Source organism: Streptomyces tibetensis (genome assembly GCF_040647715.1).
Taxonomy (GTDB): domain Bacteria; phylum Actinomycetota; class Actinomycetes; order Streptomycetales; family Streptomycetaceae; genus Streptomyces; species Streptomyces tibetensis_A.
Genome location: NZ_JBEZCR010000021.1, coordinates 1 through 87521, shown reverse-complemented (window position 1 = coordinate 87521; position 87521 = coordinate 1). Strand labels below are relative to the sequence as shown.

The 87521-nt window shown below is 71.9% G+C and carries 75 protein-coding genes and 4 pseudogenes; 41 read left to right on the top strand and 38 right to left on the bottom strand.

Going from position 1 to position 87521, the window contains the following annotated elements; all coding sequences use genetic code 11:
• Positions 1–364 precede the first annotated feature (364 nt).
• Entirely contained in the window at positions 365–544 is a 180-nt protein-coding gene (locus AB0B29_RS36505) for a hypothetical protein (protein WP_436845969.1), read from the bottom strand.
• Between AB0B29_RS36505 and AB0B29_RS36500 the strand changes: the two are divergent.
• Positions 486–915, top strand: a pseudogene (locus AB0B29_RS36500) (IS701 family transposase); the annotation flags it as partial. The gene AB0B29_RS36505 and the pseudogene AB0B29_RS36500 overlap by 59 nt on opposite strands.
• A 37-nt stretch (positions 916–952) precedes the next feature.
• Here the strand turns inward: AB0B29_RS36500 and AB0B29_RS36495 are convergent.
• A pseudogene (locus tag AB0B29_RS36495) lies at positions 953–1306 on the bottom strand (DUF317 domain-containing protein).
• 452 nt (positions 1307–1758) lie between these two features.
• Here AB0B29_RS36495 and AB0B29_RS36490 point away from each other — a divergent pair.
• Positions 1759–3321: a beta-N-acetylhexosaminidase gene (locus tag AB0B29_RS36490; protein WP_362246837.1), complete on the top strand. Its 1563-nt coding sequence runs from the start codon at positions 1759–1761 to the stop codon at positions 3319–3321.
• A gap of 243 nt (positions 3322–3564) precedes the next feature.
• On the top strand, positions 3565–3747 hold the full coding sequence (locus tag AB0B29_RS36485) for a hypothetical protein (RefSeq protein WP_362246845.1): 183 nt from the start codon (positions 3565–3567) through the stop codon (positions 3745–3747).
• A 27-nt stretch (positions 3748–3774) separates the two neighbouring features.
• Here the strand turns inward: AB0B29_RS36485 and AB0B29_RS36480 are convergent.
• Positions 3775–3971, bottom strand: a pseudogene (locus AB0B29_RS36480) (DDE-type integrase/transposase/recombinase); the annotation flags it as partial.
• 4 nt (positions 3972–3975) lie between these two features.
• Here AB0B29_RS36480 and AB0B29_RS36475 point away from each other — a divergent pair.
• Positions 3976–4329, top strand: coding sequence for a hypothetical protein (locus AB0B29_RS36475; protein WP_362246844.1), 354 nt, complete (start codon positions 3976–3978; stop codon positions 4327–4329).
• A 344-nt stretch (positions 4330–4673) separates the two neighbouring features.
• On the opposite strand, the gene AB0B29_RS36470 is transcribed toward AB0B29_RS36475, so the two are convergent.
• A complete protein-coding gene (locus AB0B29_RS36470) occupies positions 4674–5132 on the bottom strand; it encodes a winged helix-turn-helix transcriptional regulator (RefSeq protein WP_362246843.1) in 459 nt (152 codons plus the stop codon).
• Positions 5133–5240: 108 nt separating this feature from the next.
• Here AB0B29_RS36470 and AB0B29_RS36465 point away from each other — a divergent pair, with 108 nt between their 5' ends.
• From AB0B29_RS36465 to AB0B29_RS36455, 3 genes and pseudogenes are all read left to right on the top strand, one after another.
• On the top strand, positions 5241–6398 hold the full coding sequence (locus AB0B29_RS36465) for an MFS transporter (protein WP_362246835.1): 1158 nt from the start codon (positions 5241–5243) through the stop codon (positions 6396–6398).
• Between the two features lie 53 nt (positions 6399–6451).
• Positions 6452–7144: pseudogene (locus AB0B29_RS36460) on the top strand (integrase core domain-containing protein); the annotation flags it as partial.
• Between the two features lie 989 nt (positions 7145–8133).
• Complete coding sequence (locus tag AB0B29_RS36455) at positions 8134–9525, top strand: MFS transporter (RefSeq protein ID WP_362246833.1); 1392 nt, start codon at positions 8134–8136, stop codon at positions 9523–9525.
• Positions 9526–9580: 55 nt separating this feature from the next.
• Here AB0B29_RS36455 and AB0B29_RS36450 read toward each other — a convergent pair whose 3' ends face one another.
• From AB0B29_RS36450 to lnt, 4 genes are all read right to left on the bottom strand, one after another.
• Positions 9581–11485: a helix-turn-helix domain-containing protein gene (locus AB0B29_RS36450; protein ID WP_362246831.1), complete on the bottom strand. Its 1905-nt coding sequence runs from the start codon at positions 11483–11485 to the stop codon at positions 9581–9583.
• 76 nt (positions 11486–11561) lie between these two features.
• Complete coding sequence (locus tag AB0B29_RS36445) at positions 11562–12362, bottom strand: 3-hydroxybutyrate dehydrogenase (protein ID WP_362246829.1); 801 nt, start codon at positions 12360–12362, stop codon at positions 11562–11564.
• 54 nt (positions 12363–12416) lie between these two features.
• Entirely contained in the window at positions 12417–12896 is a 480-nt protein-coding gene (locus AB0B29_RS36440) for an NUDIX hydrolase (protein ID WP_362246827.1), read from the bottom strand.
• Between the two features lie 69 nt (positions 12897–12965).
• On the bottom strand, positions 12966–14579 hold the full coding sequence (lnt, locus tag AB0B29_RS36435) for an apolipoprotein N-acyltransferase (RefSeq protein WP_362246825.1): 1614 nt from the start codon (positions 14577–14579) through the stop codon (positions 12966–12968).
• 216 nt (positions 14580–14795) lie between these two features.
• Between lnt and AB0B29_RS36430 the strand changes: the two genes are divergently transcribed.
• Positions 14796–15869 carry an O-antigen ligase family protein gene (locus AB0B29_RS36430; RefSeq protein ID WP_362246823.1) on the top strand — a complete coding sequence of 358 codons (1074 nt, stop codon included), beginning with the start codon at positions 14796–14798 and terminating at the stop codon, positions 15867–15869.
• Positions 15870–16081: 212 nt separating this feature from the next.
• On the opposite strand, the gene AB0B29_RS36425 is transcribed toward AB0B29_RS36430, so the two are convergent.
• Both AB0B29_RS36425 and AB0B29_RS36420 read right to left on the bottom strand, forming a co-directional pair.
• Positions 16082–16636, bottom strand: a complete 555-nt coding sequence (locus AB0B29_RS36425) for a hypothetical protein (protein WP_362246821.1) — start codon at positions 16634–16636, stop codon at positions 16082–16084.
• Between the two features lie 115 nt (positions 16637–16751).
• Positions 16752–17537 carry a glutamate racemase gene (locus AB0B29_RS36420; RefSeq protein WP_362246819.1) on the bottom strand — a complete coding sequence of 262 codons (786 nt, stop codon included), beginning with the start codon at positions 17535–17537 and terminating at the stop codon, positions 16752–16754.
• A gap of 39 nt (positions 17538–17576) precedes the next feature.
• Here AB0B29_RS36420 and AB0B29_RS36415 point away from each other — a divergent pair, with 39 nt between their 5' ends.
• The gene (locus tag AB0B29_RS36415) at positions 17577–18767 is read left to right on the top strand and encodes a glycosyltransferase (RefSeq protein WP_362246817.1); all 1191 of its coding nucleotides are present in this window, start codon (positions 17577–17579) and stop codon (positions 18765–18767) included.
• 15 nt (positions 18768–18782) lie between these two features.
• On the opposite strand, the gene AB0B29_RS36410 is transcribed toward AB0B29_RS36415, so the two are convergent.
• Positions 18783–20063: a TerD family protein gene (locus tag AB0B29_RS36410; protein WP_362246815.1), complete on the bottom strand. Its 1281-nt coding sequence runs from the start codon at positions 20061–20063 to the stop codon at positions 18783–18785.
• 298 nt (positions 20064–20361) lie between these two features.
• Between AB0B29_RS36410 and AB0B29_RS36405 the strand changes: the two genes are divergently transcribed.
• The 4 genes from AB0B29_RS36405 (at position 20362) to AB0B29_RS36390 (ending at position 25095) form a co-directional block, all read left to right on the top strand.
• Positions 20362–20790, top strand: coding sequence for a DUF6643 family protein (locus AB0B29_RS36405; RefSeq protein WP_362246813.1), 429 nt, complete (start codon positions 20362–20364; stop codon positions 20788–20790).
• Between the two features lie 44 nt (positions 20791–20834).
• Positions 20835–21662 carry an MOSC domain-containing protein gene (locus tag AB0B29_RS36400; RefSeq protein WP_362246811.1) on the top strand — a complete coding sequence of 276 codons (828 nt, stop codon included), beginning with the start codon at positions 20835–20837 and terminating at the stop codon, positions 21660–21662.
• A gap of 162 nt (positions 21663–21824) precedes the next feature.
• Positions 21825–22430 (top strand): Rv1733c family protein, encoded by a 606-nt coding sequence (locus AB0B29_RS36395; protein ID WP_362246809.1) that lies wholly within the window; start codon positions 21825–21827, stop codon positions 22428–22430.
• A 229-nt stretch (positions 22431–22659) separates the two neighbouring features.
• The gene (locus tag AB0B29_RS36390; RefSeq protein ID WP_362246807.1) at positions 22660–25095 is read left to right on the top strand and encodes a right-handed parallel beta-helix repeat-containing protein; all 2436 of its coding nucleotides are present in this window, start codon (positions 22660–22662) and stop codon (positions 25093–25095) included.
• Here AB0B29_RS36390 and AB0B29_RS36385 read toward each other — a convergent pair.
• A complete protein-coding gene (locus tag AB0B29_RS36385; RefSeq protein ID WP_362246842.1) occupies positions 25065–27428 on the bottom strand; it encodes a hypothetical protein in 2364 nt (787 codons plus the stop codon). The genes AB0B29_RS36390 and AB0B29_RS36385 overlap by 31 nt on opposite strands.
• 415 nt (positions 27429–27843) lie before the next feature.
• On the opposite strand from AB0B29_RS36385, the gene AB0B29_RS36380 reads away from it, so the two are divergent.
• Positions 27844–28674, top strand: coding sequence for a DeoR/GlpR family DNA-binding transcription regulator (locus AB0B29_RS36380; RefSeq protein WP_362246805.1), 831 nt, complete (start codon positions 27844–27846; stop codon positions 28672–28674).
• Between the two features lie 75 nt (positions 28675–28749).
• Here AB0B29_RS36380 and AB0B29_RS36375 read toward each other — a convergent pair whose 3' ends face one another.
• On the bottom strand, positions 28750–29874 hold the full coding sequence (locus AB0B29_RS36375; RefSeq protein ID WP_362246803.1) for a PLP-dependent cysteine synthase family protein: 1125 nt from the start codon (positions 29872–29874) through the stop codon (positions 28750–28752).
• Between the two features lie 343 nt (positions 29875–30217).
• On the opposite strand from AB0B29_RS36375, the gene AB0B29_RS36370 reads away from it, so the two are divergent.
• Positions 30218–30541 carry a hypothetical protein gene (locus tag AB0B29_RS36370; protein ID WP_352099575.1) on the top strand — a complete coding sequence of 108 codons (324 nt, stop codon included), beginning with the start codon at positions 30218–30220 and terminating at the stop codon, positions 30539–30541.
• Between the two features lie 183 nt (positions 30542–30724).
• Positions 30725–31267, top strand: coding sequence for an ATP-binding protein (locus AB0B29_RS36365; RefSeq protein WP_362246801.1), 543 nt, complete (start codon positions 30725–30727; stop codon positions 31265–31267).
• Between the two features lie 234 nt (positions 31268–31501).
• Here the strand turns inward: AB0B29_RS36365 and AB0B29_RS36360 are convergent, their stop codons facing one another.
• A complete protein-coding gene (locus AB0B29_RS36360; protein ID WP_362246799.1) occupies positions 31502–31786 on the bottom strand; it encodes an SHOCT domain-containing protein in 285 nt (94 codons plus the stop codon).
• A 164-nt stretch (positions 31787–31950) separates the two neighbouring features.
• Here AB0B29_RS36360 and AB0B29_RS36355 point away from each other — a divergent pair, with 164 nt between their 5' ends.
• The 3 genes from AB0B29_RS36355 to AB0B29_RS36345 are packed head-to-tail and all read left to right on the top strand — an operon-like array spanning position 31951 to position 34023.
• A complete protein-coding gene (locus AB0B29_RS36355; RefSeq protein ID WP_362246797.1) occupies positions 31951–32529 on the top strand; it encodes a TetR/AcrR family transcriptional regulator in 579 nt (192 codons plus the stop codon).
• A 10-nt stretch (positions 32530–32539) separates the two neighbouring features.
• On the top strand, positions 32540–33118 hold the full coding sequence (locus AB0B29_RS36350; RefSeq protein WP_362246795.1) for a DUF4865 family protein: 579 nt from the start codon (positions 32540–32542) through the stop codon (positions 33116–33118).
• Positions 33115–34023 carry a phosphotriesterase family protein gene (locus AB0B29_RS36345; RefSeq protein ID WP_362246793.1) on the top strand — a complete coding sequence of 303 codons (909 nt, stop codon included), beginning with the start codon at positions 33115–33117 and terminating at the stop codon, positions 34021–34023. Before AB0B29_RS36350 ends, AB0B29_RS36345 begins: the two co-directional genes overlap by 4 nt.
• 18 nt (positions 34024–34041) lie before the next feature.
• On the opposite strand, the gene AB0B29_RS36340 is transcribed toward AB0B29_RS36345, so the two are convergent.
• From AB0B29_RS36340 to AB0B29_RS36325, 4 genes are all read right to left on the bottom strand, one after another.
• The gene (locus AB0B29_RS36340) at positions 34042–34464 is read right to left on the bottom strand and encodes a PPOX class F420-dependent oxidoreductase (protein ID WP_362246791.1); all 423 of its coding nucleotides are present in this window, start codon (positions 34462–34464) and stop codon (positions 34042–34044) included.
• 12 nt (positions 34465–34476) lie between these two features.
• A complete protein-coding gene (locus AB0B29_RS36335) occupies positions 34477–35367 on the bottom strand; it encodes an NAD(P)-dependent oxidoreductase (RefSeq protein WP_362246789.1) in 891 nt (296 codons plus the stop codon).
• A 142-nt stretch (positions 35368–35509) separates the two neighbouring features.
• Complete coding sequence (locus tag AB0B29_RS36330) at positions 35510–36757, bottom strand: ROK family protein (RefSeq protein ID WP_362246787.1); 1248 nt, start codon at positions 36755–36757, stop codon at positions 35510–35512.
• The gene (locus AB0B29_RS36325; protein ID WP_362246785.1) at positions 36754–37488 is read right to left on the bottom strand and encodes an alpha-ketoglutarate-dependent dioxygenase AlkB family protein; all 735 of its coding nucleotides are present in this window, start codon (positions 37486–37488) and stop codon (positions 36754–36756) included. Before AB0B29_RS36325 ends, AB0B29_RS36330 begins: the two co-directional genes overlap by 4 nt.
• 68 nt (positions 37489–37556) lie before the next feature.
• On the opposite strand from AB0B29_RS36325, the gene AB0B29_RS36320 reads away from it, so the two are divergent.
• Positions 37557–38687, top strand: a complete 1131-nt coding sequence (locus AB0B29_RS36320; RefSeq protein WP_362246841.1) for a methyltransferase — start codon at positions 37557–37559, stop codon at positions 38685–38687.
• On the opposite strand, the gene AB0B29_RS36315 is transcribed toward AB0B29_RS36320, so the two are convergent.
• A complete protein-coding gene (locus tag AB0B29_RS36315) occupies positions 38677–39537 on the bottom strand; it encodes a class II fructose-bisphosphate aldolase (protein ID WP_362246783.1) in 861 nt (286 codons plus the stop codon). The two genes, AB0B29_RS36320 and AB0B29_RS36315, sit on opposite strands and share 11 nt — an antisense overlap.
• Positions 39538–39653: 116 nt before the next feature.
• Complete coding sequence (locus AB0B29_RS36310; RefSeq protein ID WP_362246781.1) at positions 39654–40535, bottom strand: SIS domain-containing protein; 882 nt, start codon at positions 40533–40535, stop codon at positions 39654–39656.
• Positions 40536–40670: 135 nt separating this feature from the next.
• Here AB0B29_RS36310 and AB0B29_RS36305 point away from each other — a divergent pair, with 135 nt between their 5' ends.
• Both AB0B29_RS36305 and AB0B29_RS36300 read left to right on the top strand, forming a co-directional pair.
• Positions 40671–41450 (top strand): DeoR/GlpR family DNA-binding transcription regulator, encoded by a 780-nt coding sequence (locus AB0B29_RS36305; RefSeq protein ID WP_362246779.1) that lies wholly within the window; start codon positions 40671–40673, stop codon positions 41448–41450.
• Between the two features lie 176 nt (positions 41451–41626).
• Complete coding sequence (locus tag AB0B29_RS36300; RefSeq protein ID WP_362246777.1) at positions 41627–43453, top strand: glycoside hydrolase family 15 protein; 1827 nt, start codon at positions 41627–41629, stop codon at positions 43451–43453.
• A gap of 3 nt (positions 43454–43456) precedes the next feature.
• Here the strand turns inward: AB0B29_RS36300 and AB0B29_RS36295 are convergent, their stop codons facing one another.
• Positions 43457–44416: a hypothetical protein gene (locus AB0B29_RS36295; protein ID WP_362246775.1), complete on the bottom strand. Its 960-nt coding sequence runs from the start codon at positions 44414–44416 to the stop codon at positions 43457–43459.
• A 196-nt stretch (positions 44417–44612) separates the two neighbouring features.
• On the opposite strand from AB0B29_RS36295, the gene AB0B29_RS36290 reads away from it, so the two are divergent.
• Positions 44613–44825, top strand: a complete 213-nt coding sequence (locus AB0B29_RS36290) for a heavy-metal-associated domain-containing protein (protein ID WP_362246773.1) — start codon at positions 44613–44615, stop codon at positions 44823–44825.
• Positions 44826–44827: 2 nt separating this feature from the next.
• Positions 44828–47077, top strand: a complete 2250-nt coding sequence (locus AB0B29_RS36285) for a heavy metal translocating P-type ATPase (protein WP_362246771.1) — start codon at positions 44828–44830, stop codon at positions 47075–47077.
• 12 nt (positions 47078–47089) lie between these two features.
• On the opposite strand, the gene AB0B29_RS36280 is transcribed toward AB0B29_RS36285, so the two are convergent.
• Complete coding sequence (locus AB0B29_RS36280) at positions 47090–47746, bottom strand: class I SAM-dependent methyltransferase (RefSeq protein WP_362246769.1); 657 nt, start codon at positions 47744–47746, stop codon at positions 47090–47092.
• 136 nt (positions 47747–47882) lie between these two features.
• Between AB0B29_RS36280 and AB0B29_RS36275 the strand changes: the two genes are divergently transcribed.
• A complete protein-coding gene (locus AB0B29_RS36275; protein ID WP_362246767.1) occupies positions 47883–48584 on the top strand; it encodes a phosphatase PAP2 family protein in 702 nt (233 codons plus the stop codon).
• 59 nt (positions 48585–48643) lie between these two features.
• On the opposite strand, the gene AB0B29_RS36270 is transcribed toward AB0B29_RS36275, so the two are convergent.
• From AB0B29_RS36270 to AB0B29_RS36240, 7 genes are all read right to left on the bottom strand, one after another.
• Positions 48644–49231, bottom strand: coding sequence for a hypothetical protein (locus tag AB0B29_RS36270; RefSeq protein ID WP_362246765.1), 588 nt, complete (start codon positions 49229–49231; stop codon positions 48644–48646).
• A 5-nt stretch (positions 49232–49236) separates the two neighbouring features.
• Positions 49237–50097, bottom strand: coding sequence for a carbohydrate ABC transporter permease (locus tag AB0B29_RS36265; RefSeq protein WP_362246763.1), 861 nt, complete (start codon positions 50095–50097; stop codon positions 49237–49239).
• Positions 50094–51032: a carbohydrate ABC transporter permease gene (locus AB0B29_RS36260; protein ID WP_362246761.1), complete on the bottom strand. Its 939-nt coding sequence runs from the start codon at positions 51030–51032 to the stop codon at positions 50094–50096. The genes AB0B29_RS36265 and AB0B29_RS36260 overlap by 4 nt, the downstream gene beginning before the upstream one ends.
• A complete protein-coding gene (locus AB0B29_RS36255; protein ID WP_362246759.1) occupies positions 51029–52312 on the bottom strand; it encodes an ABC transporter substrate-binding protein in 1284 nt (427 codons plus the stop codon). The genes AB0B29_RS36260 and AB0B29_RS36255 overlap by 4 nt, the downstream gene beginning before the upstream one ends.
• A 74-nt stretch (positions 52313–52386) precedes the next feature.
• On the bottom strand, positions 52387–53166 hold the full coding sequence (locus AB0B29_RS36250) for a cupin (protein WP_362246757.1): 780 nt from the start codon (positions 53164–53166) through the stop codon (positions 52387–52389).
• The gene (locus tag AB0B29_RS36245) at positions 53160–54083 is read right to left on the bottom strand and encodes a PmoA family protein (protein WP_362246755.1); all 924 of its coding nucleotides are present in this window, start codon (positions 54081–54083) and stop codon (positions 53160–53162) included. The genes AB0B29_RS36250 and AB0B29_RS36245 overlap by 7 nt, the downstream gene beginning before the upstream one ends.
• Complete coding sequence (locus tag AB0B29_RS36240) at positions 54080–55204, bottom strand: Gfo/Idh/MocA family protein (protein WP_362246753.1); 1125 nt, start codon at positions 55202–55204, stop codon at positions 54080–54082. Before AB0B29_RS36240 ends, AB0B29_RS36245 begins: the two co-directional genes overlap by 4 nt.
• A 339-nt stretch (positions 55205–55543) precedes the next feature.
• On the opposite strand from AB0B29_RS36240, the gene AB0B29_RS36235 reads away from it, so the two are divergent.
• Complete coding sequence (locus AB0B29_RS36235; RefSeq protein WP_362246751.1) at positions 55544–57097, top strand: alpha/beta hydrolase; 1554 nt, start codon at positions 55544–55546, stop codon at positions 57095–57097.
• 194 nt (positions 57098–57291) lie between these two features.
• Positions 57292–58179, top strand: coding sequence for a DUF4436 family protein (locus AB0B29_RS36230; protein WP_362246749.1), 888 nt, complete (start codon positions 57292–57294; stop codon positions 58177–58179).
• 90 nt (positions 58180–58269) lie between these two features.
• Here AB0B29_RS36230 and AB0B29_RS36225 read toward each other — a convergent pair whose 3' ends face one another.
• Both AB0B29_RS36225 and AB0B29_RS36220 read right to left on the bottom strand, forming a co-directional pair.
• On the bottom strand, positions 58270–58761 hold the full coding sequence (locus AB0B29_RS36225) for a hemerythrin domain-containing protein (protein WP_362246747.1): 492 nt from the start codon (positions 58759–58761) through the stop codon (positions 58270–58272).
• 89 nt (positions 58762–58850) lie between these two features.
• Entirely contained in the window at positions 58851–59021 is a 171-nt protein-coding gene (locus AB0B29_RS36220; protein ID WP_104785264.1) for a DUF5670 family protein, read from the bottom strand.
• A gap of 231 nt (positions 59022–59252) precedes the next feature.
• Between AB0B29_RS36220 and AB0B29_RS36215 the strand changes: the two genes are divergently transcribed.
• Entirely contained in the window at positions 59253–60566 is a 1314-nt protein-coding gene (locus tag AB0B29_RS36215) for an outer membrane protein assembly factor BamB family protein (protein WP_362246745.1), read from the top strand.
• A gap of 106 nt (positions 60567–60672) precedes the next feature.
• On the opposite strand, the gene AB0B29_RS36210 is transcribed toward AB0B29_RS36215, so the two are convergent.
• On the bottom strand, positions 60673–62571 hold the full coding sequence (locus AB0B29_RS36210) for a CASTOR/POLLUX-related putative ion channel (protein WP_362246743.1): 1899 nt from the start codon (positions 62569–62571) through the stop codon (positions 60673–60675).
• Between the two features lie 286 nt (positions 62572–62857).
• On the opposite strand from AB0B29_RS36210, the gene AB0B29_RS36205 reads away from it, so the two are divergent.
• The 4 genes from AB0B29_RS36205 (at position 62858) to AB0B29_RS36190 (ending at position 68099) form a co-directional block, all read left to right on the top strand.
• Complete coding sequence (locus AB0B29_RS36205; RefSeq protein WP_362246741.1) at positions 62858–64870, top strand: flavin monoamine oxidase family protein; 2013 nt, start codon at positions 62858–62860, stop codon at positions 64868–64870.
• 214 nt (positions 64871–65084) lie between these two features.
• Positions 65085–66068 carry a Bug family tripartite tricarboxylate transporter substrate binding protein gene (locus tag AB0B29_RS36200; RefSeq protein ID WP_362246839.1) on the top strand — a complete coding sequence of 328 codons (984 nt, stop codon included), beginning with the start codon at positions 65085–65087 and terminating at the stop codon, positions 66066–66068.
• Positions 66065–66604 (top strand): tripartite tricarboxylate transporter TctB family protein, encoded by a 540-nt coding sequence (locus AB0B29_RS36195; protein ID WP_362246739.1) that lies wholly within the window; start codon positions 66065–66067, stop codon positions 66602–66604. Before AB0B29_RS36200 ends, AB0B29_RS36195 begins: the two co-directional genes overlap by 4 nt.
• Before the next feature lies 1 nt (position 66605).
• Positions 66606–68099, top strand: coding sequence for a tripartite tricarboxylate transporter permease (locus tag AB0B29_RS36190; protein ID WP_362246737.1), 1494 nt, complete (start codon positions 66606–66608; stop codon positions 68097–68099).
• Between the two features lie 150 nt (positions 68100–68249).
• Here AB0B29_RS36190 and efeB read toward each other — a convergent pair whose 3' ends face one another.
• Positions 68250–69521, bottom strand: a complete 1272-nt coding sequence (gene efeB, locus AB0B29_RS36185) for an iron uptake transporter deferrochelatase/peroxidase subunit (protein WP_362246735.1) — start codon at positions 69519–69521, stop codon at positions 68250–68252.
• A gap of 50 nt (positions 69522–69571) precedes the next feature.
• Complete coding sequence (gene efeU / locus AB0B29_RS36180; RefSeq protein WP_362246733.1) at positions 69572–71686, bottom strand: iron uptake transporter permease EfeU; 2115 nt, start codon at positions 71684–71686, stop codon at positions 69572–69574.
• Positions 71687–71965: 279 nt separating this feature from the next.
• On the opposite strand from efeU, the gene AB0B29_RS36175 reads away from it, so the two are divergent.
• The 6 genes from AB0B29_RS36175 (at position 71966) to AB0B29_RS36150 (ending at position 81400) form a co-directional block, all read left to right on the top strand.
• Positions 71966–73066 (top strand): GDSL-type esterase/lipase family protein, encoded by a 1101-nt coding sequence (locus AB0B29_RS36175; RefSeq protein ID WP_362246731.1) that lies wholly within the window; start codon positions 71966–71968, stop codon positions 73064–73066.
• A 305-nt stretch (positions 73067–73371) separates the two neighbouring features.
• Positions 73372–75003: a cellulase family glycosylhydrolase gene (locus tag AB0B29_RS36170; protein WP_362246729.1), complete on the top strand. Its 1632-nt coding sequence runs from the start codon at positions 73372–73374 to the stop codon at positions 75001–75003.
• A gap of 205 nt (positions 75004–75208) precedes the next feature.
• Positions 75209–76324, top strand: a complete 1116-nt coding sequence (locus AB0B29_RS36165) for an acyltransferase family protein (RefSeq protein WP_362246727.1) — start codon at positions 75209–75211, stop codon at positions 76322–76324.
• Positions 76325–76449: 125 nt separating this feature from the next.
• Entirely contained in the window at positions 76450–77487 is a 1038-nt protein-coding gene (locus tag AB0B29_RS36160) for a LacI family DNA-binding transcriptional regulator (protein ID WP_362246725.1), read from the top strand.
• Between the two features lie 190 nt (positions 77488–77677).
• Entirely contained in the window at positions 77678–80143 is a 2466-nt protein-coding gene (locus AB0B29_RS36155; protein ID WP_362246723.1) for a CBM35 domain-containing protein, read from the top strand.
• Between the two features lie 198 nt (positions 80144–80341).
• The gene (locus AB0B29_RS36150) at positions 80342–81400 is read left to right on the top strand and encodes a sporulation protein (protein WP_362246721.1); all 1059 of its coding nucleotides are present in this window, start codon (positions 80342–80344) and stop codon (positions 81398–81400) included.
• A 149-nt stretch (positions 81401–81549) separates the two neighbouring features.
• Here AB0B29_RS36150 and AB0B29_RS36145 read toward each other — a convergent pair whose 3' ends face one another.
• Together AB0B29_RS36145 and AB0B29_RS36140 are read right to left on the bottom strand one after the other, a co-directional pair.
• On the bottom strand, positions 81550–82581 hold the full coding sequence (locus AB0B29_RS36145) for a M56 family metallopeptidase (RefSeq protein WP_362246719.1): 1032 nt from the start codon (positions 82579–82581) through the stop codon (positions 81550–81552).
• A gap of 6 nt (positions 82582–82587) precedes the next feature.
• Entirely contained in the window at positions 82588–82974 is a 387-nt protein-coding gene (locus tag AB0B29_RS36140) for a BlaI/MecI/CopY family transcriptional regulator (protein ID WP_362246717.1), read from the bottom strand.
• Positions 82975–83118: 144 nt separating this feature from the next.
• On the opposite strand from AB0B29_RS36140, the gene AB0B29_RS36135 reads away from it, so the two are divergent.
• From AB0B29_RS36135 to AB0B29_RS36125, 3 genes are all read left to right on the top strand, one after another.
• Positions 83119–83694 carry a TerD family protein gene (locus AB0B29_RS36135; protein ID WP_362246715.1) on the top strand — a complete coding sequence of 192 codons (576 nt, stop codon included), beginning with the start codon at positions 83119–83121 and terminating at the stop codon, positions 83692–83694.
• 79 nt (positions 83695–83773) lie between these two features.
• Positions 83774–84439, top strand: coding sequence for a hypothetical protein (locus AB0B29_RS36130; protein ID WP_362246713.1), 666 nt, complete (start codon positions 83774–83776; stop codon positions 84437–84439).
• Positions 84427–84678 (top strand): twin-arginine translocase TatA/TatE family subunit, encoded by a 252-nt coding sequence (locus tag AB0B29_RS36125; protein ID WP_362246711.1) that lies wholly within the window; start codon positions 84427–84429, stop codon positions 84676–84678. The genes AB0B29_RS36130 and AB0B29_RS36125 overlap by 13 nt, the downstream gene beginning before the upstream one ends.
• 11 nt (positions 84679–84689) lie before the next feature.
• Here AB0B29_RS36125 and htpG read toward each other — a convergent pair whose 3' ends face one another.
• Entirely contained in the window at positions 84690–86588 is a 1899-nt protein-coding gene (htpG, locus tag AB0B29_RS36120) for a molecular chaperone HtpG (protein ID WP_362246709.1), read from the bottom strand.
• Between the two features lie 85 nt (positions 86589–86673).
• Entirely contained in the window at positions 86674–87378 is a 705-nt protein-coding gene (locus tag AB0B29_RS36115) for a class F sortase (protein WP_362246707.1), read from the bottom strand.
• Positions 87379–87521 lie beyond the last annotated feature (143 nt).

Sequence of the window (87521 nt, the reverse complement as noted above, 5' to 3'; positions counted from 1 at the left end):
CCGATCTTCGACCTCGTCGACTACGGCGTCGTCGGCGACCTCTTCGACGTCGTCCCGGCCCTCACCGAGGAGATCAAGACCCGCAAGGGCTGATCCTGTACACACCGACGGGCGGGGCCGCCCCCCTTCAGGACTTCATGAATACCGCCAGCAACGCCAGTGACCTCATGTTCCCCGGGAACTGACCCAACCGAAGGCACCGGCGTCCCTCCACAGCCCGCAAACCGGCATCCACCTGCCCAATGCGGGGAGCTGACCTTCCTCTGCACGGCGCCCCTGGTACAGGCGACTGCGGCCCACGCCCTGTTGGTGCGGTGTGCCGTCGTCGCCACGAGCCCCTGCCACTAGGGGCTTTCGTTTTGGATCAGCGGGCGGACCACAGGAAGATGCCCGCGATGTGGAGTCCGGCCAGGTAGATCGTGGCTGTCTTCTCGTAGCGTGTGGCGATGTCGCGCCACTGTTTGAGGCGGTTGATGCACCGCTCGACACGGAAGAACGGCTGGACCCTGGTGGAGGAAGCCGGCCACGCAGGACCGGACCGCATGCACCGGATGCTGAACCGGATCGAGTGGGATGCCGATGAGGTACTCGACGACGTGCGTCAGTACGTGGTCGACAACCTCGGCGACCCCGACGCCGTCCTGGTCGTGGACGACACGGGCTTTTTGAGGAAGGGGACGAGGCCGGCCGGGGTGCAGCGGCAGTACCGGCACCGCCGGGCGGACGGAGAACTGCCAGGTCGGCGTCTTCCTCGCCTATGCCACCGACCGCGGACGGACACTGATCGACCGGCGTCTGTATCTGCCCACCTCCTGGGCCGACGACCGCGAAAGGTGCCGCCGGGCCGGCATCGACGACGAGGTCGCCTTCGAGACGAAGGTGGCCATGGCCAAGGCGATGGTCCGCCGCGCCATCACGGACACACGGACGAGATCCCTCGGTGTCCGCGCTGTCAGAGGCGGCGTGAGGCCTCCAGCACACTCGCTCCGGTGGCGGCGACGATGTCGGCCGGCGTCCGGTATCGAACGACAGTTGATAGCCGCGGACTTTGGCGGTTCCGGTGACAGCGATCTTCCATCCCTCGCTATCCGTGCCGGGGCGGCCGAGCGGAAACCAGCCAAGGTAGAACCGGCCGTCCTTGGAGCTGACGTGCACGTCCGCGCGATCATCGACGATCAGGGTGGAAGTCCTCGGCGGAGAACTGGTCCATGACCAGGGTCGGCTGACCAGGGTCGAGCTGCCACTCCCCCGGTCGCAGGGCTTCGACGGTGGTGGAGAAACCGGGGCCCGCAGGGGCTGCGGTCACGGGCAATCACCTCTCTGACCTGGGGTTTCTTGCAAGGTCGTCTACGTTGACATGCCCTCGCGCCCGTTGGCCAGTCCTTCCGCGATCTTTCCTGTCTGCCCCCGGGCAACCTTGTCCGTTCTCAGCCAACCCAGCCCCCGTCTCAACGTAGATAGTCCGGCCTGCCAAATGCCCGCTTTGAACCCTTGGCTCAGACTTCTACACCCGCCGCATCGATCCCAAACGGCGCAAACGCAGCCACGTCCATCAACTCGAAGCGCTCGGTTACAAGGTCAGCCTCGAACCCGCCGCAGCCTGATCCCACGCGATCGACACCCGACCTCGCTACCGCTCGGCCGGGCGCTGCCGCCTGCCCACTGACTCATCGATTCTCGGCTTAGCAGCCTCAAGATGCGTGAAGCTGCTCTGATTGGCCTTTTGTCGCGCAGATTCGAACAGTAGGCTCACATGGTGTGATTCTTCCTAAGCCTCAGCGCCTCGACCGTCACGAGCATGACGATGCCTTCCGCCTGACCGGCACCACATCGATCCGGTCCGACGCCGCTTCGGCCCCCGCAGCCGACGCTCTCCGCCGTGCGTTGCGACCCGCGACCGGGTTTGCCCTGCCGGATGCCGATGGCGGGCAGGCCGCGATCACTCTGTCCGTCGCCCCGAGGGCCCTCGACGCCGAGGCGTACGAACTGACCGTCACGTCCGACCACATCACCATCACCGGCGGCGACCCGGCAGGTGTGTTTTACGGCGTCCAGTCGCTGCGGCAGCTCCTTCCGGCCGAGGTCTTCTCGGCGACGGCCGTCGAACGCGACTGGACGGTGCCGGCCGTCAGCGTCACCGACGGGCCCCAGCTCGGCTGGCGCGGCATGATGCTCGATGCCGCGCGGCACTTCATGCCAAAGGAGTTCATTCTGAGGCTGATCGACCTCCTTGCCCTCCACAAGCTCAACGTCCTCCACCTTCACCTCACGGAGGATCAGGGCTGGCGGCTCGCGATCGAGAAGTACCCACGCCTCACCGAAGTCGGCGCTTGGCGACACGAGACGCTCATCGGCCATGCCGACCGGCCGGAGGATGAGTACACCTTCGACGGCACGCCGCACGGCGGTTTCTACACCCAGGACGACATCCACGAGATCGTGGCGTACGCAGCGGAACGTTTCATCACTGTCATCCCCGAGATCGACATGCCTGGCCACATGCTCGCCGCCATCTCGGCCTATCCCGAACTGGGCAACGGCCTGAGACCGCCCCAGGTCTGGACCATATGGGGGATCAGTGAACAGGTGCTGAACGTCGACGACCTTGCGCTCGACTTCTGCCGCGACGTTCTCACCGAGGTGATGAGCCTGTTCCCGAGTCGGCTCATCCACTGTGGCGGCGATGAATGCCCCAAGGAGGAGTGGAGGGCCAGCCCAGCCGCGCAGGCGCGGATGCGATCGCTCGGCCTCACCGACGAGGATGCCCTGCAGGCGTGGTTCACCGGCCAGATGGCGACGTTCCTCTCGGACAACGGCCGACGCTTCATCGGTTGGGACGAGGTACTCGAAGGCGGCGGGCCGGCCAACCTCCCCAAGGACATCGTGGTCATGTCATGGCGCGGCGAGGAGGCCGGCGTCGAGGCGGCACGCGGTGGACTCGACGTGGTGATGGCGCCGTGCGAGTACCTCTACTTCGACCGCTACCAGAGTGAGGACCACGACAGGGAGCCGCTCGCGATCGGTGGCTTCGTCCCGCTGTCCAAGGTGTACGACTACCGCCCCGTGCCCGCAGCGCTCGCCGACGAGCCCGAAACGGCGCGGCATGTCCTGGGCGCGCAGTGCCAGCTGTGGACTGAGTACGTTCCGACGCCCAAGCACGCTGAGTACATGCTGTTCCCGCGTCTGTGCGCGTTCGCCGAGGCGGTGTGGCGGAACGACGGCAACGGCGTCGACGACTTCGCGGACTTCGTCACCGACCGCCTGCGTCCGCACCTGGAGCGTCTCAATGCCCTCGGCGTCAGCCATCGCGCCCTCGACTGAGAGCGTGACACCTCCACCGATCCCCGGCCGCTTCAACCGCGTTCCGGCACGAGATCCGGCGGTAGATCGGACCCTGTCGGCAAATGCGACAAGGAGCCTACCCGCTGGGGAGTTGATGGGAGGCTGGCGCTTTCCGGACGGGTGTGGCTTTCCTCCAGGGAAGCCCTGAGTTGGGAGAACACTGGTTGACGGTGTAGGCAGACGGGCCTCCTTCTACTGTGGCGGGTGAAGTAGGGGGCGTCGATGGTGTCGTTGATCGAGGAGTTGGAGGCGCGGGAGGCTGCGGCCCGCGCCCGGGTGGAGGAACTCAAGGCGGAGATCGGTGGGCACGCGGTCCGGGCGGGTGCCCAGACCGTAGTGGGTCGGCCGGCGGCGCGGGTGATCTGGTCCCAGATGGTGAAGCGGATGGTCATCTCGGCTCGGTAGCCGGAGGCCGTCATCAGGTGGCGGCCGGGGTCGGAAGTGGGGTGAGATCCCGCTGAACGCGGACAGGAACCGCTGCGCTGCGCCAACGCCGCGGAAACCCTTCATCGCCCGTTCGCGCTGCCGCGTGGGCTGGTGGCTGTTCTCCGCCCTGTTGTTCAGGCCCTTGTGTGAGCGGTGCTCGACGGATGTATGACCTCGCGGTGGGCCGCCCTGTAGGAGCGGAGTGCAGTGCTTCTGCTCGGTCCATTCTCCGGAGGCGGGAGTACCTCTCGACTTGCGGCCGTCCTCACTTTCATCGGGGTCCTCGTCGGCACATCGGTCTCTCTGATCGGATACGTCCTGAACCACCGAACCGAACGCCGGCTGGGACAAGAGCAGGAAGAGCAGCGACGTCAGCTCAGGTTGGACGCAGCGATGCGTGCCGGGCGACTGGTCTCCCCTTCCGAATCGGGACACGCACACCCAGCAGCTCTTGCCTCGGGACTCCTCACGCTCACCAAGCTCGATTACGCCGATCTCGCCGTGGCACTGCTCGTGAACTTGTGGTCGGATGATGAGAACGAGGGCAAGATCTCGGGATGAGACAGCCATTTTGGTGATCGACGCCGCTGCGCTCAACGTCCTCCAGCGCCCAACTCCTCGCAGCGGAGCTGCTGTGTCGCAACGCCGAAACGCTCGACGCCTGCCAGTCCCTGCACTGGCCAAGCTCGGTAGACGGCTGCTGGATCCCCTCCTTCAGTCCTGGGTGTTGCGGGCCAGGAGGTTGTTGACGCTGGCCGTACGGAGCCGCAGCAGTCGGGCTTGCTCTGCGCCAACGGCGTCGTGATCCACCGAGAGGCGCGTTACCCACCATCTCGCGGGTGTCCCGGCGTTGATGGCCGAACACGTCGCCGGCCGCTGGGAGTGTCAGATGGCTTCCTTTGTGGTCAGCGATCGTGCAGCACAGAGGTCGTATCGACATCCACGGGCCTGCCGTGCGCGTCGGTGGGCCGCAGCTCGGGGAGCGGGAGGCCGCCTTCATCAACGAGAACTGAGTGAGCTTCAGCTGGCGCGAAGGCGTGTCGTTCGCCCCACTGACGCGCAGCCACGATGACGGTGAAGAGGTCTCGGCCCGCCTCTGTGAGGACGTAGTTCTGTCGCCGCCCCGTCGGGGCGGTCTGCCGATCGAGGATGCCTCGTTCGACCAAGCGACGCAGCCGGTCGGTGAGGATGTTGCGCGCGATTCCGGTGCGGTGTTGGAAGTCGGTGAATGCTCGCGCACCGTCCATCGCGTCGCGAATGATCAGCAGGCTCCATCGATCTCCGACCAGGTCGAGGGTGCGCGCGACGGGGCAGGCGGGGTCTGTCCAGGACATCCCCTCGGCACGGGGCGCTGTGCGAGCCATCACTCCTCCTGAAGAGTTGCGGATCGAAACCATTCTGCCGTACCTTCATTTTGGTTGCAATTTGCTACTCATTGGAGGGTGTTGGTGAGTCTTACGTCTGGCCGGAGGATGCTGTTCGCCGTGATCTGCGCGGTCGCGGTCGCGCAGATCTACGTTGCGCAGCCCGTACTGGCCCAGATCGGCGACGACCTGGGCCTGCCGGAAGCCGACTTGGGATGGATCGTCACCACGGGGCAGCTCGGCTACCTGATCGGCTTGGCCCTTCTTGTTCCTCTGGGGGACATGTTCGACCGGCGCAAGCTCATTGCCGGGCATCTTCTCCTCGCTGCGGTTGGCATGGCCCTGGCCGCAGTCGCTGCCCAGCTATGGCTCCTGCTCGCCGGGCTGGCCACCGCAGGCTTGTTCGCGGTCGTCGTTCAGACCACAGTGGCCTTCGCCGCCGACCTGTCCACGGCAGCGCAACGCGGCCACACACTCGGCGCCGTTACCTCCGGTGTCACCATCGGCATTCTCGGAGCGCGCGTGCTCGCGGGCAGTCTCGCCGCACTCTGGGGATGGCGAAGCATCTACGTGGTATTCGCCGTGCTCCTCATCGTGCTCACCTGCTTCGTGCTGAAGCTCCTGCCATCCGACCCGCACGACGTCCGGGCCCCTTATGGCGCGGTGCTGATCTCGCTGGGTCGCCTGTTCCGTGAGCGCCTGTTCGTCTCACGGGGACTGATTGCATTCTTCCTGTTTGCTTCCTTCGGCGTGTTGTGGAGCGGCCTGGCTCTGCCGCTCGCAGCCGAGCCATGGCACCTGAGCACGGCCCAGATCGGCCTCTTCGGAATCGCCGGGCTCGCCGGGGCGCTGGGCGCCTCACGAGCCGGGCGGGGGGCCGACGCCGGCCGCTCCAACGTCATCACAGGCGGTGCACTTGTGCTCCTGGCCGCTTCATGGTTGGCGACCGGACAAGCGTCCTGGTCGCTCTGGGCGGTCGTCGTCGGCGTGATCGTCCTCGACTTCGCGGTGCAGGCAGTACACGTCAGCAATCAACACCTGCTCACCGCCGCATATTCACACCAGACGAGCAGCGTCATCGGCGGCCACATGCTCTTCTACTCCTTCGGCTCAGCCGTCGGAGCAACCGGCACCACCGCGGTGTACTCCGCCACAGGGTGGGCGGGATCCAGCCTCCTCGGCGCCGCCTTCGCCCTCTGCGCACTCATGATCTGGGCCGTCAACCGACAGGCAGCCGCCGACACGCAACGAGACGTGCTCGTGTAACTGCCAAGTCCTGTCCCGCGAAGCCCCGACCTACATAGAAGGCGAATCAATACATGACCCCTGCGAACGCACCGCTGTCCGTAGAGGGTAGGCGCCGGTTGATCGAGCGGTGCCAGAAACGGCCGATCGCTCATGTCGCCGCAGCAATGGGCATCTCCCGTGCCTGCGCGTCAAAACGGGTCAATCGCTACCGCAAGCACGGTGAACTCGGTCTGCTGGACCCTTCCTCCACGCCTCGGCGCCAGCCGACGGCGACCAGCTCCCACGTCGTGACCACGATCGAGGCACTCCGTCGGGCAGAGAAGTGGTCGGCATCCCGGATCGCATTTGAGCTCCAGGCCGAGGGGCACTCGCTCAGCCGTCGCACCGTATCGCGGCTTCTGCTCGCCCTCCACCGGGCGAGAGCCTGGTTCGCAGCCCACGGCATCACCTGCCTAGAACGCGTCGTCACGGACAACGGTGCTTGCTACCGGGCCGGCACGTTCGCCCGGTCCTTGCTCGACGCGCGCCACCAGCGCATCACGCCGTACACGCCTCGCCACAACGGCAAGGTAGAGCGCTACAACCGGATCATCGCCGAAGAGTTCCTCTACGCCCGCAGCCGGCTCTCCGAGGACCAACGCCGTGACGCCCTCGGCGTCTGGAACACCCATTACGACTACCACCGGCCCCACGGGGCAGTCGGAGGCAATCCACCAGCCCAGCAACTACGCACAGACGTAACCAACGCCACCACACGACAGAGCCCCGCCAGGCTGCCTGGCGGGGCCGCGTCGTCTCAGGGATCCCTTACGGATGGGTGCGATATGGATGGGTGCGATCGCAAAACTAGAGCGTCCCCGAGAGCATCGCAGGAACACGGACCGCATGAGGCGCCGACTGCATCGTGCACGCCAGCGCAACCGACGCCACGACGAAGCCCCACCGGAACGTTCCGGTGGGGCTTCGTCGTCTCACGGCTCAGCCCAGCAGCCCCGTCGGGATGGTTCCCAACGGGACTTCGCCGTATCACCAGCTATCACGAACAGGGCGGACCCTCCCGGACCAGGAGGCCCTGACCTGTGATTTCGCGCCCGCGCTGGACTGGCGTAGACCCCTTGGACGATCCCTACAACCTGTGCCAGGTGGGACCGTCAACGCGGGGCAGGTGGATGCGGCCACTCCAACAGAGCCGCCGCCCCGAGATCGACCTCGGTCAAGATCCGGACCAGTCCCCGGTCGGCGGTCCCCGCAACGTCCCCACGGCTTCCATATCCGCAGATCAGCGAGCTGCTTGCGCTGTACAACCAGCAGACGAAGCATCTGCTGGGACGAACGCGCACCACACCGCAGCGCTTTGTCCGTGCCCGCAGAGCCGAGCGGCAGAGCCGGGTCGGCCTATCAGTCAGGTCGCCTACCGCGCAACGGCCGAGCCGATCAGCCCCAAGATGTCCGAGTTCAACGGAGCGTAGTCAGCACCAAGTCAGCACGGGACAGGTGAAGACGGGTGATGACGAGGGAATTTGTCAGCACGAACAGCACCGCACCGTCAAATCACCCTGAACTACGCGTCCCGGACAGCACTCGTTTCGACCACCATCGATTCCCTGGGCCGCCCTTCCACGAGCCAGCATGGTGGCCGCACGCATAGCGAACTCTCGAACTATGTTGCCCCGCCACATGTGCGCCTGACCTGCGGATTCCTACGGTGTGGCGACACGTAAACGTCCCCGTCACACCCCAGGAAGTGGTGCCGATGTCGTCGCCCGCAGCCGCCCCACCAGCCCCCGCCAGCCTCAAGCGCATCGTCGCCGCCAGCCTCATCGGCACCACCATCGAGTGGTACGACTTCTTCCTCTACGGCTCAGCCGCCGCGCTCGTGTTCAACAAGCTGTTCTTCCCGGACTCCGACCCGCTCGTCGGCACCCTGCTGTCGTTCCTGACGTACGCGGTCGGATTCGCCGCCCGGCCGCTGGGCGCGCTGGTGTTCGGGCACTACGGCGACCGGCTCGGGCGCAAGAAGCTGCTGGTGCTGAGTCTGCTGCTGATGGGCGGGGCGACCTTCGCGATCGGGCTGCTGCCGACGCACGCCTCCATCGGGACGGCCGCCCCCGTGCTGCTCACCGTGCTCCGGCTGGTCCAGGGGTTCGCGCTCGGCGGGGAGTGGGGCGGTGCCGTACTGCTGGTGTCGGAGCACGGGGACGCTCGGCGGCGCGGGTTCTGGGCGTCGTGGCCGCAGACCGGCGCGCCTGCGGGGCAACTCCTCGCCACCGGTGTGCTGTCGCTGCTCACCGCCCTGTTGTCGGACGCCGCGTTCGGCAGCTGGGGCTGGCGGGTGCCGTTCCTGCTCTCCGGGGTGCTGGTGATCGTCGGTTTGTGGATTCGCCTGTCTGTCGATGAATCGCCCGTCTTCAAGCAGGCGTTGAAGCAGGCCGAGGCCCGCGCGGCGGACGCGGCGGCGGATGCCGAGAAGCCGCCGCTCGTCTCCGTGCTGCGGCACCACTGGCGTGACGTCCTGGTCGCGATGGGGGCGCGCATGGCGGAGAACATCAGTTACTACGTCATCACCGCGTTCATCCTCGTCTACGCCACCACCTCGGCCGGCGTCTCCAAGCAGACCGCGCTGAACGCGGTGCTGATCGCCTCGGCCGTGCACTTCGCGGTCATCCCGGCGTGGGGCGCGCTCTCCGACCGGATCGGCCGCCGGCCCGTGTATCTCATGGGTGCGGTCGGTGTCGGGCTGTGGATGTTCCCGTTCTTCTCACTGATCGACACCGGCGGTTTCGGCAACCTGATCCTCGCCGTCACCGTCGGGCTGGTCCTGCACGGGGCGATGTACGCGCCCCAGGCCGCGTTCTTCTCCGAGATGTTCGCGACGCGGATGCGCTACTCCGGTGCGTCGATCGGCGCGCAGTTCGCCTCGGTCGCGGCGGGTGCGCCGGCACCTCTCATCGCCACCGCGCTGCTGTCCGACTACGGCAGCTCCACGCCGATCGCCCTGTACGTCATCGGCGCCGCGGTACTCACGGTCGTCGCGTTGGCGGCGGCCAAGGAGACCCGTCACCGGGACCTGGCCGAGGGGGTGCCTCCCACCGGGCCGGAAGCGGTACGGACGGGCAGCCCTGTGGAGAACGCCCGCAGCGTCTGACCGGGGAACCGTCCACCGTCCTCACCTGCCCCCGTACGCGCCGTGCGTGCGGGGGTCAGTGCTGTGCCGGATTCGACAACCGGTTGAGGCTCAGGGCGAGTTGGATCTCCAGGGCACGGGCCGGGTGCTGCCAGTCGTCGCCGAGGAGACGGCCGACGCGCTCCAGGCGCTGGGCGACCGTGTTCACATGGACGTGCAGTTCGTCCTTGGTGCGCGCGGGGCTCATGCCGCAGGCGAAGTACGCGTCGAGGGTGCGCAGCAGTTCCGTGCCGCGGCGCCGGTCGTAGGCGACGACCTCGCCGATGGTGCGGTCGACGAAGCCCGGGATGTCCCGGTCGCCGGCCAGGAGCAGTCCCAGGAAGCCGAAGTCCTCGGCGGCCGCCCCGTCCCCGAGGCGGCCGAGGACGCACAGGGCTTCGAGGCAGCGGCGGGCCTCCGCGTAGGCCGTGGCCACGGTCTCGGGGCGGGCCGCGAGGTCCTCCGCGGGTGCGGAGGCGCCGACGGTGACCGGTGCGCGGACCGCCGTGCCCAGGTGGCGGGCGGCGCGGCGGGCCAGATCGGTGCCCGTGTCACCAGGCCCGAGGGGCAGCAGCAGGACGGCGCCGCCGTCGCGTGCGGCGGCCAGGCCGTGCCGGGTGGCGGCCAGGTGGGACGCCGCCGCTGCCAGCCGTCTGCGGGCGTCGGCCTCCTGGTCGGCATCGGTCGCGTCACCCTCGAGTCGCGCGGCCAGGACCACGTGGGGGGCGTCGAGGTCGGCGTGGAGCCGGCCCGCGCGTTCCCGCAGCAGGCGCGGGTCACGACCGCGGGCGTCGAGCAGGTCGTCGAGCAGCTCACCGCGCACGCGCTGTTCGGCCTCGGCCGCGGATCTTCGGGCCAGGAGCAGCAGGGACGTGACCATGGCGGCACGCTCGAGGGTGCGCTGGTCGACGGGGTCGAGCCCCGGGTGCCCGCGCAGCACCAGGGCACCGAGCACTTCGCCGCCGGCGGCGACGGCGGCGATCCAGTCGTCCTCGTGCAGCACGGCGTGCCCCTGCGCGCCGGACTTCTCCAGGGCTGCGGCGGGCGCGGCGGCAGCCTCGGCGAACTCGACGGTGCCGTCGAGGATCTCGGAGACCGCGGCGGCCACGTCGTGCACGCCTCCGCCGCGCAGGACGAGTTCGGCGAGCCGGTCGTGCACGCCGGAGGCGCGCTCGATGACACCGCTGCGGTCCCGGATGATCTCGTTCGCCCGTTCCAGCCCGGCGAGGGCCGACCGGGTCTCGGCGAGCAGGTTGGCGGTGTCGATGGCGGCCGCGGCGAGGGCGGCGAAGGAGCCGAGCAGGGCGATCTGCTCCCGCTCGAAGACCCGGGCGCGGCGGTCCGCGGCGAACAGCACGCCGATGACGTGATGGCCGAGCGTCAACGGCACGCCGAGGATGGCCACCAGCCCCTCGTCCCGCACGCCCGCGTCGATGGTGTGGGTGTGCTGGAAACGGTCGTCCCTGAAGTAGTCGTCGGTGACATAGGGGCGCGCCGTCTGTGCGACCAGGCCACCGAGCCCCTCCCCCATGCCGAGCCGCAGTTGCTGGAACCGGGCCGCGACCGAGCCCTCCGTGACCCGCATGTAGGTGTCGCCGCGCTCCGTGTCGTTCAGGCTGAGGTAGGCGACGTCCGTGCCCAGCAGCGAGCGGGCGCGCTGCACGATCGCCCGGAGCACGGCGTCGAGGTCCCGCAGCCCGGCGAGGTCGTGGGCGGTCTCGAACAGGGCGGACAGCTCGGCCTCGCGCCGGCGTCGCCCCTCCAGCTCGGCGCGGACGCGCAGGGCGAGCGGCTTGGCCTGCCGGAGCGCGGCGATCCACTCCGCCGGGCGCCCTTCGGCACGCGCGAGCAGCTCCGGCTGCTCATAGGCGTCGGCCGACGCGCCCCGGGCCAGGAGCTCGAGGAACGGCATTTCGGCGGACTGCACGTGATCGCTGGACATGCTCACAGGATTCACCATGTCCGGCCCGCCCCGTCAGCCCTGTGGACAACTCCCCCGGGCCGACGGGACCGGCCGCTCAGTGGGCGGTCCAGCCGCCGTCGAGGACGAGCGAGGTACCGGTCACGAAGGACGCCTGCGGGCTGCACAGATACGCCACGGCCTCGGCGACCTCCTCCGGCTCGATGAGCCGTTTGACGGCGCTGTCCTGCAGCAGCACCTCGGACAGGACGCGTTCCTCGGGGATGCCGTGCGCCTGTGCCTGGTCGGTGAGCTGCTTCTCGACCAGTGGGGTGCGCACATAGGCGGGGTTCACACAGTTCGAGGTGACGCCGTGGGGCGCTCCTTCGAGGGCGGTGGTCTTGGACAGTCCTTCCAGCCCGTGTTTGGCCGCCACATAGGCCGACTTGTAGGCCGAGGCGCGCAGCCCGTGCACGGAGGACACGTTCACCACGCGGCCCCACCCTTGTCCGTACATGTGGGGCAGGGCCCCGCGGATGAGCCGGAAGGGTGCCTCCAGCATCACGGTGAGCACCGTGTGGAAGACCTCGGGCGGGAACTCCTCGATGGGGCGCACCAGCTGGATCCCGGCGTTGTTGACGAGGATGTCGGTGCCGGCTGCGGCCAGTTCGGCGGCGTCCAGGTCGGTGAGGTCGAGGAGGTGCGGCTCCACCGTGCCCGCGAGGCCGTGTCCACGGTCCGCCAGGGTCTGAAGGCCCGCCGCGTCCCGGTCGACGGCTCTCACCTTGGCTCCGGCGGCCGCGAGCCGCAGCACGCAGGCCCGGCCGATGCCGCCGGCGGCGCCGGTGACGAGCGCGGTGCGGCCGCCCAGGTCGAGCGGGGAGGCGTGGGGAGCCAGAGGGAGGCGGGGCGCGGTCATGGTTCGACCCTAGGCAGCGCCGACGCCCCGCCCCATGTGGTCACGCCCCATAGTTCAGCTGGAGGCAGTGGGGTCGAACCATGTGGGGGCGTCCGACAGGGCCTGCTTGATCCGGTGCATGCCGAACTGGTCGAGGTCGGGCAGTGCGTCGACGTCGAACCAGGCCACGTCCAGCGACTCGTCGTCGTTCACCCGCGCCTCGCCGCCGACGGCCCGGCAGCGGAAGGTGATGTCCATGAACTGGCAGGTGTCGCCGTTCTCGTAGGTGACGGGCTCCAGGGCCTGGACGAGGACGACCCGTTCGGCCACGCAGCGCACCGCCGTCTCCTCGTAGACCTCGCGGACCGCGCAGGCGGCGGGCTGTTCCCCGGGGTCGGGGATGCCGCTGAGGACGGACCACTTGCGGGTGTCGGCACGGCGGTTGAGCAGCACCCTGCCCTCGTCGTCGAAGACGAGGGCGGTGACACCGGGGAGCCACAGCAGCTGGTGGCCGGCCGAGGCACGGAGTGTTCGGATGAAGTCGGGAGTAGCCATGTCGTCGACCCTAACGGGCCGCTCACGGCGCCCCGGCGCGGTGCAAACGGCGTGCGACGGGCGTACGGGTTACACGTCACCGGCGCGTCGCCCGCGCAGCCCGGCGCCGACGGCCCAGCCCAGGCCGCCGACCGCGACCAGCACGAGGGCGATCTCCGGCAGGATGCCGAGACGCGTGGCGGGGGTCTGCGAGGAGCGAAGCGGCACCTTCTGCACCAGGGAGTCGGCCACGAACATGCCGGTCTTCTGCGTGATCCTGCCGTCCGGCATGATGATCGCGCTGACACCGCTGGTCACGGGCACCGTCACGGTGCGGCTGTGCTCGACCGCGCGGACCCGGGACATGGCGAGTTGCTGGTAGGTCATCTCGCTGCGGTCGAAGGTGGCGTTGTTGCTCGGCACGGAGATCAGCTGGGCTCCGTCGATGACCTCGGAGCGCACGGTCCAGTCGAAGGCGGCTTCGTAACAGGTGACGAGGCCGACCTTGGCTCCGTCCATGGTGAACACGCCCGGCTCGGTGCCCCGGCTGAAGTCCTGGCGGACCATCGCCGTCCAGTTCTTGTTGATCGCACCGATGAGCGGGCGCAACGGCAGGTACTCGCCGAAGGGCTGGATCTGGCGTTTGTCGTACGTGTCGACGGGGCCCTTCGCCGGGTCCCACAGGATCTGCTCGTTGTACAGCTTGCCGTCCCGCTCGACGACACCGCCCACCGAGATGGGCACGCCGATGGACCGCGCGGCGGCGTCGATGACGGCGCGGGCGTCCGGGTTGGCGAAGGGGTCGATGTCGGAGGAGTTCTCCGGCCAGAGCACGAAGTCGGGGCGCGCGACCTTCCCGGCCTCGACCTCGGCGGCCAGGCGTTCGGTCTCGCGCGCATGGTAGTCGAGTACGGCCCGGCGCTGGGAGTTGAAGTCGAGGCCGGCGCGGGGGACGTTGCCCTGGATCACCGCGACGGTGGCCGTGCCGTCCTCGGCCGTGTCGCTCACGAGCGGCCGGGCCGCGACCGCGCCGACAACCGGGACGGCCAGGCTCAGCAGGCCCATGGCCGCCGCAGCACGCCGTACCTCACCGGTGCGCCGCCATCGCACCGCCAGCCGGACGACCTCGCACAGTCCGAAGCCGCACAGGACGACCGCGAAGCCGAGCACAGGGGTGCCGCCCACCGCGGCGAGCGGCAGGAACACTCCGTCCGCCTGTCCGAAGGCGACCTTGCCCCAGGGGAAGCCGTTGAAGGGCGCACGCGCGCGTGCCGCCTCGCCGGCGATCCACACGGCGGCCGCCCACACCGGCCAGCCGGGGAGCTTGGACACGGCCGCGACGCCCGCGCCGACCGCGGCGACGAACAGGGCCTCGATCGCCACCAGGGCGAGCCAGGGCCCCGGCCCCACCTCCACTCCGGTCCACACCAGCAACGGCAGCAGGAAGCCGAGGCCGAAGAGGTAGCCGAGCCCGAGCGCCGCCTTCCAGCCGCGGCCGCGCAGCACCCAGCCGAAACCGGCGAACGCCGGCAGCGCCAGCCACCACAGCGTGCGGGGCGGGAAGGAGACGTAGAGGAGCAGGCCGAAGAGCGCGGCTGCGGCGGCCGGAGCGAGACGGACGAGCCGCGCCCACGTCCGCGCCCCGGGCGCGGTCCGCGGCTTCAGCTGGTCCGCCTCGCCGACGGAGGTTGCGGTGACGGTCACTCCCGGAGTGTAAGACGCGTGACCTGGGAGCCGACAGCGCGGTGTGCACCGCGGACTCCCTGTTCATTTCGTCACGACACATCCTCAAAACGTCCACCAGCCGCTACGGTGTGCCCAGCCTCAGTCGTACGGCCCTTGGCGGCTCGTGACGGCCGGGGTCTTCACAGGTCGGGGGCGACGGTGCGCCGGGGGGCGGGCGGGGTGGGTTCCAGCGGGATGACGTCCGCGTCCGGGGCGGACGCGGACGGTGAGAGACGAATCGTTTCCGACACGGCCGGTGTCGTGGTGCTGGGTGCCTGCGCCACCTGGTCACTGATCACGGCGGCCGTGCACGACGGCAGGCCCGAGGGGGTGCTCCTGGCGGTGCTGGCCGTGGCCGCCGGGTACGCCGCCGGACGGATCAGCGGGGCGTTGCTGCCCGTCGGCGCGCCCTTTGCCGGGGCACTGGCCGGCATCGCGCTGACGGTGGCCGTCCCCCAGCTCGCGCCGGGCCCGCAGATCGCGGCACCGCTCGGGCATGCGGGGGCCACCGCCGCCGTACTGACCCTGTCGGCCGGTGCCGCGTGCTGTGCGGCCTGGGCCACGCCGGTGCCGGCCGTTCGGCTCGCCCTGCGTCTGCTGGCGGCCGGGACCGCACTGCTGGCGGCCGTGCTCGGCTCCACCAGCGGCTTCGCGACCTGCCTCGCGGTCCTGCTGTGCTCGCTCGCCGCCGGCCGCACCCGCCACCGCGGCGCCGGTACGGCCGTACTGGCCGCGGTCGCCGCTCTGGCCACCGGTCTGGTCTGGGCCGTTGCGGCGCGGGCCGTGCCCGGCGGCTTCGTGGCGGCTCTGGAGGGGCGGCTGACGCCGCACCGCGTCCGGCTGTGGCAGGACGCATGGCAGCTGCTGGGCGACGACACCCTGCTGGGGGCCGGCCCGGGCCGCTTCGGGGAGCTGAGTGCGACGTCCGCCCAGTCCCTGCTGTCCGACGACAAGCCCCATTCGGCGCCCCTGCAGCAGGCGGCGGAACAGGGGATCGTCGGGGTGGCCCTGCTCGCGGCCGTGTTCGGCTGGGTCCTCTACGCCCTGTGGCGCGGTCCGCGCCCGACGCCGGTGGCGCTCACCGCCGGCGCGGCCCTGACGGCACTCGCGGTGATCGCCGCCATCGGCAACGCGCTGAGTTTCACGGCGGTGTCCGTCGGAGCCGGCCTGCTGGCGGGCATGGCCACGGCGCGCCCCCTCGCCGACGAGCCGTCGGGCCGTACCGCGCGAAGCCAGGCACGCGGAGCGGGACGCACCCCAGCGTGGTGACCCCCCTGCGGCCGTGTCCCCCCTCCCGCGGAGCGTCCGACCCGGCCCGGTGCCACCGATCCGCAGCGCTGTCTACCCCGAGCCCGCCGCGGGCACCCGGCGTCCGGCGTCATGGGCGCCACCGTCCGGTACCCACAGGCCGAAGACAGCAGTCCGTGATCACTTCCGTGATCAATACCGGTGATCACAGCCGGTGACGAGGCCCCCGCGGTTCAGTGTGCGGAAGCGCCCGGCTTGGTGGGCCTGAGCCGTGCCTCGATCACCCGTACGGCGGCCTCCGCGTCGTCCACGGTGATCGTGAAGGTGTGCCCGTCCCACAGTTCGAGCTCGACTCCCTCGCCGCGTCGTACGACCACCGCGGTGCCCTTCTCCGGCCGCCACCGGTAACCCCAGCCGCCCCAGTGGCGGGGCGTGACATGGGAGATGTACGTGGCGCCGGCCACGCTGGAGAGCGGGATGCGGCGGCGGGGCACGCCGATGTGGCCGCAGCGCACCTCGAGGTGCTCCTCGTCGACCCGCAGGGCGACGTGCACGAAGGCGAGGGTTCCGAAGAGGACCAGCAGCCCCGCGGCGATGCATCCCACGACGGCCATGACCAGGGGGGCGATGCCGGAGGTCCAGGCCGAGTCGACGGCCAGCTCGACGCCGAGTGCCATGCAGGCGGCGCCCACGAGCGCCAGCAGCCACTGCACCCGGTTCGTGGCACGGCCGGTCCAGACGTCCATGTGCGGGTGGGGGGCGTTCTCGCCGTGGCGGTGGTCCCTCATGCCTTGAGGGTACTCAGATTTCGCTCCGCTGGTACCTCGTGGCGGAGCGTGACTGCGCCACGCGGGCGTCACGCCGAGCCGGGCCGCCGATGACCTTCGGTGACCGGCTGTCCGGTCAACGGGCGGGCGTGACCGCCTGCAGCAGACGCCCTTCGGCGTAGGCCAGGGCAGGGGCGGGCAGCGTTCCCTCGCGTCCGCTCAGCAGCACGGTGAGCGTGCCCTGCGGGGTGGCCCCCGGGGCGGGCTGCCGGCCGAGGCGGCGCAGGGCCTGGGCGGCCACGGCTCCGGCGGAGCCGTGCAGTACCAAGGGCGGGCGGCCGGGTCGCTGGACGGCGGCCCGGATGCGCTCGGCGACCAGTTCGTAGTGGGTGCAGCCGAGGACGACGGTGGTCACCTCGTCCGGGGTGAGGGCGGCGGCCGCGGACACCGCCGCGTCGATCGCCGCCTCGTCCGCGTGTTCCACGGCCTCGGCCAGGCCCCAGCAGGGCACCTCGGTGACGGGCACGCCCCCGGCGAAGTCCTTGATCAGGTTCTGCTGGTAGGGGCTGCCCGTTGTGGCCGGGGTGGCCCAGATGGCGAGGTGTCCGCCGCCCGCCGCGGCCGGTTTGATGGCGGGGACGGTGCCGATGACCGGAAGCTCCGGTTCGAAACGGGCGCGCAGGGCGGTCAGCGCGTGCACGGTCGCGGTGTTGCAGCCGACGATCAGGGCCTCGGGGCGGCGCGCCGCCGCGGCTTCGGCGACGGCCAGGGCGCGCTCGGCCAGGTCCTCGACGGTGCGCGGGCCCCACGGCATGCCGTCGGGGTCCAGGGAGAGCACGAGATCGGCGTCGGGGCGCAGCCGTCGTACCGCGGCGGTGGCCGCCAGCAGACCGATTCCGGAATCCATGAGCGCGATCTTCACCCGATCACGATAGACGATGAGCCGTCCGGGGAAGCGCCGGTGGGGCAGACTGCGTCCGTGAGCGCTGTTGTGTGGACTGCGGCTGGATCACTCCTCGCCTGGTTGTGGCTGCTGCTCTGTCAGGGCTTCTTCTGGCGCACCGATGTGCGACTGCCGTCGCGCACGGAGCCGGACGTGTGGCCGTCCGTGTGCGTCGTCGTCCCCGCCCGCGACGAGGCGGCCGTACTGCCCTCCGCTCTGCCCTCGCTGCTCGCGCAGGACTACCCGGGACGGGCTGAGATCTTCCTGGTCGACGACGGCAGCTCGGACGGCACCGGTGAGCTGGCGCGTGAGCTGGCACGCCGCAACGGCGGGCTGCCGCTGACGGTGGGGTCGCCGGGCGAGCCACCGGCGGGCTGGACCGGCAAGCTGTGGGCGGTGCGGCACGGCATCGGGCTGGCACGCGCGCGTGACCCCGAGTACCTCCTCCTGACGGACGCCGATATCGCGCACGCCCCGGACAGTCTGCGGGAGCTGGTGGCGGCGGCCCGTTCCGGTGGGTACGACGTCGTCTCCCAGATGGCTCGGCTGCGGGTGGACAGCGTGTGGGAACGGTTCGTCGTGCCGGCGTTCGTCTACTTCTTCGCACAGCTCTATCCCTTCCGCCGGATCGCCGGGGCGGGCCGGACGGCGGCCGCGGCCGGGGGCTGCGTCCTGCTGAGGGCGGAGACGGCGGAGCGGGCACGGATCCCGGACGCGATCCGGCAGGCCGTCATCGACGACGTGGCGCTCGCCCGGGCGGTCAAGCGCGGGGGCGGCCGCGTCTGGCTCGGGCTGGCCGAGCGGGTGGACAGCGTGCGGCCGTATCCGCGCCTGCACGACTTGTGGCGCATGGTCTCGCGCAGCGCGTACGCCCAGCTGCGGCACAGCCTCCCGCTGCTCGCCGGGACGGTCGCCGGGCTGGCGCTGGTGTATCTGGTCCCGCCCGTGGCGGTCCTGACCGGCCTCGCCGTCGGCAGCACCTCGGCAGCCGTCCTGGGCGGGCTCGCATGGCTCGTCATGGCGGGGACGTACGTCCCGATGCTCCGCTACTACCGGCAGCCGCTGTGGCTCGCTCCGCTGCTGCCGTTCACGGCGTTCCTCTATCTCCTCATGACCGTCGACTCGGCCGTGCAGCACTACCGGGGACGGGGTGCGGCCTGGAAGGGCCGCACCTACGCGCGCCCGGACGCCCTGCCCGACGAGGGCTGACGGCCGCCACAGGCGTCACTTCCGGCCGGGAGTCCAGTTCATGCCCCAGCCGTAGGCGTGGTCGACGGTCCGCTGCGGACTCACCCCGCGGTCGGGCACGAGGTAGCGCGCCTCGCGCTGGACGACCAGGTCGCCTCCGGTGTTCGTGATGAGGGCGAGCGCGCACACGAGCGAGGGGACCGTGCACTCGTCGAGGGAGAAGTCGATCGGCGCCCCGTGCTGCGGCCGGAGGGTGACCGAGGCGTGCAGGTCGGCGAAGGAACGGGCGCCTTCGTAGATGGTGACGAAGACGAGGATGCGCCGGAAGGCGTTCTTGTGGTCGAGGTTGACGGTGAGGTTCTCACCACTCGACACGGCGCCGGTGCGGTCGTCGCCGTCGAGGTGGATGTACGGCGGCCGGTGCAGGCTTCCGAAGCTGTTGCCGAGGGCCTGGACGACGCCCTTGCTGCCGTCGGTGAGTTCGTACAGCGCGCACAGGTCGAGGTCGACGTCGGAGTGCATCGCGGTCGGACGCCCGAGCTTGCTGCTCCACCCCGAGAACTGCTTGCGCACCTCCCAGTTGAGGTTGACGTGCAGCACTCCGGAGGTGCCGCCCTGTTTGGTGAGGGAAACGGATGGGGCCGCCTTGGTGAGCGTCACCTTGGTGAGGGGGACGGGCGGGGGCGGAGCGGCGGGCGGGGGCGGAGCGGCGGGTCGCGGCGTGGAGGGGGCCGCGTACACGGCGGAGGGCGCGGCTGCTGCGGGCGGCGCCGTGGCGGGGGCCGGTGCCGCCTGCTGCGGTTCGTCCACCGTGATGCCGTAGTCCGTGGCCAGCCCTTCGAGGCCGCTGCTGTAGCCCTGACCCACGGCGCGGAACTTCCAGGCGCCCTGGCGACGGTAGAACTCGCCCAGCACGAAAGCGGTTTCGGTGGTGGCGCCCGGGTTGTCGAAACGGGCCACCGGGGTGCCTTGGGCGCCGTCCTGGACCTCGATGTAGAGGTCGGGAATCCGCCCGAAGGTACCGCCGTCGGCCGAGGCGGCGAGGACGACGGTCTCGATGGCGGGTTCCACGCGCGCGAGGTCGACCAGGAGCGTGTCGGTCACCCGGTCGCCGGTGGTGCGCTTGCCCTCGTGCCGGATCGCGCCGGAGGAGTGCACGGGCTGGTTGTAGAAGACGAAGTCCGCGTCGGAGCGGACCTTCCCGCTCACCAGCAGCAGAGCGGAGGCGTCGGCGTCAGGCACGCCCGCTCCGCTCCGCCATCCCAATTCCACGCGCAACGCGGCGGTCGGCACCGGAGTATTTGAACCTTTCAGCATTTGCATGTCCGCCCCCATTGCGTGTCGCCGCGCCAGGCCCGTCCCGGCGGCCCGTCGAGTTTCGTGCGCTCAACCTAATTGCTCGCCGGGGCGAAGTCCCCCGTGCGACCGCCACGGAGACCGGCGACCGACCGCCGGTAACCCGCCCGGAACTCGGCCTTTACACGATCAAGGCCCAGTCCGCCGCCCCTTTTTGGGGAGTTCGCTCGCATTGGGGATCCCGGGTCACTGCGGACACGGAAAACAACCCTCTTATCGGTCTCCCCAACGAGCACATAGTTGGCTTAACTTATGTGGCATGACCTCCCCCCGCTCCACCTATGGCGGCGGCTACTACTCCGCCTCCTTCCCGGACACCCCGATCTACGACAGGCTCGTCGCCGAGCGGGGTACCCCGCAGATCGCCCCGATCCGGGTCCCCGCCCAGTACGACATGCCGGGCAGTAACCTGCCCGCCCTCCCGTCGGCGCTGCCCGCCCTTCCGGCAGCCCCCTCCCAGTCCGCCTACGGCTATCCGCAGGCGCAGCAGCCCGCCCCGCTGCAGCAGGCGCCCGCGGCGTACATCCCGCAGCAGGCCACCGCTCCGCGCGGCTACCCCGGCCCCCAGCCGCAGCAGCCGCGTCCGGCGGCCCCCGCGGGCTACGAGGCGATGCGCCCCGCGGCTCCCCGGCCGGCCCCGGCTCCCTATCAGGACCCGTACAACAGCCAGCAGTACCGCGGGTACTGAGCCGGACTCCGGGGGCTGTCGGTGCCGGCTGGCACGATGGCCCCATGGGGAACGCTCACCTGCACTCGATTCACGTCCATCCGGTCAAGGCGATCCGGGGCCTGGCGCCCGCACAGGCCGTCGTCGAGCCCTGGGGGCTGGCCGGAGACCGGCGCTGGGTGCTGATCGACGACGGGGGAAAGGTCGTCACCCAACGCCAACAGCCGCGACTCGCCCTCGTCGCCGCCGGACTGCTGCCCGGCGGCGGCGTCCGGCTGTCCGCGCCGGGCATGCCGTCGCTGGCCGTTCCCGTGCCCCGGCCCTCGGCCACGGTGCCGGTGGAGATCTTCCGCGACAAGGTCGAGGCGGTCCCGGCCGAGGAGGCGGCCGCGCACGCCTGGTGCAGTTCCCACCTCGGCATCGAGGTGCGCCTGGTACACCTGGACGATCCCGCCACGCGCAGACCCCTGGCCCCGGAGTACGCGCGGCCCGGTGAGACCGTCTCCTTCGCCGACGGCTTTCCGCTGCTGCTCACCACGACGGCCTCGCTCGACGCCCTCAACTCCCTCATCGCGCAGGGCGAGTACGCGGGCGAGGGCCCCCTGCCCATGAACCGCTTCCGGCCGAACGTGGTCGTGACGGGCACCCCCGCGTGGGCCGAGGACGACTGGTCGCGCCTCTCCATCGGGGACGTGCCGTTCCGCGTGGCCAAGCCCTGCGGGCGGTGCGTGGTGACGACCACCGACCAGGACACCGGAGAGCGCGGGCGCGAGCCCCTGTTCAGCCTCGGACGGCACCGCCGGCGCGACGGCAAGCTGGTCTTCGGCCAAAATCTGGTGCCTCTGTCCCGCGGCACGATCCGGGTCGGGGACCCGCTCAGGATCCTCGAATAGCTCTTCGGGCGGAGCGGGAACCGTGCCGGGGGCCCGGGCGTTCGGGCTTGTGTGAGAAATTCATGAGCGGCCCGGGAGAGGTGACGTGGCTCTCTCTTCGACGGGTCCGTGCGTGGACGGCTCCGCCGGGGAGTATCACGGAGCGGGAAGGGGGTGCAGGCCGTGCGAGCGATCAGCGGACTCTGGCGCTGGCGGCGCAATCCGCTCTGCCGCGCGACCGACCTGGCCGAGGCGTGGGTGGCGCTGGCCGCCCTGCTGCTGATTCTGCTGGTCGCGCCGGTGGCCGGCTCGCTCGTCGGGGGGTCGGCCCAGGACGCGCTGCAGCGCTCGGTGCGGGCGCAGCACGAGGCACGGCACCTGGTGACCGCCACGGTGGTCCGCAAGCTGGACCGCTCCCCGCTGGACTCCGACCCCGAGACGTCATCGGGCCGTGATCTGCGCAACCGCGTCCTCGCCGACTGGAGGGCGCCGGACGGCACCGCGCACCAGGGCCCCGCCCTGGCGAGCCTCAAGGACCCGCGGCAGGGCGACACGTTCCGGATATGGACCGACCGACACGGCCGGATGGTGCCCCGCCCGCTCGACTCCGCGACCGCCTCGACGCACGCGGTCCTCGCCGGCTTCGGCGCGGCCCTGGCGACGGGAGGCCTCATAGAGGGCGGCAGGCGGCTGATCGTCTGGCGCATGGCCCGCCGCCGGTACGCCCGTTGGGACCAGGCATGGGACAAGGCGGGCCCGGACTGGGGCAGGACGGGCACCGGCATCTGACGGCCTTCCGGCTCTGGTCAACCCACCACCCGCGCGCACGCTACGGTGGTCCGGCCGAACCGTTCGGCACAACCCGCGCGCGAGCGAGCCTCAGGGACGCGCCGGTGTCGATGCCGCGTGCGTGCCCGGGCCCCGGAGGGCCGGGCCCGGTCGCGGTCGCGACCCCGGCCGAAGCGCCCCGAGGGCGGACGAGCCATCAGTACGACCGAGGTGGGGGCACAGCTACACCATGGCACAGGGCACGGTCCAGGTGACGCACACCGGCACGTCGCGGTGGCGGCGCCGCACGGGTGAGTACGCATCGCTCGCCGCCGCCCTGGAGGCCGCGGCCGACGGAGACGTCCTCACCGTCGCGCCCGGTACCTACCGGGAGAACCTCGTCCTGCAGCGCGCGGTGACCCTGCGCGGCCCCGAGGGCTCCCCCGGCTCGGTGCGGATCGCGCCCGTGGACGGCGTGCCGCTGACCGTGCGCGCCTCGGCGGTGGTCCAGGACCTGCATGTGGAGGGCCAGGACGCTGCCGCCCCCGCCGTGCTCGTGGAGGAGGGCACCCCGGAGCTGCGGGACGTGCGGGTCGTGACACGGTCGGCGGCCGGGATCGAGGTGCGCGGCAGCGCCCGGCCCACGGTGCGGCGCTGCGCGGTCGACAACCCGGCGGGCATCGGCATCGCCGTGGTCGACGGCGCGGGCGGCGTGTTCGAGGAATGCGAGATCGTCGCGGCCGGCCAGGCGGGGGTGGCGGTGCGCGGCGGCGCCCACCCGCGCCTGGAGCGCTGCCGGGTGCACCACACCTCGGGCTCGGGCCTGTCGGCGACCGGGGAGAACACGGCGCTGGAGGCCGTGGGCTGCGAGGTGTACGAAGTCCGGGGCAGCGGTGTGCAGATCACCGGCCGGGCGACCGCGCACCTCACCGACTGCGATGTGCACCGCACGACGTCCGACGGTGTCACACTCGACACGGACGCGGTATTGACCCTCGCCGACTGCCGTATCCACGACATCCCGGAGAACGCGGTCGACCTGCGCTCCCGTTCCGTTCTCACCCTGACCCGCACCACGGTGCGGCAGTTCGGGCGCAACGGCCTGTCGGTGTGGGACCCGGGCACCCGGGTGGACGCCAACCAGTGCGAGATCTTCGACAGCACGGGCGACTATCCGGCGGTGTGGGTCAGCGACGGCGCCACCGCCGTACTGGACTCCTGCCGGGTGCACGACGTGCCGGACGCACTGTTCGTCCTCGACCGGGGTTCGCGTGCGGACGTCGTCGACAGCGACCTGTCGCAGGTGCGCAACACGGCCGTGTCGGTGAGCGACGGCGCGACCGCGCAGCTCGACGACTGCCGGATCCGCGACGCGGCGACGGGCGCCTGGTTCCGCGACCACGGCAGCGGCGGCACGCTCAGCGGCTGCACCGTCGACGGCGCCCAGACCGGCGTGATCGTCACCAAGGGTGCCGACCCCACCGTGGAGCGCTGCACGATCGACTCCCCCGCGGAGGCCGGTGTCTATGTGTCGGCCGGCGGCCGGGGCAGCTTCCTGAACTGCCGGGTGACGGGCAGCGGCGGCTACGGCTTCCACGTCATCGACGGAAGCCGTACGACGCTGCGCAAGTGCCGCACGGAGCGGTGCGCGCGCGGAGGTTACGAGTTCGCGGACAGCGGCGCCGACGCTGCGTCCGGGGCGGGTCCGGTCATGGAGGACTGCACGAGCGACGAGAGCGCGGGGCTGCGCGCGCCCGCGGCGCGGGAGACAGCCGTGCAGTCGGCGAGCCACTCCCCCGGCCTGCTGGGCGGGGTCCCGGGACCGCGCACCGAACCGGAGCCCGAGGCGTCGGCCGCCGGGCCCGAGCAGCCGGCCAGGACCTCCAAGGACGTCCTCGGTGAACTGGACGCGCTGGTGGGCCTGGAGAGCGTCAAGCGCGAGGTGCGCGCCCTGACCGACATGATCGAGGTCGGCCGGCGCCGTCAGCAGGCCGGTCTGAAAGCGGCCTCGGTCAAGCGCCATCTGGTCTTCACCGGCTCGCCCGGCACCGGCAAGACGACGGTCGCGCGGCTCTACGGCGAGATCCTCGCCTCCCTCGGCGTACTGGACAAGGGCCACTTGGTGGAGGTGTCCCGGGTCGACCTGGTCGGTGAGCACATCGGCTCGACGGCGATCCGCACCCAGGAGGCCTTCGAAAAGGCGCGCGGCGGCGTGCTGTTCATCGACGAGGCGTACGCGCTCTCCCCGCAGGACGCCGGTCGCGACTTCGGCAAGGAGGCCATCGACACGCTGGTGAAGCTGATGGAGGACCACCGGGACGCGGTCGTGGTGATCGTCGCGGGTTACACGGCCGAGATGGAGCGCTTCCTGTCGGTCAACCCGGGTGTGGCGTCGCGCTTCTCGCGGACCATCACCTTCAGCGACTACGGCCCGGAGGACCTGCTGCGGATCGTTGAGCAGCAGGCCGAGGAGCACGAGTACCGGCTCGCGCCGGGCGCCGCCGAGGCTCTGGGGAAGTACTTCACGCTGCTCCCCAAGGGCCCGGCGTTCGGCAACGGCCGTACCGCACGGCAGACGTTCGAGGCCATGGTCGAGCGGCACGCGAGCCGGGTCGCCCAGCTCCCGGAGCCGGACAAGGACGACCTGACGCTGCTCTACGCCGAGGATCTGCCCGAGCTTCCCTGAGGATCCTCCTGGGTGGCGGGCGGCTGCGCCTGATCGCGTGGCGAAGGCAGTTCCGGATGCTCCGAGCGGCCCTCTGGAGGCTCCGCGGGTGCCCCCGGGGGCCCCGCGGGTGCCCCCGGCTCAGAGGTCACCCCCGGGGGCTCTGAGGGCGCCTCGGGCCGCAGCCGGGCCAGCAGGGTGCGGCGCTCCTCGGCGAACACCGGGTCCGCCTGGTAGTCGGAGTGGCCGAGGATCGGGGCCGGCAGCGGCAGCAGGGCGGTGCGGCCGTAGGCCAAGGGGTCCATCAGCGGGGCGTGGTCGACCTGGGGGCCGCGGTCGCCGGGCAGCCGCATCGGGCCGCCGATGGGATCGGTGAGCCGGTACAGGTTCCGCCAGCAGTCGACGTCACGGTGCAGGGAGACGAGTGCGGCGGGCCCGAAGTGGGCCGGGAACCAGCGGCCGTAGAGGCGCTCCAGCGGGGAGCCGTAGGTCAGCAGGGCGACGCGTTTGCGGGCCGACGGGGCGAGTTGCCAGGCCGCCGCGGCGGCGAGGACGCTGCCCTGCGAGTGCCCGGAGATGACCAGCCGTCCGCCGGTGACGCGTGTCCAGGTCGCCATCCGCCAGGTCAGGTCGGGCACCGCGCGCTCGGCGTAGCAGGGCGGGGCGAAGGGGTGGGAGGCGCGTGGCCAGAAGGTGCCGACGTCCCACAGGATGCCGATCGTGCGGCGGGCCGCGGCGTCCTTGTAGGCGCGTCGGCCCCAGGTGACGAAGAGGAGGAAACCGAGGCCGATCAGCCAGGAGCCGAGGGCCTGGGAGGTCTCGGCGGCGCCGTGGACGACGGGGTAGGTGCCCTGCGCGGCCTGGCCCGGGGTCTCGTCGGTGGCCAGGGCGCCCACGAGTGCTCCCGCGCCGAGCAGCAGGGTGACGCCGGAGGTGACCGCCACGATGCGGGGTCCGCGGTCGGTGAGCGAGGCCATCGCACGGGTGTAGGCGATACGGCGGGTGCGGGCGCGGTCCTGGTTCTCGTCCGGGTAGTCGAGTGCCACGGCGACGCGCTCGGCGCGGGCCAGCTGCCAGGCGCGGTGGGCCAGCCAGCCGAAGAGCCCCAGCAGCACGACGAGCAGCGGCGGGATCACGGACGCCTGCCAGGTCAGCAGCACCGGTGGCCCCTCGATGGAGGCCCTGGTGCCGTCCAGCCAGTCGGACACGCGCTGGGACACGCCGCCGGACATCACCCCGCCGAGCGCGCAGGCCAGCATCGCCACCGCGGGCCCGCCCAGGCCCCGCAGCACCGCCCGGCGGTCGGGGTCGGTGCGGTGCAGGACGTGCGCGACGACCCCGAGGACGACCACGAGCAGGCCCTGGGTCAGGGCGATCGCGCCGAAGGTCGTGTCACCCGGAAGCCGGCCCTGAGACGTCCACCCCGGGCGCTCCCACCCGGCGTACACCACGGCGAGGGCGAGCAGGAGGAGCGCGGCGAGCGGCAACCGCCGTACGAAGCGTTCGTCGAGTGTGCGGTCCAGCCGTCTCTCGCTGCGGCCGCGGCGGCACACCACCCAGACCACGGCGACCGCGCAGAGCGCGAGAGCCGCTTCCAGGATCAGGCCCAGGGTGCCGAGTACGGCGGGGCCGCCGGGGCGGCGGTCGTGGCGGGCGGCGGCGCTTGCGACGGCGGCGGCGACCGTGATCAGGCCGGCGGCGGTGTGCGCGGCGCGCAGCCGGGCCACCAGCCGGCGCCCGTACCAGAACCCGGGCCGGCCGAGGGCCGTCGGGCCACCGTCCCCTTCGGGCTCGGGGGCACGCTCGATGGGCTGCTGGGACTCGTAGTCGCTCCAGGTGCGCCGGGACAGGTACCACAGCAGGACGGTCAGGGCGGTGGGCACGGCGGCGGCGAGGGCGAGCCGTCGCCCGGGGGCGCTCCACCAGCCGCCGTCCGAGACGGTGGGTGAGAGGAAGCCCAGCCAGGAGTGGCGGTCGGCGCAGGCGGCGGTGCCCGCGCACTGCCAGGCCGCCAGGTCGAGGGCGACCTCGCAGGCCGCCGCGACGAGCAGCACCGTCAGGGTGAGCCCCGCGAGCCGCACCAGCAGGCCGTACAGCCGCACGGTCCGGCGGCGGCCGTGGGCGGTGGGGCGCATCCAGTGGGCCAGGTTGACGACCATGAACGGCAGCAACAACAGCCACAGGGCCCGGGTTCCGTTGCCGGAGGTGAGGTTGCACCAGACGTAGGCCTCGGGCACCGGCCCGTCACGGCGGCGGTCGTCGCGGCTGTGCTCGGCGTCGGCGTCGTCGGCGCGCCGGAAGACGGCCGCGATGTGGTCGCCGGTGATGCGCACCGTCCGCGGATCGTTGAGCATCTCCTGCGGCGTGGTGCCGCCCACGCCGTGGACCAGGAGCTCCAGGGCGGTTCCGCTCTCGGCGCGCCGCGTGCTGGGACCGTCCGGTCCGCCGGTCGACGCCTGTTCCTGCGCGCGTTCCTCCACTTGTGCACTTCCCCGTGACACGCCGTCGGCTCTGCCCGTGCGGCACAAGGATCTCCACTTCCGCGGCGCCGCACACCCCCTGTCACGGAATCTTCCCGATCCGTGATGAAACCGGGGCGGGGAGACCGGTGGTGGGTGGCGGGAGTGCGATGAGCGGTCGGTGGCGCTGCCCGCCCCCCGACATGCGAGGATGGGACGTCCTCGCATCGCGGCCGGGAAGAATGTCCTGGTAAGAGCCGGTGTGTGCGGGGCGTGTCGACGGCATTGAGGCGAAAGGACCGGAGCGTACGTGAGCGAGAATCAGAACCTCCTCGCGGAGCAGCGGCGATCCCTGATCCTCGACGAGGTCCGCCGTCGGGGCGGTGTCCGGGTCAACGAGCTGACCCGCAAGCTCGGCGTGTCGGACATGACGGTCCGCCGCGACCTCGACGCGCTCGCCCGCCAGGGCGTGCTGGAGAAGGTGCACGGCGGCGCGGTCCCGGTGGTCGAGGCGAGCACGCACGAACCGGGCTTCGAGGCCAAGTCCGGCCTGGAGCTCACCGCCAAGGAGGACATCGCACGCGCCGCGGCCAAGCTGGTCGCGCCGGGCGCGGCGATCGCCCTGTCGGGCGGTACGACGACGTTCGCGCTGGCGCACCAGCTGCAGGACGTACCGGACCTCACGGTGGTCACCAACTCGGTGCGGGTCGCCGATGTGTTCCACGCGGCGCAGCGCACCTCGGGCCCGCGGCAGGGTGCGGCCACGGTCGTGCTGACGGGCGGGGTGCGTACGCCTTCGGACTCGCTGGTGGGACCGGTCGCCGACCAGGCGATCGCGGCCCTCCACTTCGATCTGCTGTTCCTCGGGGTGCACGGCATATCGGTCGAGGCCGGCCTGTCGACGCCGAATCTCGCCGAGGCGGAGACGAACCGGCGGCTCGTACAGTCGGCGCGCCGGGTGGTCGTGGTCGCGGACCACACCAAGTGGGGCAAGGTGGGCCTGAGTTCGTTCGCCGCGCTGGAGCGGGTCGACACACTCGTGACGGACGCCGGTCTGCCGGAAGAGGCGCGCGGGGTGGTCGCGGACCATCTGCGGCGGCTGGTGGTGGCCGGGGAGCCCGAGGACGCCGAGGACGCCTGACGGCCCCTCAACCAGGGTGGCGCCCCCGTGCGTCACCCGCTCCCACCCCTGAGGGCCCGGCGGCCGGTGTCCGGCTCAGGCGGGCCAGACGCCCGTCTTCAGGAGTGAGTCGATCGCGGCGGTGTACGGCTCGATGTCCAGTCCCTGGCCGGCCAGCCAGGCGTCCGAGTAGTACTTGTCGAGATACCGGTCCCCCGGGTCGCACAGCAGGGTCACGACGCTGCCCTGCCGGCCGTCGGACACCATCTCGGCGACGATCTTCAGCGCGCTCCACAGCCCGGTACCGGTCGAGCCGCCCGCCTTGCGGCCGATGGCGCGCTCCAGGGCCCGTACGGCGGCGACGCTGGCCGCGTCGGGCACCTTCATCATCCGGTCGATCGCGCCGGGCACGAAGCTCGGTTCCATACGGGGCCGGCCGATGCCCTCGATACGCGAGCCGCAGTCACAGGTGACGTCCGGATCGCCGGTGGTCCAGCCCTCGAAGAAGCACGAGTTCTCGGGGTCGGCCACGCAGACGCGGGTGTCGTACTGCATGTAGTGGACGTAGCGCGCGAGGGTCGCCGAGGTGCCGCCGGTGCCCGCCGTGGCGACGATCCACGCCGGCTCGGGAAACCGCTCCAGGCGCAGCTGGCGGAAGATGGATTCGGCGATGTTGTTGTTCCCGCGCCAGTCCGTGGCCCGTTCGGCGTAGGTGAACTGGTCCATGTAGTGGCCGCCGGTCTCTGCCGCGAGGCGGGCGGACTCCGCGTACATCGTGCGAGGGTCGTCCACGAAGTGACATCGGCCGGCGTGGAACTCGATGAGGCGGATCTTCTCGGCGCTCGTCGTGCGCGGCATGACGGCGATGAACGGCACGCCGATCAGCTTCGCGAAGTACGCCTCGGAGACGGCCGTCGAGCCGCTGGAGGCCTCGATGACGGGCCGGTCCGGCCGGATCCAGCCGTTGCAGAGGCCGTAGAGGAAGAGGGAACGGGCGAGGCGGTGCTTGAGGCTGCCGGTGGGGTGGGTCGACTCGTCCTTCAGGTACAGGTCGATGCCCCACCGCTCCGGCAGGGGGAACTGGAGCAGGTGGGTGTCGGCCGAGCGGTTGGCGTCGGCCTGGACTCTTCGAACGGCTTCTTTGAGCCACGTCCGATAGCCGACGTCGCTGTGGTCGACGTCGAGGGTGACGCCGGTCCGGGTCTGCCGGGAAGTGCTCACGGGGGGCTCCTAACGCTGCGCGCCGTCGACGCGTCGCGCGGCCGACACCTCCGATCATAAGCACCTCTCGCACGCTTCTCACCTGCATAAACGCATCTTTGAGCCCCCCAAAGCGCCCCCAGGAGCAGAGCCGGGGCAAGGGGGCGCGTGGTCCCAGGGGCGCACTCGTGAGCGTGCTGCGGGCGCCCCCCGGCGAGGGGGACGCGGGCACTGGTGCTCGGCGCCGGGCCGGGGCAGACTGCACGGCGGGACCAGGGCCGGGGCACACTGGAACAGGACACGAGCCCGTACCGGGCATCGCCGCAGCGAGCCGGTACACCGACGCGCACCAGGGGGCGGTGGCATGGGAGAGCCGGAGTTCAGGGCCACGGGCGTACGGATCGGGAAGCGGCTGCGCTCGCTCACCCGGGCCGGACAGGTCCGGATCAACGACGGCCGGCTGGAGCTCCTGACCAGCTACGGCAGTGAGATCGACAGCGCCCCGGTGCAGGCCGTGCGCGCCTCCAGGCCCTGGTTCGGCCCCGATGACCGGGCCACGGCGGATCTCAACGGCAAGCGGTACCTGCTCACCCTGGGCGAGAACGACCCCGCGCCGGGAGAGCCGGGCCCGCCGGCCGCGCGGCGCTTCATCGAGGCCGTGCGCCGGGCAGCGGGGCGTGGCGACTGAGATGTCCGCGAGTTGCGGTACCTCACCCCCTGCGCCACTCTGGTCTCACGTCACTCTGGGTTTACCGGCGATAACGCTGCGAACCAGCCCGCCGGCCACGACAGCAGGCGGCAGTGTCACGCAGGCGCCCTGCTGGATCCGAATCCCGTGTTCTTCCGGACCTCACGTCGGGGAGTCGCAGCCGTGATCAGCTACCCAAGCAGGCACTGCACGGTGGAGCTCCAAGCCCTGCCGTCGCGGATCGGCCAGGTCCGCAGAATCGTATCTGCGCAATTGCGCTACTGGCATCTGGATCCCCTGATCGACCGGGCCTCGCTCGGCGTGACGGAGCTGTTGTCCAACGTCCACCGGCACGCCCAGCCCGACAAGACGTGCACCGTGGAGATAGAGCTGCTGCTCGACCGGCTCAGGGTCTCGGTGCGCGACGGCGATCCCCGCATGCCCGTGGTGGAGGACCCTCAGGACATCGCACCGATGGCGACCTGCGGGCGTGGGCTCGCCATGGTCGCCGCCATGAGCGAGAGCTGGGGCGTCCGGCCGGACGGCGAGTCCGGCAAGGTCGTGTGGTTCACCCTGCCGACGTCCGCCCCCGTGATGACGGCGCCGTCGCTCCGTACGCGGCGCACGGTACAGGACAGGCCCGAGCGCCGGTTCGCCGAGGTCGGGGCGTCCACCGACGGGCTCAGGCCCGACCATGCTCCCGCCCGGTCCGCCGTTGCCGGCTGACCGGGCGGTGACCACCGTTCCCCCTCAGGGGTCCTTTCACTATGCCCGTCCGGGTCGCGCGGCCTGATCGGACGCTCATAGTGAAAGGACCCCTTTGGTGCGCCGGAGGCGTGCGCCGTCGCGTGCGCTCCCGCGGTGTCCTCCACTGCCACCGTGACGCGACGGCGCGCCGCACGGCCGTGCGTGCCGCGCGCCGGGCCGGTCGCGGTCGCGCGCGGCGCCGGCCGCGCCTGATCATCCCGCGCCTCCCTTGTGGCCGAACTCCTCGTTCAGCACGGACAGTCGGCGCCAGTACTCGTCCTCGTCGATGTCGCCGGAGGCGAAGCGGCGTCCGAGTACGGCGATGGGCGAGTCGTTCCCGACCGTGGGCCGCTGCCCGGGGCCGCCGCGGCGTCCGCGCCACACGGTGCGGCGCAGCAGCGTGATGCCGCCGCCGATCACCAGCAACCAGATCACCGGGAACAGCAGGATCCACGGGCCCGGCCCGCCACCGTCACCGAAATTCGCCAAGGTCTGCATGTCGTCCCACTCCTCGATCGCTGCATGTCGTGTGTCGCTTTCGAGAGTCGCCCCGCGAGGGGCCCCCGGTCGTCGTACGGGCAGCGGCACCCGGTGTACCTCGCGGGGAGTAGGCGGGCGTGCCAGGACTGCTTCGTGCGCCCTCGACTTCTGTAACTACCGGTATGTACAGTGAGGGCATGAGCACCCCGGAACGGCTGATCGAGTCCACCCGCGAACTGCTGTGGGAGCGCGGCTACGTGGGCACCAGCCCCAAGGCGATCCTGGAGCGTGCGGACGCCGGACAGGGCAGCATGTACCACCACTTCAAGGGCAAGCCCGATCTCGCCCTGGCCGCGATCCGGCGAACCGCCGAGCAGATGCGGGCCACCGCCGCGGGCGTGTTCGACGCCCCGGGCACGCCGTACGAGCGGATCGAGGCGTATCTGCGCCGCGAGCGGGACGTGCTGCGGGGCTGCCCGGTCGGCCGGCTGACGATGGACCCCGACGTGATCGCGAGCGCCGAACTGCGGGCGCCGGTCGACGAGACGCTCGACTGGCTGCGCGGACGGATCGCCGGGATCGTCGAAGAGGGCAAGGTCCAGGGACAGTTCGCGGCCGGCCTCGACGCCGAGGAGATCGCGGCGGCGGTCGTCGCGACCGTCCAGGGCGGTTACGTCCTGGCCCGCGCCTCCGGCTCCCCCGCCGCGTTCGACGCGGGCGTCCGGGGCCTGCTGTCCCTGCTGGCACCCCGGCCCTGTTGAGGAGACCTCCATGCACGCCATGCAGTACGCGCTCACCCTGCCCGCGGACTACGACATGGGCATCATCCGCGACCGTGTCGCCCGCCGGGGACATCTGCTCGACCACTGGGACGGGCTCGGCCTCAAGGCCTACCTGGTGCGCGAGCGCGGGCAGCGCGCCTCGCCGGTCAACCAGTACGCGCCCTTCTACCTCTGGAACACCGTCGACGGGATGAACGCCTTTCTGTGGGGCGGTGGGTTCCAGGGGGTCAGTGACGACTTCGGGCGGCCGTCGGCGCGGCAGTGGACGGGACTGGCGTACGAGGAAGGAAACGGTTCGCACGCGCGGTTCGCGGTGCGGCGGCGTCAACCGGTGCGGGACGACGGGCCGTTGACCGACGCCGTGGAGGAAGCGGTGGGTGAGGCCAGGCGGCTGGCGGCCCGGGACGGGGCGGTGCTCGCCGCCGCGGCCGTCGACACCGGCCGCTGGGAGCTGGTGCACTTCTCCCTCTGGGAGCACGACGCGCCCAAGGCCGACGGTGACGTGTTCGAGGTGCTGCACCTGTCCGCGCCGGGCCGGGACCGGCTGCCCCGGGGACGCCAGTGGTGAGCGCTGTCCGCACGGTGCTGGGAGACGTGGCCCCGGCGGACCTGGGAGTGTGCGACGCGCATGACCATCTGTTCTTCGGCAGTCCACGGCTGCCCGGCCAGGAGCTGCGCAGCGTGCCGTCGGCGCGGGCGGAGCTGACGGCGTTCCGGGAGCAGGGTGGCGGGGCCGTCGTGCAGTGGACGCCGTACGGGCTCGGGCGGCGGGTCGCCGATCTGCCGCCGCTGTCCCGGGAGACCGGTGTGCACGTGGTGGCGGCGACCGGCCTGCACCAGGCCGTGCACTACGACGAGGACACGCTCACCGGGCTGCGGAACCGGCTCGCCGAGGTCTTCGTCTCCGAACTCACCGACGGCATCGGGACATCGGGGGTACGGGCGGGGCTCGTCAAGGTCGCGGGCGGCTTCCACGCACTGGACGCGCACGCCCGCTGGACCATGAGGGCGGCGGCCGAGGCGCATCACGCCACGGGTGCGACGATCACCGTGCACCTGGAGATGGGGACCGGCGCGCTGGACGTACTGGACCTGCTCTGCGGGCAGTTGGAGGTCCCGCCGGACCGAGTGGTGCTCGGGCACCTCAACCGCTCCCCCGACCTGGTGGTGCACCGGCAGGCGGCGGAGTACGGCTGCTACCTGGCCTTCGACGGGCCGTCCCGCACCCACCACGCCACGGACTGGCGGATGCCGGAGGCCGTCCAGGCCCTCGCGGACGCCGGGTTCGGCGACCGGCTGCTGCTCGGCGCGGACACCACCACGGCCGCCGCCCGCTCGGTGGACGGCGGCCCCGGTATGCCGTACCTGCTGCGCCGGGTGCGGCCACGGCTCGTGCACGCCGTGGGCGAGGAACTGGTGAGGCGCATCCTCACGGAGAACCCGGGCCGGGCGTTCGGAACCGAGTGGCGCTGACGGGCCCGGTCGAGGGTCTCAGCCGCCGGCCTGGTCACTGTCCTTCATGGAGCCCCAGCCGTGCCAGCGGTCGACCTCGATCCAGGCACTCACCCGGGGGCGGACACGGTCCGGATAGGGCTTGCCGGTGTAGTGCCGGGCCAGGAGGTCGATGTCGGCCAGATCCTCGTCGGCGTGCAGTTCGGCGACGCGGCCGATGAGGGTCACGTGGGTGTACCAGTCGTCGCCTGCGAGGACGGTGAGGGTGACGCGCGGGTCGCGGCGCAGGTGCTTGAGGCGTACCCGGCCCTCGTCGAGGTTGATCAGCACACGGCCGTCCTTCCACAGGTACCAGGTGGCGGTGGAGACGGGGGCGCCGTCGGAGCGCAGCGTGGCCATCACGCACGGGTTGGGCTGGCTCAGCAGGGCCTCGGCCTCGGGCGGCAGCGGCGGCTTGGACATGAGGGGAACCTCCTAGGAGTCGGTCTTTTCGTCGAAGCTGGCGAAGTAGGCCGCGACCATGTCCTCGTCGGCGTGGCCCTGGGCTGCGGCACGTTCCATACGGGCGGCGGTCGCTTCGGCGACGTCCAGGCGGACACCGTTGTCCGCGCCGGCCCGGACGATGAGCCGGGCGTCCTTGGCGGCGGTGCCCACCGCGAACTGGGGCGGGGTGAGCCTGTCTTCGAGGACGAGATCGGACTTGGCTCGCAGATAGCCCATGTCGAGGGGGCCGCCTGCGACCAGGTCGAAGAAGCCGTGCGGGTCCACGCCGAGTGCCTTGGACAGGGCGAGTGCCTCGCCGGCGGCGGCCGTGACGGCCAGGACCCAGCTGTTGGCCACCAGCTTCAGCCGGGTGGCGCCGGCCTGCGCCCCGTCTTCGCCGCTCCACACGGTCCGGGCGCCGACGGCGTCGAAGACCGGCGTCGCCTTCTCACGACCCTCGGTGGGGCCGGCCGCGAGCACGGTCAGCTTCCCGGCCTCGGCGGGCTGGCGGGTGCCGAGGACGGGGGCGTCGTAGAAGACCAGCCCGTGGTCGCGGGCGAAGGCGGCCAGCTCGGCGACGTCCTCGATGCCCGCGGTGGTCGACTGCACCCAGACGGTGCCGGGGCGCAGGGCGGGGGCCGCCTCACGCATGGTGCTCAGGGCGGCCGGGCCGTCGTGGAGCATGGTCAGGACGACATCGGCGTCATGCACCGCCTGTGCGGGGCCGTCGGCGATCCGTACCCCCTCGGCGGCCAGCGGCTCGGCCTTGGCGCGGGTGCGGTTCCAGGCGTGGACGGTGTGTCCGGCCCGGGCGAGATTGCGGGCCATCGCGGCGCCCATGATGCCGGTGCCCAGGACGCTCACGGTGAGTGTGTCGGTCATTGCGTCAACTTCCTCGGTGGTGCGGTGCGGGCGGACTGCCTGCGGATCAGCCTGCCCGCTCGGCGGCGCGCCTTCCCGCAAGCGGGGCGGGCACTCCTGATACCGGTGGGGTCACTTTCGCGGCCTCACGCCCGAGGGCTGTTCATGCCCTCGGGGCCAGCGCCCCGAGCGGATCGTCCAGGACCGGCTGCCAGGCCAGTTCCGCCGCACCGACGAGGCTGTTGTGGTCGAGGGTGCAGGGCAGGATGGGGACACCGCCGCTCTGGCCCCACAGGCTGCGGTCGGCCACGACCGCACGCAGACGGCCGGGGTCGGCGTCGAGGAGGGTCTGGTGCAGGCCGCCGAGGATGATCCGGTCCGGGTTGAGGATGTTGACCAGGCCTGCGAGGCCGAGGCCGAGGCGGTCGATGAGTGCCTCGGCGGCGGTGCGCACGCCCGGGTCGTCGTAGTGGTGACGGATCAGGTCGATGGACTGCTGGAGCAGGGACACCTCGGGGCCCGGCTCGCGTCCGGCCTCCGTGAGGAAGGCCAGCGGGTCGGTCTCCACGTCGAGGCAGCCGCGGCTGCCGCAGTGGCAGGGGCGCCCCTCGGGATGCACGGTGAGGTGCCCGACCTCGAGCGCGAGACCCGAACTCCCGCGGTGCAGGCGGCCGTCGAGGACGAGCGCGCCGCCGACGCCGCGGTGGCCGGTGGCCACGCACAGCAGGTCCCGCGAGCCACGGCCGGCGCCGTGCCGGTGCTCGGCGAGCGCGGCGAGGTTGACGTCGTTCGCGGCGAACGCGGGTCCGTCGATGCCGGCCGCACGCACCTGCTCGGCGAAGATGTCCCGCACGGGCGCGCCCGCGGGCCAGGCCAGGTGGAGGGGGTTCAGCGCCAGTCCCTCGGGTTCGGCGACGGCGGAGGGCACGGCGAGGCCGGCGCCCACGCACCGCAGCCCCGTCGTGCGCAGCAGTTCGGCACCGGCCGCGACGACGGAGGCCAGCACCTTGGCCGGGTCGGCGTCGACGACCTCGCAGCCGGGCGCGGTGGCGACGATTCGCCCGCCGAGTCCGACCAGCGCCGCCCGGAACCCGTCGGCGTGCACCTGCGCGGCGAGCGCGACGGGCCCGTCGTCGGCGACGGCCAGCTTGTGGGAGGGCCTGCCCTGCGAGCCTGCCGCAGCGCCGGGCCGGGCGTCGACCCGGATCAGCCCGAGTGCCTCCAGCTCGACCGCGACGGCGCCGGCGGTCGCCCGTGTCACCCCGAGCTCGGCGGTGAGCACGGCCCGGGTCGGGGCACGTCCGGTGTGCACGAGCTCCAGTGCGGGTCCGAGCGCTGCGCGCCCCCGGTCCAGTCGCGCCCTCGAAGTGCTCCCGTTCCCCGCCTGCCGGGGGTCCGCCTTCCCGCTCATGAGGGCGAGTCTCCCATGATCCGCCGGGATGGTGGCCGAGCCTGCCCGCCCGGCCTCGCCGTGCGGCCGTGGTCGCCGTCCGCCGGGCGCGGGAGGCCGCTCACCCGGAGCGTGATGTTGAGCCGCCCGGTCAGCCCCAGCCCCGGCGGTGCCGTCCCGGGGTGGATGCGCGGGACCCCGTGGTAAGCGAGACGGGACGGGCCGCCGAACACGAACAGGTCGCCGCTGCGCAGCTCGACGTCGGTGTAGGGCCGGGTGCGCGCGGCGGTGTTGCCGAAGCGGAACACGCAGGTGTCGCCGAGGCTGAGCGACACCACCGGCGCGTCGGACTTCTCGTCGCTGTCGCGGTGCATGCCCATGCGGGCGTCGGCGTCGTAGAAGTTGATCAGCGCGATGTCGTAGTCCGGGTCGGGTCCGCCGAGGGTGTCGCGGACCGCCCGGCGGCCGAGTTCGCCGAGCCACGGCGGGAACGGCTTGACCGGGGCGCCGTCCCCGTCGGCGACCGTGCGGGCGTAGGCGTAGGGGTACCAGTGCCAGCCGAGGCAGACCTGCCGGGCGGTCATGGTGCCGCCGCCGGGGGTGCGGACCGTGCGCAGCCCGGCGGGCGGCCGGGCCCAGTCGCGGCAGGCGTCGAGCAGGGCCGACTGGCGTTGCGCGTCCAGCCAGTCGGGCAGGTGCACGGCGCCGGGCGCGACCTGCGTACGGGCCCTGGGGAACAGCTCGGCGTCCATGCCTTCCATGGTGCCCGACACGGCCTGAGCTGCGGCTCGGCTAGCCTGGTCGCACGATGGACGACCGTATGACGACGCCGTGGGGCGAGCCGGCGCTGACCCGTTTCCCCGAGGACCCGCGCGACCGGCTGCGCGCCTGGGACGCCTCGGACGAGTACCTGCTGAGGCATCTGGCCGCGGAGCGGGTGCCGCTGGACGGCACGGTCGTGGTGCTCGGGGACCGCTGGGGCGCGCTGGTCACGGCGCTCGCGGCGCACCGGCCGGTGCAGATCACCGACTCCTGGCTCGCGCAGGAGGCGACCCGCGCCAACCTCGCGCGGGCCGGGGTCGAGCCGGGGTCGGTGCGGCTGCTCACCACGCAGGATCCGCCGCCCGGGCGGATCGACGTGCTGCTGGTGCGGGTACCCAAGAGCCTGGCGCTGCTGGAGGACCAGTTGCTGCGGCTGGCGCCGGCGGTGCATGCGGGGACGGTCGTGGTCGGCACGGGCATGGTGAAGGAGATCCACACCTCGACGCTTCAGTTGTTCGAGCGGATCCTCGGCCCGACCCGTACCTCCCTCGCCGAGAAGAAGGCCCGGCTCATCTTCTGCACGCCGGACCCCGCACTGCAGCGGCCCGCCAGTCCGTGGCCGTACGTCTACACGCTGCCGGACGGCATCGGTGCCGCCTCGGGCAGGACCGTCGTCAACCACGCCGGGGTCTTCTGCGCCGACCGGCTCGACATCGGGACGCGGTTCTTCCTCCGCCATCTGCCCGAAGGACGGGGCCGACGGGTGGTGGACCTGGGCTGCGGCAACGGCGTGGTGGGTACGTCGGTGGCACTGTCCGACCCGCGTGCCGAGGTGCTGTTCGTCGACGAGTCGTTCCAGGCCGTGGCGTCGGCGGAGGCGACGTACAAGGCGAACGGCGTGCCGGGGCAGGCCGAGTTCCGGGTCGGGGACGGGCTGGCGGGCGTGCCGTCCGGCAGTGTCGACCTGGTCCTGAACAACCCGCCGTTCCACTCCCACCAGGCGACGACGGACGCCACGGCCTGGCGGATGTTCACCGGGGCGCGGCGTGCGTTGCGGCCGGGCGGGGAGCTGTGGGTGGTCGGCAACCGGCACCTGGGCTACCACGTCAAGCTGCGGAAGCTGTTCGGCAACAGCCGGCTCGTGGCGAGCGACCCGAAGTTCGTGGTGCTGAAGGCCGTCAAGCGGTAGCGGTGTCGAGGGTCTGCAGGGTCCTGGCCACCGCCCGTGTCATCGCCTCCCGCGCGAGGGTGAGGTAGCTGCGCGGGTCGACCGCCTCGGGCCGGTCGGTGAGGAACTCCCGGATCGCTCCGGTCAGCGCGATGTTCAGGGCCGTGCCGATGTTGACCTTGGTGATGCCGCCCGCCACGGCCGCCGTGAGTTCCTCGTCCGGGACGCCGGAGGAGCCGTGCAGGACGAGCGGGACGTCCAGCGCGGCCGACAGGCGCTTCAGCAGGGCGTGGTCGAGGGCGGCGGTGCGGGTGGTCATGGCGTGGGAGCTGCCGATGGCCACGGCGAGTGCGTCCACACCCGAGTCGGCGACGAACGCCCGTGCCTCGTCGGGGTCGGTGCGGGCGCCGGGGGCGTGCGCGTCCAGCGGCGGTCTGCCGTTCTTGCCGCCGATCTGGCCCAACTCGGCTTCGATCCACAGCCCTTGGGTGTGCGCCCAGGTGACGGCCGCCCGGGTCGCCGCCAGGTTCTCCGCGTAGGGCAGCCGGGCCGCGTCGTACATCACGGAGCTGAAGCCGGCGTCCGCGGCCTGGTGCAGCAGGGTGTCGCTCTGCACGTGGTCGAGGTGCAACGCAACCGGTACGGCGGCGTGTTCGGCCGCGGTGAGGGCGGCCCGGGCGAGCGGGAGCAGTTGCCCGCCGCGGAACTTCACCGCGTTCTCGCTGACCTGGAGGACGACGGGGGCGCGGACCGACTCGGCGCCGGCGATGACGGCCTCGACGTGCTCCAGTGTGATGACGTTGAAGGAGGCGACGGCGGAGCCGGCCGTCGCGGCGCGGGTGACGAGGTCACCGGTCGTGGTGAGGGGCACGGGGTCTCCTGGGGCGTGTGGTCCGTTCAGGTCGCGGGGCATCGGCTGCGGTCCGTCGTCGCCTCACGGGTGCGGGGCCACGCGCCCGCGTCGTGGCCCGGGCGGGCGGCCCCGGGTCAGGGTGCGAGGATCACCGAGCGCGTGAGGTGGCGTGGCCGGTCGGGGTCCAGTCCGCGGGACTCGGCGACGGCGACCGCGAGGCGCTGGGCGCGGACCAGTTCGGCGAGCGGGTCGAGGTGCCCGGCGATCCACGCCGCACCGGTGCCGCGCACCTGTTCGGCGAGTCCGTCAGGCGCGTCCCCGAACATCCAGGTCGCCGTGCCCTCGGTGCTGATGCTGACGGGGCCGTGCCGGTACTCCATCGCCGGGTAGGCCTCCGCCCAGGCCAGCGCGGCCTCGCGCATCTTCAGTCCGGCCTCGTTGGCCAGGCCCACGGTCCAGCCGCGCCCCAGGAAGGTGAACTGCCCGCAGTCCACGAGCCCTTCGGGCAGCGGCTCGGTCAGGGCGGTGCGAGCGTCGGTGACGGCGGTAGCGGGATGGAGGCCGAGGTGGGCGCGCAGCAGGGTGAGGGCCGTGGTCGCGAACCGGGTCTGCACGACGGAGCGTTCGTCGGCGAAGTCCAGCACGGCGAGGTCGTCGGCGGCCGTCATCACGGGCGTGTCCGGGTCGGCGGTGATCGCGGTGGTGCGGGTGCCGTCCCTCAACCGGGCCAGCAGGTCCAGCACTTCGGTCGTGGTGCCGGAGCGGGTGAGGGCGACGACGCGGTCGTAGCGGCGGCCGTGGGGGAACTCCGAGGCGGCGAAGGCGTCGGTCTCGCCCTGGCCCGCGCCCTCGCGCAGGGCCGCGGCGGCCTGTGCCATGAAGTACGAGGTGCCGCAGCCGACGATCGCGACCCGCTCCCCCGGCGCCGGCAGCACCTTCAGGAAGCGGGGTGCTTCCGATGCGGCGCGTTCCCAGCAGTCGGGTTGGCTCGCCAGTTCGTCCTCGACATGCGTCATCCCGCACCCTCCGCTTCACGAGCCCCGGCCGGTCTGATGGTTCCTGCAAGATATAGCCACCTTTCGAGCATCATCAAGCATCCGGGCGGGATCGGGTGCGCTAGGGTCGCCGGAGATCGAGACGTGGAGGTGCGGATGTCGCGCGACGCCCGCTGGAAGGCGCTGCTGGAACTGCTCGTGGAGCGCGGCCGGCTGGACGTCGAGGAGGCGGCGGCGGAGCTCGGCGTGTCGGCGGCGACGATCCGCCGTGACTTCGACGGGCTCGCCGAGCAGCAGATGCTGGTGCGCACCCGGGGCGGCGCGGTCGTGCACGGCGTGTCCTACGAGCTGCCGCTGCGCTACAAGACGGCCCGTCACGCCTCGGAGAAGCAGCGCATCGCCAAGGCGGTGGCGGAGCTGGTGGCGCCGGGCGAGGCGGTCGGACTGACCGGAGGGACCACCACGACCGAGGTGGCGCGGGCGCTGGCCGTGCGCGGGGACCTGGTGTCCGGGGCGCCCGCCCTGACCGTGGTGACGAACGCCCTGAACATCGCGAACGAGCTGGCGGTGCGGCCCCAGTTCAAGATCGTGCTGACGGGCGGGGTGGCGCGGGCCCAGTCCTATGAGCTGGTCGGGCCGCTCGCGGACGGGGTGCTCGGGCAGATCACCGTCGACGTGGCGGTGCTGGGTGTCGTCGCCTTCGACGTCATTCACGGTGCGGCGGCGCACGACGAGGCCGAGGCGGCGATCAACCGGCTGCTGTGCGAGCGGGCGGAGCGGGTGGTGGTCGCCGCCGACTCCAGCAAGCTCGGGCAGCGGGCGTTCGCCCGGATCTGCGCGACCGAGGCGGTGGACACGCTGGTCACGGACACGGCGGCCGACACGCAGACGGTACGGCGCTTCGAGGAGGCCGGGCTGCGGGTCGTCACGGTCTGACGAGGGCGGTCCGGCAACCGTTCAGCAGCGGCGGCCTGACGGCGGCGGTCCGGCAGCGCGGGCCGCCGGCTCATGCAGGACGGTGGCCCGCGGCCCTCCCAGCGGTCTGACGGCGGCGGTCCGCGGGCGGCGGCTCTAGGCTTGGGCTGAGGCGCCTACCGGGCAGGGAGGCTGTCATGGGCGGAGCGGCACCGGACCGGGGCGGGCGGCGGTACGTGCCGATCGCGGAGCACGGGCTGATCGGTGATCTGCGCAGTGTGGCCCTCGTGGGGACCGACGGCACGATCGACTGGTACTGCTGCCCGGCCTTCGACGCGCCGAGCGTGTTCGCCTCGATCCTGGACGCCGAGCGCGGTGGCTGTTTCGAACTGGCGGCGTCGGTGCAGGCCCGGACCAAGCAGTTCTACTTCCCCGACACCAACGTCCTGATCACCCGGTTCTTCACCGAGGACGGAGTCGGCGAGGTACAGGACTTCATGCCGGTGGGCGGCGGTGCGGCCGAGGCCGAGCGGCACCGGCTGATCCGGCGGGTGGTGTGCGTACGGGGCTCGATCCCGTTCCGTACGCGGGTGGCGCCCCGGTTCGACTACGGCTCCCTGCCTCACACCGTGCGGCTCGCCGGCGACACCGCGGTGTTCGAGACGGAGGGGATGACGCTCGCGCTCACCGCGACCGTCCCGATGGAGGCGGACGGGCCGGACGTGCGGGGCGACTTCAAGCTCACCGAGGGCGAGACGGCGGTGTTCGCCCTGGACAAGGTCGGCGGCGAGGTGACGCCCCGCCGGTGTGCGCGCACGGAGGCGGAGGAGCAGTTCGCGGCGACGGTGGCGTACTGGCGGCGCTGGCTGTCGGCGTCCCGGTACAAGGGCCGCTGGCGGGAGATGGTGCACCGCTCGGCCCTGACGCTGAAACTGCTCACGTACGCGCCGACCGGGGCCATCGTGGCCGCGCCGACGACGAGCCTGCCGGAGGAGCTGGGCGGCGAGCGCAACTGGGACTACCGCTACGTGTGGGTGCGGGACGCGGCGTTCTGCGTCTACGCCCTGCTGCGGCTGGGCTTCACCGGGGAGGCCGAGGCGTTCATGGACTTCGTGACCCGGCACATCAGCCCGGGCGAGGGCAAGGTCTCCGGCCCGCTGCAGATCATGTACGGCATCGACGGACGCACCGACCTGCCCGAACGCACCCTCGGCCATCTGGAAGGGCACCACGGTTCGGCGCCGGTGCGGGTCGGCAACGCCGCCGCCGACCAGCTCCAGCTCGACATCTACGGCGCGCTGATCGACTCGATCTACCTCTACGACAAGTGGGCGAAACCCATCTCCAGCGGCCATTGGGACGACGTGTGCGCGCTGGTGGGCTGGGTGTGCGCGCACTGGGACCAGCCCGACGAGGGGATCTGGGAGACGCGGGGCGGGCGCAGGAACTTTTTGTACTCGCGGCTGATGTGCTGGGTGGCGATCGAGCGGGCCATCCGGATGGCCAACCGGCGCGGCCTGCCCGCCGACCTACCGCGCTGGCGGGAGTGCCGCGACACGATCTACCGGCGGATCATGAGCCGGGGCTGGTCCGAGGAGCGCCGGGCCTTCGTCCAGCACGAGGACGGCGACGTGCTGGACGCGGCCGTACTGATGATGCCGCTGACGAAGTTCATCGCCCCCACGGATCCGAAGTGGCTGTCGACGCTGGACGCGCTCACCGAGGAGCTGGTGTCCGACTCGCTGGTCTACCGCTACGATCCCCGCTCCAGCCCCGACGGGCTGCGCGGCGCGGAGGGCACGTTCTCCATCTGCTCGTTCTGGTACGTGGAGGCGATGGTGCACGCCGGCCGGGTCGACGAGGCACGGCTCGCCTTCGAAAAGATGCTGACGTACGCCAACCATCTCGGCCTGTTCGCCGAGGAGATCAGCCACACCGGGGAGCAGCAGGGCAACTTCCCGCAGGCCTTCACGCACCTCGCGCTGATCAGCGCGGCCTTCAACCTGGACCGGGCGCTCGGCTGAAGCTCAGTGCCCGTGACCGTCCTCCGCATGCCCCTGGGGGGTAGGGGAGGCGGCCGCCGCTCCCCCGGCGCGGACGGTGAAGGCCGCCGTGCGGACCTTCCCCTCGTGCTTGAAGTCGAGGAACAGGCGGTAGGAGCCGGAGCTGGGTGCCGTGGCCGTGAAGGAGATGTCCGGGCCGGGCCTGGTCGTGCCGTCGCCGGGTTCGCCGTTCGGGTGGACGTGCAGGTAGGCGAGGTCGCCGGAGCGCAGCGCGACCAGGTGGCCGTAGGCGCCGAGGTAGGGCTGGAGGTCGGTGACGGGCTTGCCGTCGCGGGAGACCCTCAGTTTCAGCTCGCTCGCCTCGCCCGGGTGCGGGGCACCGGACAGCCTCACCTCGTAGCCGTCGACCCGGGCCGTGGGGCTCGCGGGCGGCAGGGGCCGGGCCTCGTACGGGCCGGAGGCGGCGAGGTCCGCACCGAGGGTGAGGTTCCCGGCGTTCTGCTTCGCCGGGGTGAAGTCGGCGAAGACGCGGTAGCCGCCGGCGCGGGGCAGGTCCACGGGGGTGCTCCAGGTGCCGTCCGCGGCCCGGGTGGGGTGCAGATGGCGATAGGTGACCAGGTCGCGTGAGGCCACGATGAGGTGCAGTTCCTTGTCGTGTTCGCGCTGGTAGGCGGTGAGGGCACGGCCGGCGGCGTCCCGGACGGTGAAGCGCAGGTCGGCCGACTTGCCCGCGGTGACGCGCGGGGTTTCCAGGTCGAGCGTGTAGCCGCCGTCGGTGATCTGCAGTCCGCCGGCCGGTGGTGCGTCGTGTCGGGCGTGGCCGCCGCCTTCCGGTTGATCCGGTGTGGGCCGGCCGTGCTCGTCCCCGTGCTTCGGCGGACTGTCGGCGACAACGGGGCCGACGCCCTGTCCGACGCCGTAGGCCGCGCCGAAGGTGGCTGCCAGGGCGGCGGCGAAAGTGGTGATCCTCAGTCCGGTGTTCATGACCGTCGGCTCCTTGAGATACCGGTCTCCCGCTCGATTGCGGGGTCTCCATACAGCTCACGATACCCCTGGGGGGTATACCGTCAAGTCTTTGCATGCTTGCATCGTATACCCCACGGGGGTATATCTGAAGCGGTGAGGGGATACCCCCTCCCCGTATCCACCGCATCTGTCCACCGCACAGAGGAGGAACCCGATGCCCGCCACCACCTACGCCGTCTCCGGAATGTCCTGCGGCCACTGCAAGGCCACGCTGACCGAGGTCGTCGGCGAGCTGGACGGCGTCCGCGGTGTCCTGGTCGACCTCGACAGCGGCCATGTCACCGTCACCAGTGCCGCCGAACCCGACGACGCCGCGATCGCGAAGGTCGTCGACGAGGCCGGCTACGAGCTGACCGGAAGGGTCTGAGCATGAGCACCGGTACATCGACCGGCACCGACGCCGTGGTGGAGCTCGCCATCGGCGGCATGACCTGCGCCTCCTGCGCGGCACGCGTCGAGAAGAAGCTCAACCGCATGGACGGGGTCACCGCGACCGTCAACTACGCGACGGAGAAGGCCAGGGTCAGCTACTCCGATGACGTCTCCGTCGGCGATCTCATCGCCACCGTCGAGGCCACCGGGTACACCGCGCGGGAGCCCGCGCCCCCCGCCGAGCAGGACGACCCGGTCATGGAGGACGACGAACTGCGGCCGCTGCGCGAACGGCTGATCACGGCCGTGGTGCTGTCGGTTCCCGTCGTCGCCATGGCGATGATCCCGGCGCTCCAGTTCGAGTACTGGCAGTGGCTGTCGCTCACCCTGGCCGCGCCCGTCGTGACGTACGCGGCGTGGCCCTTCCACAGGGCGGCGTTCACCAACGCGCGGCACGGAGCGGCCACCATGGACACCCTGATCTCGGTGGGCACATCTGCCGCGTTCCTGTGGTCGCTGTGGGCGCTGTTCTTCGGCACCGCGGGCACACCGGGCATGACGCATCCCTTCGAGCTCACCATCGGGCGCACGGACGGCGCCGGGAACATCTACCTGGAGGCCGCCGCGGGCGTGACCGCCTTCATCCTGGCCGGGCGGTACTTCGAGGCCCGCGCCAAGCGCAAGGCGGGCGCGGCGCTGCGGGCGCTGCTGGAGCTCGGCGCGAAGGACGTCACGGTGCTGGGCGCCGACGGCCGGGAAACCACCCTTCCTGTCGCGGAGTTGAGGGCCGGAGACCGCTTCCTGGTCCGGCCCGGCGAGAAGATCGCGACGGACGGGACGGTCGAGGAGGGTTCCTCCGCCGTGGACGCCTCGATGCTCACCGGCGAGTCCGTCCCCGTGGAGGTGGGCGCGGGCGACCCGGTCACCGGCGCCACGGTCAACGCCGGCGGGCGGCTCGTCGTCCGGGCGACGCGGGTGGGTGCAGACACCCAGCTGGCCCGGATGGCCCGGCTGGTGGAGGACGCGCAGAACGGCAAGGCCTCCGCGCAGCGGCTCGCGGACCGGATCTCGGCGGTGTTCGTGCCGGTGGTGATCGCTCTGGCGCTCGGCACGCTGGGCTTCTGGCTGGGCAACGGCGTCGGGCTGACGGCCGCCTTCACCGCTGCGGTCGCCGTCCTCGTCATCGCCTGCCCGTGCGCCCTGGGTCTGGCCACGCCGACCGCGCTGATGGTGGGCACCGGGCGGGGCGCCCAACTCGGCATTCTCATCAAGGGCCCGGAGGCCCTGGAGTCCACGCGCCGGGTCGACACCGTCGTCCTCGACAAGACCGGCACGGTCACGACCGGCCGGATGACGCTGCTGGCCGTGCACACCGCCGAGGGCACGGAAGAGGCCGAAGTGCTGCGGCTGGCCGGGGCGCTGGAGCACGCCTCCGAGCATCCGATCGCCCGGGCCGTCGCGGACGGGGCGCTGCAGAAGCTGGGCGCGCTGCCCACGCCGGAGGACTTCGCCAACGTTCCCGGGCTCGGTGTGCAGGGCGTGGTCGAGGGCCACGCGGTGCTCGTCGGACGGCAGCGGCTGCCGGCCGACTGGTCGATGGAGCTTCCCGTGGACCTGGCCCGGGCCAGGGCGGCGGCAGAGGACTCCGGGCGCACGGCCGTCACCGTCGCGTGGGACGGCGATGCGCGTGCGGTGCTGGAAGTGGCCGACGCGGTGAGGGACACGAGCGCGGAGGCGGTCGGCAGGCTGCGGGCGCTCGGTCTGACGCCGATCCTGCTGACCGGTGACAACGAGGCGGTGGCCCGGTCCGTCGCCCGCGAGGTGGGCATCGACGAGGTCGTCGCCGAGGTGCTCCCGCAGGACAAGGTGGAGGTGATCGAGCGGTTGCAGGCCGCGGGCCGGTCGGTGGCGATGGTCGGGGACGGTGTCAACGACGCGGCGGCCCTCGCCCGGGCCGATCTCGGTCTGGCCATGGGCACCGGCACGGACGCCGCGATCGAGGCCGGCGACCTGACCCTCGTCCGGGGCGATCTGCGGGCCGCGGCGGACGCCGTCCGGCTGGCCCGCCGCACACTCCGCACGATCCGGTCGAACCTGTTCTGGGCCTTCGCCTACAATTTGGCGGCCCTGCCACTGGCCGCGGCCGGCCTGCTCACCCCCATGATCGCCGGGGCGGCGATGGCCTTCTCCTCGGTCTTCGTGGTCGGCAACTCGCTGCGGCTGCGCACCTTCCGCGCCGCCGGCTGAGGCACCGACGGTTCAGAGGCGCCGCCACACCAGCGTGTAGCGCCAGAACAGGCGCCGACGCAGCCGGGCACCGGGGAGAACGGCCCGGGCCTCGCGTGCGATCTCGGGGAAGGTCAGGTCCGCCGGGCGGGTGGGGGCGGTCATCGAGACCGGGCGAGGCGCCCGGCGGCCCCGGTTCTTCAGCAACGCCATGAGGACGTTGAGCGGGATCGACGCGATGCCGAGCAGGTGGTCGACGGGCGTGTGCTCCCGGGCCAGGCCGACGATCACCAGGGTGCCGCCGGGGGCGAGACGGTCACGGAAGGCCTCGAGCGCCTGAGGGAACGGCAGATGGTGGAGGACGGCGACGCAGGTGATGACGTCGTACGACCGGTCGCCGAGGCCGGCCGGCGCGTCGATCGCCGTGTACGTCACGGGCGTCGCCACCGGCGTCAGCTCCCGCGCCCGGGCCGTGATCGCCGGATCGGCGTCGATCCCGTGCACACGGGCGGCCCGGCCGGTCAGCAGCCGGGCCAGGTCGCCGCTGCCGCATCCCACGTCCAGCGCACTGCCCACCCCCTCGGGAAGCTGCCGCAGGATCCAGCGGTGGAAGTGGGCGTTGTGGTCCCAGGGCCGGGCGGCGTGGAAACGCTCCAGGGCGCGCAGGGTGCGGCGGGGCAGCAGCGGCATGTGCTCAGTGTTACGGATCACGGGGGTGGTCGTCCGCCGTCCGGGCACTCGGGAGGTACCCGCTCGCAGGGGCGCCGAGCGTGCGCCGGGTGTGAGCCGGTACCTTGCTGGGGAAGGCCACTGCGGGGAGAAGCACATGACCGATCCGACGACCACAGACGCGGACGCCCCCCGTCCGCTGCAGCACACCCGGGGCTTCGCGAGTCGGCCCGGCCGGCTCCTGAGCGCCGTGTTCGGCGATCTCAGGGCCGTGGACGGCGCCCTGTACGCGGCGGTGGCCGCCACTCCCACGCCGACCCTGGACCGGACGCTGCGCCACCTGTCGCACGCGGCCGACCACTCCAAGATCTCGTTCGCCATCGCCGCCGCCCTGTCCCTGGCCGGGAAGCGACCGCGCAAGGCCGCCCTCGCCGGCGTCGGCGCGATCGCCGTGGCATCCGCCTCGGCCAACCTGCTCGGCAAGCGCCTGGTGCGCCGGGCGCGGCCGGACCGGGAAGCGGCCCGGGTGACGGTGGACCGGCACGTCAAGATGCCGACCTCGGCCTCGTTCCCGTCCGGACACACGGCGTCGGCGGTCGCCTTCGCCACCGCCGTCGGCGTGGTCCTGCCGCCCGCGGCGGTGCCCCTCGGCGCGCTGGCGAGCGCTGTCGGTTACTCCCGCGTGCACACGGGCGTGCACTACCCGGGCGACGTGGCGGCGGGCGCGGTCCTCGGCATCGCGAGCGCAGCGGCGGCCCTGGCGGCAGCGGCGGCCACCCCGCCGGCCAGGACCCAGGCCCTCCTCGCTGCGGCCCGTTCGTGGCCGCGGATCAGCATCGGCGGCGCCCTGCGCCGGTGAGCCGCGGGTCGGCCGGGCGCGGGGATCCACCCCGTCGCCCGGCGCCCTCACACGTGCGGCTAGTGAAGGAGAACGGCAGCCGACCGGCGTACGTCGACGGCGGTCAGCGCCAGGGCCAGCGGTCCGGGGGCGAGGAAGGCCAGCGGCAGCAGCATCCAGGCGCACAGCGCTGCCGTCGCCACGGCGAGCACGACCAGGCCGCTGCCGCCCACGTCTGCCACGGCGTCCCGGCCGGCTCCGCGCACCGCGGCCCGCCAGTCGGTGAGCGACTCGGGGCGTCCGCAGGCGCGCAGCCCGACCACCACCATGCCCGTGCCGATCACCGCGGCCAGCGCCGCGAACAGGGGCGCTCCCGGCAGCCCGGCCCCGGCCAGCGCCACATCGGCGGCGAGCACCAGCAGACCCGCCAGGGCGCCGGCCCCCGCCAGCAGGTCACCGGCGCGCAACCGCCGCCGCAGCAGGGCGAAGTACCGTCCTGCCGTGACGGGTTGGTCCACTGCCGCTCCTCGCAGCACGGCGCACGCCGTCGACAGCGCGGCCGGGACCGTGACCAGGGGCAGGCAGGCCGCCGCCGTGGCGAGGCCCACGCTCAGCACGTCGGCGAACAGGGTCATGCGCGGGCCGAACACCTCTCCCGTGTCCCTCATGTCCCTCACCCCTTCAGTCCGGAGCTCGCCATGCCCTCCACCAGGAACCGCTGGAAGGCGAGGAAGAACAGCACGATCGGCAGCAGCGCGATCACCGACAGGGCGAACATCGGGCCGAAGGCGGAGGTGCTGGAGGCGTCCACGAAGGAGCGCAGCGCGAGCGTGAGGGTGAACTTCTCCGGGTCGAAGAGGTAGATGAGCTGGGTGAAGAAGTCGTTCCAGGTCCAGATGAACGTGAAGATGGCGGTGGTGATCAGGGCCGGCCGGGTGAGCGGCAGCACTACCTGGAAGAAGCTCCGGAAGGGCCCGCAGCCGTCGATCCGGGCCGCCTCCTCCAGCTCGCGCGGCAGACTGCGCATGAACTGCACGATGAGGAAGACGAAGAACGCCTCCGTGGCGAGGAACTTCGGCAGGATCAGCGGCCAGTAGGTGTTCACCAGGCCGAGCTGGTTGAAGATGATGTACTGCGGGATCAGCACCGCGTGGTGGGGCAGCATGATCGTGGCGATCATGAAGGCGAACAGCGGTCCGCGCAGGCGGAACCTCAGCCGTGCGAAGGCATAGGCGGCGAGTGAGCAGCTGATGACGTTGCCGAGGACAGCGCCGCCCGCGATCAGCAGGGAGTTGCCGAGCAGCCGCCAGATGGAGACGTCGTTGACGCCGTCGAGGGCGGTCGTGTAGTTCGACCACTCCAGGTGGCTGGGCAGCAGGTTGAGACTGGCGATGACCTCGTCGGCGGGTTTGAGCGAGGTGGCCAGCAGCCAGGCCAGCGGGTACAGCATGACCAGCAGGGCGGCCAGGCAGCCGAGGTGTACGGCGGCACGGCCCCATCGGACGGGCTTGTGGGTGGCGGTCGTCGAGGTCACCGTTCCCCCTCGGAAGCGTAGAAGACCCAGGAACGCGAGGTGCGGAACAGCACCGCCGTGACGACGCCGATCACGAGGAGCAGCACCCAGGCCATGGCGGAGGCGTAGCCCATGTGGGAGGCGACGAAGCCTCGGTCGTAGAGGTACATGGTGTAGACGAGCGTCGAGTCGGCCGGTCCGCCCTTGCCGGCGCTGACCGCGAAGGCGGGCGTGAACACCTGGAAGGCCTGGATGGTCTGCAGGACCAGGTTGAAGAACAGCACCGGGGACAGCATCGGCACGGTGACGGAAAGGAACTGCCGCCACTTCCCGGCTCCGTCGACGGCCGCGGCCTCGTACAGCTCCGGGGGGATCTGCTGGAGCCCGGCGAGGAAGATGACCATCGGTGCGCCGAACTGCCACACCGTCAGCAGGGCCACGGCCAGCAGCGCCCAGCCGGGCTTGTTCACCCAGCCGCCGGTGCCCAGCAGGTTGTCCACGGTGCCGCCGTCGTTGAAGACCGCACGCCAGACCAGGGCGATGGACATCGACGCACCGAGCAGCGACGGTGCGTAGAACGCGGAGCGGTAGAAGCCCTTGCCGCGCTTCATGCCCTTCAGGGCGAGCGCGACGGCGAGGGCGAGGGCGAGTTGCAGGGGCACGGCGACGACGACGTACGTCAGGGTCGTCACGACCGAACGCCAGTAGCGGGGGTCCTCGGTGAACATCTGCACGTAGTTGCGCAGGCCGACCCACTTCGGCGGGCTGAACAGGTCGTAGTCGGTGAACGACAGGTACAGCGACACGGCCATCGGCAGCAGCGTCAGGACGATCGCGCCGAGCACCCAGGGCGAGAGGAACACCCAGGCGGCGCCTTCGCGTTCGCGCCCCGGGCGGCGCTTCGGAGCGGCGGCGGGGGCGTGCCTCGCCTCCGCGGGGATCGCGGTGGTGGTCATGACCTCAGCTCCGCCTTCGCCTCGGTGACGTAGTTCTCGGCCGCCTCGCGGGGCGACATGCGCGCGTAGGACACCTGGTCGTAGTCGCGCTGGAAGGTGCTCTGCAGGGCGTTGTCGCCGGAGGGCGGCGCCTGGGGCGGATCCTTGAGCTTGCCCTCCAGGGAGGCCTGGAAGCCGGCGATGGTCTTGTCGAAGTCCTTGAGCTGCGGGCCGATCTCGTCACGGATCGTCTCGTTGACGGGGATGCCGCGGCTCGCGCCGAGGATCTTCGCGGCCTGCCGGTCGTTGATCAGGAAGTCGACGAGCCGCGCGGCCTGCTCGGGGTGCTCGGTCTTGGCCGAGACGCCCACGAACATGGACGGCTTGAAGTACTGGCCGGGTGTGCCGTCCTCGCCGGTCGGCATCGGTGCGAGGGCGACACCCCCTTCGACGAGGGCGGCGAAGCCGCTGGCCGGGGCGTCCCAGTTGGCGTCGGTGACGGAAGTGCCGCGCCCCAGCGGGGTGTTCTCGACGGATCCGTCGAGCTGGGTGGTCTGCTCGGCGGGCGAGACGGCGCCCTCGCGGCGCAGCCGGTCGGTGAAGGTCCACCAGCGTGTGAGGTCGCCGGCGGTGAAGCCCAGTGAGCCGTCCTCGGTGTAGAGGGTCTTGCCCCGCCCGCGCAGCCAGACCTCGAAGGCGTCCTCGCTCTGGCCGGGGTCGGTCGCCCCGGGCTTCCCTGTCTTCTTCGCGAGGGCCCGCATGGTGTCGGCCCACTCGCTCCAGGTCCAGCTCTCGCCGGGCAGGGGGACGCCCGACTTCTTCCACGTCCGGACGTCGTAGGCGACGGTCTCGGTGCCGCGGCCCTGCGGGATGGCGTACTGGACGTCGTCGACGCGGCCGGTGGCGAGCAGGCCCGGGTCGATCTCGGAGGTGCGCAGGGCGGACTTCTGTTTCGCCAGGTCGAGCAGGACCCCGCCGGAGGCGTACTGGTCGATCTGGCGGTAGTCCAGCTGCATCACGTCCGGGGCGTCACCGCCGGCGGCCTGGGTGGCGAGCTTCTGCTTGTAGGCGTCGTAGCCGGAGAACGACGTCGCCACGTCGATGTCCGGGTGCTGTTTCTCGAACAGCGCGACGGCCTGCTCGGTGCGTTCCGCGCGGTCGGGGTTGCCCCACCACGTGTAGCGCAGCACGACCTTGCCGCCGCCCGCGGACTCGCCGGGTCCTCCGCAGCCCGCCAGCACCGCACACAATGCCAGTGCGGCGGCCGACGCGCAGAACCCCTTTGTCCTGTGTCCGGGCATGCCGAGGTCACTCCTCTCGACGGTATTTCGGTTGAGCCCCCCTCTGAGCCCCCTGGGTCCCCCCAGGTCCCCTCTCAGGCCTCCTGCTGCTGCTCCCCCTGGTACGGCAGCGTGGTGCCGGGCAGCGTGTACTCGTCGCGCCGGCCGCACATGCCGAAGCCGCCGAGCCGGGTGGGCGCGGCCTCGTGGGCGGTGGCCCCGCCGAGGTAGGCGGGATCGCCGGCGGCCAGGGCGTCGAGCTGGGCGCCGGTGCGTTCCGCGGTGGCCAGGGCGCCCTCCCGCCACAGCTTCCGCCAGGTGGGAACCTTGTCGCGGACGATCCGGGCGGCGGCCCGCTGGAACTCCAGGTACGGGCCGTTGTCACCGGCGACCAGGGCCTCGCGCAGCCCGAGGTACCCCTCGACGGCGAGGTCCCTGCGGCGCCGGGCGGCCGCGGCCGTCTCCGGTCCCGTGCCGGGCGGCAGGGCGGCCGCCGCGGCGTACCGGTCGGGGTCGGCGAGCACCTCGGGCGGGAAGGTGAACACGGCGTCCCCGGCCTCGGGCAGGCCGCTGTTCTGCATCAGCACGGTGATGCGCAGGTCGCCGCCCTGCACCATGCGGTGCACGGTGCCGGGCGAGAACCAGGCGAGGGAGCCGGCTTCGAGGGAGATCTCCCGGTAGCCGTCCGGGCTCAGTGTCTGGACCGCGCCCCGGCCGCCGGTGACGACGTACGCCTCCGTGCACACCAGGTGCAGGTGCGGGCTGCCGCCGCAGACGCCGTCGGCGGCCTCCCAGTCGTAGGCGCTCAGATGGGACAGGCCGATCGCGCCGGGCAGCGGGTGCGGGAGCCCCGAGGGCCCCGGTTCGCTCACCACGGCAGGCCCTCCAGGTGGGTGCCGACCCGGTCCCGGTCCCAGGCGCCGTCGGCGACGACGATGCGGTACCGGTACCCGAAGGACTCGCCCGGCGGCAGCTCGAACTCCTCGAAGAACGCCCAGGAGAACGCGACCGTCGGGAACGGCTCGGAGCGGACGAACCAGTGCGACTCATGGATGGGGGACGTCTCGTCGAGGTTCTCGGGCGCGTGCGCGAACACCAGGGTCGAGTGGCCGTCGACGTCGTCGTGCTCGGTGGTGAAAGCGAGCCAGGGGCCCTGGGTGCCCATCAGCTTGCCCGCGTCGGCGTCGGTGTCCGGGGCGAAGACCGTGCCGCCGGTGAAGTCGCGCGGGCCGCGCCACTGGAGTCCGGTGTAGCCGGCCATCTCACGGCCCGCGGTGGTCGGGGAGCCGAAGGCCAGGGGTTCGGAGCGGGTGTTGGTGAGGCGGATCGACCAGTCCAGGGCCCAGCTTCCGGCCTCCTCGTCCACCGAGTGGACGGTCAGTGCGCGCACCTCGCGCGCCCATTCCTCGCCGCCGTTCTCGATCCAGGTGAGGTTCTCGGTGAAGGCGAGGCGATCGTCCTCGACGGTGAAGTCCGCGAAGCCGTCGTGCCGCATCGAGCCGACACGCTCGGGCAGGCGGAGGTAACCCTGCCCGTGGACGTAGCAGTTGCCGCCCCAGAAGTTCTGCCCGGACAGATGGCTCGCGGTCATCTGCAGGCCCTTGTGCCAGCGGTGGTCGTTGGGGCGGTAGCCGGTGACGGTACGGCCCGAGAGGGTGCGCACGGGGTGGGCGTAGGGCTTGCGGGACTCGAAGGGGTCCGGGTCGGGACGGTAGACGTAGCGGAGGATCTCCGTGCCGCCGGCGGTGACGGCGATGTCCTCGCCGTGCGTGTGGGTGACGCGGATGGTCATGCGCGCTCCTTGGGGGCCCAGTCGGGGTGCTGGCCGTGCATGGCCTCGTAGAAGGGGTCGCCGGGGCCGATCTCCCCCGCGTGCACCGAGCGGCAGGTGAACGCCGCCTTGTACAGGGCGGCGGCGAACTCCAGGGTGGCGCGGGCGTCGTGGCCGCTGCCGGGTGGCCGGGTGCCGGTGTCGTAGGCGTCGAGGAGCCCGCCCAGCTGGGCGGTGTGCGAGCTGGGCACGTCGGCTGCGGGGGTGCGCCAGGCGGTGGCGCGCTCGGACGCGACGTGCGGGGCCGGGGTGTAGGCCCAGCTGTCGTTGCTGTGGCCGTACAGGTGGGTGAGTTCGACCGTGGCGTCGGCGCAGTCGATGCGGATGCGGCTCACCTCGTCCGGGGAGAGCACACTGTTGACGACGGTGGCGAGGGCGCCGCTCCTGAACCGCACCAGGGCTGTGGACACGTCCTCGCTCTCGGTGTCATGGACCAGGCGCGCGGCCATCGCGCTGATCTCCTCCCACTCGCCGAGCAGGTGCAGCAGGAGGTCGTACTGGTGGATGCCGTGGCCCATGGTCGGGCCGCCGCCCTCGCTGGCCCACTTCCCGCGCCACGGCACCGCGTAGTACGCCGCGTCCCGGTGCCAGGTGGTCTGGCAGTGCGCCACCAGCGGGGCTCCCAGCTCGCCACTGGTGATCAGCTCGCGGGCGTGCACGGCGCCGGATCCGTAGCGGTGCTGGAACACGACCGACGCGTACCCGCCGGAGGCCTCCTCGGCGGCGGCGATCTCGTCGTACTCGGCGAGCGACAGGGTGAGCGGCTTCTCGCACAGCACCCAGGCGCCGGCCTTCAGCGCTGCCACCGTCTGCTCGCGGTGCAGCGAGGGCGGCGTCCCGATGAGGACCAGGTCGGGGCGTACGGCGTCCAGCATCGCGTCCACGGAGGTGTACCCGGCGACGTGATCACCGGCCAGCTCACGGAAGGCGTCGAGGCGTTCCTGGTCGACGTCGACGGCGGCCACCAGTTCCACCCGGTCGGAGTGGGCCCGGAGCGCGGGCAGGTGACTGCCGCTGACGATGGCTCCGGTGCCGACGACGGCCACGCGGCGGCGGGCGGGAGACCCTGGGGTCACGGACATGCGGTGCTCCTCGGACAACCGGCGGACAGGCGCTTGGAAAGCGCTTGCACTCGGTAGGGACCCTAGGCGCGAGGGAATGTCTGGACAACCCCCTGTGGCGACCTGCACAAGGTCTGCCCAGGCATTGTCCCAGCTCGAGGCGGGCATTCGGGCTGTCGCCCCGGCGATGGAAAAGGCGTTCCCCCCTCTCTTCGCTGGGGATGGCCCCACCGGGAACCGGCTGCCGGCCGGAGTGATCGCGCCGCGCACCGTCCCTAGCGTTCTGACGCACAGCACCCCTCTTCCGGCACGCCCCTGTCATGCCGGAAGAGGGGTGACAGCGACAGGAAGGACACCCGCGTGTTACCCCTTTCCACGGCGACCGCACGACGTGCCGTCCTCGCCGCGACGGCCGCCGCCCTCGCCTTCACGGCGCTGCCCGCCACCGCCGAAGCCGCCCCGGACCCTTTGACCCGCTACCACCGGCAGCACCTGAACTGGAAGAGCTGCGTGCTCGGTGCCGACGACGCGACCGGCAAGGAACTGGAACAGGCCGGCGCCCGCTGCGCCGACGTGACCGTACCGGTGGACTACTCCGACCCCGGCGGCCGGACCCTCACCGTCGCGATCTCCCGGATCCCCGCCACCGACACCGAACGCCGCTCGGGCCCCCTGCTTCTCAACGGCGGCGGACCGGGCGCGCCCTCGCTCGGCGACGCGCCATGGGTGCGCAAGGCGATGAAGGACGTCGCCGCCAGGTACGACGTGGTGGGCGTCGACCCCCGTTTCATCGGCCGCAGTACACCACTGGACTGCCGCTGGCCGACCGGCTCGGCCTGGCGCGGAGCCGGTGAGGACCGGGCCGGCTTCGACCGCATGGCGGCCTTCTCGAAGAACCTCGCCGACCGCTGCCGCACCCACGCGGGCGACGTCCTCCCCCACGCCACCACCCGCAACACCGCGCGCGACATGGACGTCATCAGAGCGGCCCTCGGCGAGCGGCGGATCTCCTACCTGGGCTATTCCTACGGCAGTTACCTCGGCGAGGTGTACACCTCGATGTTCCCGGGCCGCACCGACCGGGTCGTCCTGGACGGCGTGATCGACCCGGAACGCCACAGCGCCCGGCTGCTGCGGGGAGCCGAGCCGTCCAACCGCCACGCCCTGCGCGGGTGGGCCTCCTGGGCCGCCGCTCGCGACGCGGCCTACGGACTGGGCCGTACGCGGGGCGAGGTGCTGGCCACGGTGGAACGCGTCCGGGCCGCCGCCGCCCGCACCCCACTGCGCCTCGGCGACCACCGGCTCGACGGGCATGTGATGCCGGTCGTCGTCCTCAACGGCCTCTCGCAGCACAACGACGCCGCCTACGGAGACTTCGCGCAGGGCGTGCGGGACATGCTGCGGGCCGCGCGGGGGCAGCGGGTGACACCGTCCCCGTGGCTCGCCGGGGTGCTCGAGTTCGTGCTCACGGGCGTCGACTCCCCCTACGGCAGCGCGCAGACGGCGATCGTGTGCGGCGACAACGCGGCGCCACGTGACCCCGAGGTGTACTGGCGCGACGTCCAGCGCTCGCGCGCCGAGGACCCACTGTTCGCGCCCGTCACGAACAACATCAATCCGTGCGCGTTCTGGGACCGGCCCCGTGAGCGTCCGACCAAGGTCCGGGGCGATGTGCCGGCCCTGCTGGTGAGCGCCACCGGAGACCCGCGCACCCCCCACGAAGGCGCCCAGGCCGTCCGCGCGATGTGGCCCTCCTCGCGCCTGGTCACCCTGAAGGGGGCCGACCAGCACGCGGTGTACGGCGTCTACGGGTCGCCCTGCGCCGACCGTGCGGTCAACGCCTACCTCGCGTCGGGGCGTCTGCCGACGCGGGACATCGGCTGCGCGGCGCACCCAGGAGGATCGGCGGGCTAGGCGGTCCGGCGGTTCGTGAGACGAGGACGAGCCGCCCGGCACCTACAGTGGCAGTCTGTGATCGACGAGTGACTTGGCGGTCCGCTCTGTCGGAGGGCGGACCGGCCCACCCACCGACAGACCGCACGGGCGAAGGGTCCGCTCCCGACGCCGGGGGACGAGCCCGTCGCCCCGCCCACCTCTTCGGAGGCACCATGGCCGCGCCCGCACAGTCACCCCGCCCACGCCGCTCCGGAGCGTCCGCCCTGCTCGTTCTCCTTCCCCTCGCGGTCCTCATCCTGGTGGCGGTGTCCGTGGGGTCGTGGCTGCAGTTCACCGAGCGGCAGGCGAAGGACACGGTGCACACGGTCGGCTCCGGAGCCACCGACCGGGTGGACGTGGAGGTCACGGCCCAGAGCGTCGACGCCGCAGCCCGGGAACTCGTCCTGCGGGTCCGGGTGCGCCCGCGCGGGGCTCTCGGCGAGGAGGAGGGGACCGCCCCGGTGGCCGGTCTCCGCCTCCAGACGTCCGTGGCGACCCTCGGCGACCTGGCGTTCGAGGCGCACGAGCGGCTCGCCCCCAAGGACGTGCAGGTCGCCCTCACGGGCGGGTCGATCAGCGACTACCCGTTCGACACCTATGACACCGACATCGAGTTCTGGGCGATGCTGGGTGGCGAGCCGGTGCCGGTGCGGATGCTCTTCTCCAACAACGAGACCCTCTTCTCCATCGCGGTGACACCCCCACCCTCCGGACAGGAGGCCGTTCTGGGACTGAAGCTGTCCCGGTCGGGCAGCCTCATCGTCTTCGCGGTCTTCATGATGGTCGTGATGTGGGCGCTGGCGACGTCCGTGCTGCTCGGGGCCTGGTTCCTGACGACGCGCAGGCAGGGCCTGGTCTGGCCGGCCCTCGCGTGGATGGCCGCCACGCTGTTCGCTCTCGCGGCGTTCCGCAACACCGCCCCCGGCACACCGCCGATCGGCTGTGTGATGGACTGGTTCGCCTTCTTCTGGGCCGAGACCGTCATCGCCCTGTGCCTGATCGTCTCGGTCACCACCGGAATCCGCACCGCTGTGCGCCCAGGTGACGACCGCCCCGCCTAGGGCCGCCACCACGCCGTCCGCACCGGAACGGCAACCGGCCCTGCTGGTCACCGCGCGCGGGCGGTGACCAGCAGGGCCGGTCTGGCCGGGTCAGGACTCGACGATCTTGCGCACGTTCTCCACGGAACCGCACCCGGCCTTCAACTGGCGCTCACGCTCCTGCCAGAACGCCACACCGAGTTCCTCGCGCCGCTCCATCGCCACGTTCTCCCGCGCACCGTTGAGGATGGTGCGCTCCTCCTCGTCGGCGTGATGGGTGACGGCCTCGACCAGCTCCTCGAGCTTCGAGTCCCACTCCTCGGAACCGACCTCCTCGACCTGGAGGAGCTCCAGAAGGGCCTCGTTGCCCTCGTCGTGCTCGTGCTCGCCGTGCTCGACCTCTTCGTCATCGATGTTCTTGTACCGCTTGAGCGCCGGGTAGACCTTGGCCTCCTCGGCCTGCGCGTGCGCGATCAGCAGGTCCGCGAACTCCCGCAGGGCACCCGCGCGGTCGTCCTCGACGCTCCGCATCCGGCGGAAGAGGTCTTCCATGCGCCGGTGATCCTGCAGGATGAGTTCTACGACGTCTTTCGTGTCGGCCATGGAAATGGAACGCCTTTCCTGGGAGAGCTTCGGGTCACTTTCGTCTACCCCATTCCTGGCGATTTGTTCGCCACCGGCGCGCTGCCGGTCTACCAGCGGTACCAGCGGCCCTTACGGCCACCACTGTCCGCGGTACGCACCACGAAGCCGAGCAGCCACAGGACCAGCACGATCACCGCGATCCACCACAGGGCCTTCAGGGCGAAGCCCGCACCGAACAGGACCAGGGCCAGCAGCAGGACGAGAAGCAGGGGAACCATAGTTATCAACCTCCGTTCCCTCAGGTGCCCTGCACGCAGACGAACACACAGTCGAATTTTGATGTTTCTTCACAAGGATCACGGGCAGGTGGATCGCTTGCGCCGGGCGGACGCTAGGAGCCGTTCCCCCCGAAGTTCCCATCGTCACAAGGGAGTTGTTCTCCATTCCACGGGTATGCGGAGCGGCGGCCGGTGCACCGGTCCACGTCATCCGAACCGAGGGGGGTTTCCATGGGCAGTTCCACGAGGCGCGTCCGGGCGAGATCGAGCTGTGTGGTCGCGACGGCGGTGGCGCTACTGGCCGTCGGCGCCGGTCCCGGCGGCGCGGCCACTCCGGCCCCCGCGGTGGCCAAGCCGGCCGCCACGACCGCGGCAGCTGCGGCGATCAGCAAAGCCAAGGCCAAAGCCAAGGCCACCACGGAACCGGCGGACGCCACACTGGGCTACCGCGCCAACGCCCGTAACGACAGCTTCGTGACCGGGGCCACGGCGGCCCCGCCGTTCACCAAAGCCTGGTCGGTCGACCTGGGCTCGGCGGTCTCCGCGCCGGTGGCGGTCGGCGGGAAGGTCTTCGTGGTGGTCAACGCGGCCGAGGAGGAGGAGAGCGACGGCCCGCGCATGGAACTCGTCGGCCTCGACGCGGCCACCGGCAAGAGGCTGTGGCCCCAGCGGTTGATCGCCGACAACGACCCCAAGGCCACCCTGGGGTACGGCGGCGGCCTCCTCTACACCCAGACCGGCAGGGGCGTCCTGACCGCCTGGGACCCGGCGACGGGCGTGCAGCGGTGGACCCGCAGCATCGGCTCGGGCTCCTGCGAGTACCCGCCGACGTGGTACGACGGCACGCTGTACACCCAGGACGGCCGGGGCACGGCGCTGGCGCTCCGCCCGGGCGACGGAGCGGAGCTGTGGCGGGCTCCGCTCGTCGACTGGGGGTGGTCACCCGTGGTGGTCGACGACCTCGGCGTGTGGTTCGGCTTCGACAACGCCTCGTACCAGCTCCTGGACCGGCACACCGGCCGGGAGCTGCGCCGCTACGACGTGCCCGACCTGCTCGCGCTCGGCGGCAACCCGATCGCACGCGGCGCCGGGGCGCTGTGGCTGCGCAGCGACGACCTCGACGACGAGCGGACGGTGGCGTACGACCAGAACACCGGTGCCGTGCTGCGCTCCTTCCCCGCCGACGCCACTCCCGCGTTCGGCCCGGGCCGGGTGTACGTGGCCCACCGGGGCGTCGTGAAGGCGATCAGCACGACGACGTACAAGACGGCCTGGAGCTACCGCGGCCCGCGCGGGGCCGCGACCGTCCGGCTGGTCGCGGGCGGATACGTGTACGTCCAGGACGGCAACGGCAAGCTGGTGGTGCTGAACGAGCGCACCGGCACGGTGGTCTGGTCCTACCGGCTCTGGGCCGAGCCGCACCCGATGGAGAACGTGCTCGCGGAGGAGGACTGGCGCGGCTGGGTCAACCCCGGCATCGCGACCCATGGAGGCCGCGTGTTCGCGCCCGGCCAGGACGGCGTCCTGACGGCGTTCGAGGACTGACCCGCCCAGGAGGGGGCGCCGGGTACCCGCACGGGCGACCCGGCGCCCCAAGCGCCCCACGGCTCCAGTTCGGCATCGGCCCCCTCCGCACCCGCACCGGCCTCTCTCAGTCCGTCCCCACGACGATCACCTCGTCGGCGGCCGTCCAACGGCGGCGCTCGGACTTGGACGGGTTGACCCGCACGCCGTACCCCGGACTCGTGGAGGCGTCGGCGTGACTGCGGTAGCCGATGGCGCACTCGCCGCGCCCGCGTGCCGCGGCGACGACAGTGGCGAAGGCCGTCTCGCACCCGGGCAGCACGTAGTCGCCGGCCGGCCTCAGGCGGATGCCGGTGCCGTCGGCGGAGAACAGCTCGTCGAAGACCGCCGCGAGCTGCCGGTTCTGGGAGATCTGCGCCATGAGCAGGCCGATGAGCTTGCCGCTGATGATCACGTCGGCTCCGGGCCCGAGGGGCGCCAGCGCCCGGTTGCGGTCGTCCACCAGCTCGGTGACCACGGGGAGTTCACGCCCGGACGCCTCCTCGAGCTGCCGCAGCAACAACAGGGTGACGAGCGTGCGGTTGTCGGGTTGGTCCGGGGGCTGTCCGGGCGCCGGATCCTCACCCACGACGATCACGCTGTCGTAGGAGTGCACGTCCAGACGCCGGAGGGTCTCGGGGCGGGTGACGTCCCCCGGGTGCAGGGTGAGGGTCAGGCCGGTGCCGTCGGGTGCTCCGGACTCGCGCACCTGCCGGACCGTCGCTTCACCGCCGTCCGCCACCACGTCGACGACCGACCCGGACCGGGCACGGCGGCACAGCTGATCGACCATGAGCGGCGCCCGGCGGTTCCATCCGAGCAGCAGGATCCGCTCCGGGCGCGCGGGCGTCGCGGGCCCGGAGGCCATCGCCGCCTTCTCGACCCACTGCCCGCACTCCCCCGGCCAGGCCGTGTCGTCGTCGCGGGAGATGACGATGAGCAGATCGTCCGCGGCGACGGTCGTCTGCGGCGGCGGATTGAGCAGCGGGGTGTCGCCGCGCACCAGCCCCACGACGCTGGACGTCGGATAGGACAGCAGCGCGTCGCCGAACGGGCGGCCCGTCAGGGACTTGGCGCCGACCAGGTAGAACTCGTCGCCGGCGAAGTCGAGGAGCTCCTGGTGGACGAGGGAGAGGCCGGGGCGGCGCGCGGCCTGGACGATCAGCCGGGCCGTGACGGTGTCGCTCTCCAGGACGACACCGCCCGGGCCGGCGGCGAGGCCGGCGGCCAGCCGGTAGCGGTCGTCCCGCACGGCGGCGACGACGGGCGGGCGGTTCTTCACCCCGGCCAGGGCCGCCCGCAGCGCCAGCAGCGTCTTGACGACCTCGGCATCGGCGTCGGGCTCGTCGCGGGGCAGGACCAGCACGACACCGGCCGTCGCCGGACTGGTCAGGGTGAGCACGGTCGGGTCGGTGGTGGGGCCGCTGCGGCAGATCAGCCGCGTACGGCCGACGGGTCCCACCTTCGTGGCGAGGGCCTCCTCCATCGCGGTCTTGTCGCGGTCGGCCAGTACCGCCACCGCCGCGCGCCGCTGGTTGGCGTTGGCGGCCACCAGCTCGCCGACGACCGTGAACACCTGCTCCGACCAGCCCAGGACCACCACGTGCCCTTGTTCGAGCACGGTCGACCGGCCGCGCCGCAACGCGGTGAGCCGCTCCGTGAGCGCCGTCGTGATCAGGCCGACGAGCGTGGAGACGTACAACAGCGCCACCAGGGCGAGCAGCACCGATATCGACACGCGCAGCGGCGTGCCGGTCGCCCCGCCCAGTCGCAGGGTCTCCCCGGTGAGGCGCCACACCTGTACGAGCCGGTCCGGCAGGGACTGCGGGGCGTGCGGGTCGGTCCACACCACCAGGGCGCTGGCCGGGACGACGACGGTCAGGCACAGCAGCGCCATCCAGCCGACCAGGGCCGAGGCACCGCGGGCCAGCGTGCTGTCGAACCAGTAACGGGCCCGGTCGCCCCACGGAGTGCGCCGCTGCGCCACCCTTCCCCCCTCCGTCGTCCGTGGCTCTCGTGCGGCCGGTCGGCGCCGCGCGCAGTGCGCCGGGCGGGATGGCCGGAGAGCACGGTGTGGATACGCAGTCGCAGTGTGGGGGCCCGTTCGCGGCGGCGGGCGCGGTTCGCCGCGCATTCATTCCTTCGGGTTCGCGGGGCACGTCGTGGGCAGCGAACCCACGGTGGCGTGAGGGTTTTGGCCCTGATTCGCTCCTTAGGGGCAACGCCCGGGCGAACGGCGGCGGTCCGTCACGGCCGCCGTTACAAAGATCGCCATGACTGATGATCACGCGGTGGTGACCTCTGACGGTGGTTTCTCCCGGCGGGAGTTCGCGGCGGTGGCCGGCACGGCCACGGTGGCGACGGCCCTGACCGGCGGTACCGCCACGGCCCTGCCCGCGCCGGCCGCGCCGCTCGCCCCGGCCGTTCCCGGCGCCGGCCGCGGCGCCGACTCCGACAGATGCCTCGCCGTCGCCCGCGCCCTGCTCGTCCTGGATTCCGACGACCGCCCCCTCGTCCCCCGCTACTTGCGCGTCCTGAAGGACGGACTGCCGGCGCGACGGACGCGTCCCAAGGACGTCCTCGTCATCGGCGCCGGTCCGTCCGGGCTGGTGGCCGCCTGGCTGCTGAAGGAGGCGGGGCACCGGGTGACGGTCCTGGAGGCCAACGGCAACCGGGCGGGCGGCCGCATCAAGACCTTCCGCAAGGGCGGCCACGAAGGCGCCGGGCAGCCCTTCGCGGATCCCCGCCAGTACGCCGAGGCGGGCGCGATGCGCATCCCCGGCAGCCATCCGCTGGTGATGGAACTCATCGACCGGTTCGACCTGAAGAAGCGGCGCTTCCACTACGTCGACGTCGACGAGGAGGGACGCCCCGCCGCCCGCACCTGGATCCACGTCAACGGCATCCGCGTGCGGCGCGCCGACTACGCTCGCTCCCCCCGGCGCGTGAACCGGTCCTTCGGCGTCCCCACGGCCCACTGGGACACCCCCGCCGCAGCGATCCTGCGGGCCGCGCTGGACCCCGTGCGCGACGAGTTCAGCTACGTCGGCCGGGACGGCAAGCGGGTCGACAAACCGCTGCCGGAGCGGCTGCGGGGCTGGGCGCGGGTGGTGAAGCGGTTCGGAGACTGGTCGATGTTCCGCTTCCTCACCGAGCACGCGGGGCTCGACGAGCGGACCGTCGACCTGATCGGCACCCTGGAGAACCTCACCTCGCGCCTCCCGCTGTCCTTCATCCACAGCTTCATCGGCTCGTCCCTCATCAGCCCCGACACGCCCTTCTACGAGCTGGAGGGCGGCACGGCCGTGCTGCCGGACGCCCTGCTGGAACGCGTGCGCAAGGAGGTGCGGTTCGACCGCCGGGTGACCCGCATCCAGTACCACCACCCCGACCGGCCGTCCCCGGACGGCGGTCATGTGCGGAGCAAGGGCCCGCACGTATGGGTGGACACCGTGTCCGAGGGGCGCGACGGCCCGGTCGTCCGCGAGCAGTTCACGGCCGACGTCGCCGTGGTGACGGTGCCGTTCTCCGGGCTGCGCCACGTGCAGATCGACCCGCCCCTGTCGTACCGCAAGCGGCGCGCGGTCTGCGAGCTGCACTACGACAGCGCGACCAAGGTGCTGCTCGAGTTCAGCCGCCGCTGGTGGGAGTTCGGCGAGGACGACTGGAAGCGCGAGCTGAACGCCGTGAAGCCGGGCCTGTACGACGCCTACCGCACCGGCAGGGCGCCGGCGGACGGCAGCCTGCTCGGGGCGCACCCCTCCGTGCCTGGCGGGCACATCACGCAGGCACAGCGCGCCCATTACGCCGCGAACCGCGCGATCGGCCGGGACCAGCCGGAGGCGGCCGGTGTCGTGGGCGGTGGCTCGGTGTCGGACAACGCCAACCGTTTCATGTTCAATCCGTCCCACCCGGTCCCGGGCAGCGCGGGGGGTGTGGTCCTGGCGTCCTACAGCTGGGCCGACGACGCGGCGCGCTGGGACTCCCTGGACGACGAGGCGCGGTATCCGCACGCCCTGTGCGGTCTGCAGCAGGTCTACGGCCGGCGCATCGAGGTGTTCTACACCGGCGCGGGGCGCACCCAGAGCTGGCTGCGCGACCCGTACGCCTACGGTGAGGCGTCGGTGCTGCTGCCCGGGCAGCACACGGAGCTGTTGCCCGTCATCCCCGGGCGTGAGGGGCCGTTGCACTTCGCCGGGGACCACACGTCCGTCAAACCGGCGTGGATCGAGGGGGCGTTGGAATCGGCCGTACGGGCCGCCCTGGAGGTCCACACGGATCAGTGACCGTTGATCGAGGGGCCCCGGCGCGCATGCGCCGGGGCCCCTCGTGCGTCCGGCTCGCACGCGGCGGCGCTTCTTGCGACCGCAATGACCAAAACCTCCGTTGCTTCCGGAAGGCAGACAACCCGCCGGAGCCCGGGCACCATGTGGCCCACGTCACCCTCCCTCACAGGGCCTTTACCTACCCGCATCGACGTACCGACAGGTGGTGGCACTCGTGCGCCTGCGCACCCCCCTCGCCCTGCTCGGGGCCGCTGTGCTCGTGCTCGTCGGACCCCCGCTGCTGACCACCGGCAGCGGCTCCGAGACCGGCACGCAGATCCCGGGCCTGCGCTTCATGGTCCCCAACACGCCCGGCGGCGGCTACGACATCACGGCCCGGACGGCGGCGAAGAACGCCGAGGACGCAGGGCTGACCCACAACATCGAGGTGTTCAACCTGCCCGGCGCCGGCGGCACCGTGGGCTTGAGCCGGCTGGTGAGCGAACACGGCAACGGCAAGCTCGCCATGTCCATGGGGCTCGGGGTGGTGGGCGCCGTCCGCTCCAACGACGCCCCCAAGACGCTCGGGGACACCACGCCGATCGCCCGGCTCACCGAGGAGCAGGACGTGGTGGTCGTGGCGAAGGACTCGCCGTACCGGACGATCGACGACCTGATCGGCGCCTGGAAGGAGAACCCGGGCAAACTCCCCGTGGGTGGCGGCTCGTCGCCCGGCGGGCCGGACCACCTCGCGCCGATGCTGATGGCGCGGGCCGCCGGGATCCCGCCGAAGCAGGTCAACTACATCCCCTTCGACGGCGGTGGCGAGCTGCTCGCCTCGATCCTCGGCAACAAGGTCGCCTTCGGTGTCTCCGGGGTCGGCGAGTACCAGGACCAGATCAAGGCGGGCGAGCTGCGTCTCCTCGCGGTCACCGGCCCGGAACGCGTCGACGGCCTGGACGCTCCCACGCTGAAGGAGGCGGGCTACGACGTGAACTTCACCAACTGGCGCGGGATCGTCGCCCCGCCCGGCCTGAACGACGGAGAGCGCGACAAGCTCGTGAAGCTGGTCGAAGAGCTCCACGACTCGGACGAGTGGCGCACGTCCCTGGCGCAGAACGGCTGGGACGACGCCTTCCTCACCGGCGAGAAGTTCGGCGCGTTCCTCGACGCCGAGGACAAGCGCGTGGTTTCGGTGCTGAAGGAGCTGGGACTGTGACGACGCAGACCGACATACCCACCGCCGAGACCGGTGGCGAACGGCGCTCGTGGCTGCGCGAGCACTCCGAACTCGGCGTGTGCGTCCTGCTGCTGGCGCTCGGCGTCCTGGTGCTGACCGACGCGCTCACCATGGACGTCGACATCGCCCAGCGCGGCCCGGTCGGACCGAAGACCGTGCCGGTCGTGGTCGGCGCCGGCCTGCTGGTGATCGCCGCCCTGCTCGCCCTGGACGTGCTGCGCGGCGGCAGGGGCCAGGCCGAGGGCGGAGAGGACATCGACCTGTCCGAGCCCGCCGACTGGCGCACGGTGCTGCTGCTGGCCGGGGTGTTCCTCGGGTCGGCCGTGCTGATCGAGCCGGTCGGCTTCCCCGTGGCGGGCGCGCTGCTGTTCTGGGGCGCGGCGTTCGCGCTGGGCAGTCGCCGGACGGACCGCGATCCGCTCATCGCCGCCGGGCTCTCCCTCGTCACCTACACCGTCTTCAACAACCTGCTCGGAGTGCCCCTGCCCGGTGGTCCGCTGATGGGAGTGCTGTGACATGAACGCCCTCAACTCCCTTCTGGACGGCTTCGGTACCGCCCTCACCCCGATCAACCTGCTGTGGGCCGCGATCGGTGTGCTGCTCGGCACGGCGATCGGCGTGCTGCCCGGCATCGGCCCGGCGATGGCGGTGGCCCTGCTGCTGCCGGTGACGTACGGGCTCGACCCGATCGGCGCGTTCATCATGTTCGCGGGCATCTACTACGGTGCGATGTTCGGCGGTTCCACCACTTCCATCCTGCTCAACACACCTGGTGAGAGCGCGGCGGTGGTGGCGGCCATGGAGGGCAACCCCATGGCCAAGTCCGGGCGCGGCGCGCAGGCCCTGGCGGCAGCGGCGATCGGGCACTTCGCGGGCGGCATGGTCGGCACGCTGCTGCTCGTGGCGCTCGCGCCGACGGTGGCGAAACTCGCCGTCGACATCGGCGCGCCGGACTACTTCGCCATCATGGTGCTGGCCTTCATCGCGGTGACCTCGGTGCTGGGTTCGTCCCGCATCCGCGGTCTCGCCTCCCTGCTGATCGGCCTCACCCTGGGCCTGGTGGGCCTGGACCAGATGACCGGTCAGCAGCGCCTCACCTTCGGTTCGCTCCAACTGGCCGACGGCATCGACGTGGTGATCGTCGCGGTCGGTCTCTTCGCGATCGGCGAGGCGCTGTGGGTGGCGGCGCACCTGCGGCGCAGGCCGCCCGAGCCGATCCCGGTGGGGCGTCCCTGGCTGGGCCGCGGGGATGTGAGCCGGACCTGGAAGTCGTGGCTGCGCGGTCCGTTCATCGGCTTCCCGTTCGGCGCGATCCCGGCGGGCGGCGCGGAGATCCCGACCTTCCTGTCGTACGTGACGGAGAAGCGCCTGTCCAAGCACAAGGACGAGTGGGGCAAGGGCGCCATCGAGGGTGTCGCCGGTCCGGAGTCGGCGGCGTCGGCCTCGGCGGCGGGCACCTTGGTGTCGATGCTGACCCTGGGCCTGCCGACCACGGCGGTCGCGGCCGTCATGCTGGCCGCCTTCCAGCAGTACGGCATCCAGCCGGGCCCGCTGCTGTTCGAGCGGGAACCCGACCTGGTGTGGGGCCTGATCGCCTCCCTGTTCGTCGGCATGGTGCTGCTGCTCGCCCTGAACCTGCCGCTGGCGCCGGTGTGGGCGAAACTGCTGCGCATCCCGCGGCCGTACCTGTACGCCGGGATCATGTTCTTCGCGGCGGTCGGCGCGTACGCCGTCGGCGGTGAGGTGATCGACCTGGTGATCCTGCTGATCATCGGTCTGATCGGCTTCGGCATGCGCCGCTACGGGCTGCCCGTGCTGCCCGCCGTGATCGGCGTCATCCTCGGCCCGAACGCCGAGCAGCAGTTGCGGCGGGCCCTGCAGATCAGCGACGGCAGTGTCACGGGGCTGGTCAACACGCCGTTCGCGGTGACCGTGTACGCGGTGATCGTGCTGCTGCTGGTGTGGCCGCTGCTGCGGAAGGCGGTGCCGCGCGGCGGCGCCGAGGTCTGAGGTCCGGCCGTCGCGGCGCCCGTTCCCGGAGGCCGCGACGGCTGCGGATCTGCCCTCCCACCGGTCGCGGCGACCCGTACGCGCGGTCCTGAACCTCGCGCGTGCGGGTCGCCGTGCGTCCGGGGGCCGCGTTCGGCTCGGGCCCGGACGTCAGGCGGAGAGCAGTCCCCTGCCCAGCCAGTCGGAGGAGTCCCGCACACCGGGCAGGGCGAAGAAGTAGCCGCCGCCGGTCGGGGAGATGTAGTCGACGAGGGGTTCGTCGATCAGCCGGGTCTGGGTGGCTTCGAACTGGCGGCGCACGTCCTGCTGGTAGCAGCAGAAGACCAGCCCCATGTCGAGGTTCCCGACGCTGTCGACTCCCCGGTCGTAGTTGTAACCCCGGCGGAGGATGCGGGAGTTGTCGGTCTTCGGGGTGCGGGGGTTGGCGAGCCGGATGTGCGCGTCGAGCGGGATCGCCGTGCCGTGCGGGTCCTTGGCGTAGTTCGGGCTGTCGGTCTCCCGGGCACCGTCCAGCGGGGCTCCGGTGTCCTTGCGCCGGCCGAACATCAGCTCCTGCTCGGACAGCGAGACCCGGTCCCAGAACTCGACGAGCATCCGGATGATCCGGACGACCTGATAGCTGCCGCCGGCCGTCCACGCGGGCTCGCCCTGCCCCTGGACCCACACCAGGTGGTCCATCTCGCGGGCCGAGGCGACGTCCGGGTTGGCGATGCCGTCCTTGAAGCCCAGCAGGTTGCGCTGCGCGCCACTGGGCCGGGGCACGCTCTGGAAGCCGTCGACGCGCCACCGGATCTGCAGTGCGCCCCGGGTGTGCTTGGCGATGTCGCGCAGCGCGTGCAGCACGGTGTCCTGGCGGGCCGCGCAGATCTGCAGGGACAGGTCGCCGTGGCATTCGGCGGGGTTCAGGTTGTCGTTGGGGAAGGTCCGCATGGGCGTGAGCCGGTGCGGTTTGGCCGGGGCGAGTCCGTAGCGGTCGTCGAAGAGGGAGGCGCCGACCCCCACGGTGACGGTGAGCGCGTCGGCCGGTACGACGGGGCCGAGGATGCCGTTGTCCGAGGGCGGGGCACCGACGCCGAGGTCCGCGGGCGTGCCGCCGGCGGTGAGGAAGCGGGCCCGGTCGGTGAGGGTCTTCAGCAGGTCGGCCAGTTCGGTACGGCTCTCGGCGATGACGTCGAAGGAGATGAAGGCGGCGGCCGGTGGAGCGGGGGTCAGGATCCCGGCCTGGTGGACCCCGTGGAAGGCCACCGGGCCGGAGCTCGGTTGTCCGGCCGCCCGGGCCGTGCCGCTGCCGCTCTCGGCGAGCGCGAGTCCTCCTCCGGCCAGGACCGCTCCGGCGGCGCCGGCGCCGAGGGCCGTCTTCACGAAGGAACGGCGGCCGGTGTGGGCGGGGCAGCCCGTCGGCGGCGTGTCGGCGGACGGCATGGAGGTCTTCCCTTCGGAGTTTTCTGCGGGGCGCGGTCGTCGCTCGGCGCTCATGCGGACTTCCTGATCTCGAGCAGGTCAGGTACCGGGGAGAGGTCTTCGAGGAGCTGCCCCGTGGCCCCGTCGATCCGGGCCTTCGCCGCCGGGTCGAGCCGGTCGACGGGGGTCCAGCGGTTGTCGTGGTGTGCGGAGTCGAGCAGTCGCTGCAGGCGGGCGATGTCCGCGTCGACGGCGGGCAGCAGCCGCGGAGCACGCGAGGTGAGCAAGGGCCGGAGCAGCGTGAGCAGTTCACGGGTGCCGGCGAGGTTGGCGTCGGCGGTGGCCAGCCCGGTGCCGCTCCCTTGGTCGCTGTCGCCGGTCAGTTCGAACTGGAGGGTGTTCTCGAGGATCTCGTGGGCGCGCAGGGGCAGGTCGGAGGGGTCGAAGTCCTGGTGCGGGAAAGCCTTTTGCAGCCCGGCGGCATCGTCGGCCAACTGCTGTGCCGGATCTTCGAGTTCCGCCGCGGACTGGCCGTGCCACAGCCCGTACTCGATCCGGTGGAAGCCGGTGAAGCCCTGGTCGCGCACGCCGCCCGGCAGCCCGTCGGGCCGTCCGTTGATCTTCTGGTCGAAGGCCTCGAAGGTGCCGTAGGCGGCGCCGAGGGAGGCGTAGGTGCGGTGGGCGGTCAGCCAGTCGGTGCGGGCGGCGTCCAGATGCCCGGCCCGGATGTCGTCGCTGAGCTGCCGCGTCTGGGTGACGAGCGTCGACAGGCCCCGGTTCACGTACGCTCTGTACGCCTGGAGCGGTGCGGTGAGATCCCTCTGGGTGACGGGGACCACGGCGTGGGCTCCGCCGGCTCCGGCGACACGGACCGCCTTCGAGGTGACGGCCTTGCCGTCGGTGGGCACACAACGCCACGCGTAGGTGCCGCCCGCCACGGTGGTGACGAGATCCCGGGTGGTGCCCGGGGCCAGGCCCTCGACCTCTCCGTACACCGCGTTCGAGGACGGGTCGATCAGGTACACCTCGGACGTCTGGTTGCCCGTGTTGTGCATCCGGAAGTCCTGCCGCCCCGGCTTCGGGGCGGTGAAGCCCTGACCACAGTCCGTCCCGGAGACGGCGACGGTCTGACCAGCGGCCGGCTTGGGGTGAGCCAGGGCCACGACGAGACCGGCGAGGAGGGCCGGGACGGTGACGACGGCGGCGGGGAGAAGCAGGCGGCGGGCCGCCGCCGGGCGGCCGGGCCCGTCGGACCGCGGGTTCGCCTGCGGGTCGGCGGGCCGGTCGGACCGCGGGTTCACCTGCAGGTCGGCGGGCCGGTCGGACCGCGGGTTCACCTGCGGGGGTGGCGTGGTGGCCCCGCGGGCTCCCGGCACTTGGCGCGCTCCCCGGACGAACAGCGGCATCACCACGGCGAGATAACCGGCGTATCCGGCCGCCTGGAGCCAGGTCATCGCCGGAGTCAGGTTGAGTACGCCCTGGAGCAGGGTGCTGTACCAGGAGCCGGCGTCGACGCTGCCGGTCAGGTCGAAGGCGAACGCCGTCCCGCCGGGCAGCACCCCACCCTCCTGGAGGTCGCGCAGCCCGTAGCCGAGGACGCCCGCGGCGATGACGACCAGCACCGCGCCGGTGACGGTGAAGAAGCGGGTGAGGTCGATGCGCAGCACCCGGCGGTAGAGACCCCAGCACAGGACGGCCGCGAGGACGAGCCCGGCACCCGCGCCGGCCAGCGGTCCCGCCGACTCGTCGGCCGCCCGGGCCGTGGTCCACAGGAACAGGGCGGTCTCGAGCCCCTCGCGTCCCACGGCGAGGAAGGAGGTCAGGATCAGGACGCCGGCGCCCATGGTCAGCGCCTCGGTGACCTTCTCCCTGAGCTCGCCCGCGAGGCTGCGGGCGGACCGTCGCATCCAGAAGACCATCGCGGTGACGAAGGCGACGGCGACGATGCTCAGGGCTCCGCCGAAAGCCTCCTGTGCGGTGGTGGAGAGGGAGGCGGCGGTGAAGGTCAGCACCGCGCCGAAACTCATCGACAGCGCGATCGCGGCCAGCACTCCGGTCCACACCTGCGCCAGTCGCGAACGGGCCCCGGCCCGCACGAGGGTGGCGACCAGCACGGAGACGACGAGCCCCGCTTCCAGCCCCTCCCTCAGCCCGATCAGAAAGCTCGGAAACGAGTCGTCCCACATGTTGCCTGGCCCTCCCGGCCCAACGCCCCGGCGCCCCACAGGGCGAGTTAGCCAAGGCATGCCTTACCGACGCCGACCATCATGGACTCGACTCTCTGGGCATCCGGTCATGAATGCCTCATGGCCCGGCAAAGGTCATCAAGGGGCACCGAGGGATGATCGTCACCGATCGCCTTCGACTCCGCACCTCATCACCGCCCTCCCGCCCCTTGACGTGCGAATGACAACACTGGCTTGATGGGCTGGGAGCGCTCCCACCTCTCCAGGGAAGGGATCACCATGCACGGAACCCCCCACTCGTCCCCGCACTTACGGGCCGTATCCGTCCTCGGCCTCCTGGCCGCCCTGCTCCTCCCGCTCGTCATGACATCCGCACCCCGCGCGTCGGCCGCCACCGCGGCGGACCCCGTCCGGGTCATGCCGCTCGGCGACTCGATCACCGGCTCTCCGGGCTGCTGGCGGGCCGTGCTGTGGAACCGGCTGGTCGACAGCGGGTACAAGGACATCGACTTCGTCGGCACCCTCCCCCCGCAGGGCTGCGGGCAGGCGCACGACGGGGACAACGAGGGTCACGGCGGTGAGCTGGTCACCAACGTGGCGGACCAGAACCTGCTGCCCGGCCGGTTGTCCTCCACCCGTCCGGACATCGTTGTCATGCACTTCGGCACGAACGACGTCTGGAGCAGCATCGCCCCCGACCGCATCCTCGCCGCGTACACCACACTGGTGGGGCAGATGCGGGCCTCGAATCCGGACATGCGGATTCTGGTGGCGCAGCTGATCCCCATGAACCCCAGCACCTGCGCGGCCTGTGCGCAGCGCGTCGTCGATTTCAACGCGCGCGTTCCCGGCTGGGCCCGGGCGACGGGCACCGAGCGCTCACCCGTCACCGTGGTCGACCAGTGGACCGGCTTCAGCACGGCCACCGACACCTACGACGGTGTGCACCCCAACGCCTCCGGGGACGCCAAGATCGCGGCCCGCTGGTTCCCGGCCCTGGCGGCGGCCCTCGACGCCGGAGTGCCGCAGGACCCGGGCGGCCCGGGCGGGGACCCCACCGCATGCACCGCGCGCTTCCGGGCCGTCTCCGTCTGGCAGGGCGGCTATCAGGGCGAGGTGACGGTGACGAACACGTCGGGCTCCGCCGTCCGGGGCTGGACCGCGACCGTCGTACCGGCGGGCGGGGCGCGTCTGGCCCAACTCTGGAACGGCTCCCTCACCACTGCCGCCGACGGCGCGGCCACCGTCACCGACGCGGGGTGGAACGGGGCCCTCGCCCCCGGCGCGAGCACCACGTTCGGTTTCGTCGCCACCGCCCCGCCGACGGCCGGTGCCCCGGAGGCGACCGTCACCTGCGCCGGGAAGGCACCCGCCGGGTGACGCCCGCGCCGGACCGGAAGCGCCCAGGCACGGGCGCACCCGGACGGCCTGTCCGAACCCGGCCCACCCGAACCAGGTCCATCCGAACCCGGCCCTCTGGGACCGGGCACACCCGAACCCAGCCCACCCCGACCGGGCACACCCGAACCCGGCACACCCGAACCCGGCCCACCCGAACCCGGCCCACCCCGACCGGGCACACCCGAACCCGGTCCCGAACCGGACACCGACGGCAGGACCCCGTCCGGTTCGACAGCGCAACCGACAGCGAGCGAGTCCACTCGACCCCCACCTCTGGAGCCCTCATGAGACTCCGCCCCACCTCCCCACGCCCGGCCACCGTGGCCGCCGCCCTGCTCGCCCTCTTCCTGTCCTTCCTCGTTCTGACCCCGCCGGCCCAGGCCGCGCCCACCGGCTTCCGGGTGCAGAACGGCCGGCTATTGGAGGCCGGCGGGAACGACTTCGTGATGCGGGGCGTCAACCACGCCCACACCTGGTATCCGGACCGCGTCAGCTCCCTCGCCCACATCAAGGCCAAGGGCGCCAACACCGTGCGCGTGGTCCTCTCCAGCGGCGACCGCTGGACCCGCAACGACGCCGCCGACGTGGCGAACGTGGTCTCCCAGTGCAAGCAGAACCGGCTGATCTGCGTCCTGGAGGTGCACGACACCACGGGTTACGGCGAGCAGAGCGGAGCCGTGTCGCTCTCCCGGGCCGCCGACTACTGGATCGACATGAAGAGCGTGCTGGCCGGCCAGGAGGACTACGTCATCGTCAACATCGGCAACGAGCCGCACGGCAACACCGGCTACGCGGCGTGGACGGCCGACACCAAGGCCGCGATCGTCAAGCTCCGCGACGCCGGGTTCGACCACACGATCATGGTCGACGCGCCCAACTGGGGCCAGGACTGGGCGTTCACGATGCGCGACAACGCCGCCTCGGTCTTCGCCGCCGACCCCGACGCCAACACGGTCTTCTCGATCCACATGTACGGCGTCTTCGACACCGCCACCGAGATCACCGACTACCTGAACCGGTTCGTCACCGCCCGGCTGCCCATCGTCATCGGCGAGTTCGGCCACGACCACTCGGACGGCAACCCCGATGAGGACACCATCCTGGCGGTGGCCCAGCAGCTCCGGCTCGGCTACCTCGGCTGGTCGTGGAGCGGCAACGGCGGCGGCGTCGAGTACCTGGACCTGGTGACGAACTTCGACCCGGACCGGCTCACCTCCTGGGGACAGCGACTCTTCAACGGCGCGAACGGCATCGCGGCCACGGCCAAGGAGGCCGCGATCTACGGCTCCGGCGGGGGCGACACCACTCCCCCGACGGCCCCCGGAACCCCCACCGCCTCCGGTGTGACGTCCTCGTCCGCCACCCTGACCTGGGCCGCCGCCTCCGACGCGACGGGCGTCACCGGCTACGACGTCGTGCGGGTCAGCGGCGGCTCCGAGTCCGCCGTCACCAGCACGGCGAAGACCACCGCCACCCTCACCGGCCTGTCCCCCGCGACCTCCCACACCTTCGCCGTCTATGCCCGCGACGCCGCCGGCAACCGCTCGCCCCGCTCGGGCACGGTGACGGTCACGACCCCGTCCGGCGGCTCGCCCTCGTCCTGCGGTGTCGGCTACCGGGTGACGGGCAGCTGGCCCGGCGGCTTCCAGGGCGAGATCGTCCTCCGCAACACGGGCACGTCGGCGATCAACGGCTGGACGCTGCGCTGGACCTTCCCGGACAGCCAGCGCATCACCAACCTGTGGGGCGGTACGGCCACCCAGACCGGCTCCGCGGTGAGCGTGGCGGCAGCCTCTTACACCGCGACGATCCCCGCGTCGGGATCGGTCACCCTCGGCTTCACGGCCTCCCGGTCGACGGCCAACGCCAGCCCGACGGCCTTCACCCTGAACGGCGCCGACTGCTCCGTGAGCTGACCGTCCCCGTACGGCGGTGCCGCCGCGGCTCCGGTCGCGGCGGCACCCCCTCGATGTGATCCGCGCTACAGCCGCACGGAAAGCGGTTTACGTCGTTCCGCAGGGGTCAGGCGGCGGGGATGTCGCACCGGCACCTCATCGCCGTATCTCCGGCAAGACGCGCATACGCCCGTCCGGGTTCCCCGCAGTCCGGGCGGGAGGCGTGATGAGCGAGGACACCCTGCGCATCCGCGCGGTCCCGAGCAAAGCGGCGGAACGGAAGACGCAGTCCGCGCCGGAGCCGGCCGGCCGCCGGGACGCGTTCTTCGACAACGCGAAGTACCTGGCGATCGTGCTGGTGGCGATCGGGCACTCCTGGGAGCCGCTGCGGGACGGCAGCCGGGCGGCCTCCGCGCTCTACATGGTCGTGTACGCCTTCCACATGCCGGCGTTCATCGTGATCTCCGGCCACTTCTCGCGCTCCTTCGACGCGAGCCCGGGGCGGATCAGGCGCCTGATCACCGGGCTGGCGGTGCCGTACATCGTGTTCGAGACGGCGTACACCCTGTTCACCCGGTGGACCGACCAGGAACCGGACCGGCCGGTGACCCTGCTGGACCCGCTCTACCTGACCTGGTTCCTGATCGCCCTGTTCATCTGGCGGCTGACCACGCCGATCTGGCAGCGTGTGCGGTGGCCGCTGCCGGCCGCCCTGGTCATCGCAATGCTGGCGACGCTCTCGCCGTCCATCGGCAACGACCTCGACCTGCAGCGCACGCTGCAGTTCCTGCCGTACTTCGTCCTCGGTCTGCTGCTGCGTCCCGAGCACTTCCGGCTGGTGCGGCGCCGTGCGGCGCGGATCCTCGCCGTGCCGGTCTTCGCCGGTGCGCTCGTCGTGGCCTACTGGGCGGTGCCGCGGATGAGCGGTGCCTGGTTCTACCACCGTGACAGCGCCGAGGAACTGGCCGCACCCGCCTGGTACGGGCCCGCGATGACGCTGGTGACGTTCGGTTGCTCGCTTGTCCTCGTCGCCTGCTTCCTTGCCTGGGTGCCCGGCCGCCGCATGTGGTTCACGGTGCTGGGCGCGGGCACGCTGTACGGCTACCTGCTGCACGGCTTTGTCGCGCAGGCATCCAAGTTCTGGGGCTGGTACGAGCCGTCGTGGGTGCACCGGCCCCCGGGCGAGATTTTGGTGACGGTCGTCGCCGCGCTGCTCGTGACCGTGCTGTGCACCCCTCCGGTGCGGCGGGTGTTCCGCTGGGTGATCGAGCCCGACATGGCCTGGGCGTTCCGCAGGGACGCACGCGAACAGGCACGGGAGCGGAACGCCGTACGGGCGTGAGCGGCCCGGCCCGGGAGCCGGCCGCCGCTTCGTGCCGCGGCCGGCCGCGGGGCGTGTGAAGCGCATCCCGGCTCGCCCGTTACCCTCCCTTGACGATCCACGGGTGACCGATCACAATTCTCGGCATGAATGTGACCGGTCACACCAAGCGTCAGGCGAGCATCCGGGATGTCGCCACGGCCGCGGGGGTCTCCTACCAGACGGTCTCGCGGGTGATCAACGGTCACCCCAGCGTCCGGCCGTCCACCCGGGAGCGGGTGCAGGCCGCCATCGAGGAGCTGGGGTTCCGGCGCAACGCCACCGCCCTCGCCCTGGCCAGCGGGCGCACCCGCACCGTGACCGTGCTGACCGCGAACACCACCCACTACGGCTACGCATCGATCCTGCAGGGCATCGAGGAGTCCGCCCGCGCCGCGTCCTACGCGGTCGGCATCGGCGTGCTGGAATCCGCCGACGACGCGGCCGTCGCCGCCGAAGTGCAGCGCGCGACGGACGCGGGCGGCGGGATCGTCGTGATCGCCTACGACCCGGCCGGTGTGCGGGCGCTGGGAGCCGTGCCGGCCGGGGTGCCGGTCGTGGGCGTGGTCGAGACCCCGGCGAGCCCGCCCGGCGGCGAGAGCCCCTGGGTGTGGACCGACGACCGCGAGGCCGCCTATCAGGCGACCCGCCATCTGCTCTCCCTCGGCCACGAGACCGTGCACTACGTCGCCATCCCCTCCAGCACCCGCCGCACCAGCGCCCGCACCGCAGGCTGGCGCCAAGCGCTGAAGGAGGCGGGCGCCCCGGAACCCCGTCCGGCGCAGGGCGGCTGGGGACCGGCGGGCGGTCACGCGGCGGCGCTGAAGCTGGCGCGGGACCCGTCCGTCACCGCGATCCTGTGCGGCAACGACGACCTCGCGCTCGGCGTGCTGCGCGCCCTGCACGAGTCGGGCCGGTCGGTGCCCGGCGAGGTCAGCGTGGCCGGGTTCGACGACGCCCCGCACTCCGCCTTCCTCACCCCGTCGCTGACCACCGTGCGCCTGGACTTCACCGGCCTCGGCAGGGCCGCCTTCGCCCTGCTGCACGGCGCCCTGGAGGAGTCCGCCCCGGTCGCCCCGCATCCCGTGTCCGAACCGGAACTGGTCGTGCGGGAGAGCTCGGGTCCACCGCCCACCCGTGCCTGAACAGCCCCTGCGGGCACCGCAGTCGCGCGTTCGGCCTCCTGAACCGAACCCGACTGTGGCGAAAGACCGTGTCCGGAAATCACCAGTGGAGCCGTCAAGTGACCGGAGGTCCAGCAGCGTGATCACCCCCACCCGCACGAGATCCCGTACCGGAACCGCCCTGTTCGCAGCACTGCTTGGAGCAGCCGCCATGGCAGCGACCCTTCCCGCGACCGGGCCGGCTGCAGCCGCCGGTCCGCAGCGCCTGACCGTCGACCTGGACTCGTCCGAGGGCCCGGTGATGCTCGGCGCCAACGGCTCCCTCTACGGGCTCAGCGACGACGGGGTGCCCAGCGACGCCGTGCTGGAGCCGCTGAAGATCACCAGCGTCTCGCAGAAGCCGGAGGGCGGCGCGCAGCATCCCAACGGCGACGCGCTCACGGTCTCCAGGTCGTTCTTCCGCACCGGCGGCGGCGAGATCAACGTGATGATGCAGGACATCTACGCGAAGTGGCCGTACGAGGACCTCGGCATCGACGACTACCTCCCCAAGGTCGACAAGATCGTCAAGGAGATATCGGCCGACCCGAACAGCGACCGCTTCGTCTACATCCCGTTCAACGAGCCCGACCAGATCTGGTACAAGCTCGACGTCCAGGACCAGGCGCAGTACGAGAAGAACCGCGACCGGTTCTTCAAGGACTGGAAGACGGTGTACCAGCGGATCCGTGCGATCGACCCGGACGCGCGGATCGCAGGGCCCAACGAGGCCGGGTACCACACCCGCCTGCTGAGGGACTTCCTCGCTTTTGCGGAGCGGGAGGACGTGCTGCCGCAGGTGATGACCTGGCACGAGCTCGGCTCCGGTTCGCTGCGTGACTTCCAGGCGCACTACGACGACTACCGCTCGCTGGAGCGCGAGGCGGGCATAGCACCGCTGAAGATCAACATCGACGAGTACGCCAACCGCCGCGACCTGTCCGTGCCGGGGCAGCTCGTGCAGTGGGTGTCGATGTTCGAGCGCAACAAGGTGTACGCCAACATGGCGTACTGGGACGCCGCCGGCAACCTCAGCGGCCAGATGGTGCGCACCAACATCCCCAACGGTGGCTGGTGGCTGTTCCGCTGGTACGCGGGGCTGACCGGGAACACGGTGAAGGTCACGCCCCCGCAGCCGAACACCGTCGACACCCTCCAGGGCCTCGCCTCCCTGGACACCTCCCGCCGCCAGGCCCAGGTGCTGCTCGGGGGCGCGGACGGTGACGCGGACGTGGTCGTGCGCAACGTCCCGAGGGCCGCGTTCGGCCGTACGGTCACGGCGACCGTCGCCGAGGCCGCCTGGTCGGGGTACGAGGGGCAGCACGCGGCGCCGCGGGTCCTCGCGCGCACCAAGGTGAAGATCGCGGCGGACGGTTCGGCGACCGTCCCGCTGCGTGGCCTGCACAAGATGTCGGCGTACCGGATCGTCCTCACCCCCGGCGGCTCGGGCACCCCGTCCGCCGCTTCCGTCCCGTGGTCGGCGTCGTACGAGGCCGAGGACGCGGCCGTCACCGACGGCAAGGTCTACACCCAGGGCACGGTGAGCAACGCCAACGGCTACGCGGCCTCCGGCACCAAGGACGTGGGCTCCCTCAACCAGCCCGGCAGCCAGGTCGCGTTCACGGTGAACGTGCCGAAGGACGGCACCTACGACCTGGCGATCCTCTTCGGCAACCAGTCCGGCGGCCCCGCCACGCAGCAGCTGATCGTCGACGGCGCCGACCCGGTGACGGTCACCTACGCCTCGACCGAGAACTGGACCTACCGCGCCAAGAAGGACGTCGGCGTCCGGCTGACGGCGGGAACACACCGGTTGGTACTGGCCAAGGGCGACGCCGAGGTCACGCTCGACCGGATCGACCTGACGGCCCGCACGGGCGCGGCCTCCGCGTCGTACGAGGCCACCCTCGCGGACATCAGCGGCAAGCCGTCCTACGACTACACGTCCTCGGCCGGTGTGGGCACGGGCGCCCTGGTGCTGCGCCCGGGAGACAGGGCCGTCTTCGACGTCTACGCCCCGCGCGACGGCTACTACACGGTCACCCCGCGGGCCTCGGCCGCGGTGAAACTGGCCCTGCACGGCGAGACCGTCACGGCGGCGCCCAGCCGCCCGCTGCGGCTGTACCTCGTCGCGGGCAACAACCGGGTCGCGATGACGTCGGGCCACGCCGCCGTCCGCTCCCTCGACGTCTCGGGCGACGGCTCCGCCGAGGACACTCTCTCCTACGTGGCCGCCGCGGCCACGCTCGCGGGCGGCGCGAGGCTCGTCGACTCCCCGCACGCCTCCGCCGGCTCGTACATCGGCGAACTCGGCAACAGCCCTTCCAGCACCGCCGAGTTCACGGTGGACGCCCCCAGGTCCGGCCGGTACGTGCTGGTCGTCCACTACGCCCACAACGACCGCCGGGACAACGGCCACGCCTACAACACGGACATCATGTCCCGTACGGCGGACATCCGGGTCGGGAGCGCTCCGACCCGGAAGGTCACCTTCAAGAACACCTGGAGCGTAGACGACTACTGGACGGTCGGCGTCCCGGTCGATCTGGCGAAGGGAGCGAACAGGGTGACGTTCGGCAACGCCACCGCCTGGGCGCCGGACATCGACCGGATCGAGCTGGGCCGCGTCGTGGGCTGAGCCGTGCGGTGAGGGACGGATCCGGTGCCGCAGTCCGCCGTGGAGGCGGGCTGCGGCACCGTCGCGTCGGAGGGTGATCCCTTTTCGGCCAATCCCGTCGCTCGGGGACCCGCAACATGGTCTTCCTCCGTCCGCACCGCCTATGCTTCTACAAGCTTGTAGAAGACAGCACGCGTACATGAAGGAGTGGACGCCACCATGGTGTTCAAACGACTGCTCGGCGCGCTCGGTGTCGGCGGCCCCACGGTCGACACGGTTCTCGACCCCGCTCCCGTCCGGCCCGGCGGCACCCTCACCGGTCAGATCCACCTCGAGGGCGGCAAGGCCGACTTCGAGATCGAGCACATCACCCTGGAGCTGGTGGCCCGGGTCGAGGCGGAGCACCAGGGCGGTGAGAGCGAGGGCGTCGTGGCCTTCGACCGGTTCACCGTCGGCGGCGGTTTCCGGCTCGCGGAGGGCGAGCAGCGCAGCGTGCCGTTCAGCGTGGTCCTGCCGTGGGAGACGCCGGTCACCGAACTGCACGGGCAGAACCTGGGCGTGGTCCTCGGGGTGCGCACCGAGCTGTCGGTGGCCGGCGCGAAGGACAAGGGCGACCTGGACCAGCTGAACGTCTCGCCGCTGCCCGCGCAGGAGGCCGTGCTGGAAGCCCTCGGCGGGCTCGGCTTCGGCTTCAGGTCGGCCGACCTCGAGTACGGGCGCATCGGCGGTACGGGCCAGCGGCTGCCCTTCTACCAGGAGATCGAGCTCGTCCCCGCTCCGCAGTACGCGCAGCAGATCAACGAGATCGAGCTGACGTTCCTGGCGAACCCGGGCGGCATGGAGGTGGTGCTGGAGGCGGACAAGCGGGGCGGCATCCTGTCGCCCGGCCACGACGCCCTCACCCGGTTCACGGTCTCCCACGAGGGGGTGGGCCAGCAGGACTGGTCCTCGATCGTCGACGGCTGGATGCGGCAACTGGCTGAGCACCGGGCGTCGTACGGCGCCCCCGCCGGCTACGGCTCACCCATGGGCCACGGCTCCCCCGCCGGCTTCGGTTCGCCCGTGGGCCACGGCACCCCCGCCCCCTTCGGCGCGGGCGACCACGGGCACAGGGCGGAGCACCACGACGGCCGCCGCTCGGGCCCCGGCATGGGCACGGCCGTCGCCGCGGGTGCGGCCGGGCTGGCGGTCGGAGTCGTCGGCGGTATGGTCGCGGGCGAAGTCGTCGACGAGATCGGGGACTTCTTCGAGGGCGACGAGGAGGACGAGGAAGGCTGAGGCCACTGCTCGGCGGCTTCCCAGGTGGGACTTCCCGTGCCTGCCGGGTGCGGCGCCATTGTGGCTGGTCGCGCAGTTCCCCGCGCCCCTGAGGGCCCGCCCCGCCGGCAGCGCCGGGGCGGGCCGAGGCCACCGTTCGGGCACGCTGGTCAGAGCGGTGTCGCCGCGTGCAGGATGAGGACCATCGTGACCGCCGAGTTCGCCGACGACATCGCCGAGGCGGCCGTGCCCGCGGCCGCTCCCCACGCCGCCAGTCCGACCGCCGTGAACGCCGGCGGCCAGGGTCGCACGGCGGGGGCGGGGCCGAGCAGGGCCGCCACCCGGCGCGGTACCGGCCCGGGGGCGGCGAGTCCGGCGAGGGTGGGATGCGGGGTGCCCCGCGAGACGAGCGCGGCCGTGCCGATCGCCCGCGCCACCGTGCGGCGGCTGCCGATCGCCCGGGCCGCCTCCTCGTCCGCCCAGCGCTCCGCCGTGTACGCCACGGCGGTACGCAGCGGCCGCAGGAACGGGTTGGCGCGGGCGGCCAGTTGCACGGCGAGCAGGAAGCGGTCGTGGCGTGCTGCGAGGTGCGCCCGCTCGTGGGCGAACAGCGCCCGCCGCTCGTCCGGCCGCAGCCGGTCCAGCAGGGCGGTGCTCACCACGACACGGCCGCGCCCCCGGCCCGGGTCCCGGCCGGCGGCAGCCGCGACGGCCGGACCGCGCGCGCTCGCGGCGCGCCGCCGGCCGGCCGGCGGCGCCGCACCGCCACGGCGGCCTCCGGGCGGCAGCGCGTACGCGTAGGGCTCGGAGTCGGGCAGTACCGCCACCTCCGTCCCCCGCAGCCCGGCCAGCGCCAGGTGCGCCCGGCGGCGCACCCGCCCGTGCCGCCGCACCGTCCGGGCACAGGCGACGAGCACGGCGCACAGCGCGGGGATCGCGGCCTTGCCCACGACCTCGTCATGGGGCACCGCCGCCCGCACCTCGGGGTCGGACCAGCCGTCCGGCAGCGGATTGCCCGGCAGTTGGGCGGTGCCGACCACCATCACCAGCGCCAGGCACACCGTGCTGCACAGCGCCAGCACCACGGCCAGCACCGTCAGCAGCCGGGTAGCGGTGCGCGGATGCAGATGCTGTTCGGCCAGGCGCGCCACCGGCCAGGCCGTGAGCGGCAGGACGAGTGGCAGAAAGACGAAAACCCCCATGAGGCTTCAGTCGTCCCCTTCGCCCTGGGCCTGATCGAGCAGGTCACGCAGCAGCTGCTCCTCGTCCGGCCCCAGGCCGGTGACGAAGCTGGCCAGCACGGCCCCGCGGTCGCTCTCGGCGTCCAGCACCTTGCGCATCTTGCGGGCGGCCAGACCCGCCTGGTCCGAGGCCGGCGTCCAGGCGAAGGACCGGCCGACCCGCTCCCGGGTGACCGCGCCCTTGCCCAGCAGCCGGGTCAGGATCGTGATCACCGTCGTGTACGCGAGGTCACCGCCGAGGCGTTCCTGCACCCAGCCGGCCGTGGCCGGGCCGTCCGCCTCCCGCAGCGCCGACAGCACCAGCGCCTCCAGCTCGCCCTGTCCCCGTCGGGGTCGCTGCCCGGGATCCGTCACCGCCCTGCCTCCCTTACGCCGCCCTGCGTTGCCCTTGCGGCCATCGTATAGATCCGCCGACCCGAACCCGTCTACTTCTACAGTGCTGTAGATTTCAGAGTGGCAGCACACCGCACACGTCAAGCACTCAAGAAGGAGTATCCCGTGGGAGTTTCCCTGTCCAAGGGCGGCAACGTCTCACTCAGCAAGGAGGCGCCGGGTCTCACCGCCGTACTGGTCGGACTGGGCTGGGACGTGCGCACCACGACGGGCGTCGACTTCGACCTCGACGCCTCCGCCCTGCTCCTCGACGCCTCCGGCAAGGTCCCCTCGGACCAGCACTTCGTCTTCTACAACAACCTGAAGAGCCCGGACGGTTCGGTCGAGCACACCGGCGACAACCTCACCGGTGAGGGCGAGGGCGACGACGAGTCCGTCAAGGTGGACCTCGCCGCCGTGCCCGCCGACATCGACAAGATCGTGTTCCCGGTGTCGATCCATGACGCGGGCAACCGCGGCCAGAGCTTCGGACAGGTCAGCAACGCCTTCATCCGGGTCGTCAACCAGGCGGGCGGCCAGGAGATCGCCCGCTACGACCTGTCCGAGGACGCCTCCACGGAGACCGCGATGGTCTTCGGCGAGCTCTACCGGCACGGTTCCGAGTGGAAGTTCCGCGCGGTCGGCCAGGGCTACGCCTCGGGCCTGGCCGGCATCGCCTCCGACTTCGGCGTCAACGTCTGACACGGACCGACCGCGCCGCCGGGCCCGACCGCGTGTGACCGGACCCGGCGGCCGCATCACCAACCGACCGGGAGACCCTGTGGCCGACCTGTCCCGCCTCCGCCCGGACGACCGCGCGGACTTCGAAGCCGTACTGCACCACGCGCTGGGCACCGCGGACATCCGTGCCGCCCTGGGCGCCGACCCGACCGGCCGGGCGGCGGCGCACCTGCGCGCCCACGCGCTCGCCCACGCCGACGACATCGCGGCGGCGGCCGAGCACCCCTACCGCTCCTACCTCGCCGTGCGCAGAGCGGCCCGGCACGAGGCGCGACACCCGCTCGGCAGGGGCGAGCTGCTGCCGGCCCTCGCGGTGCTCACCCCGCTCGTGTCCGGCACCTCCGCCGCGGCACTGCTGCTGATCGGCGGCCTGCTCCACATCGCCGACGCCCTCGGTCCCCTGCCCGGATCGCTCGTGGCGGCCGGCTGGACCCTGGCGCTCGTGGCGGCCCTGACCGGCCTCGCCGCCCTGGCCGCACTGCTGCACACGGCCCTGCACCGGCGCGGTGCGCCCCCTGCCGCCGACCAGGTGGAGCACGCCCGGCTGGTCTGGCGGCAGGAGCTGCTCGACCGGGGGATGCTGCCCCACCTGCACCGGCACCTGGTGCCGCATCCAGAGACGGCGGTCACGCCGTGCTCCCCGCCCGATACGCTCACGCCGTGCCCGGCCCGGGCGAGAGAGGACAGGACACCATGTTCGGACTGAGCGAACTCGCGATCATTCTGATCGTCGTCATAGCCGTCGTCGGGATGAAGAAGCTCCCCGAGCTGACCCGCTCGGCCGGGAAGGCGGCCCGCATCCTCAAGGCCGAGGCACGCGCGGCGAAGGACGAGGAGGCGGGGACGGCCCCCGCGCCGCGGGTGGTCCAGGGCGAGGTCGTCCCGCCGGGCACCGGCACGACCCCGCCCGGCGCCCGGCCGGCCGGTGCCCCCGACCACCCCTGATCCGGCGCTGACTACAGCGTGCGCTCCAGGCGGTCCGCCACGAGCCTGACGAAGCGCGCCGGGTCCTTGGGCTGGCCGCCCTCCGCGAGCACCGCCAGGGTGTGCAGCAGTTCGGCGGACTCGGCGAGCTCCGTACGGTCCTCGCTCGCCCCGTACGCCTGGTGCAGGCCCTTCACCAGCGCATGGCCGGGGTTGAGCTCCAGGATCCGCTTGGTCCGCGGCACCTCCTGGCCCATCGCCCGGTACATGTTCTCCAGGGCCGGGGTCAGGTCGTGCGCGTCGGAGACGATGCAGGCCGGGGAGACCGTGAGCCGGGTGGACAGGCGGACCTCCTTGATGTCCTCGTCGAGCTGCTCCCGCATCCAGCCGAGCAGCCCGGCGTACTCCTCGGCCTGCTTCTCGCGCTCCTCGCCGGCCTTCTCCTCGTCCTCGGCGTCGAGGTCGATCTCGCCCTTGGTGACGGAGCGCAGCTTCTTGCCCTCGTACTCGCCGACGGCGTCGACCCAGACCTCGTCGACGGCGTCGGTGAGCAGCAGGACCTCGATGCCCTTGTCCCGGAACGCCTCCATGTGCGGGGAGTTCTCGATGCTCTGACGGGACTCGCCGGTGATGAACCAGATGTCGTCCTGGCCGTCCTTCATCCGCTCCACGTACTGCGCGAGCGTGGTCGGCTCGTCGTCGGAGTGCGTGGTCGCGAACGAGGAGACGGCGAGGATGGCGTCGCGGTTCTCCGAGTCGGTGACCAGGCCCTCCTTGAGGGCGGTGCCGAACTCCCGCCAGAACGTCGCGTAGCGCTCGGCGTCCTTCGTCCTGATCTCCTTGACCGTGGACAGCACCTTCTTGGTCAGCCGGCGCTGCATCATCCGGATGTGCCGGTCCTGCTGGAGGATCTCGCGGGAGACGTTGAGCGAGAGGTCCTGCGCGTCGACGACGCCCTTGACGAAGCGGAGGTACGGGGGCAGCAGCGCCTCGCAGTCGTCCATGATGAACACGCGCTTCACATACAGCTGGACGCCGCGCTTGAAGTCCCGCGTGAACAGGTCGTGCGGGGCGTGCGAGGGGACGAAGAGCAGGGCCTGGTACTCGAAGGTGCCCTCGGCCTGGAGCCGGATCGTCTCCAGAGGCTCGCGCCAGTCGTGGCTGATGTGCTTGTACAGCTCGTGGTACTCGTCGTCGGAGACCTCGTCCCGCGAGCGCGCCCACAGGGCCTTCATGGAGTTGAGCGTCTCGGGCTCGGGCGCGTCCTCCCCGTCACCCGGCTGCGGGACCATCCGGATCGGCCAGGTGATGAAGTCCGAGTAGCGCTTGACGATCTCCCGGATCTTCCACTCCGAGGTGTAGTCGTGCAGCTGGTTCTCGGGGTCGGCGGGCTTGAGGTGGAGCGTGACGGACGTGCCCTGCGGCGCGTCGTCGACCCGCTCCAGCGTGTACGTGGCCTCGCCGCGCGACGTCCAGCGGGTCCCCTGGCTCTCGCCGGCGCGGCGGGTGACCAGCGTGACCTCGTCGGCCGCCATGAAGCCGGAGTAGAAGCCGACACCGAACTGGCCGATGAGTCCCTCGGCCCCGCCCGCGTCCTTGGCTTCCTTCAGCTCCTTGAGGAACGTGGCCGTCCCCGAGTTGGCGATGGTGCCGATGAGCTGCCCGACCTCGTCGTACGACATGCCGATGCCGTTGTCCCGCACGGTGAGGGTGCGGGCCTCCTTGTCGACGTCTAGCTCGATGTGCAGGTCCGACACATCGGCGTCGAGGGAGTCGTCCCGCAGCTTCTCCAGACGCAGCTTGTCGAGCGCGTCGGAGGCGTTGGAGACGAGCTCCCGCAGGAAGACATCCTTGTTCGAGTAGACCGAGTGGATCATCAGCTGGAGCAGCTGACGCGCCTCTACCTGGAACTCAAACGTTTCGGTCGTCATGGTTCGCGAATCCCTCACAGGTCCCACAGTCGCCTGAACTGGTGACAGTCACTGTAAAACACCAAGTCAGGCCGGGGCCCGGAAGTCAGACGAGGTGGGCGAAGACGACCAGGTTCTCGGTGTAGTCGCGGGCCTGGCGGTCGTAGGAACCCGAGCAGGTGATGAGCCGGACCTGGGCCCTCGGTGTGTCGCCGTACACGCGCTCGCTGGGGAAGTCGTCCTTCTCGAAGGACTCCGCGGCGTCCACGGCGAAGGTCGCCCTGCTGCCGTCGGCCCGCACGACCTGGAACCGGTCGCCCTTCTTCAGTTCACCGAGCCCGGCGAACACGGCCGGGGAGGTCGCCGTGTCGACGTGCCCGGCGATGATCGCGGTGCCGGCCTCTCCGGGCGTGTGGCCCTTGGCGTACCAGCCGACGAGGTTGATGTCGTTCGGCGGCGGGGGCTCCAGCTGCCCGAGGTCGTTGATGGCGAGGTCGGTGAAGGGCGCGTCGACCGAGATCTTGGGGATCAGCAGCCGGACCGGCCGGGACCGCGGCAGGTGCGGGCCGTCGGACCGGTCCGGCGCCGTGGACGCGGGCGTGTCGGGCAGGTCGGGGACGGCCGAGGAGGCGGCCACGGCGGGCGGTGCCTGCGGCGGGCCGGCGTCGTCGGACGAGTCACCGCCGCCGCCGAACAGGTTCACGGTCAGCACGAGGGCGGCCACCGACCAGACCACCGTCACGACGGCGCGCAGCCGCCGCTTCGACGGCGCGGGGCCGAGGTCGGACAGGGCGGGGGGAGGGGCTGCCATCTGGGACCACCTCATTCGGGCACGGCAGCGGGCACGGCACGCGGGGGTCTCCTGACCAGCACGAACACCTCTCCGTGCGTCACTGGCGGACTCCCCGGGCCGGGTCGGAGGACCGCCTCGTCACCGTCGAGGTCCAGCTCGGC

Excerpts from the sequence above, each read along its gene's own strand:
- AB0B29_RS36160 (WP_362246725.1), top strand. The coding sequence starts at position 76,450 with ATGAATGTGACCGGTCACACCAAGCGTCAGGCGAGCATCCGGGATGTC.
- AB0B29_RS36220 (WP_104785264.1), bottom strand. The coding sequence starts at position 59,021 with ATGGTTCCCCTGCTTCTCGTCCTGCTGCTGGCCCTGGTCCTGTTCGGT.
- AB0B29_RS36320 (WP_362246841.1), top strand. The coding sequence starts at position 37,557 with ATGACGACGCCGTGGGGCGAGCCGGCGCTGACCCGTTTCCCCGAGGAC.
- AB0B29_RS36115 (WP_362246707.1), bottom strand. The coding sequence starts at position 87,378 with ATGGCAGCCCCTCCCCCCGCCCTGTCCGACCTCGGCCCCGCGCCGTCG.
- AB0B29_RS36370 (WP_352099575.1), top strand. The coding sequence starts at position 30,218 with ATGGGAGAGCCGGAGTTCAGGGCCACGGGCGTACGGATCGGGAAGCGG.
- AB0B29_RS36310 (WP_362246781.1), bottom strand. The coding sequence starts at position 40,535 with ATGACGCATGTCGAGGACGAACTGGCGAGCCAACCCGACTGCTGGGAA.
- AB0B29_RS36300 (WP_362246777.1), top strand. The coding sequence starts at position 41,627 with ATGGGCGGAGCGGCACCGGACCGGGGCGGGCGGCGGTACGTGCCGATC.
- AB0B29_RS36385 (WP_362246842.1), bottom strand. The coding sequence starts at position 27,428 with ATGCTCAACGATCCGCGGACGGTGCGCATCACCGGCGACCACATCGCG.
- AB0B29_RS36165 (WP_362246727.1), top strand. The coding sequence starts at position 75,209 with ATGAGCGAGGACACCCTGCGCATCCGCGCGGTCCCGAGCAAAGCGGCG.
- AB0B29_RS36205 (WP_362246741.1), top strand. The coding sequence starts at position 62,858 with ATGACTGATGATCACGCGGTGGTGACCTCTGACGGTGGTTTCTCCCGG.
- AB0B29_RS36335 (WP_362246789.1), bottom strand. The coding sequence starts at position 35,367 with ATGACCGACACACTCACCGTGAGCGTCCTGGGCACCGGCATCATGGGC.
- AB0B29_RS36170 (WP_362246729.1), top strand. The coding sequence starts at position 73,372 with ATGAGACTCCGCCCCACCTCCCCACGCCCGGCCACCGTGGCCGCCGCC.
- AB0B29_RS36430 (WP_362246823.1), top strand. The coding sequence starts at position 14,796 with ATGACGTCCGCGTCCGGGGCGGACGCGGACGGTGAGAGACGAATCGTT.
- AB0B29_RS36325 (WP_362246785.1), bottom strand. The coding sequence starts at position 37,488 with ATGGACGCCGAGCTGTTCCCCAGGGCCCGTACGCAGGTCGCGCCCGGC.
- AB0B29_RS36465 (WP_362246835.1), top strand. The coding sequence starts at position 5,241 with ATGCTGTTCGCCGTGATCTGCGCGGTCGCGGTCGCGCAGATCTACGTT.
- htpG (WP_362246709.1), bottom strand. The coding sequence starts at position 86,588 with ATGACGACCGAAACGTTTGAGTTCCAGGTAGAGGCGCGTCAGCTGCTC.
- AB0B29_RS36445 (WP_362246829.1), bottom strand. The coding sequence starts at position 12,362 with ATGACCGCGCCCCGCCTCCCTCTGGCTCCCCACGCCTCCCCGCTCGAC.
- AB0B29_RS36390 (WP_362246807.1), top strand. The coding sequence starts at position 22,660 with ATGGCACAGGGCACGGTCCAGGTGACGCACACCGGCACGTCGCGGTGG.
- AB0B29_RS36240 (WP_362246753.1), bottom strand. The coding sequence starts at position 55,204 with ATGTCCGTGACCCCAGGGTCTCCCGCCCGCCGCCGCGTGGCCGTCGTC.
- efeB (WP_362246735.1), bottom strand. The coding sequence starts at position 69,521 with ATGCCGTCCGCCGACACGCCGCCGACGGGCTGCCCCGCCCACACCGGC.
- AB0B29_RS36260 (WP_362246761.1), bottom strand. The coding sequence starts at position 51,032 with ATGACCACCACCGCGATCCCCGCGGAGGCGAGGCACGCCCCCGCCGCC.
- AB0B29_RS36175 (WP_362246731.1), top strand. The coding sequence starts at position 71,966 with ATGCACGGAACCCCCCACTCGTCCCCGCACTTACGGGCCGTATCCGTC.
- AB0B29_RS36145 (WP_362246719.1), bottom strand. The coding sequence starts at position 82,581 with ATGGGGGTTTTCGTCTTTCTGCCACTCGTCCTGCCGCTCACGGCCTGG.
- AB0B29_RS36215 (WP_362246745.1), top strand. The coding sequence starts at position 59,253 with ATGGGCAGTTCCACGAGGCGCGTCCGGGCGAGATCGAGCTGTGTGGTC.
- AB0B29_RS36450 (WP_362246831.1), bottom strand. The coding sequence starts at position 11,485 with ATGTCCAGCGATCACGTGCAGTCCGCCGAAATGCCGTTCCTCGAGCTC.
- AB0B29_RS36305 (WP_362246779.1), top strand. The coding sequence starts at position 40,671 with ATGTCGCGCGACGCCCGCTGGAAGGCGCTGCTGGAACTGCTCGTGGAG.
- AB0B29_RS36295 (WP_362246775.1), bottom strand. The coding sequence starts at position 44,416 with ATGAACACCGGACTGAGGATCACCACTTTCGCCGCCGCCCTGGCAGCC.
- AB0B29_RS36340 (WP_362246791.1), bottom strand. The coding sequence starts at position 34,464 with ATGTCCAAGCCGCCGCTGCCGCCCGAGGCCGAGGCCCTGCTGAGCCAG.
- AB0B29_RS36155 (WP_362246723.1), top strand. The coding sequence starts at position 77,678 with ATGGCAGCGACCCTTCCCGCGACCGGGCCGGCTGCAGCCGCCGGTCCG.
- AB0B29_RS36400 (WP_362246811.1), top strand. The coding sequence starts at position 20,835 with ATGGGGAACGCTCACCTGCACTCGATTCACGTCCATCCGGTCAAGGCG.
- efeU (WP_362246733.1), bottom strand. The coding sequence starts at position 71,686 with ATGTGGGACGACTCGTTTCCGAGCTTTCTGATCGGGCTGAGGGAGGGG.
- AB0B29_RS36350 (WP_362246795.1), top strand. The coding sequence starts at position 32,540 with ATGCACGCCATGCAGTACGCGCTCACCCTGCCCGCGGACTACGACATG.
- AB0B29_RS36330 (WP_362246787.1), bottom strand. The coding sequence starts at position 36,757 with ATGAGCGGGAAGGCGGACCCCCGGCAGGCGGGGAACGGGAGCACTTCG.
- AB0B29_RS36255 (WP_362246759.1), bottom strand. The coding sequence starts at position 52,312 with ATGCCCGGACACAGGACAAAGGGGTTCTGCGCGTCGGCCGCCGCACTG.
- AB0B29_RS36440 (WP_362246827.1), bottom strand. The coding sequence starts at position 12,896 with ATGGCTACTCCCGACTTCATCCGAACACTCCGTGCCTCGGCCGGCCAC.
- AB0B29_RS36505 (WP_436845969.1), bottom strand. The coding sequence starts at position 544 with ATGCGGTCCGGTCCTGCGTGGCCGGCTTCCTCCACCAGGGTCCAGCCG.
- AB0B29_RS36470 (WP_362246843.1), bottom strand. The coding sequence starts at position 5,132 with ATGGCTCGCACAGCGCCCCGTGCCGAGGGGATGTCCTGGACAGACCCC.
- AB0B29_RS36280 (WP_362246769.1), bottom strand. The coding sequence starts at position 47,746 with ATGCCGCTGCTGCCCCGCCGCACCCTGCGCGCCCTGGAGCGTTTCCAC.
- AB0B29_RS36290 (WP_362246773.1), top strand. The coding sequence starts at position 44,613 with ATGCCCGCCACCACCTACGCCGTCTCCGGAATGTCCTGCGGCCACTGC.
- AB0B29_RS36425 (WP_362246821.1), bottom strand. The coding sequence starts at position 16,636 with ATGAGGGACCACCGCCACGGCGAGAACGCCCCCCACCCGCACATGGAC.
- AB0B29_RS36455 (WP_362246833.1), top strand. The coding sequence starts at position 8,134 with ATGTCGTCGCCCGCAGCCGCCCCACCAGCCCCCGCCAGCCTCAAGCGC.
- AB0B29_RS36190 (WP_362246737.1), top strand. The coding sequence starts at position 66,606 with ATGAACGCCCTCAACTCCCTTCTGGACGGCTTCGGTACCGCCCTCACC.
- AB0B29_RS36270 (WP_362246765.1), bottom strand. The coding sequence starts at position 49,231 with ATGAGGGACACGGGAGAGGTGTTCGGCCCGCGCATGACCCTGTTCGCC.
- AB0B29_RS36125 (WP_362246711.1), top strand. The coding sequence starts at position 84,427 with ATGTTCGGACTGAGCGAACTCGCGATCATTCTGATCGTCGTCATAGCC.
- AB0B29_RS36485 (WP_362246845.1), top strand. The coding sequence starts at position 3,565 with ATGGTGTCGTTGATCGAGGAGTTGGAGGCGCGGGAGGCTGCGGCCCGC.
- AB0B29_RS36410 (WP_362246815.1), bottom strand. The coding sequence starts at position 20,063 with ATGCTGAAAGGTTCAAATACTCCGGTGCCGACCGCCGCGTTGCGCGTG.
- AB0B29_RS36245 (WP_362246755.1), bottom strand. The coding sequence starts at position 54,083 with ATGACCATCCGCGTCACCCACACGCACGGCGAGGACATCGCCGTCACC.
- AB0B29_RS36275 (WP_362246767.1), top strand. The coding sequence starts at position 47,883 with ATGACCGATCCGACGACCACAGACGCGGACGCCCCCCGTCCGCTGCAG.
- AB0B29_RS36355 (WP_362246797.1), top strand. The coding sequence starts at position 31,951 with ATGTACAGTGAGGGCATGAGCACCCCGGAACGGCTGATCGAGTCCACC.
- AB0B29_RS36405 (WP_362246813.1), top strand. The coding sequence starts at position 20,362 with ATGACCTCCCCCCGCTCCACCTATGGCGGCGGCTACTACTCCGCCTCC.
- AB0B29_RS36150 (WP_362246721.1), top strand. The coding sequence starts at position 80,342 with ATGGTGTTCAAACGACTGCTCGGCGCGCTCGGTGTCGGCGGCCCCACG.
- AB0B29_RS36285 (WP_362246771.1), top strand. The coding sequence starts at position 44,828 with ATGAGCACCGGTACATCGACCGGCACCGACGCCGTGGTGGAGCTCGCC.
- AB0B29_RS36225 (WP_362246747.1), bottom strand. The coding sequence starts at position 58,761 with ATGGCCGACACGAAAGACGTCGTAGAACTCATCCTGCAGGATCACCGG.
- AB0B29_RS36230 (WP_362246749.1), top strand. The coding sequence starts at position 57,292 with ATGGCCGCGCCCGCACAGTCACCCCGCCCACGCCGCTCCGGAGCGTCC.
- AB0B29_RS36360 (WP_362246799.1), bottom strand. The coding sequence starts at position 31,786 with ATGCAGACCTTGGCGAATTTCGGTGACGGTGGCGGGCCGGGCCCGTGG.